Source organism: Streptomyces sp. ISL-36 (assembly GCF_018614205.1).
GTDB lineage: Bacteria > Actinomycetota > Actinomycetes > Streptomycetales > Streptomycetaceae > Streptomyces.
In genome coordinates this window covers 1-100400 of sequence record NZ_JAGGOS010000036.1, presented here as the reverse complement: position 1 = coordinate 100400, position 100400 = coordinate 1, and the positions used below count along the sequence as shown (strand labels likewise).

The window sequence follows — 100400 nt, the reverse complement described above, 5'->3', positions numbered from 1 at the left end:
CCTGGGGCGCCCGGGGTGCTGGGGGCCGAGGGCGCGCTAGGCGTGGTGGTCGCGGGGCGGCTCGGGCGCGTGCGGCCGTTCCGCGTCCGAGCCGCTCAGCTCGGCCGTCAGCTCCTCCACGAGCTTCACCAGATCCGTCGGCCGGTCCGGCCCCCACCAGTCGCCGAGCAACTCGGCGAGCGACTCCTCGCGCGCCTTCGCCAGACGGGCGGCGGTCTCCACGCCCTGCTCGGTGAGGATCAGCTGCAGTCCCTCGCGGCGGGCGAGCCGACGCCCCTCGATCTGCCGGGCCGCCTCCGTGATGGCCCGCAGCGGTACGGGGGTGGTCTCGGCGAGCCGGGCCGGTTCCACGGTCCCGTGGCGGCGGATCCGCAGCAGCAGCCAGCTCGCGGCCGGCAGCAGATCGAGCCCCGCCTTCGCGGTGATCTTCTCGTAGACCGCCTTCCGTCCCTCGCGCGAGCCGAGGACCGAGAGGGCCCGTGCGCATTCGTCGTACGAGGAGCGCTCGACCGGGTTGGAGGCCAGGGTCTGGCTGGTGTCGGGGGCCGTGACCGAGCCGCGCAGCTTGTCCTCCTTGAGGAACCAGGCGACCAGGAAGGCGACGAGTACCACCGGCGCCGCGTAGAGGAAGACGTCGGTGATCGAGGTCGCGTACGCGTGCAGGACCGGGGGGCGCAGATCGGCCGGGAGCTCGGCGACGGTCCGCGGATCAGCGGCGATCTGCTCCGGTCCGGTGCCGGGGGGCAGCGACTGGCCGGCGAGTACGTCCTGCAGCTTGCCGTTCAGCCGGTTGGTGAAGATCGTGCCGAAGACGGCGACGCCGAAGGAGGCGCCGATCGAGCGGAAGAAGGTCGCGCCGGAGGTGGCGACGCCGAGGTCCTGGTAGGAGACGGCGTTCTGGACCACCAGCACGAGAACCTGCATGACCAGGCCGAGGCCGGCGCCGAAGACGAAGAAGTAGACGCTCATCTGCCAGGTGGAGCTGGATTCGCTCAGCTCGTGGAGGAGCAGCAGGCCGAGGCCGGTGATCGCGGTGCCGGCGAGGGGGAAGACCTTCCAGCGCCCGGTGCGGGAGACGATCTGCCCGGAGGCGGTCGATGTGATGAGCATGCCGAGGACCATGGGCAGCATGTGGACGCCCGACATGGTCGGGGTGACGCCCTGGACGACCTGGAGGAAGGTCGGCAGGTAGGTCATGGCGCCGAACATCGCGAAGCCCACCACGAAGCTGATGAGCGAGACGAGGGCGAAGGTCCGGATCCTGAACAGCTTCAGGGGCAGCACGGGTTCGGCGGCGCGCCGCTCCACGTACAGGAACCAGACCAGCAGGACGACTCCGAGGACGGCGAGTCCGATGATCTGCGGCGATCCCCATGCCCAGGTGGTGCCGCCGAGGGAGGCCACCAGGACCAGGCAGGTGGCGACCGAGGCGATGAGGAAGGTGCCGAGGTAGTCGATGGTGTGCCGGGTGGTGCCGACCGGGATGTGGAGCACGGCGGCGATCACGAAGAGGGCGACGACTCCGATGGGCAGGTTGATGTAGAAGACCCAGCGCCAGGAGAGGTGCTCGGTGAACAGTCCGCCGAGCAGCGGGCCGAGGACACTGGTGGCTCCGAAGACAGCGCCGAACAGTCCCTGGTACTTGCCGCGTTCACGGGGCGAGACGAGGTCGCCGACGATCGCCATGGACAGGACCATGAGACCGCCGCCGCCGAGGCCCTGGACGGCGCGGAAGGCGATGAGCTGGGGCATGTTCTGGGCGATGCCGCAGAGCGCGGAGCCGATGAGGAAGATGACGATGGCGGCCTGGAAGAGCTTTTTGCGGCCGTACTGGTCGCCGAGCTTGCCCCACAGCGGCGTCGCGGCTGTCGACGCGAGCATGTAGGCGGTGACCACCCACGAGAGGTGCTCCATGCCGCCGAGCTCGCTGACGATGGTCGGCAGGGCGGTGGAGACGATGGTCTGGTCGAGTGCGGCCAGCAGCATGCCGAGCAGCAGCGCCCCGATCGCCACGACGACGGTGCGGTGACTCTGTCCCTCCCCCGGCGGGGGGCCGCCGCCGACGTCCGGGGCACGTACTTCCTGGGCCATGGGCATCTCCTTGCGTCCGTACAACCCCCATCCTGATCGTTATGTCCGCATATGGCCTGTCGAACCCCTGTGCATAATCACTGACAGTTGACATGGGAGGGGATCCACTGTGGTCGGACACGTCTGTCCTCAATGCGGTGTACACAGACCGGCCTGCACCTGCGGCCAGGATTACGATCCGATGCGGATCCGCCCGTACGTGACGCTGGGCGCGCCGGCGGAGGCGGTCACGCAGGAGATGCCTCCCGTGCCGTCCGGGCCGCCGGCCTCGGCTCCGGTGCCAGTGCCGGTCCCGGTCCCGGTGCCGCCGCAGGAGGCACCGGGCGCGGCCGGGTCCCAGCCGTGGACGCAGGGGGCGACGGCGCAGGGGGCGATACCCCGGCCCCAGCCCGCTCCCCCGCAGGCGCACGGGGCTCACCCTGCGGGCGATCCCTCCGAGACCATGCCTCTGCTCCTGCAGGGGGTCGTCGGGTGGCCCGACGACCACGCACCCGTCGAGCCCGAGCGGCCGGCCACGCGGCGGCGGGGCACGCTGGTGGCGCTCGCGGCGGCCGTCGCGGTCGCGGTCGTCGGCACGGCTGCGCTCGCGGCGGGCCTGCTGGACGGCGGCGACGATATGGAGGACCGGGCGGCCGTGCCCACGGTCACGACGAGCGCGTCCGAGAACGTCGCCGTGTTCGAGGCCCCGACCTCCACACCCTCCGCCTCGTCCGCTACACCGTCGAGCTCCGCGTCGGCCTCCGCATCGTCATCGGCGTCCCGGCCCGCGTCACCCTCGCCCTCGCCCACCGCCGTCCGGACCACGGCGGCCACCTCCGGCGCGCCCGCGGGACCGCCTTCGCCGTCGGCCGACCTGAGCGGCCCCGGGCCGTCGTCCACCCCCTCGCAGGACGACGAGGGACCCGCCGAAGGGCCTACGCTGCGCCGCGGGGACTCCGGGCCCGAGGTCGCGGAGCTCCAGCGCCGGCTCCGGGAGGTGGGGGCCTACGAGGGCCCGGTGAACGGCGAGTACGGCAGGAAGGTCGAGGACGCCGTCGCGCGATACCAGTCGGACATGGACATCGACGAGGATCCGAGGGGTGTCTACGGGTCGCAGACGCGCCGCTCCCTGGAGGCGGAGACGAGCGACTGACGTCCACCACGCGGGACGGGGTGGCGGAGAGGCCCACGGTTTTGTATCGTGAAGGAACAAAGTGGCCCCGCTCGCACTCCCTGACCGGTGAGCGGGTCCACTTCGTTCTCCTCCCACCCCCTCTGGAGACCGTCGATGGCTGCCCTCACCCCGGCAACGCTCACCGCCCGCGCCCTCCTGCTGGACATGGACGGCACCCTCGTCAACTCCGACGCGGTCGTGGAGCGCTGCTGGCGCCGCTGGGCGGTCCGGCACGGGCTCGACCCCGCGGAGGCGCTCAAGGTCGTCCACGGGCGCCAGGGGTACGCGACGATGGCCGTCCTCCTCCCGGACCGGCCCATGGAGGAGAACCACGCGGACAACCGGGTGATGCTGGCCGAGGAGACCGCCGATCTCGACGGCGTCGTGCCCGTGCCGGGCGCCTCCGCCTTCATGGCCGCCATCGCGGACCTCCCGCACGCCCTGGTGACCTCCGCCGACGAGGCCCTCGCCCGGGCCCGGATGGGCGCGGCGGAGCTGCGCATGCCGGAGACCCGGGTCACGGCGGAGTGCGTCGGCGCGAGCAAGCCGGATCCGGAGGGCTTCCTCAAGGGCGCGGCGGAACTGGGCTTCGACCCGGCCGACTGCGTGGTCTTCGAGGACAGCGAGGCGGGCATCCTGGCAGGGCGTGCGGCGGGCATGCGCGTGGTGGGCGTCGGCCCGAGGGCCGCGGCCTTCGCCCCGGACGTCCACGTCATGGACCTCACGGCGCTCCAGGTGAACCCGGGCCCGGACGCGACGATCCGCCTGACGTTCCCGTCGTAACGGCCGCACGCCTCGACACCTCCGAGGTGTCGTCACGGAACCACGACCTCAACCCACCGCGGCGTAACGGCGGCCGGCCCGCCCACGGGTGACTGCAGGGCCCGAGCGCGAAGCCCCCCGCGAGCCGCCGCCCACGGGTGACCGCAGGGCCCGAGCGCGAAGCCCCCCCCGAGCCGCCGCCCGTGGTCGGCCGGCCCCCTGCCCGCCGCCGGCTGGGCCCCCGTCAGCCGCCGTCATTGGCCGACCCCTGGGCCCCCGGTCAGCCGCCCGCCCCCGGCCCCCGCGCCAGCCGCCCCCGCGCCACCAGCTCCAGGACCGCGGCCACCGCCGCCGCCTGCACGACCAGCAGCGCCACCAGCACGAACAGCTGCACCGCGCCCGCCTCCCACGGCGAAGCCCCGCCCAGCAGCATCCCCACGAACGCGCCCGGCAGCGTGACGAGGCCCACCGTCCTCGTCTGGTCGAGTCCCGGCAGCAACGCGTCCGACGCCGCCCTCCGCGCCACCTCCAGCCGCGCCTCCCGCACCGGCAGCCCGAGGGCGAGGCCCGCCTCCACCTCGCCGCGCCGCGTCTCCAGTTCGTCCAGCGCGCGCCGCCCTCCGAGGACCGTGGCCGTCAGCGCACCGCCGATGAGGATGCCCGTCACCGGGATCAGCGCTACCCCCCGCAGCGGTACGAGCCCGGTCAGCACGAGCGCCCCGACGACCGGCGCCACGCCCGCCGCGATCGGCACCCCGGCCCACCACCAGCCGCGCCCCGGCGAGGGGACCACGCGCTTCCCGGCCGTCAGGACCGCCACCCCGTACATCAGGAGCAGGAAGCCCAGCAGCAGCGGCAGCTGCCGCATCACCGCCCCGATGACCAGCGACACGGCCACCAGCTGGACCGCCGCACGTCCGCCCGCGACCAGGGTGTCCCGGGCGCGGCCGAGCCGGGCGAGGGCGACCACCCCGGCGGCCACGACGAGCAGAACGGCGAGAACCACCGCAAAGGTGACGTTCACTTCCAGAAGCACGCACCAACCCTAGGGCGCCGCCCGGAAACTGTCGCTCCGTCACACCGCCCACCCCTTGATGTGACGTGCTCATGTCGCCACTCTGTTACCTGGCGCACCCCCCACCGAAACCCGGCGCCGCCACGATGACCGGGCCGCCCGGCACCCGCTCGCGGACGGCACGGTCAAGGTCCCCCCACATCAAGGGAGTTCGCATGCTCGCCGCCAACGTCTACGCGCGTCGAATAGCCCGTCGCGCGACCGTTCTCGCCGCCTCCGCCGCTCTCACCGTCACCGCCCCGACCGCCCAGGCCGCGATGCCGACGCCGGTCAGCGCCGCCACCGCCCGTACCTATCTCGCCTCGCTCACGGTGAAGGCGGAAGGTTCCTCCAGCGGCTACAGCCGCGACCTCTTCCCGCACTGGATCACCCAGTCCGGCGCCTGCAACACCCGCGAGGTCGTCCTCGAGCGCGACGGCGTGAACGTCGTGCAGGACTCCAGCTGTGCGGCCGTCAGCGGCACCTGGTACTCCGAGTACGACGGCGCCACCTGGACCGCCGCCTCCGACCTCGACATCGACCACGTCGTGGCGCTCGCCGAGGCATGGCGCTCGGGCGCGAGCTCCTGGACCACCGCCAAGCGCCAGCAGTTCGCCAACGACCTCACCCGTCCGCAGCTCATCGCCGTGACGGACAACGTCAACCAGGCCAAGAGCGACCTCGACCCGGCCGAGTGGCTGCCCTCGCGCACGGCGTACCGCTGCACGTACGCCCGGGCGTGGGTGCACGTGAAGTACTACTGGGGCCTCAGCGTCGACTCGGCCGAGAAGAGCGCGCTCCAGTCGGTCCTGAACGGCTGCTGAGCCCTTCGAGCGACGCCGGAACCGCTGTGATCCTCCCCGTCGTTCCGTACCGTACGGCCGTGGGCAAGGCTCCCGCACGGAGCCGTGCACGGGACCCGTACCGTACGGCGCTCGTACCGTACGGGCGGGACGACGGAGGGGGAGAGCGATGGCGGCCGGACTGAGACTCGGACCACTGCTGCGGTACGTCGACGGGGTGACCGGCGACAGCGCGACGGTATGGGTCGAGGCCGACCGCCCGTGCAGCGCGGAGGTCCGGTGCGAGAACGGCGTCGGCGGCCGGACCCGTACCTTCCAGATCGCCGGTCACCACTACGCGCTGATCCCGGTGACCGGCCTGGCCCCCGGCACGCCGACCGCGTACGAGATACGCCTCGACGGCCGCGCGGTCTGGCCGCCGCCCGACTCCCGCTTCCCGCCGAGCACCATCCGCACGCCGGCACCCGGCGAGGGTGTCACCGTCGCCTTCGGCTCCTGCCGCTGGGCGGCGAAGCCGGCGGCCGGCAGGGACCCGGTCGGCCCCGACGCGCTCGACACCCTGGCCACGCACCTCGCCGCCCGCGCGGAGGCCGAACGCCCCGATGTCCTGGTCCTGTTGGGCGACCAGGTGTACGCGGACGAGACCTCGGCCGCCACCCGGCGCTGGCTCGCCGCCCGCCGCGACCCCCGCGATCCCCCGGGCTCGGAGGTCGGGGAGTACGAGGAGTACACCCGGTTGTACGACGAGTCCTGGCGGGACCCGGAGGTCCGCTGGCTGCTCTCCACCGTGCCCAGCTGCATGATCTTCGACGAACCGAAAGCACTGAACTACCAGTTCTAGCACAAAGGCCCTGGTCAGCGCACTGCATTCGCACCAGGAAGCCATCCCAGGCAGGCCCACGACGCCCGTCAGCGGAAGCCCCAGCGCCCCTAATCTGGTGGGGTCAACGAAAACGCCCCAGCGGGAAGGGTGAGAGCTTCCGCGCTAGGGCTTACCGACTGATTGGGAGTCGGCATGGATGAGCCTATCGGCACTGCTGAACACCAGCGCCTTACAGCCCAGACGGAAACCCACTTGATCACCAGGGCGCGGAATGATGCCGCCTATGCGCTGATCATGTCCCAGCGTCCGGAAGTATCCCGGGACGAACTGTGCCGCCTGGTGGCGAAGTTGGCTGGTGCCGTCAAGGACGTAGCCGAAGTGGCAGAGCTTCGCGGGGAACGGCTCAGCAATCCGGCAGCCAGGGCACTGGAAGACGCCTTGCGCTCCCTTCTCGGCCAGCGCTGATCACCAGACAGCAAGAAGCCCCGCCCACGCCCCACGGGGAAGCGCACAGACGGGGCAGGGTCCGACCCGCTGAACTGTCTTGCTCGCCGTCGCTCAGCGGGTCGGGGCTTACTCGGCGCGGGTCACGCGCGCATGGTCGGTGAAGACGCGCCGGAAGAGGTCGTGATCGGGGTTCAGGCCCGTGTGCTCCAACGCCCAGTCCTGTGCCGCCTCTTGGGCCACCTGGGGGCCGGATTCCGCCTCACATCCGGGGGCAGCGCAGAACGCTTCGTACGTGATCCCTCCCGCTGGCTCATGGCGGATGGAGTGCTTTACGAACCGGAGCAGCGTGCGTGTCATACCGGGCACTTCCCAACGTGGCGGTAGACCACGACTGGCGCGCCGGACTGCCTTTCGAGTGACCCCCGGTAGACGCGCTCAAGGGATCCGATCGGTTTCATGCACGCGGGGCACGTTTCGCCCTTCGGCGCGTAGGTCGCGTACTCCCACTGACTTGCGTCCGTGCTCTGATCTTGTGTCTTGCTGGTCATCCTGCGTCGTCCCCTCAGGTCGCCTGGTGGCGATCTTCGGGCCGAATCCAGGGACGTAGGAACCACGTACGTTTCCCACTTTGGGACGTCCCGGAAGGGGTAGAACGTCCCTAGGAAGTACGCAGCGCAAGAAGGGCAGGGGACATGCCGAACGAACGCCTACGGGTCGCCATGGCATCCGGCGGGTGGACACACGCAACTCTCGCTGATGCAACGGGTGTTGATCCGAAGAGCGTAGAACGATGGGTAAACCTCGGACGTACCCCCCGGCGGGTGACAGCGCTTAAGGCAGCCGAAGCCCTGAGAGAAGACGTCCACGCTCTTTGGCCAGCACTCAGGCAGGCACGTGCGGCACGGGCGGTCAGCCCCGAATTGGTCACCCTGTACGACCAGCGCGCAGACCTTCCCGTTTCCACGTTCATTGATTTAATCAGCCAGGCTCGACAGCGCGTTGACGTTCTCGTGTATGCGGCTGTCTTTCTTCATGAGGCATACCCGCGCCTGAATGAGCTACTGCGGGAACGGGCTGCCGAGGGATGCGCAATCAGAATCGCGCTGGGAGACGCGGACAGCGAAAACGTTCAACAGCGAGGAAGGGAAGAGCGGTTCGGCCACGGAATCGAATCGCGCTGCCGACTCGCCCTGATGCACTACCGGCCGTTGCTTGACGTCCCGGAGGTAGAACTGCGGACACACGAAACCACCCTCTATAACAGTCTGTATCGCGCTGACGATCAAATGTTGGTGAACGCGCACGTGTGGGGAGTCAACGCCTACGGTGCGCCAGTCTGGCACCTTCGGCGGAACGGTAACGGGGGCATGTTCGACACCTACGCGGAGAGCTTCAATGCCGTGTGGGAGACCGCTCGACCCGTGGAAGGCTGAGCCCATGGCGCGAACCGAGTATTACGACGATCCGAACGCCCCTAAGCCCAACAGCATGGTTGTAGCGGCCTCAGCCGTCGTGACCGATGACCGGGGTCGAATCCTGCTACAGCGCCGCCGGGATAATGACCTCTGGGCGCTGCCTGGTGGTGGAATGGACATGACTGACTCGCTGCCCGGCACGGCTGTACGGGAAGTCAAGGAAGAAACAGGGCTAGACGTGGAAGTCACTGGCCTAGTCGGCACCTACACAGACCCCCGCCACATTATCGAATACAGCGATGGGGAAGTGCGCCGACAGTTCAATGTCTGTTTCCGAGCACGCATCATCGGCGGCGAACTCAGCATCTCTGACGAATCAACGGAGCTCCGGTTCGTGGACCGCAGCGAGCTGGACGCGCTGCCCATGCATCAAACCCAGCGGCTACGAATCCAGCACTTTCTAGAGGACCGCTCAGCCCCGTATCTGGGCTAGCGGCAAACCTCACTGCGAGTGATAGAAATTCAGGCCAGCTGCACCCTTGGAAATCGGACACATCATGCCACAACGGGCACGGTTGCCGACGTAGGGCTACGCGCCGTGATCGCCATGCAGTGAAGGGCCCTGGCTGCGCTTGGCGCTGTCCGCCCATTGGATCTGATGCCCCGTCAGTTTAGGTATCATGCGGCCATGGCGAAATGTGTTGAGTGTGAAACGAATTTCGAGATTGAAGATGCGCGAAAGGAGTACAACGCCGAGTTCAATGGTGACCCCGATTTCTATGATGACCGCTTCGGGGACGGGGAATTCTGCGGAAACTGCGCAGCAGCGGAGACTAGCGGGCTCATCGCTCAGGGCGAGGTCGACCATATGGACTAGGGCATCGTGAATAGCCGGGCCACACTTCGTGTCCTTCGATAGCCCCAGAAATACCGATAGCCCCATACCCGGCCACCAGTCAGGCAGCGGGTATGGGGCTTTCGGTCATGCGGCCATAGGGTGAAGATCATCCCGCGCAAATTGCTTGAGTTGCGGCGCTAGCTTTTTCCCTCCCTGCCGGTCGTTTCCAGGGCCGGGAGGGGGTCACCCCCCGGGGGGTAGGCGCGGAGATCAGAACGGCGGGACGTCATTCGGCTTCGGCTTGGCCCTCTCGGCTGCCCATCCGCCCGGCTGATGCTTGGCCGTTTCCTTGTTATGGCAGGCAGCGCACAACGGCCTCAGGTGCTTTGGCGCATCAGGCATTGCCTCACCTCTTGCAAGCAATTCCTTACGGCTCAGCGGCCAATGGTCCGCCACATTCGCTTGTCGACTGCACAGCACACACCATGGATTCGCGTACAGATACGCCTTTCGCTTTCGCTGCCATCCGACGTCATAACCGCGCTTGCCCGCTGATCCTCGCTGTGCGTCGCGCTGCCTCTTGTGCTCAGCGCACGGACCACCATCTGTGAGTTCGCTACAACCTGGTTGACTGCATGGCTTCTTGGGCTTTCGGGGCATGGCTCATCCAGGGGTCTTGTGTGCAGGGGACATGGCGGCAGCAAAGGGGGCAGGTGTGCCAAGGTCGGGGCATCGAACCAGGTCACTGGGGGTGGTGCCAAAGGCCGGCGGAAGGCGGCAGGTTGCGTAAGGGAAGGGTCATATGAACAAAGCCCCGGCCCCCGCATAGGTAGGGGCCGGGGCTATATCAGGTGCGCTTACGCCGCAGCGTTGGTGATACGAACGTGAGCCGCAGCAACCGGCATTGCAAAGCCGACACGCATGGTGCCCCGGACGCCGACACGGTCAGACGAGAAATAGGCCGAGTGGTCAACGTCAAGGCGCGTGCCCTCACGGGTCACAACCAGAAGGTCGTCCTTGCTAACTCCGTAGACCACATCAGCCGGTACGTACGGGGAAATGACCACGGGACGGCCGAGGATGGTACGCCGACCTTCAAGGGAGAGATCCGGGTTAAGAAGGCCACGGTTGGAGCCGCTGGCATCCTTTAGCTTCGCAATTTCAAGGGCAGTCGCAGCGCCAGTAACCCAGTGGGTAATCCGGCCCCCGGCAGCCTCAGACTTGGAAACAGCTTCCTCGAACGGGTCAAGGTTGGCGTAAGTCACCGGAGCGGAAACCGTGGAAATGCCCGTCAGATCAGCGAGACCGTCCGGGTTAACGCCACCTAGGGAGTTGAAGAGGGCATTGTCCACAGCGTTGGCGATCTGCCGTGCAATGCTCCTGCCGACCTGGTCAGCCGCAGACGGGCTGGAGTCGTCAGCCAGCTCACGGGAAACAATAGTGAGACCCGCGAACTTCGCCGGAACAATTTCCAGCTCATCAAAGTCGGCGTCAGACGGAGTAATCTCCGCACCCTCAGCAACAGCGCCAACCGTCACGTCAGAAGTGAGAATCGGAACGATGTACTTATTCGCGCCAGTGATGACCTTAGTACCGGTGAGGTAAGCGACAGAAAGAGCCTCAACCGGCTTAGTGACTAGCTCGCCGTACTCAGGAGGTAGGACAGCCGAAGTACCGGAAGCGGTGGTGAACATGGACATGCGTAAGAACCCTTGTGTTTGAGCGTATGCGCTGGCGTTTGCCGCGCGATTAGTTGCCCGCTGTGCCTGACAGCGAATGGAGCGGGCACCAGGCCCAAACGTGAGAAATCCGCCGCCCACCGGGGGCTAGCGGATTCTCAAAAGGCACCTACGAATTTCGGTAGGTGGTGTTCAGTTGTGGGAAGGCTGAGTGTCAGCGCTAGACACTCAGCCCTTCCCTGAGAATCAGTGACGCGTGAGCTTTAGTGCGTCCCGCATCGTTGGCGAAGAATCAGGAACAGAACCCCGACGGCCCCCGCCAACGTCACCCCATGGGGCAGACCCATTCCGCAGCCCGGGACGCTTCGCTAGCAGCGCCTTAACGGCAGCGTCTACAGCGTCCGGCATGACATTCCCTTCCGGGTCGGTCAGGTCCTCAATACTGGCGCCGCCAATGTCGAACAGATCTGAGGCAACACTCAGTTCCTTAGCGGCCAGCGATTCGACCTGAACGCGCAGTAGGGAATTGACGCGCTTTTCAGCGGCCTCTAGCTTGGCCTCAGCAGCGCGCAGCTTTTTGCGGTAATTCATTGCCTCCCGATTACCGCTGTTTGGCTCAGCGCCTGAATCCGAACCGTCCGGGGGCGACTCAGGTAGTGCGGAATTCTGATCTGCCATGGGCTCAGCCACGGTCGTTACCCCCGTTCATGATGGTTAGAAGAATGTGGTTCGGATTGGAGCGCCGTACATACGTGACAGCCTCACTCGCCGTCAGCGTGTCGCCGTAAATCTGCGTCAGCTCGCCAGCGTCCAGCCAAAGAACCTCAGCGAGGATGCCGGACGGGAAGTGCGTATGGTCGTTTTCGCGGTGAAGATGCGCGACCAATTGCGCTGAGGCGAAAAGATGGTCAGAAAGACCTTCAAGAATCTTCATGGTGGATGCCCTAACGTTTGATCCCCGCCGCTCAACCGGTCCGGGGCATCGGACAGTCCGGGAACAGCGGGGAAGTTGAGTGTGGAAACGCCCCGACCACCCTGCTAAGAGGATGACCGGGGCCCCTTTTCCGAAAGGCCGGGGGCCATGCCAAGCCCCCGTTACCGCTGATATTGAGTCAGCGGAGAGTGGGACCACTTACCAATTTTGGTAAGTGGGCAGCATGCGAAACGACGAAAGGCCGTAACAGGGCTCAGCTCAACCGTGCACCCTTGCCGGTTGAACGAGTCGACCTGTTACGGCCTTTCGCTGTGTGCGGCTTAACCCCCGCACGGGCGTACATGGGCAGACCTAGGGAAAGGGTGCGGTCCGCGAGCGAAGACATACAAGTGTCTTCGAATATATCTAGGGAGTCGATCGCCTTTCGGAGCTTTTCGGAGCCGGAATATGGAATATCCCAGCCGGCCGTGACCTAAGTCACAGGAAATAATTGTTCCAGACGGAAAACCCTGAGTGCCCCTCTAAGGGCCTCAGGGGGGGTCTCCGCAGTCGGACACCAGGGCTCCCGTGCGAAGCGCTCAGGCGGGCGCACACGCCTTTCTAGCGGCCCGATAGTGGGCGGTCTTGTGTGCATCGGAACAGAAGCGCTTAGGGCGACCACGGCCGGACCGGTAAACAGACTCCTCGCAGCCCTCCCGCTCACATACAGCGGACATGCGCTCATCCTGTGCGTCTTCCCACTGAGTCATCAGTTCATCCTGTAGGTCCTTGCAGTCTTCCGACGCGCGGCTGTTGTAGTCGCAGACCTTTTGGTTCCTGTACCGCACGGGGAACGGGTCCCCGCACAACTCGCAGTTTCGGTACTGCCGGGGACGCTTGCTCTCTCGCCATGCTGCGACTCGGCAGGCCTCGGAACAGAACTTGCGCTGTCGGCCGGTCAGCTTCCCTGGGCAGTGCTCGCAGGTGGACCACCCGTCGCCAATGAGCATGTGGGCTGTTCTCCTATTAGTGTAGGTGTACGGGTCTCCCAGAAGCCTTAGAGTTCTCTATAGCTTTCCGTGAATACGTACAGATAAAAAATAAAGAAACAGAACAACAGAGAGTAGGGGTTGTGGCTCCCCCCTCTTCGCTGTTCAACGCTGCCGAGTAGCCCGGTGCGCCGCCTTCCGGCAACGGTCACCGCAGAAGCGCCGTCGTCGCCCTACTCCGCTGTACTCAATGGCAGCCGAACAGCCAGGGGCTTCACAGCGGGGGCCAGCGGATAGCCCCTCAGCCATGCGGAGCGCGCTTGCAATGGCCTGGTGTGTCTTCTCTGCGCTGTCTGTCGATGGCTTGAGCATGGCGCCCCATGCGGCGGACTCAGCGTCACGGAGTGCAACTAGAAGCTTTGCATTCATGGTGTAGATCCTTGCGACGTAATGGGATGGAATGGCTATCCGTCGGGTCGTATGGGGACGGAATTCCCCGGCCATGCGACGAAACGAGACGAAATGAGGGCAAGGAAAAGCCGCCCGGTCACGAAACCAGACGGCTTAGTTCCTCACGCGTTCTTCGCTTCCCGCTGCATATAGATGGACAGCAACCCGATTCGCTGTGCCTGTAGCTCCGCGCTGTTGCCCATGTTGGACTTGAAAGCGCGCGCCAGTCGGCCACGGTGGGAATCCTCGGATGCCCAAGACATGATGTGTGTGAAAACGTCATCAGCGCTCACGGCGTCTCTCCTCGCTGTAGGTGTCTTCGAAAAGGAACTAGGGAGTCGGTCGCCTGCCGCTCCGAGAATCCGGCTAGCCGCCTATCGCTTTACCTTTTCTTTACCTTTGGGGGCGGGGCTCCGTGTGTCCGCCTGAGCGCCCCTGCGGGCTCCGCCGGTACCTGGTGCCCGCAGGCCTGAGAAGGGCCCAAGGGGCCACTCAGGGCACGCAAAAGCCCCCGCCCGGTTCGCCGTATCAGCGAGTCAGGCAGGGGCTCAAGGGGCGGCGCTCAGCGCTAGTTGGCCAGTGCGGCCGGGAAGCCCTGCAAAGCGGCCTGTACGGCTTCGAGACGCTCTACGCGCTGCCTGGTGTAGGCGGAGCCGTCCCCGGCCGTCTGAGCGGCATACAGGGCTTCCAGTCGCCTCGCTGTGCGCCGCCACTCAAGCTCACGGAACCAGGCGGCCTCTTCGGCTTCCTGTACTGCCGTCCATTCTTCGCGTGTCATGATGTGCCTTCCCTTTCAGGGGGCGCCGGTCCGGCTGTCACTCGCCAAAGTCCCGCCGGACCGGTGCCAATTTGTTCTTACTGGTCTGCCGCTTCCAACTCGGCGGCCATCGAAGTGAAGTCAGCTGCCGCATCAGCGAAGAACGGGTGCCGGACATCGAATTCCACGCGGCGCTCATCCAACTTGCGCCAGCCCCCGGCAGTTCCGGCCTTAACCGACAGGTGCGCTCCCGCTTCGGCCAGCGTGTTCCGCCTTCCGGTCGTGTCTGCCTTGACCCACATTTCCGCGTAAGTCCGGCCGGTGCGGATCTCTTCGGTACGGGGCTCTACCTTTTCGCGGCTCAGCAGCTCCGTGATTCGCTTATCCAGCGCGTCACGCTGCTTCTCCCAAATGGCGCGGGTCACCGGGTTAGTCTGTGTGCCTTCGGATTTCAGGTGCGCTTCGTACTCCGCTGCCGTCGCATCAATTTCCGGCTGAGGGTCGTACCCGGGAATGGTGCGCGTTTCTGTGATCACAAGACCGCCGAGGATGCGCAGAAATTCGCGAGTCACGTACTCATCAACCCAATCAGCGCGAATGTTCACGGGGTGCGGGCAGACTTCGCCACGAGGGGAAGCACCGCAGCGATACGTGGGGCGCTGCCCCGGCTTTGATTGCTGAGCATTCAGGTACATTCGCCCCCCGCACCCGTCGCAATGGACGATTCCGAAAAGAAGTGCGTTCGTGTCTCGGCGGACAGGGTTGTTCACGCTTCGCTCATTCAGTAGCGCTTGCACCTGGTCAAACTCGGCGCGGGTCAAGATCGGTTCGCGCGTGGACATGACCGGCTGCCCTTCGCTGTCTCGAACAGGCTTACCGTCGCTGAGCTTCCAGCCAATAAGCGCCTCAGAGCGGAGCATGCGGGAAAGGGTGGCCGAACTCCAGCGCGTAGGCTTCTTGACTTCACGCCCCTTGAACGCTGACCAGTGATCCGCCGGGGAAGGGATTTCCTCAGCATTCAGCGCATAGACGATGCTGTTTACGGTTTCTCCGGTCAGAAGCGCCTTAATGACGCGCTCGATGACCTTTACGGCTTCTGTGTCCTGGGTGAGCGTCCAGCCGCCACCGTCGAGCGGGGAAGGCATGTAGCCGTAGGGCGCCCGGCTTCCACGCCAGCGAAGGGGCATGACGCGCATTGCCGCCTGAGCACCGATTACGCGTTCCCGGATGGAATGAGCCTCCATCTGAGCGGCAAACGCGAACAAAGTCAGCATCAACTGTGCCATGGGGTCCAGCGGGTTGCGGAAATCGAGCTTCAACAGCCCGCCCGGACCTTCCGCGAAGACAACCATTTTTCGGTGGTCGCGCGCCCACTTCGCCAATTCGTGCATGTCATCCATCGACCGAATGGCACGGTCAAAGCGCCAGAAAACCAGCGCGTCAAAGTCTTCCGGACGACGAAGCCATGCGCCCAATTCCGGGCGCTCAAAGGGCGTGGTTTTGCTGGCGCTGACTCCCAGGTCGACGGCTTCCCTGTCAGCCAGGTTGATTCCCAGGGCCGACGCTGCTCCCTCGTTGGCTGCCTGCTGGCGCTCAGGGCTGGTGGTCTCGTCGGTCAGTACGGACAGGCGGAGGCACGACACGCCCCTGAGCTGTGTGGTCACGGAAGTGTGTGAGCGAGTCGATCGCCTAGCGGTGCTGACCTGCGCTGATACCGCCATGTGGGGTGTCTCCCAGTCCTGCTAGTTGGGAGCTTTCGGAGACCACGACGTCATCGACGACTGGAACACCAGCGCCGCCTGGCTGGCGGGGATGCGCGCCACGCACTGGTGGAGCGAACGGGTGCTGAGCGGACTGATGTCGTACTGGGTGTACCAGCACCTCGGCAACCTCTCCCCCGCGGAACTGGCGGCCGACCCGTTGTACGCGAAGGTGTGCGCCGCGCCCGACGGAACGGACCTGCTGCGGCGGTTCGCGGCGGAGGCGGACGCCGACCCCGCCTGCGTGCGCTGGAGCTACCGCAGGGACTTCGGCCGGACCAGGCTGCTGATGATCGACACCCGGGCGGCCCGCGTTCTGCGCGAGGACGGGCGGGCGATGCTGGACGGGGCCGAGGCCTCCTGGGTGCGCGCACAGGCGCTGGCCGACGGCCCGGGCGCGTACGACCATCTCCTCGTCGGCAGCTCGCTCCCCTGGCTGCTGCCTCCCTTGATCCATGACGCGGAGAGCTGGAACGCGGCGCTGTGCCGGGGTGAGCGGGGCGGCCCGGAGGGACGCTGGGCCCGGTTCGCGGAGGAGCTGCGGCAGCGTGCGGACCTGGAGCACTGGTCGGCGTTCCCGTCGTCGTTCGAGGCCCTGACCGACCTGCTCGCGGAGGCGGGCTCCGGCCCGCAGGCGCCGGCGACGGTGTGCGTCCTGTCCGGGGACGTGCACCACGCGTACGTGGCGGAACCTCGGTGGCCCGACGGCGGCCCCGAGGCCCGTGTCGTCCAACTGACTTGTTCCCCGCTCCACAACGCGATCCCGGTGTCGGTGCGGCTCGGCTTCCGCTTCGGCTGGAGCCGGGCGGGACGCGCCCTGGGCCGGGCCCTCGCCCGTCACGGCCGGACCGGCGGGCCGCCGGTCACCTGGCGCAGAACGGGCGGCCCGTGGTTCGGGAACCAGCTGATGACGCTGGTGCTCCGCGGGCGCGACGCCCGCCTGAGGCTCGATCAGGCCCGGGCGGGAGGACGGTGGGTGACGGTCGACGAACGGGATCTCGACGTGCGCGACCGTCCGTGACGCTCGCCACAGAGTCCAGTATGACTGAATGTTGAACTTGCAAGTACTACTGAGGGGTGCCTAACCTTACGGCCTCATCGGTTCCGTCCCCCCAGGTTCCGCTTCCTTCCGAGGCGGGCCAGACCGAAGGAGTCCCGCCCCCATGAACAACCTGGCGAACCGCCTCACCCACGCCCAGCCCTACGCGCTCGGCCTGTTCCGCATCGTCATCGGCCTGCTCTTCGCCTGCCACGGCGCGGCCTCGCTCTTCGGCGTCCTCGGCGGAGCGATGGGCGGCGGCACCGTCCCCGCCGGTACCTGGCCGGGCTGGTACGCGGCGGTCATCCAGCTCGTGGCGGGTGTCCTGGTGCTGGCCGGCCTCGGTACCCGTACCGCCGCCTTCATCGCCTCGGGCTCGATGGCGTACGCCTACTTCAAGGTCCACCAGCCCGAGGCGCTCTTCCCGCTGCAGAACAGCGGTGAGGGTGCGGCGCTCTTCTGCTGGGCGTTCCTGCTGCTCGTCTTCTCCGGCCCGGGCGCGCTGGCGCTCGACCGGCTGTTCGGGGCGCGTGGCGCCGAGGCCGGGAAGCGCGAGGAGCAGCGCACGCCGGTCGCGGCGTAACCTCCGCGCGCCGCTCTCCTTCGACGGCGCGGAGTCGCTCCCCTTCGACGGCGGGTGCCGTTCCCGCTTTCGACGGCGGGAGCCGCTCCCCCTTTCGCCGGCGCCGGGCAGGGCCGGGAACCGCAAGGCGGTTTCCGGCCCCTGCTCCGTTTCCCCGCCCCCTTCCCGCGTACGCTCTAGCGCTGTGAACGTGCTCGACAGCATGGGGTCACTGAGGTCACTGACCGCGGGCCCGTGGATCTACGCGGCGGTGGCGACGTCGGTACTTCTCGACGTCTTCCTGCCGGTGCTGCCGAGTGGGGTCCTGGTGATCACGGCCGCGACGGCGGCGGCGACCGCCACGGCGGCCTCCCCGGACGTGCCCTCCGTCCTCCCCCTCCTGCTGTGCGCGGCCACGGCCTCCGTCCTCGGCGACTTCGTCGCCTACCGCCTGGCCTGGCGCGGCGGAGCCCGACTGGACCGGGCGATCGGCCGCTCGCGCCGCCTCACCCTCGCGCAGGAACGTCTCGGCGCGGCGCTCGCGCGCGGCGGCGGTCTGCTCGTGGTGATCGCCCGCTTCGCCCCCGCGGGCCGCTCGGTGGTGTCGCTGGGCGCGGGCGCCGCACGCCGCCGGATCGTGGAGTTCCTGCCGTGGTCGGCGCTCGCCGGGGTGGCCTGGGCGAGCTACAGCGTGGCGCTCGGCTGGTTCGGCGGGCTGTGGCTGGGGGCGACGTGGTTCGGCGCGGGGGTGTCGATCCTCGCGCTCTTCCTGGCGGGCGCGCTGGCGGCCTATGTCATACGGCGTCCGGCTGCGGCTCCCGCACCGGTCTCCTGACGCCCCGTACCTCCAGGCCGTCGAGGAGCTTCGCGGTCGCTTCCGCGATCTCGCCCACGGCGCGGTCGAACACCTCGCGGTTGTGCGCGGCGGGGTGATGGAAGCCGGAGACCTTGCGGACGTACTGCAGGGCGGCGGCGTGGATGTCGTCCTCGGTGGCCTCTTCGGGCAGGACGGGCGGTCGGAGGGTCTTGATGCTGCGGCACATGCCTCCAGTGTGACGCGCCCCACTGACAACGGTCAGCTCCCCAGGCTGCGCCTGCTCCGGGCGTTGATCTCGGCGGCCCGGGCGCGGAGCTCTCTCAGGGGGGTGGCCGCCTCGACGTCCGCGGGCTCGGCCTCCCACTCGCGGCCGCCGTCGACCGCCCGGATGAGACACCGGCCGGCGACGCTGTCCACATAGAAGCCGACCCGCCCGGTGGCGGCATCGCGTACGAGGTCACCGACCTCGGGCAGTGGCTGCACGAATCCCCTCCGTCCCGGAGTCACAGACGCGTCCCAGATCTCTGGAGATACACCCAGACAAGCCGGGAGGTCCCTCCCTGTCAACGTATCTCTAGAGATGTCCCCCGTTGGATGGATCGACCGCCCAGGTCGGCGCACACGCGTGCACCACCTCGAAGAAGTGCGCCGTAGGGTGTCCCGCAGACGAAGGGAGTGGTCCGCCCATGACTGACCAGGGCAGCGGTCGTCGGCCCAAGTACCAGCGCATCGCCGATGAGTTGAGAAGCGCCATCCAGTCAGGCGCCTTCGCGCCCGGCGACCGGCTCCCCGGCGAGAACGATCTCATGACGACCTACGACGTGGCGCGGATGACGGCCCGCCAGGCCCTGTCCGTGCTCCGCAACGAGGGTCTGGCCGAGGCCCGCAGGGGCGCCGGTGTCTTCGTCCGCACCTTCCGCCCGCTGCGCCGGCGCGGAATCCCGCGGCTCGCCCACAGTCACTGGGGCGCGGGGCGGTCCGTGTGGTCGGCGGACGCCGAGGACCGCGCGCTGGTGGTGGACCAGATCGAGGTGGGCGAGGCGGCGGCGAGCGCCCGGGTCGCCGAGGCGCTGGGGCTGCCGCCGGACTCCCCCGTCTGCGTCCGCAGCCGCCGTTTCGTCCTGGACGACAAGCCGGTCCTGCTCTCCGTCTCGTACCTTCCGGCCACCCTCGCCCAGGGCACGCCGATCACGGCGCCGGACACCGGCCCGGGCGGCACCTACGCCCGGCTGGCCGAGCTCGGCCACGAGCCGGTGCACTTCCGCGAGGAGATCCGCTGCCGGATGCCGACGGCGGACGAATCGGCCCGCCTCGCCCTGGAGTTCGGGACACCGGTGATCCTGATCGGGCGTACGGCGTTCACGGTCAAGGGAGTCGCGGTGGAGCTCAACGAGATGACGCTGGACTCGGCGTCGTACGTCCTGGAGTACGACTTCGACGCGTGACGGCGAACACCCTGCCGGGCGCGGCGTACTCCACGTCACCCCCGAACCAGCGGGCCGCCCGGTCCACGGCCGCCTCCGGTTCGATCCCCGGCCCGACATGGGTGACCACGAGGTGTCCGACCCCGGCGTCGGCGGCGGTCCGCCCGGCCTGCTCGGCGGAGTGGTGCCCGGGGCCCTCGCCGTCGGCCTCGCAGAGGAACAGTTCGCACCCCCGGGCAAGTTCGGTGAGCGCGGCGCACGGCTCGGAGTCACCCGAGTAGGCGATCCGCCGCCCCTCGCCGTCCTCGGCCCGCAACGCGAAGGCGGGCATCCCGCCGTGCTCGACCGCCCGGCCGAGCAGCCTCAGACCGCCGACGCGCGCCTCGTGCCCGTCGTGCAACTCCTGGACGGCGAAGGCCTTTTCCACCGGGCTGCGCAGGGGGCCGTTGGTCAGGAACCCGGCCAGCCGGTCGGCGATCCCGGGTGGCCCGTAGAGGGGCAGGGGGGCGTCGAGCCTGATGTCGGCGTAGAGGAGCCCGTAGAACGCGGTGAGCAGGTCGGCGCAGTGGTCGGCGTGCAGGTGCGAGATCCACACGGCGTCGAGCTCCCCGAGCCCGGTGTACCGCTGCAGTTCCCCGAGCGACCCGCTGCCGGCATCGACCCACACACGGGCGCCGCCGCCCTCGATGAGGTACCCGGAACAGGCGTTCCCGGCGCGGGGGTAGGGCGTGGCGGATCCGAGCACGGTGATCCGCAGCGCGTCGCTGTCCATCCGGCGGAGTCTAGTCCGGCTCAAGAGGTGGACGTTCCCACCTCCCTGATCTCGATACTGGGACGATGTCCCGCATGACTGATGGGATACGGAAGGCCTACCTGCAGGCGGCCGAGACGGCCGTGCACCTCCTGGCCACGGAGGAGGTGGCCCGTCGCTGGGAGACGGAGTCCGTGCTCCCCGGGATGTCGGTGGGCGGACTGGCCGGTCACCTGGCACGCAGCGTCCTGCAGGTCGAGTGGTTCCTGGACGGTCAGGTGCTCGGCGCGGAACCGGTGTCGCCGGTGCGGTACTACGCACGCCTTGTCGGCACATCGCTGCCGGACTCGGCGCTCAACGTCGGCGTCCGCGCACGGAGCGAGGAGACAGCCGCGGCCGGCCCGGCCGCCGTGTCGGAGCAGGCCCGGGCCGCGTGGGAACGGCTGACGCGGCGACTGGCCGAGGAGCCGGCCGATCGACGGGTGGCTGTCCTCCACCGCCCGGGCGAGGAAATGCTGCTCGACGGCTACCTCCAGACCCGCTGCGTCGAACTGGCGGTACACCTCGACGACCTGTCCCTGAGCGTGGAGACCCCCTGCCGGACACCCGAGGCCGCCCTCGCCATCGCGGTGGACGTCCTGACGGCAGCCGCCCGCGACCGCCACGGCGACCAGGCCGTACTGCACGCCCTGACCAGACGCGAGCGCGACACGGCCCAGGCCTTGCGCGTGCTGTAGACCGCCCCGGCCCTGACGGCACGGGCCAGCGCCGGATGCCAGCGGAACAACGCAACAACTGCGGCACCGGACAGCGAGGGGCCAGGCGACGGTGTGAAGCGCCGTCTCATCGCCGCCGTAGACGTCGCCGCCCGCCACGGCATGGCACAGCGACTTGCCGCCGGCAGCCGCACGATCTACCGCCGTCGCGCAGCATCACTCACGGCCTGAGTCGCGCCCGGCCGCCGCGGCGACCTCACCGGCTGGCGTGCCGCCCTCGCCCCCGCGCTCACGGCGGCCGCCCCGCTTGCGTGGGGCCGGGAATTCGCGATGTGTAACCGGCCCGCCCGTGGGCACCCGCATTGTGAGCCCCGCCGCGCATCCCCCCGTCGCGGCGGGGCTCCCGCCTGCCGCCTCTCGACTGAAATCCCCCACTAAGATCCGATCCTCACATTTTCCAGGGGGGACGATGGCCAGGCAGGCACAGCAAAGAACGCAGCAGACAACGACCCCGGCAGGATGCGCCTTCACGGCCATCGGACTCCTCGTCGGGGCCATCGCCCTCATCATGTGGGTCGACGGCCTTACGGTCGGCGCCGTACTCATCCTGGGCCTCTATGTTGCCGGCCTGATCGGCTACAGCGGACATCGCACCCGTCAAGAAGCCGAACGTCGGCGCCTGCACGCGATCCAGTCGACAGAGGTCGCCCGCTACCACGTGATGAACCCGCGCGACTTCGAACAGGCCATCGCGTACCTCTGTCAGCGGGACGGCTGCAGAGACGCCCGCGTTGTCGGCGGGGCCGGGGACCTTGGCGCAGACGTCATCGCGACCGCCCCTGATGGGCGACGGGTCGTCATCCAGTGCAAGCGATACGGGCCGACCACGAAGGTGGGCAGTCCCGACCTCCAGCGGTTCGGCGGAACTTGCTACACGGTGCACGGTGCGCACGTGGCCACGGTCGTGACGACCTCCGTGTTCACGCGGCCGGCCGCCGAGTACGCGCGCCAACACCGGATCCGCCTGTTCGACTCGGCAGCACTTGGCGCGTGGGCTTCACGGACGGGCCCGGCGCCGTGGATGTGATCTGACAGTTCACGCGGATGCGAATACGGCCGACCGGCCTCCGCGTTGGCCGTGCACACGGTACCTTCACCCCACCTCCACACCAGGATCACCAGCGAGGGGACACCGTGAACCAACCGCAGCAGCCCGGGCAGCAGCCCTACCCGCCCCAGCAGCCCGGCCAGGCACCCGCCTGGGGCCAGCCCACCCCGCCCGGACAGCCCTACCCCGGCGGCCCGTACGGCCCACCGCCGAAGAAGGGCATGAGCCCCTGGGCCATCATCGGCATCACCATCGGCGGCCTCTTCGCCTTCCTGATCGTCATCGGCGCCCTCGTCGGCGGCGACGACACGGCCGACGACAAGGCCACCGCCGGGAAGACGACCGCGGCCGCCGAGGCGCCCGCAGCGCAGCCGTCGAAGAAGGCCGCCGCACCGCCGGCCGAGAAGCCCGCAGAGAAGGCCCCGGTCACGGTGACGGCGAAGAAGGCGACGTTCACGCCGAGCATCCTGCACGACGGTGGCGATTTCACCAGCGTGACGGTGACGATCACGAACAACAGCACCGAGAAGATCAGCGTCAACCCGCTGTACTTCACGATCACCGACAGCATCGGGGAGAAGCACCAGGCGCAGTTGGGTGAGGACGAGAAGCAGATCGACACCATGGACCTCGCGCCGGGCGAGAAGGCCACCGGTGTCATCACCGGCGAGGGATCTTTCACACCGAAGTACGTGACGTACGTGGACGGCATGTTCGGTGACGGGGTGCGCGGCAACGTGTCCTGAGCAGAAAGGCCCGTCGCGTCCCCTCCGCGACGGGCCTTTTTGCACCGAGTCGTGGAGAGGCTTCCGGCGTACCCGGAACACAGATACAGGCCCTACCCACCGGTGGGGCCTTTTCATGTCCGGAGGTGAAGTGAACCTGAAGAAGAACGACCGCCCAGCCACCGCTGCGAGCAGCGACCAAGTTCGCCTGCTCCACGCCGAAGGCCACGGCCGCAACGAGATCGCCCGCCGCCTGAAGGGCAGCCCCCGCACCATCAGCGTCCTTGCCGCCGAGCTGGAACTTCGACCGCTCCGCCACCGCCGTCGCCACCAGATTTGGATGTCACCTGTCGCCGGTCCGCGAACGGCCGCCGATAGTCCACTGCCTCCCCGACCGGGGGATAGTCCCTGCCGAATATCACGTAGACGGGGTGCTCGGGGTCCCCGACTTCCAGGTTCAGGAAGATGTCCACGTCATGGTTCGCAAACCGGTGCAGGTACTGGACGAAAAGCTCCAGCTCCTCATCAGACAGCCGCTCGTCGAGCCGCTCATCGTCCATATCCCTACGTCACCCTTCGCGCTCGTCAATGGCACTGGCAGATGTCAGTACTCAGGACTGTCCCAGCACTGCTCGTGCCGGCAGTCGTCCCCTCGCCGGTGCAACCGTCGAAGTTCCTGCAGAGCAGCAACAGGGAACGGATGCAGCACCCACTTCTCCCGATATCCCGTTTCGCCGTGAAGCTGCAACACCGTCTCGACGGTTTCCATCATCACGTGGCCCAGCACACTGCGGGGCTGCTTTGAGCTCCAGAAAAGAGTGCCCGTATCGTCGGGCGCGTCCCAGCTCGTCGTCATGTCCAGGAACCGGTAGATGGCGATGGTTACATCCGCTTCCCGGCGCCGGAGTCGCCACCTCAGCTCGGCGGGTTCGAGGTCGAACGAGACGCGTTGGTCAGTCGAGTCCCCGTAAATTCCCGTCACGGCATTCAGCAGGTCGGCGAGGGCGTCCGTGCAGTAGCTGACTACGCCCTTATGCTCCGAAGCACCGTCGGCGATCCGGTACGTGGCCCACCCTGAGCCGCTCAGTTCCCAGCTGAACTGGAGATCATCCGCCATTCGCGCCCCTCCCGAGTGGATCACAGCCTCCCATCATCGATTGACGGGCATCTCATAGACGATCTCGCACAGGGCGGCGGGTACGACGATGTCTGCCGTCTCCACGGGCACCCATCATCGCTGTAGTAGGTCCGCCGGATGTGCGTGACGAGTGCAGCCTTCTGGATCCCAAGGAGCGAGGCCTCCTCAGCGGTCGCCTGCCGCGGCTCCGGCTGCTCGACTGCATGGCTGACCGTGACACCGATCTCGGCCATCCTGTTCACGACACCGGCCCCGGCGTGGGGCCCGGCCGGGAAGGACGACGAGGGTTCCGCCGGTGAGGTCGTACGGCTCCCAGCGGCGCGGCAGGCCGGCCAGCTCACGCAGGGCAGGAGAGTCGTGGCCATCAACTAGCGCATGCGCAGCGAGCATCGGAAGATCCTCGGAGCGGAGCACCTCTGCCACGTACCGCCAAGCACTGTCCTGCAACCGGTCCATGACGGCCATCGTGGACGGCGCGAGGCGTGTTGGCCAGCAGATTGCCGTTTGGTTCGGATGCCTCAGCAGCTCCCCGCACACGGCTCCTGAGGCCGGTCCGATTCTCCAGTTCAAGCGCCTGACACGCCCTCCGGCTGAAGAGTTGTCCCGCACATTTCCCGTGACGTGGCCGTCAAGTAGTCGGTTCGCGGCCAGGATCGCTCGGATCAGCTTCCTCTCGGCTGAATTCGTGCGTGCACCCCCCGGAAGTCACGTCCCGAGTGAAGCAGGCGATGAAGGAACTCGGGGAGCCGTAGAAGGCCAATTTCATGTCCTCGCAGTCCACGCCGTCGAAGGTGACCGTGCCATACGTTCCGGAGGGAGACCAGGTTCCATGTTGCCGGTCGGCGAGCCCGGAGCACCCCCAGCCGACGACGTCCCCCTTGCCCAAGCCCTTGGCTGTGAAGGTGCCGTCGTCCTTGAACTCGACTGTCGCCCCACTCCAGTCCGACCACACGCCCGTCAGCCGATCAACGGTGCTGACCTCGACTGGGTAGTAGCCGGAACAGGAGGCCAACAGGAATGTCACCGCACCTCCCAACGCAGCGCCCATGAATGCACGTCGTATCCGCTGATGCTGGTCGGCAGCCATACGGCCCTGCCTCTCGTGTCTCGCACATGCCCGGGAGCGACGCCTCAAGGAAGCGGCGAACATCATCTTGAACGTGTTCAAGTCCTGAAGTCAATGGGGCTGTGGCGCGCTTCACGATTACGGTCCGTGCGCCTGGCAGCGAAGGTCGGCATGGAGAGACTTTGGGCGGGAGCTGCCATGCTTCCGAGGATCTGCACCTTCGCTGACCTGGGTCGGAGCCTTGCTGTGACTCGTTCCCCCCAGCTTCCCGACGGCACGCGAGGGGCACGCACCCCAGCCACGGCCTGCCCCGCTGTCATCCCATCCGACCGGCAGCCCCGCAGAACTGGCCCCCTCCATCCTGGAGCCTGAGCGGGCCCCCGCCGGAGGCAGTTCTGACAGGAGCTGACCAGCCAGACCGGATTCACCCATCCAACCCCCCGCCTTGGCGCGCGGGCCGGCGGCCGGTCCGGAGCGGGGCGAAGACAGGAGCGGCGGGCCGGGCGACGCCGCGTTGCCGCGGCGGAAGCGCCCTTGATGAAGTAGAGAAACTCTCACCGCGCTGCCAGGCGCTACTCCGGGGTCAAGCGCTCGGCGTCGCCCGAGTAGGTTGCCGCCATGTCACTCACGCCAGACAACGAGGTCCGCAGCCGAGAGGAACTGGTCATGTTCCTTAGGGAGTTGCATCAAGAGTTCCGTCGCCACGGCGAAGAGTGGGAGAACCACACGCTCGAACGATTCCTTGAGGCCCTCGCAGCATGGGTGCATGACGCTCCGGGCGCGTATAGGAACCTTGGCCAAGAGTTCCCGGCGGACGGCAGTTGGGACTTCTTCGCCCAGGCACTCTACGCAGCCACGATCTACGAGTGATCGGCGCCGGGAGCCACGGTCGGCGCATTCGGCGTCAGTCACTCCCGATTCCGCGGAGCACGACTAACCGGCACAGATCCCGTAGGGGTCACACATGGTTCTAAGGCTGGTTCATGCCGTTCTGTTCAGCAGGCGCCGGCCGTCATGGCTCCTCACGTGGGGGCCCGCTCCGTCGAGCGCATCGAGCAGCCGGACCGCGTAGACCTCGGCCAGCGCAATGACATCGACCCCGAACGGCGAACAGTCGCCGTACGGCCCTGGCCGAGACCCGCACGGACGGCATCCTCGTCAAGACACCCAAGAGCGCGGCCAGCGTCCGTACCGTCGCCTTCCCGGCCTCTCTCGACGCGTACGCCGAGCCCGGCCGCACCGGGCTGGTCTTCACGGGGGCGAGGGGCGGGCAGCTTCGCCGGAACAACTTCCGCCGCCTGTGGCTGCGGGCCCTGAACACCACCGGCCGCGGAGACGTTCACTTCCACGATCTGCGCCACACCGGGAACACCCTCGCCGCGACCGGCGGTGCCACGACGCATGAGCTGATGCAGCGGATGGGGCCCTCCTCCGGTGCGGGCTGATCTATCAGCACCTCGTCAACGGTCGTGACCACGCGATCGCCGCTCACGTCGACGAGCAGATCAGGAAGGTCCGGCCGGCGGCGTCCGACGAGGCATCTGGCACGTAACTGGCACGGCGCCCCTCTCCCGCCTCCCCGCCCAAAGAACGAACAAGGCCCAGGCTCCCGGTTCAGTACCGGTGACCTGGGCCTTTGTCGTGCTTCCTGCTGGTGGGCGCGGACGGTTTCGAACCGCCGACATCTGCTTTGTAAGAGCAGCGCTCTACCCCTGAGCTACGCACCCGTGGAATGAGGCAACAGCGTACATGGCCCATGGGTGGGTCCCGCAAACCCGGGGCCGGGGGGGGGTAGCCCCACCACAGGAGGGTGGGTCGCCGGATCGTGGGTGGGGCGGGGGTGTCCGTACCTTGAGGGGACTGTCAGCGGTTCACCTGGGGGTTTGATCGTCATGGCCACTCGTCGTCGCATCCGTGCGCTCCTCGCCACCGGCGGGGCCCTCGTCGTCGCTCTCGGGGTCAGTGGGTGTGGGGAGACCGACGTCGAGGGGGCTCCCGTGGAGAAGAAGGCCTTCGCCTTCTCCGGGGACGTGCTCACGATCGACGCCGACAATTCCGAGCTGGAGATCGTGCCCGCCGACATCAAGGACGTGCGGGTCACCCGGCAGGTCGACGGGTGGGTGTTCATGGGGCAGGGGCCCGACGCCATCTGGGGGCTGGAGGGCGGGCGGCTCACGCTGCGGGTGGAGTGCGACGCCGTGGCCAGCGACTGCGACTCGGTCCACCGGATCCAGGTGCCGCGCGGGGTCGCCGTCACCGTGGAGGGCGACAACGGGAAGGTGACGGCCGACGGCTTCGACACCGCCCTGAAGATCCGGTCCGACAACGGCGCCGTCGTCGTGCGCAACGCCTCCGGCGCCCTCGATCTGACCAGCGGCAACGGCGAGGTCGTCGTGGAGCGCGGCACCACCTCGGGGCAGGTGGTCGCACGCTCCGACAACGGGGCCGTACGGCTCTCCCTGAGCGCCGTGCCCGGGCGGGTCGAGGCCGACAGCGACAACGGGGAGATCGACATCGCCCTGCCCCCGGCCTCGTACGACGTCGACGGGCGCAGCGACAACGGCGAGGTCCGGATCGACGTGCCGACCGAGAAGGGCAGCGCCCATGTCGTGACCGCGCGCAGCGACAACGGGAAAGTCGTGGTCCGAACCGCGAACTGACGGGCCCGTGTTTTCGTCTCCACCTGGTGGGAGAATGAACCGGACCGGGGCAGCGCGGCGATCACAGCACGGGAGAGGGACGTGGCGGCGACTCACGCAAGGGGCACGTCGACGCTGCGGCTCGCGCTCGCGCTGCCGCTCCTCGGGCTCACCCTCCTTCCCGCCGCGTTCGCCGGGGGCGGCACCCGGCGCTGGTTCGGTGGCCGCGGGGAGAGCCAGCGGGCCGAGGCACAGGCCGCCAAGGACGCCGCCGCCGCCGCGTTCTACGAACTCGACACCGCCCAGCGCGATCTGCGGATCTCCATCGAGACGATCACGGCCGTCGACAGCTCGCCCGGCGCCCGCCGCGCCGTCGACGGCTTCGCCGCCCTCGGGCAGCGGATCGACGAGGTCAGTCACGCCTACATCACCGCCGTCGACGCCCACGATCTCGACCGGGACGAGCTGGACGCGGCGACGGCCAACCGCGCCCGGGCCGAGCTGACGCGCGCCAAGGACGAGCTCGTACGGGTCAAGGGGGACCTCGACCGGTTCGAGCAGGGGCTCGGGCCGTTGCTCGACAAGGCGGAGACGCAGCTCGCCCGGCTCGCCCCCGCCGTCGAGCGGGCGCGACAGGCGCTCCGGAACGCGAGCACCGCTCTCGACACGGTGCGGCAGGCCGGCCTCCGCGCCGACGACCTCGCCGCCCGGCTCGCGGCTCTCGGCCCCGAGCTCACACGGCTCAACGAAGGGGCCGGCCGTCACGGCGTCGCCGAGACCCTGCAGCGCGCCGACCGGGTGCTCCGCGACGCCGAGGCCGTCCGCGTCGAGGCCGAGCGGCTGCCCGAGCGCGCCGCCGAGATCGACAAGCGCCTGGTCTCCCTCCGTACCCGCGCCGAGGCGCTCACCACGCGGGCCGGGGCGGTCGAGCCCGTCCTCTCCGAACTCCGGCGCCGCTTCTCCGCCGCCTGCTGGCAGGACCTCCAGCACGTTCCCGAGCAGGCCGCCCACACCGTCCATCAGGCCGAGGAGAGGCTTCAGGAGGCCACCAAGGCACGTGCGGAGCAGCGCTGGCCCGATGCCACCAGCCTCCTCACCACGGCCCGGGCCCTGCTCAACAGCACCGACGAGGCCGTCTCCGCCGCCGGTGACCGGCTCCGCCGTCTCGACGCCGTCGCCAAGGACCCGCAGCAGGAGACCGACCGCGCCCGGTTCGCGATCCGCGACGCACAGCGCCTCGCCATGGCCGGCCGCACCACCCCCGACCCCCGGCATGCCCGGCCCCTCGACGACGCGGTGGCACGGCTCGACCGGGCGATCGCCTCGCTCGACAGCGGCCGCCACCCCGACTACTGGCACTTCCTCACCGAGCTCGGAGCCATCCGCGCCACCACCGCCCGCGTCGTCGAGATGATCCGGGAGGAACGCGGCGGGGGTCACCCCTAGGGAGCGTCCGCCCTGTACCGCCGTCCGCCCGAAGTGCGGGCCAGGCGAGACTGTACGGACGCGCCCTGGATCCGCCCGCTAGCCTGGGGGGCATGCCTCGTTACGAGTACCGCTGCCGGACCTGCGGCGACACCTTCGAACTCAACCGGCCCATGGCCGAGTCGTCCGCCCCCGCCGCCTGCCCGGGCGGGCACGACGACACCGTCAAGCTGCTCTCGGCCGTCGCCGTCGGCGGTACGGCCAAGGGCGGGCCCGCGCCCTCCTCGGGTGGCGGTGGCGGTGGCGGTGGCTGCTGCGGAGGAGGCTGCTGCGGCTGAGGCTCACCGCCTCGGCTGAGCCTGACTGCCGCGGCTGAGACTGACCGCCGCCGCCGCTCACAGCCAGAACTGCACGATCACCGCCCGCCCAGCCGGGCGGGCGTCAGCTGCCCAGGTAGCGCAGGACCGCCAGCACCCGCTTGCTGTAGCCCTCGCTCCTCCCTGTCAGCTCCAGCTTGTCGAAGATCGCGTTGATGTATTTCTCCACCGCGCTCTGCGACACGTGCAGCCGGCCGGCGATCGCCGCGTTGGTGTGCCCCTGCGCCATCGCCGCGAGCACCTCGCCCTCCCGGGGTGTCAGCCGCCCCAGCGGATCGGTGTGGGTGGAGCGGACCAGCAGACGGCGGACGACCTCCGGGTCGAACGCCGTCCGCCCCTCCCCCACCCGCTCCAGCGCGTCCAGGAACTCGTCGACCTGCGCCACCCGGTCCTTCAGCAGGTACCCGACCGCCCCCGCCCCCGAGGACTCGCCGGTCAACAGCTCGGTGGCGTACCGCCGCTCCACGTACTGCGAGAGCACCAGCACGCCTGTACGCGGCCACTCCCGCCGGATCTCCAGAGCCGCGCGCAGGCCCTCGTCCGTGTGCGTCGGCGGCATCCGGACGTCGGCGACGACCACGTCCGGCGGGTCGGCCGCCACCGCCGCGAGCAGTTCGACCGCGTTGCCGACGGCCGCCGTCACCTCGTGGCCCTCCTCGACGAGGAGTCGGACGAGCCCTTCCCTCAGCAGTGTGGAGTCCTCCGCCAGGATCAGGCGCACGGCAGCTCCGCCCGTACGACCGTCGGCCCGCCCACCGGGCTGTCCACCGTGAACCGTCCGTCCAGGGCCGCCACCCGGCTCGCGAGCCCGCCGAGACCACTCCCCGACGCGTCCGCGCCGCCGCCTCCGTCGTCCGTCACCCGCACGCTCAACTCTCTTTCGTCCCACGCCACATGGATGGAGACTCGCGTCGCCTTCGCGTGCTTGACCACATTGGTGACCGCCTCCGAGACGACGAAGTACGCCACCGTCTCCACCGTTCTCGGCAGGGTCCGCTCCACCGAGTACGCGAGCTCCACCGGCAGAGGACCGCGCTCCGCGACCGTCTCCAGCGCGACCCGCAGACCCGCCTCGTCGAGAACGGTCGGGTAGACCCGCCAGGCCACCTCGCGCAGTTCGGCCAGGGCCCGCCGGCTCTCCTCGTGGGCCTGGAGCAGCAGGGCGTCCGCGCCGTCCGGATCGCGGGCGCGGATGCGGCGGGCGCGGCCGAGGAGCATGCCGAGGGCGACCAGCCGTTGCTGGACGCCGTCGTGCAGGTCGCGTTCGATGCGGCGCCGTTCGTCGTGCACGACATCCATGACCTCGGCGCGGCTGCTGGCCAGCTGGGCGATCCGCGCCTCCAGCGCGTCGGCGGGGCTGGGCCCCAGGAGGCGGCGGGCCAACCGTCCTTCGAGGGAGGCGACCCCGAGGGCGCCCTGGACGGCGAGGAAGAGCAGGAAGAACCCGCCGACGCTGCTGAAGGCGACGAGCCAGGGGTGGTCGATGTCGGTGATCAGCCAGCCGTAGAGGACGAAGGTGCCCAGACCGAGGCCGTAGGCGGCGCAGCCGAGGACGACGCCGCCGAGCAGCCCGAGCGGCCAGCGGGCCGCCAGGTGGCGCAGGGCCGCGTCGTCTCCCTGGACGCCGGGGAGCCTGACGCCGAGGAAGCGGTCGAGACGCCACCGCTCCAGCCGGACGAGGCGGTGGGCGCCGGCGGTGAGGGGCCGCAGGACGGCGCCGCGGCCGCGCGGCCAGGCGAGCACGGGCAGCAGCGTGAGTCCGCCGACGATCAGGCAGAGCAGCTCGACGACGGCCGTCCCGGCTCCGAGCGTGAGACCGACCGCCATCCGCGTCACGTGCGCGCCATGGCTCGCGACAATCCTCATGATCGGCCACGCTAGCGGGCGCCGCCGCCGGGGCGCACTGCGGAAAACCGCAGCATCTCCGGTTTCGATGCCCGCGGGCATCGAGCGGATACGGCTGCCGGTCTCATCGCGCTCACGACACCCGGCAGCGCGATCTGGAACACCGCCTCCGTGCCGGCCGGTCACGCTCTGGGCGGCGTGTCGGTCTGCTCGAAGACGGTGCTCGCGCCGGCGGCGGATGCGGTGTGGTGCGGTGCGGTGCGGTGCGGTGGTGTGCTTCGCCGGGATGCGGCTGCTCAGGCCGGGTCGGAGAGCGCGGCGGGTGGGACGGGGGGTGCGGACGACGCAGAAGGAGCGGCCGACTGGGCGGGTACCGGTACGGCGGGTACGGGTGCGGACGATGCGGCGGGTGCGGCTGGTACGCCGTTGAGCCGCGCGGACGGCGGCGTGCGGTGGTCCCGTGCGGCCCCCAGGAAGCGGCGCAGGATCTCCTCGCCCGCCGCGACTCCGCGCTCGGCGAGTACGTCGAGGTGCGGGGCCGCCCACTGCGTGTCGGCCAGTTCGCCGTGGCCAGGCCGCCAGGCGCGGTCGGCGGCGAGGAGCAGGTCGGCGTCGAGGAGGGAGTCCCCGGCGGCCAGGGTGAGGGTGGCGCCGCAGCGGCGGGCGACCTCGCGCATCGCCGCGCTCTTGGTGAGCGGCTTCGGCACGGCGTACACCTTGCGGCCCTGGAGCGAGACCGTCCAGCCGCGGTCGTCCGCCCACTCGCCGAACCGCTTCAGCCACTCCTCCGGCAGCCGCTCGCGCTCGACGACGAGGTACGCGAAGAGATCCTCGGCGACCCGGTGCTTGCGCACCCAGGACAGGTCGGTGGTGGCGGTGAAGTAGGCCCGGATCTCCGCGAGCGGCGCGCACTCGTCGGTGAGGCGGCGCAGCACGCCCTCGTGCCAGTCGCGGTCGGTGACGCCGTCGACGAGGAGGTGCCCGCCGTTGGCGCAGATGGCGTACTTCGGCGCGGCGCCGGGGAGTTGGATGCGCTGGTACTGCTTGCGGGTACGGGTCGTGGTCGGGACGAAGACGGCTTCGGCGGCCAGTTCCTCCAGGAGCGCGGCGGCGTCCTCGGTCATGTAGGAGAGCGGCTTGGACTCGTGCACCTCGATGCTGAGCAGCCGGGGAGCCTGGGCGTCGGGCATGCCGAGCGCGAGGGCGGCGGAGGAGTAGATCAGCGTACGGTCGAGGTCGCTCGCGACCATGACCGTGTTCAGGGTGGCGGCACTCACTGGGACACCACCGCCTTGCCGTCGGCGCCCGTGGCGCCCCGTGTGTACTGAGGGTGGATCAGTCCCACGCAGCTGTACGGGAGTTCGTCGACCTCCTCGACGGGGACCCCGCGCTGTTCGGCGAGGAGGCGTACGTGGGCGAGGTCGGCGCCCGCGCCCCGCTGGGCGAGGATCTTCCAGGGCACGCGCCGCAGCAGGACGCGGGTGGTCTCGCCGACGCCCGGCTTGACCAGGTTGACGTCGTGGATGCCGTACTCCTCGCTGATCCGCTCGACGGCCGCCCAGCCCTCCCAGGTCGGGGTCCGGTCGGCGGCGAGGAGCTCCTTGACCTCGGTGTCGACGGCCGCGCCCACCTCGTCGAAGCGGGCGGCGACGGCGTCGAGGAAGTCGCCCGACACATCGGCGCTCGCCAGCTCGCGGTAGAACTTGCCGCCGTGGAAGTCGTCGGGTCCGACGAGGTCGGCGCGCAGGACCGTACGCGATATCAGCCCGGAGACGGTGGAGTTGAGGCAGGCGGACGGGATGAGGAAGTCCTCGCGGGTGCCGTAGGTCCGCACGCACGAGCCGGGGTCGGCGAGGACGGCGATCTCCGGGTCGAAGCCGGTGATCCCCTCGCGCGCCTCGAACTCCTTCAAGGCGTCGGCGAGTTCGCGGGTGATGGCGCCCTTGCCGGTCCAGCCGTCGACGAAGACGACGTCGGCCGGGTCGTGGTGGGCGGCGAGCCAGCGCAGTGCGTTGGCGTCGATGCCGCGGCCGCGCACGATGGAGACGGCGTAGTGGTGGAGGTCGATTCCGTGGCGGGCCTGGGCCCAGCGGCGCATCAGGACGCCGACGGGCGTGCCGGCGCGGGCGAGGGAGACGAGCACCGGGCGGCGGCCGGCCCGTTCGGCGAGGACGGTCTCGGTGACGGTGCCGACGGCGCGGGCGATGCGGGCGGCGGAGGTCTCCAGGGCGGCGTGGAAGAGCTCCTGGTACCGGTCGCTGGGCTGGTACTCGACCGGCAGGGATTCCGCGTAGTGGGCGCCGCCGCTCTGGATGGCCTCTTCGCGCTCCTCTGTCGGGGCCTCCAGCTCGACGTCCGAGAGGTCCTGGAGCAGCCAGCCGACCTCGTCGGGCGCGTACGAGGAGAAGGCGGGGCCGCGGAGGGGCTCGGGCAGCATGGAGCTCCTTTCGGGAGCTTCGGTGGCGGGAGCGGGGACACAGCTGGGGACGTAGCTCGGGGCGTCGCCCGCTACGTAACCGGGGGCGTCGCTCGGGGCGTCGCCCGCTACGTGGGTGCGGTCGTCGCCCGCGACGTGGGTGCGGTCGTGGCCGACGGCGTCGGTGCGGTCGTCGCCGGCGGCGTAGCTGGGGACGTAGCTCGGGACGACGGCCAGGACCACGTGGGGGATGTGGGCCGCGAGCTGGGCGAGCAGGCCGTCGGGGGCGTGCAGTTCGGGGGTGTCGGCCGCCGAGTCGACGACGGCCACGACCGCGTCGAAGCCGGCTCCGGCGACGTTGTAGGCGTACCGCTCACCGGGCCCGTCCGCGGGCGCGTCGTGGGCCGGGAAGACGAGCCGGGTGCGTATGGCGTAGCCCGGGTCGTCGACGGCGAGGACGGGCGAGCGGGTGGTGGTGGAGTACGAGACGTCCAGGCCGGCCAGCTCCAGCTCGGTGCCGAGCCGCAGGGGCGCGTACATCAGCTCCTCGAAGCCGAGGACGAGGACGCGGGACCCCGCGGGGCGCAGCGCCTCGGCGAGTCGCGCCGCCATGGCCGGCAGGGCCGCCTCCAGGCGGGCCCGGTGCTCGGGGGTGAAGCCGTGGCGACCGCCGTCCGGTACGCCCTCGGGCCAGTCCAGAGGGACGCGTACGGGTGGGCCGGGCGGCACGCGGGGCGCGGGCACGGCGGGGGCCGCCTCGTACCGTGCCACCAGCTCCTGCCCCTTCGCCAGGACGCCGTCGGGCAGGCCGACAGTGCCGGCGGCGAGGGTCAGGAGGTCAACCCGGGCGCCGATCTCGTCCGCGAAGACGGTGAGCCGGTCCCGGTCCTCGGGGGTGCGCATGTCGACCAGGGCCACGATCACGTACCGGCCGCGCGGGTAGCGCTCGTGGAGGTCGCGGATGGTGTTGAGGACGGTGTTGCCGGTGGAGAACTCGTCGTCGACCAGGACCAGCGGCCCCTCGCCCGCCAGCAGCTTCGGGTCCTCCGGCAGCAGCAGGTGCGAGGTGGCGTGCGAGTGGGACTCCTCGAAGCCTCCGGCGGGGGCGACCCCGTCCACCGGCCGACGGGTGGAGTGGAGGTAGGGGGCGAGGCCGAGACCGTCCGCGACGCTGTGGCCGAGCCCGGTCGCCGTCTCCGCGTACCCGAGGACGACCGCCCGGGCCGCGTCCTCGTGGCCGAGCAGCTCCCGTACCCGTACGCCCAGGTCGTACCCGGCGCCGCGGACCACGGACGGGCGCTGCGGCACGTGCTTTCCGAGCACGTTGGAGACCAGCAGGTGCGCCCGTCGCGGATTGCGACGCAGTGCGAGGCCCAACAGGCCCGGTAGCCGCTCGTCGCCGTTCAGTTCGACGCCGAGCCGCTCAGCGACCCACGTTCCCGACCACACCACGTCGTCAATCACCCTTCGTCAGCCGGCCAGTCCGGCGGTGAGCAGATCCACGAAGCCGACGTCCTCCTTGGCGACGCCGAAGACCTCGGCGCGCAACAGGGTCCGCTCGGCCCACGCGCGATGCGGCTTCACTTCGTTCATCTTGTTCGTGTACGCGGAGCGCAGCACGCCGCCGCCGCCCCGTTCCGGCCGCAGGATGTCCTGGGCGTCGCTGAACTCCTCGTGGCTGACCACGGAGAGCGCGTGGACCGGCACCACGTGCGTGGGGTGGATGCAGGTCTTGCCGAGCAGGCCGTTGGCGCGGTCGAGTTCGATCTCGCGCAGCAGCCCGTCGAGGTCGTGCTCGATGAGTGCGGTGCGCAGGTCCTCGGCGCGGCCCTCCAGGAAGGGGCTGCGGCGCAGCTGTGGCTTGAACATGCGCTCGCCGAGCCGGAAGTACTCCCAGACCGGTCCGGTGATGGTGAACCCGGTGCCGTCGGAGCGGCCGAGGACGTTGACCACGTCGGCGATGACGTGGGCGACGAGCTGGACGTCGTAGGCCGTCATGTCGGGCGAGCGGCGCAGTCCGTAGGCGGAGCAGAAGTCGGTGACGCCGAGCCGCAGGGCGAGGACCCGGTCGCGGTACTTGTCCACGGTCACGGCGATGCCGGCGAGGGTCTCGGCGCGGGTCTCCAGGTGGAGCAGCTCGGGGGACTCCAGGACGGGCATGGCGAAAAGTCGCCGTCCGCACGCCTTCTCGGCGGCGGTGAGCGCCTCTAGGAAGGCGTGTCCGCGCCGCTCGGTGAACTTGGGCAGGACGAAGCCGGACAGCAGGCGGACGGAGTCGCCGAGGCGCGCGACCAGATCGGTGATCTGGTGGGGCTCCCTGACCCGGACGAAGAGCAGGGGCACATCCTGGGGCGCCTGCGCCGTCTCGGCGGCCAGGTCGGCGAACTGGCGGACGAGGTTGGTCTCGGCGGCCTCCACGTCGGCGTCGGCGATGGAGTCCTCCAGGCAGAGCACCATGGAGACGACCCCGCGTGCGGCCTGTTTGCGCACGTCGTCGGCGAGCCGCGGCCGGGTGGCCGGGCTGTAGAGGGTGGCCCCCAGGGCCACGGCCAGCGTGTTCGCCGGCGAGTCGGCCGTGAACTCGGCCGGCTCCTGGTGGAACAGCCCGGCCCGCGAAGCGGACGGGATGTGCCCGAAATGACGCATGTAACTCCCCCGACTGCCTCTGCGGGCCCTGACGACATGTGGCCGGTAATAGTACGTAGGTCCGGGTGTCCTTAGTTCCCCTCGCGCATGAAATCCAGGTAACTCGTCCGCATCTGTCTCATGCCTCGCGCATCCCTTCGCGCGTCGCCTCGCGCACCGCCTCGCGACGTGCGGCCCCGGGTACGTCCCGCGGTGCGGCCCCAGGTCCGCCCCGAGGTGCGTCCCGAGCTGCCGCCCCAGGCGCCTCCTGAGGGGCCCTTTGAGGGGCCTTCCGGGGCGCCACGAGGATCGGTACGGCCCCCGCGTTGTCCGGGGGTCGGCCGGGAAGGCAGGATGACGGTCATGACGCACGCGATGCTGAAGGGCTCCAACGTCCCTCTCGACACCGCGGCCGTACGGGCCGTGCTCCGCTGGACCCCGGGCCCCGGGGTCCCCGACGTGGACGCCTCGGCGCTGCTGCTCGGTACCGACGGGCGCGTGCGCTCCGACGAGGACTTCGTCTTCTACAACCAGCCGCGCCACCCTTCCGGGCTGGTGCGCCGGCTGCCGAAGAAGCGGGTGGTGGAGGGGCTGACCGACACGGTCGAGGCCGATCTGGGCGGGCTCGACCCGTCGGTCGACCAGGTGGTGATCGCGGCCTCCTCGGACGGCGACACCTTCCGGTCCGTCTCCGACCTGCGGATCCTGCTGTACGACGCGACGGCGCCGGACCGGGAGCCGCTGGCCCTGTTCGACGTCACGGCGGAGACCGGCGAGGAGACGGCGATCATCTGCGGCGAGCTGTACCGGCGCGGTGACGCCTGGAAGTTCCGCGCCGTGGGACAGGGCTATCCGACGGGGCTCGTCGGCCTCGCCACCGACTTCGGCATCTCGGTGGACGAGGGAACGGACGAGTCCGCGGACGAGACTCCGGAGCAGGGCTCGGACGCGGGCACCGGAGTCCGTACGGACGAGCGCGGCGTCCCGGACGCCGTGGCGGCCCCGGGCGTGGACCTCGACGCGACGGTCGTCCACGCGCCGGTGATCGCGCCCGTACCCGTGGGCGTACCGCCGCAGCCGACCACTCCGCCGGCGCCCGTACCGGCCTACGGGTATCCACAGCCGGCCGTGTCCCCGCAGCCCGCGTACGGCTATCCCCAGCCGGCCGCGGCCGCCGCGCCCGCACCCGACCCGAACTTCCGGATGCCGCCGATGGGCCCGCAGTTCGTCCGCCCCTGACGGTCCCCGTGGCAGCGTCCGTGACGATGCCCGTGACGGCGTCCGTAACGGCGCCTCCGTGGCCACTGCTCAGGCCTTCGTCTTGTAGCCGCGCCCCCACTGCAGGCCCCACCCGTACAGCCGGTCCAGCTCCGCCTGGAAGCCGTACACGAACTTCACCTCGCGGCGGACGACGAGCTCGTCCTTGACGTTCTCGACGGTGATCACCGCGCAGGAGCGGGCCTGCGGGGCGCGCTCGTCCAGTTCGATCTCGATCCTGGGCCCGTTGCTCGGGTAGAGCGTCACCTTGGCGTGGGTGCGGTCGAACGCGGGCGTCTGGTCGTAGATGTAGACGAAGAAGAGCAGGCGCTTGATCGCGTCCCGGTGGTCGAGGTTGACGAAGATCGTCTCACCGGACGATCCGCCGAACCGGTCGTCGCCGCTCAGGTTGACGTACGGCGGGGCGTTGAGGGACCCGAAGAAGCCGCCGAGCGGCTGCACCACGCCCTTGCTGCCGTCCGCCAGCTCGTACATGCAGCCGAGGTCGAGGTCGACGTTGACCACGCCCTGGGTGTGCGCCTGGACGACCTCGGGCTTGAAGAGCTTCGACGGGTGGCGCAGCAGCCGGCCGCTCTGGCGTGAGCGGCCCTCGATGTCCGAGGTCCGCATCCGCCAGGAGAGGTTGACCCGCAGATTGCCGGTGGCCGCGCCCTGTTTGGTGAGCGAGACCGACGGACGCCGTCGGGTCAGCTCGATGGAATTGCTCGAGGCGCTGCCCGAGTCGAACTGCGCCGTCCTGCCAGGAAAGAGGCCGTCCCAGAAGGCCATGCGTCCCCACCCCCACTCGACACCACGACATACGCGGCGGGGCGGCCGGGTGCACCGGCCGCCCCGCAGTGAAGCGTTCCTCATTGCCGGGGGTGTCACACCCCGGACGACACCTCTGTCTTGCCGGAGTCGTCGGCCTTCCCCTCGGCCGCCGCGAGCGCCTTGTTGCGGCGGAGCGAGGACCAGAAGGAGAGCGCGATCAGGACGACACCGATGAGACCGGTGATGATCTCGCTGATCTCGTGCTCGATGGTGACCAGCAGGATGACCGCGAGGGCGCCGATGGCGTAGTGGGCGCCGTGCTCCAGGTAAACGTAGTCGTCGAGGGTGCCCTGGCGGACCAGGTAGACCGTGAGCGAACGGACGTACATCGCGCCGATGCCGAGGCCGAGCGCCATCCAGAAGATCTGGTTGGTAATGGCGAAGGCGCCGATGACACCGTCGAAGGAGAAGGAGGCGTCGAGGACTTCCAGGTACAGGAAGAGGAAGAACGCCGCCTTGCCCGCCAGGCCGATCGCGGAGACCGGCTTGCCCTCGGCCTTGGCCTTCTCCTCCTCCTCGTGCTCGCGCTCCTCCTCTTCCTCCAGCTTGTTCTCGAAGAAGCCGGAGAGGCCGCCGACGATGAGGTACGTGATGAGACCGGCGACGCCGGAGAGCAGCACGGTCGCCGACTTGTCCTGGTAACCGGCGCTGGTGTGCGCGTGGGTGGCGAAGCTCATCGCCGCGACGAGCAGGGCGATCAGCGCGATGCAGACCGACAGCATGTCGACCTTGCCGAGCTTGGCCAGCGGGCGCTCCAGCCAGCCGAGCCACTTGATGTCACGGTCCTCGAAGATGAAGTCGAGGAAGATCATCAGCAGGAACATGCCACCGAACGCGGCGATCGCCGGATGGGCGTCGGTGACCAGCGCCTCGTACTGCTCCGGCTTGTCCATGGCCAACTGGACGGCCTCGATGGGGCCGACCTTGGCGCTGATGGCGACGATCGCGACGGGGAAGACCAGCCGCATGCCGAAGACCGCGATCAGGATGCCGACCGTGAGGAAGATCTTCTGCCAGAAGGCATTCATCTTCTTCAGGATTCCGGCGTTGACGACCGCGTTGTCGAAGGACAGCGAGATCTCGAGGATCGACAGGATCAGTACGACCCCGAACGCCTCCCACCCCCACTGCCAAGCGGCGAAAGCGAGGCCGACCGCCGTAATGGCGAACGACCACCCGAAGGTTTTCAGAACCACTGTCTACCCCATCGTTTTATGTACGCGGCTTTACGAAACGTTGACCCCGAAGTCTAGAGCGATGCCCCGAAGGCCGGACGCGTACCCCTGTCCAACCGCCCTGAACTTCCATTCACCGCCGTACCGGTACAGCTCGCCGAAGATCATCGCCGTCTCGGTGGAGGCGTCCTCGGAAAGGTCGTAGCGGGCCAGCTCCTGACCGTCCGCCTGGTTCACCACGCGGATGAACGCATTGCTGACCTGGCCGAAGGTCTGTCCGCGGTTGTCGGCCTCGTGGATCGAGACCGGGAAGATGATCTTGTCGCAGTGGGCCGGGACCTTGCCGAGGTCCACGATGAGCGACTCGTCGTCGCCGTCACCCTCGCCGGTGAGGTTGTCCCCGGTGTGTTCGACGGAGCCCTCGGGGCTCGTGAGGTTGTTGTAGAAGACGAAGTACTCGTCCCCGAGCACCCGCCCCGACTGGCACAGCAGGGCGCTGGCGTCGAGGTCGAAGGGGGCTCCCGTGGTGGAGCGCGCGTCCCAGCCGAGGCCGACCAGCACCTGGGTGAGGTTGGGTGCGGCCTTGGAGAGGGAGACGTTGCCTCCCTTGGCGAGCGTGACGCCCATGATGTGGTTCCTCCCCGGTGAGTACTGCCGTGTCCTGCTGATGAGGCACGTCCGGCGCCGCACGGAGAGTGCGGCGCCGGACGGATCAGTGTCGCGTGGTTCAGACGTTGACGCCGAAGTCCTGCGCGATGCCGCGCAGGCCCGAGGCGTAGCCCTGGCCGACCGCGCGGAACTTCCACTCGTCGCCGTTGCGGTACAGCTCGCCGAAGACCATGGCGGTCTCGGTCGAGGCGTCCTCGGAGAGGTCGTAACGGGCGATCTCCGCGCCGCCGGCCTGGTTCACGACGCGAATGAACGCGTTGCGGACCTGGCCGAAGGACTGCTGGCGGTTCTCGGCGTCGTAGATCGACACCGGGAAGACGATCTTGGCGACATCGGCGGGCACGGTGGCCAGGCTCACCTGGACCTGCTCGTCGTCACCCTCGCCCTCGCCGGTGAGGTTGTCACCGGTGTGCTCGACCGAGCCGTCGGCGCTCTTCAGGTTGTTGAAGAACACGAAGTCCTGGTCGTTGCGGACCTTGCCCTCCGCGCTCACCAGAATGGCGCTGGCGTCCAGGTCGAAGTCCGTCCCGGTGGTGGTGCGGACGTCCCAGCCCAGACCGACGGTGACGGCGGTCAGGCCAGGGGCCTCCTTGGTCAGCGAGACGTTGCCGCCCTTGCTGAGGCTGACTCCCACGAGTCCCTCCATTGGTTTCCAGGGGCAGCGCCCCCGTCGTGCGTTGGCATCGGATCAACGAGTGGATCCTAGTGACGGGTTCCCGGCCAGGACAGGCGATTCACCCCGATGTTCGCCGGTGTCGGAGTGGCGAGGCTTCGTGGCGAGTGTCGCGGTGGGCGTCGCGGTGGGCGTCGCGGTTCAGAGGGTGTCGAGCGCCTTGAGGTAGTCGTCGAGGTCCCGGGCGTCCGGAAGGGCGTTGACGACACTCCAGCGGACCACGCCCTCCTTGTCGATGATGAAGGTGCCGCGGACGGCGCAGCCCTTGTCCTCGTCGAAGACGCCGTAGGCGCGCGAGGCCTCGCCGTGCTTCCAGAAGTCGGAGAGCAGCGGGTACTCCAGGCCCTCCTGCTCGGCGAAGACGCGCAGGGTGTGGATGGAATCGTTGGAGACGGCGAGGAGCTGGGTGTCGTCGTTGACGAACTTCGGGAGGTTGTCGCGCAGCTCGCACAGCTCACCGGTGCAGACGCCGGTGAAGGCGAAGGGGTAGAAGAGCAGCACCACGTTCTTCTCCCCGTGGTAGTCGGAGAGCTTCACGGTGCGGCCGTGGTTGTCCTTGAGCTCGAAATCCGGGGCCTTGGTGCCGACCTCGATCGCCATGCGTGCGCGTCCCTTCCGTTTGACCTTGTGGACCTGCGCTGGACCGAACAGGTGACAGTCAGCTTAGGGCTCGCCCCTCGGGCTCGGCGCAAGAGCCCCGGCTCCACGCACAGAGCCCCCGCCGACCAGGTCGGCGGGGGCTCCTGCTGCTTGGGGGATCAGCGCTTGGGTGCTACCAGTCGGCTGCCCGACCAGTCCTTCGCCACGCTGATGCTCTTGGTCTGGGAGAAGCCGGCAGTCTGCGCGGCATCGCTGATGTCGCTCGGCTCGACGTAGCCGTCACGGCCCGTCTTGGGCGTCAGCAGCCATACGACTCCGCCGTCCTCCAGCAGGCCAATGGCATCGACCAGGGAGTCCGTCAGGTCTCCGTCCTCGTCGCGGAACCAGAGCACGACGGCGTCGGCGACGTCGTCGTAGTCCTCGTCAGCGAGGTCCGACCCGATGATGGACTCGATGCCTTCGCGGAGATCGAAATCGACGTCGTCGTCGTAACCGATCTCCTGGACCACCTGTCCGGGCTCGAACCCCAGCCTCGCTGCCGGGTTGGTCCGCTCCTCCGCGTGGTCCGCGGTCGCGCTCACGGCTTGCCTCCTGATCATGTATCGGAAAATGCTTCGGCCACGCGCGTACGCGCGGCGCTGGCCGTAGTCCACACGGGCTGGGCGGATCGCGCAAGTACCCGGCCGTCGAGACCGCCGAAACGGTGACGTTTGGGGCCGTCTCGCCGAAACTTCCGGGCCGCCTCCACTCCGTTCCGTGAGGGACGGCACACGCTTCGTACCGCTTTGTGGTCTTCCGCGGTTTCAGTCTGCCGAACGCGCGGACGAAACGCATGCGCGGGTTGCGCGTAAGGTTGCGATTTGACCCAACCAGGCACCCAGTGGGGGTTACCCCTCGGTAGAGATGACGTTTGACACCGACGGGGTACACGATGGACGTCCCGGCCTCCCGTGGGCTCCACCGAAGCTCCACCGAACAGCGAAGGAACAGCGTGGCTTCCGGATCCGATCGCAACCCGATCATCATTGGCGGCCTTCCCAGCCAGGTCCCGGACTTCGATCCGGAGGAGACCCAGGAATGGCTCGACTCCCTCGACGCCGCCGTCGACGAGCGGGGCCGTGAGCGGGCCCGCTACCTGATGCTCCGCCTGATCGAGCGGGCCCGCGAGAAGCGCGTGGCCGTGCCCGAGATGCGCAGCACGGACTACGTCAACACCATCGCGACCAAGGACGAGCCGTTCTTCCCCGGCAACGAGGAGATCGAGCGCAAGGTCCTCAACGCGACCCGCTGGAACGCGGCCGTGATGGTCTCGCGCGCGCAGCGCCCGGGCATCGGGGTCGGCGGCCACATCGCCACCTTCGCCTCCTCCGCCTCGCTGTACGACGTCGGCTTCAACCACTTCTTCCGGGGCAAGGACGAGGGCGACGGCGGCGACCAGATCTTCTTCCAGGGCCACGCCTCGCCCGGCATCTACGCCCGCGCGTATCTGCTCGACCGGCTGAACGAGGCGCAGCTCGACGCCTTCCGCCAGGAGAAGTCGAAGTTCCCCAACGGGCTGTCCTCGTACCCGCACCCGCGGCTGATGCCGGACTTCTGGGAGTTCCCGACCGTCTCGATGGGCCTCGGCCCGCTCGGTGCGATCTACCAGGCCCGGATGAACCGTTACATGGAGGCGCGCGGCATCGCCGACACCTCCAAGTCGCACGTCTGGGCGTTCCTCGGCGACGGCGAGATGGACGAGCCGGAGTCGCTCGGCCAGCTCTCCATCGCCGCCCGTGAGGGTCTGGACAACCTGACCTTCGTCGTCAACTGCAATCTGCAGCGGCTCGACGGCCCGGTGCGCGGCAACGGCAAGATCATCCAGGAGCTGGAGTCGCAGTTCCGCGGGGCCGGCTGGAACGTCATCAAGCTGGTCTGGGACCGCTCCTGGGACCCGCTGCTGGCCCAGGACCGCGACGGCATCCTGGTCAACAAGCTGAACACGACGCCGGACGGACAGTTCCAGACGTACGCGACGGAGACCGGCGCCTACATCCGCGAGCACTTCTTCGGCGACGACCACCGGCTGCGCTCGATGGTCGAGAACATGACCGACGAGCAGATCCTCCATCTGGGCCGCGGCGGCCACGACCACAAGAAGGTCTACGCGGCCTTCGCGGCGGCCAAGGCCCACAAGGGCCAGCCGACGGTGGTGCTCGCGCAGACGGTCAAGGGCTGGACGCTCGGCCCCAACTTCGAGGGCCGCAACGCGACCCACCAGATGAAGAAGCTGACGGTCGACGACCTCAAGCGCTTCCGCGACCGGCTGCACATCCCGATCACGGACAAGCAGCTGGACGAGGGCTACCCGCCGTACTACCACCCGGGTCGCGACTCGGAGGAGATCCAGTACATGCACGACCGCCGCAAGGCGCTCGGCGGGTACGTACCGACCCGTGTCGTGCGGGCGAAGCCGCTGCCTCTCCCCGAGGAGAAGACCTACGCGGCGGCCAGGAAGGGCTCGGGCCAGCAGTCCATCGCGACCACGATGGCCTTCGTCCGCATCCTCAAGGACCTCATGCGGGACAAGGAGATCGGCAAGCGCTTCGTGCTGATCGCCCCCGACGAGTACCGCACGTTCGGCATGGACGCCTTCTTCCCGAGCGCCAAGATCTACAACCCGCTGGGCCAGCAGTACGAGGCCGTGGACCGCGAACTGCTGCTCGCGTACAAGGAGTCCCCGACCGGCCAGATGCTGCACGACGGCATCTCGGAGGCCGGCTGCACCGCCTCGCTGATCGCCGCCGGTTCGGCGTACGCCACGCACGGCGAGCCGCTCATCCCGGTCTACGTCTTCTACTCGATGTTCGGTTTCCAGCGGACCGGCGACCAGTTCTGGCAGATGGCCGACCAGCTCGCGCGCGGCTTCGTGCTCGGCGCGACCGCCGGCCGTACGACGCTGACCGGTGAGGGCCTCCAGCACGCGGACGGCCACTCGCAGCTGCTCGCCTCGACGAACCCCGGCTGTATCGCCTACGACCCGGCGTTCGGCTTCGAGATCGCGCACATCGTCCAGGACGGCCTGAAGAGGATGTACGGCCCCGACGCCGAGGACGTCTTCTACTACCTGACCGTCTACAACGAGCCGATCCAGCACCCGGCGGAGCCCGCCGACGTGGACGTCGAGGGCATCCTCAAGGGCATCCACCGCTTCAAGAGCGGCGAGGCCGGTGCGATCCCCGCGCAGATCATGGCGTCGGGCGTCGCGGTGCCGTGGGCGGTCGAGGCGCAGCGGATCCTCGCCGAGGAGTGGAACGTACGCGCCGACGTCTGGTCGGCGACGTCGTGGAACGAGCTGCGCCGCGAGGCCGTGGAGGTCGACCGGCACAACCTGCTCCACCCGGACGAGGAGCAGCGCGTCCCGTACGTGACGCGGAAGCTCTCCGGCGCCGAAGGCCCGTTCGTGGCGGTCTCCGACTGGATGCGCTCGGTTCCGGACCAGATCTCCCGCTGGGTGCCGGGCGCCTACACCTCGCTGGGCGCGGACGGCTTCGGCTTCGCGGACACGCGCGGTGCGGCCCGCCGCTACTTCCACATCGACGCCCAGTCGATCGTCCTGGCCGTCCTCACCGAGCTGGCTCGTGACGGCAAGGTCGACCGGTCGGTCCTGAAGCAGGCCGTGGACCGCTACCAGCTGCTCGACGTGGCGGCGGCGGACCCGGGCGCCGCGGGCGGCGACGCGTAGCGCCACGACTGCGGCCGGCCGCGGTCGCAGCCGTACGGCATTCCGGCTGGTGAGGGGCGGTGGGACCAGTGGTCCCGCCGCCCCTCGGCGTTGCCTACGATGCCTGCCATGAAGGAACGCACCCCGCAGCTGCGCTGGGAAGCGCACACCCAGACACCGCTGCTGGGCCTCGCCGTGGTGTTCGGCATCGCCTACGCCGTGCCGATCGTCGCGCCCGACGCGGACGCCTGGGTGCACCGGCTGTGCACCCAGGTCGAGTGGCTGGTGTGGGGTGCGTTCGCCCTGGACTACGCGGTACGGCTGGTGCTGGCGCCCGGCAAGTGGCTCTTCGTGCGCAGCCATCCGCTGGACCTGCTGGCCGTTCTGCTGCCGTTGGTCCAGCCGCTGCGGCTGCTCCGGCTGGTGTCCACTCTCCTCCTCGTGGGCCGGCGGGCGCGGATGGCCCCGCAGATAACGCTCACCACGTATGTGGCGGGCGCGGTGGTCGGGCTGCTGATGTTCGGCTCGCTGGCCGTGCTGCACGTGGAGCGGAACGCCCCGAACGGGAACATCAAGACGCTCGGCGACGCCGTGTGGTGGTCGTTCACCACGATGACGACCGTGGGGTACGGCGACCACGCCCCGACCACGGGACTCGGCCGCGTCCTCGCGGTGGGACTGATGCTCTCGGGGATCGCGCTGCTCGGTGTGGTCACCGCCAACATCGCCGCCTGGTTCATCTCCCGCTTCGAACGGGACGACGAGGCGGAGCGCCGGCAGACGGAGCTCCTCGAGGCGCTGATGCGCGAGGTGAAGGAGCTCCGGTCGGAGGTGGCGCGGCTCTCGGCGCCCCCCGCCGTCCCCGAGCAGGAGGAGTCCGTCACCTCTCCCAGATCTTGAAGGCTCTGATCTGGTACGGCGTCTGGGGTGCCCACGTCCCCCGGCCCGGGTAGGTCTCGAACTCCCCGGTCTCCGCGCACTCCGGCGACTGGTACGCGGTGACGGGCCGTCCGGTCCGGTTGGCGAGGGCCTGGGCCGTGGTGCCGGCGGGGAGCGCGACACAGCTCTCGACGTCCGTGTCGGCGAGTTCGTACCGCTGCGCCTTGCCCTTGAAGTCGGCCTTCGGCCAGAGGCAGAGCTGGCCGGGCGCGCAGGCACCGAGGCTGGGCGCCGGGGCGGCGGCGGCCGTCGCCGGCAGGGCGGTGAGCAGGCCGCTGAACAGGCCGGTGAGCAGGGTGGCCGCCAGGGCGGCAGTGGGAACAGTCTTCGTACGCATGTCGATGAACCCCCGTTTTCGTCACTCTCTGTAACCAAAACTCTGACGGAGGCGACGTGCCGTTGGGAAGGGGGTCCAGGCCTGTTCACCCGAATAGGTGACAGCCCCGCCGGACGGGTCCGGCGGGGCTGTCGGTCACGCTCCGTTGACGCGTCAACGGGTGTCGCGTGGGCGCGTCGGTCGTCGCGTCAGATGTGGGCGCCGCCCGCACCGGCCTCCGCGTTCTCGCCGCGCTTGGTGAGCGTGGCGACCAGGGCGGCGACGGCGGCGACGACACCGGCGACGGTGAAGGCGAGGCCCATGCCGTCCAGGAAGGTGTCGTGGATGACACCGCCGATCTTGTCGAACAGGTCGGGGGTCATACCGGGCGCCGCGGCCAGCTCCGGCGGGACCATGCCGAATTCGGCGGCCTGCTCCAGCCGGGGGTCGGCCGGGACGGGGATGCCCGCGTCCTTCCAGTTCTGCTCGAAGGCGCTGGAGACCTTGGACGACATGACCGCGCCGAGCACGGCCGTACCGAGCGCTCCACCGACCTGCATCGCGGCCTGCTGCAGACCGCCGGCCACGCCGGAGAGCTCCAGCGGGGCGTTGCCGACGATGACCTCGGTGGCGCCGACCATGACCGGGGCGAGGCCCAGGCCGAGGAGCGCGAACCAGAGGGACATGGCGAACGTGCCGGTCCCCTCGGTGAGGGTGATCATGCCGAACATCGCGACCGCGGTGCACACCATGCCGCCGACGAGCGGGATACGCGGGCCGAACTTGGTGATGAGCGCACCGGCCAGCGGCGAGGAGACGATCATCATCGCGGTCAGCGGCAGCAGGTGCAGACCGCTGTCGACCGGGCTCAGCCCCTTGACGCCCTGCAGGTAGAAGGTCACGAAGAACAGGCCGCCCATGAAGGCGAAGGCCATCAGGACCATCAGCACCACGCCGGCCGAGAGCGGGACGGAGCGGAACATCGCCAGCGGGATGAGCGGCTCCTTGACCTTGGTCTCCCAGAAGGCGAAGAGGCCGAAGAGGAGGATCGCGCCGCCCAGGAAGCCCCAGGTGTTGCCGCTCGCCCAGCCCCAGGACTCGCCAGCCTTGATGATGCCCCAGATGAGGGACCCCATCGCCGCGGAGAGCAGCAGGATGCCGAGGATGTCGAAGGAGCGCGGGGCGTTCTCGGCGCGGTGGTCCCTGAGGATCACCAGACCGAGGGCGAGCGCGATCACGCCGACGGGCACGTTGACGAAGAAGACGGACTGCCAGCTGACGTGCTCGACGAGCAGACCGCCGACGATCGGACCGCCCGCGGTGGAGGCGCCGATGACCATGCCCCAGATGCCGATGGCCATGTTGAGCTTCTCGGCAGGGAAGGTGGCGCGCAGCAGGCCGAGCGCGGCCGGCATCAGCAGGGCGCCGAAGAGGCCCTGGAGGACGCGGAAGCCGATCACCAGACCGATCGAGTCGGAGAGGCCGATCGCGCCGGAGGCGGCGGCGAAGCCCGCGATGCCGATGAGGAAGGTCTGGCGGTGGCCGAAGCGGTCACCCAGCTTGCCGGCCGTGATGAGGGCGACGGCGAGCGCGAGGAGGTAACCGTTGGTGATCCACTGGACTTGGGCGAGCGAAGCACCGAGGTCCGCCTGGATGGCGGGGTTGGCGATGGCGACGATCGTGCCGTCGAGCGCGACCATCATCACGCCGACGGCCACGGCGATCAGAGTCAGCCAGGGGTGGCCTCGCAGTCCCTTCGCCGGAGTCGACGCGGGACCCTCGGCACCCCCCTGACCCTGCGGGGCCTTTTCCATGGTGGTCTGACTAGTCATACGGAAGAGGCTAGTGTCAGTCGCTGACAATTGACAAAGCAATTCACACGTCGGTAACTGTCACGTAGCTCACAGGTACGCTGAAAGCCACCAAGCGTGAGAAAGAGGCGGAAAGAAGGCCATGAGGTGACGGTTTCCGGTCTGCGGGAACGGAAGAAGCAGCGGACCCGGGACGCGCTGCTGCGGGTGGCCCTCGAGCTGTTCACCACTCAGGGGTACGAGCGGACGACCGTCGACGAGATCGCCGACGCGGTCGAGGTCTCCCAGCGCACCTTCTTCCGCTACTTCTCCTCCAAGGAGGAGGTCGCCTTCGCCGTCCAGCAGATGGTGGAGGAGCGCTTCGTCCAGGCACTGACGGAGCGCCCCGCCGAGGAGGGCCCGCTCGACGCGATGCGCAACGCCGTGCTCGCCTCCTGGGACACCATCGGCGAGGCGATCATGGAGGTCGTGCCCGTCGAGCTGTACCTGCGGACCTTCCAGATGATCGAGTCGACGCCGGCGCTGCTCGCCGTCCATCTGCGCCGCTCGACCGAGATGGAGGAGGCCATCGCCCGGCTGATCGCCGAGCGCGAGGGCCTGGACGTGGACGAGGACCCGCGCCCCCGGATCGCGGTGGCGGCGTTCAGCGGAGTCATGCGGGTGACCGGCCAGCTCTGGGGCCGGGGCACGGACCCGACCCTAGAGGCGATCCGCGCGCTGACCGAGCGGTACCTGGACCACCTGGGCCCGGCCCTCGAACCGGACTGGCGGAACTGACGGCGCCACGGACCCGCCGGAGCCCGCACGAGGGGATCCCGCACGAGCCCGCACGAGGGGATCCCGTACGAGCCCGCACGAGTGGATCCCGTACGAGCCCGCGCGAGGGGATCCCGTACGAGCCCGCGCACGGAGCCCGTTCGGCGGTCGACGTCGGGCGCGAGGCGTACGCCAGGGCATACGGAGCGTCACCGCACCCCGCCTCTCTCCGTGATCCACCTCACTCGGTCGCACGCGGGCCCCTCCGCGTCTCCTAGGGTGGCGCGCAGTGACTTCCTTCGACTCCTCCCCCACCCTCGCCCTCTGGCGCATGCTGCTCGCGCTGGCCGTGGTGTTCGTGCTCCTGGCCACCACCGGCTGGACGACGATCCGGCATCAGCACGGGTCGGCGGAGCCCAGAGAGGCCGCACTCGCCTCCTGGGCCCACGGCAGGATCGGTGACCGGGCGCTGCCCGACCCGGCCGCCCCAGCCCGTACGATCGCCGCGTTCTTCGCCTCCATCGGACCCAAACGGGGCGCCTCCCTCGCCGACACGCACCCCTTCGTCGTCGGCAATCTCAACGGCGCCCCGGTCACCCTCCGCTACCGCGCCAACCGGCTCTCCCTCGCCCGCGCCCTCGACGCCGAGCGGGGCAGGGTCGACGACGTCAGGCTGAGCGCCGGTGGCCGGCACGAGGCCCTGCGCCGGGCACACCGCTTCGCCTCGCTGATGCGGGCCGGCCGGCAGATCCTCGCCTTCGACCCCAGCGGTACGGGGCGGACCGCCGAGGTGCTCGGCGATCTGGAAAGGGCCGGGCGGGTCTCGGTGATCGTGCCCGGTGTCGACACCAATCTGCTCACCTTCCAGAAGACCCACCGCAAGTACTCGGCCCCCGCCGGGATGGCCGAATCGCTCTACGCCGCCGAACGCAGGACCGCGCCCGGCTCGCCCACCGCCGTCATCGCCTGGGCCGACTACACCGCGCCCGTCGGAGTCGGCATCGACGCCGCGACGGGGCACCTCGCCTCCGCCGGCGCGGTACGGCTCGTCGACATGGCCACCGCACTGCCCGGCACCTCGCGCGTCAGCCTCTTCTGCCACAGCTACGGTTCGGTGCTCTGCGGGGTCGCCGCGCCCAGCCTGCCCGCCCGGGTGACGGACGTGGCCGTGGCCGGAAGTCCCGGCATGCGGGTCGACAGCGCGGCCGAGCTGACGACCCAGGCCCGGGTGTGGGCGATGCGGGACGCGGACGACTGGATCCAGGACGTGCCGTACCTGGAGGTCGGCGGGGTCGGACACGGGGCGGACCCGGTGACGCCGGAGTTCGGCGCGCGGCTCCTCTCGGCGGCCGGTGCCACCGGCCACACCGGCTATTTCGAGCCGGGCACCGACAGCCTCGACAACTTCGCCGCGATAGGGGTGGGGGCGTACGCCGACCTCACCTGCGCGAGCGCCGACAGCGCTTGCCGCCGCGAAATTTCCGGCGCGGAAGGCGGCTGACGCGCGTAGAACGCGGCACCCCGGGTCACCGCACAGGGGCGACGCCCGGGCCCGCGCCGCATACGATGAGGCACATGGGTGATGTGCTGGCCGGAATTCATGCCACCTGGGAGTTCGAGAGCGACGCCGTCGTCATCCGCTTCGAACGGGGGATCCGCACACCGAAGCTGTTCCAGACGCTGCGCGAACGGCGCATTCCGCACGAGGCGCTGGCGTCGGTGACGCTCGCCCCGGGCAAGCGGGGCACCGTCGTGCTGCACGCGGTGCCGAGACCGGGCGCCGATCCCCTGATGGAAGCGGCCGCGGGGCAGCTGAAGGACGGGTGCGACCCGTACCGGCTGGTGCTTCCGGCCGAGCGGGAGACGCTGGCGGAGTACTACGGGGACGAACTGCGGCCGCTGCTCACGGCGGGCCCGGACCCGTCGGACACGTTCCTGGTGGCAGCGCCGGAAGGACCGCAGTCCTTCAAGGCGTACGACGGGAAGGCGAGCTTCGACGGGAGGTCGGCGGTCTCGTTCCACTGGTCCTGGTCGGGCGCGTCCTCGGAGAAGTGGCGGGCGGGCGACCAGACCTTCGCGGTACGGGAGCTCAGCGGGGTCGAGTGGCGCTCGCCGGACGTCTTCGACGGGTACCTGCGCCTGGTGCCCCGGTCCGGCGAGCCGCGGCCGGCCCAGGCGGACCGCGACCCGGCGGCCGTCGTCTTCGGCCTCGGCTACGGCCCGGTCCACCAGTCCCTGCCGTTCGCCGCGTCGGTCCTCGCGGCGATCCGCGGCGCGGCCCGGGCCTCGGCGCCCCTGGAGGCGGAACGGCGCGATCCGATGGGCGTCGAGGAGCGGATGAGGCACTTGGGGGAGCTGCACCGGGCGGGGCTCGTGACGGACGACGAGTTCACGGCGAAGAAGGCGGAGTTGCTGGCGGAGCTGTGAGGGCGGGGGCGCTTGGGCCCCATCAGAGCCCTCCCCACCTCCTCGCACCTCGGCCTCCTCGTGCCTCCCCCACCGCCTCGTACCTCCACCACCGCCTCGTACCTCCACCACCGCCTCGTACCCCGAACCCCGAACCCCTCATACCTGGGTATCAGCGGTCTCCGGCTCCCCGGTATGACGCCTTCAGGCAAGGAGGCTGCCTAACCTGAGCGGGCCATGAGTACCGACACCCCCGCCCCCGGAACCCCTACGCCCGAAAACCCCCACACCGAGGCCGTCGCCACCGACGTCCCCGAGCCTGCCGGGTTCTCCGCCCGCGCCGCGCGTGTCCTCGCCCCCGCACGGGACGTGATGCAGGCCTTCGGGGTCGCCCTCGCGACGCCGACCCAGCCGGGTGCCCCCCTGCTCGCCCAGGCGCAGAACCGCTGGCTGCGACTGCTGCCCTACGGCGCCGCCTTCGCCTTCGTCGCCTCGCTGCTGCCCGTCACCATCACGGTCCTCGTGCAGGACTACCAGGTCAACGGCGCCCTCGCCGGTGCCCTCGCCACAGCCCAGACCGCGCCGCTGCTGCTCGCGGTGACCCGCCCCCTCCAGGCCTGGTGGATCATCGGCACGGCCGATGTCCTCGGCGCGCTGGTCATGCTTCCGGCCGACGGCCTCGACGGGCGCTCCTGGCCGTGGACGCCGATGGTCGTGGTGGGCTACCTCGCCCTGATGCTCGCCCTTGGTCTGCGCGAGTCACGCCGGGCTCTGCTCGGGGTGTGGCTGGTCACCGGCGGAGCCGGGTTCGTCTTCGAACTGCTCCCGCAGAAGCACAGCGACGGCATCCACGTCCTCCTCTTCGTCCTGAGCGGTGTCGTCCTGCTCATCACGGCGACGCTCCGCGAGCGCGGTGACGCCGAGCGCCGCACCGCGGAGGAGCGGGCGCGCACCACCCTCCTGGAGGAGCGGGCGCGGATCGCGCGCGAGCTGCACGATGTGGTCGCGCACCACATGTCGGTGATCACCGTGCAGGCGGACTCGGCGCCGTACCGGATCCCGGACCTGCCGGAGGCGGCCCGCGAGGAGTTCACCTCGATCGCCGGGAGCGCGCGGGAGTCCCTCGCCGAGATGCGACGGCTGCTGGTGGTGCTGCGCAGCGAGGGCACGGAGGGCGAACGGGCCCCGCAGCCGGGCCTCGACCGGGTCCAGCAGCTGATCGAGGCGACGGTACGGGCCGGGGTGCCGGCCCGGTTGTCGCTCTCGGCCGAACTGGCGGCCGGGCCCGGCGACGTACCGCAGACGGTGGATCTGTCGGCGTACCGGATCGTGCAGGAGGCGCTGGCGAACGTGGTGCGGCACGCGCCGGGCGCGGAGACCCGGGTCTCGGTGACCTCGGACGGCGAGTGGCTGACGGTCCTCGTCGTCAACGGGCCGGGTGTCGCCCGTACTTCACCGCTGGAGGGGGGTACGGGTACGGGGCACGGGCTGGTCGGAATGCGGGAGCGCGTACGGTTGACCGGCGGCACGCTGGACACGGGTCCGCTGCCGGACGGCGGCTTCCGGGTGGCCGCGCGCCTCCCGCTGACCTCGAAGGACACGTTGTGACCATCCGCGTGATCATCGTCGACGACCAGGCCATGGTGCGGGCGGGTTTCGCCGCGCTGCTGTCGGCGCAGGCCGACATCGACGTGGTGGGCGAGGCTCCGGACGGGAAGCAGGGCGTGGACGTGGCCCGGACGACGCACCCGGACGTGGTGCTGATGGACGTACGGATGCCGGAGATGGACGGTCTCACGGCGGCGCGGGAGATCCTGAATCCGCCGGCGGGGGTCGTCCACCGTCCGAAGGTGCTGATGCTGACCACCTTCGACGTGGACGACTACGTGTACGAGGCGCTGCGCGCGGGCGCGTCGGGGTTCCTGCTGAAGGACGCACCGCCGGCCGATCTGATCGCGGCGGTACGGGTGGTGGCGGGCGGCGAGGCGCTGCTCGCGCCGTCGGTGACGCGCCGTCTGATCGCCGACTTCGCCGCGTCGAGGCCGGCGCCTCGGGCGGACCGGGCGGCGCTGCGGCTCAACGGTCTGACGCCGCGCGAGACGGAGGTGCTGGAGCTGATCGCGCGGGGGTTGTCGAACCAGGAGATCGCGGAGCGACTGGTGCTGGCCGAGCAGACGGTGAAGACGCACATCGGGCGGGTGCTGGCGAAGCTCGATCTGCGGGACCGGGCGCAGGCTGTGATCTTCGCGTACGAGTCGGGGCTGGTGACGCCCGGGGACGCCGGGCGCTGACACGGCGGCTCGGCATCGCGGAACGGACCGCAGGGCGCCCGGACCGCAGGGCGCCCGGACCGCCGGGCTGCCGGGCCGCCGGACCGCGGGACCGCCACCCCCGCCGAGACCTGAGGCGTGCCTCCCGGGGGAAAGCCCCACCCTCCTGCGGGGGTTCACGCCTCCTCCGCCCCCTACTGCGGTAGCAGTGGGGAGTTGGCGCCCCGGTGTGACGTGGCGTCGGGCGTCTTCTTCCTACCTTCCTCTCGCCAGGACGAGAGACATGAAGAGGGAAGAGGGAGGGCCGCCATATGCGCCGCTACACAAGGACGTTGGTCGCCGCCGCGCTCGCCACCACCGTGGTCGCCGGGACGGCGGGCTGGGCGTCCGGGAGTGCGCAGCAGGCCGTGACCGGAGCGCCGGTCGGGGTGGAGCGGTGGCGGGCGGACGGGCTGCCCGACCCGGAGGGGATGACGGCCGCCCAGGTCGCGGCGTTCTTCGACGGCTTGAGCCCCGCCCGGCAGCAAGAGCTGGTCCGCGCGCACCCCTCTGTCGTCGGCAACCTCGACGGCGCCCCGATCCGACTCCGGTTCGAGGCCAACGCCCGTACCGCCGGCCCTCGGTACGCCGGACAGCAGGTCCTCGCCTACGACCCGCGCGGCCGGGGCCAGATCGCCCTCGTCCGCGGGGACATGGCCGAGGCCGAGCACGTCGCCGTCGTCGTACCCGGGTCCGACATCGACGCCGGGAACATCACGCCCCTCACCGACATGGCCGACGCCCTGCGACGTGCCACGGGCGACGACACCGCCGTCATCGCCTGGGCCGGCTACACCACCCCCGTCGGCGTCGGTCTCGATGCCGCCACCGGCGATCTCGCCGAGGTCGGCGCCGAACGGCTGACCCGGCTCGCGGACGGGCTCGACGCCGTCGGCGCCGCCCGGCCGGCCGTCTTCTGCCACAGCTACGGCTCCGTCGTCTGCGGCCTCGCCGCGCCCGCTCTGAAGGCCAAGGACCTCGTCGTCCTCGGCTCCCCCGGCATGCGGGCCGACAGCGTCGCCGAACTGAACACCTCGGCCCGGGTCTGGGCCGCCAAGGACCCCTCCGACTGGATCGACAGGATCCCGAACGTCGAGTTCGCCGGGCTCGGGCACGGCGAGGACCCCACCGACCCCGCCTTCGGGGCTCGCCGTGTGCCCGCCGAGGACGCGCGGGGCCACAACGGCTACTTCGCCTCCGGCACCCAGTCCCTCCGTACCTTCGCCGCCATCGCCCAGGGCGACGTCCGATGAACCGCCTCATGGAGCGGATCGAGGCCCGGACCCCCGCCCACCGCGACCGTGCCGTCGACGGCCTGCGCGCCCTCGCCCTGCTCGCCGTGCCCACCGGGCACTGGCTCCTCGGCGGGTTCACGCTCTCCTCCGACGGAGCCCTCCACAACGCCAGCCCGCTCTCGGCCTTCGCCGGTCTCGCGCCCGTCAGCTGGATCCTGCAGATGCTGGGGATCTTCTTCCTGGTCGGCGGCTACGCCTCGGTCCTGTCGTACCGGAAGCGGAAGGGCTCCACCGGTGAGTGGCTTCGCGGCCGCCTGGCCCGGCTCGGCCGGCCGGTGCTCGGAGTGACCGCCGTGTGGGCCGCGCTGCTCCCCCTGCTCCACTACGGGTTCGAGGTGCCGGGCGACACCCTGCGGACCGCGTCCACCCTCGTCATCCAGCCGCTCTGGTTCGTCGGGGTCTACACGGTCGTGACGGCCCTCACCCCGCTCTGTGTGCGCGCGGCCCGCCGGACGGGCGTGTGGGCGGCGGCCCCGCTGCTCGGTTCGGTCGCCCTCGTCGACTTCCTGCGCTACGGGCCGTACGCCGAGGGCATGCCGTCCTGGCTGGGCGTCCTCACCATCCTCCCCGGCTGGCTCTTCGCCTATCAGCTCGGTGTCTCCTGGGGGGAGGGCCGGGTCGGCCGGCGGCACGCCTGGGGCCTGCTGCTCGGCGGCGCCGCGCTCTTCGCCGCGCTCCTGCTCGCCTTCGGCTACCCCGCGTCGATGGTCGGCGTGCCCGGCGAGGCCCGCACCAACTCCCACCCGCCGTCGTTGCTCGTCCTCGCCCTCGCGGCCACCCAGAGCGGCGCGGCGATCCTCCTCAGGGACCGTATCGGGAAGCTGCTCGAGCGGCCCGCGCTGTGGGCGCCGGTCGTGGTGATCAATCTGTCCGCGATGACGATCCTGTGCTGGCACCAGACGGCGATGCTCGCCGCCGCGATCCCGGCTTCGTACGCCGGGGAGGTCCCGGGTCTGGTCGGCGCACCCGACACGGTCGGCTGGATCCTCGCCCGGTTGGCGTGGATGCCGCTCTTCGCCGGGCTCCTTGTGCTCATCGGTCGGTACGCGCGCGGTTTCGACTCCCCGTGGACGCGCAGCGGCCGGGCCCGCCGGGCGGCGGCCGGGATCCTGGCGGCGGGCTTCGCGGTCTTCGCGCTGGGTCTCGCGTGAGGCGGCCGCCATCCCCGGCCGCCATCCCTCGCGGCCACTCCCGCCCGGCTCCCGCCCGGCCACTGTCCTGCTCCTGCCCTGCTCCTGCTCCTGCTCCTGCTCCTGCGCGGCGGCTACTCGCGCGCGGCCGAGGTGGAGCTCATGTCGGGGTACCGGTCCCCCGCCACCCCTGCGGCGATCGGCTCCAGCTCTGCCAGTTCCGCCTCGGTCAGCGTGATCCGGGTGGCCGCCGCGTTCTCCTCCAGGCGGCTCCGCCTGCGGGTGCCCGGGATCGGGACGACCGTGAGGCCGTGCACGGCGGACCGCTGCTGCACCCAGGCCAGGGCGATCTGCGCCGCCGTCGCCCCGTGCGCCGCCGCGATCTTGTGGACCGGGGCGAGCAGAGCCGCGTTCCGCTCCGCGTTCTCACCGGTGAAGCGCGGCTGGTACTGGCGGAAGTCGCTGCCCGACAGGTCCTTCGAGGCGTCCGCGAACGCGCCGGTCAGAAAGCCCCGGCCCAGCGGCGAGTACGGCACGAACGTCACGCCCAGCTCGGCCGCCGCGCCGACCGCGCTGCGCTCCACGTCACGGGAGAACAGCGACCACTCCGACTGCAGGGCCGCGATCGGGTGCACGGCGTGCGCCTCGCGCAGCTCCGCGCCGGTCACCTCGCTCAGCCCCAGCTGCTTGACCTTGCCCTCGCGGACGAGCTCGGCCATCGCGCCGACCGACTCGGCGAACGGGACGGCCGGGTCGCGCCGGTGCATGTAGTAGAGGTCGATGGTCTCGACGCCGAGCCGGAGCAGGCTGGCCTCGACCGCCTTCCTGATGTACGCGCGGTCGTTGCGGATCCCCCGGTAGTGCGGGTCGTCGACCCGCCGCTCGATGGCGAACTTGGTGGCGAGGGTGATCTCGTCGCGGTGCGCGGCGACGAACGGCGCGAGGAACTCCTCATTGGTGCCCTGCCCGTAGATGTCGGCCGTGTCGATCAGGGTGACGCCGGCCTCCAGGGCCGCGTCGAGCGTGTCGCGGGCGGCCGCCTCGTCCGTGTCGCCGTAGAACTCGCTGATGCCCATGGCGCCGAAGCCCTGGACGCCGATCTCCGGTCCGTCGGTGCCCAGCCGGACCGTGGAAATCCTGCTCATCGGGTCGTACCTCCGCATTGCTCTTCGTAATGACTGATCTTGACGTCGAGTACCGCGAGCGTGTCCTGCAGCTCGGCGATCCGGGACAGAACGTCCCGCCGGGTGGTCTCCAAGAGCTCACGGCGTTCGGCCGAGGTGTGCTCGCCCTCCCGCACCAGCTCCGCGTACCGCACCATCACCGCCACCGGCATCCCGGTCAGCCGGAGCTTGCCGACGAAGGCGAGCCAGTGCAGGTCGCGCTCGGTGAAGCGGCGCTGGCCGGTGTGCGACCGGTCGACGTGCGGCATCAGCCCGATCCGCTCGTACCAGCGCAGGGTGTGCGCCGACAGTCCCGTGCGGGCGGCCACCTCGCTGATCGTGTAGCGGTCCTTCCCTTCGGGGCGGGCGGTGGTTTCGATCACGCTCATGGCCCCCACGCTAGAACCTTGGAGTGCACTCCAAGCAAGTAGGCTCGTCCGCATGCAGAGCCTGGCGATGATCGAGAACTGGCCCGTCCCCACCGCGGCCGCCGCCGTCGTGCGCGCGGACGGCACCCTGGCCGGGTCCCACGGCCCCACCGGGCAGCGGTTTCCGCTCGCCTCGGTCACCAAGCCGCTGGCGGCGTACGCCGTCCTCGTCGCGTACGAGGAGGGGGCGATCGACCTCGCCGAGCCCGCCGGGCCCGAGGGCGCGACCGTCCGGCACCTGCTCGCCCACACCTCGGGTCTTGCGCTCGACGAGCCGAAGGTGATGGCCGCGCCCGGCACGCGCCGGATCTACTCCAACACCGGGTTCGAGGCGCTCGGCGACCATGTCGCCAAGGCGACGGACATCCCGTTCGCCGACTATCTGCACCAGGCGGTCCTGGAGCCGCTGGGGATGACGTCGACGACGCTGGAGGGGTCGCCCGCCAAGGACGCCGTCTCGACGGTCGACGACCTGGCACGGTTCGCGGCGGAGGTGCAGGCGCCCCGGCTGCTCGACGCGCGCACGGTGCTCGACGCGATGACGGTGACGTACCCCGGCCTGACCGGCGTCCTGCCCGGCTACGGACACCAGAAGCCCAACGACTGGGGGCTCGGCTTCGAGATCCGGGACGCCAAGTCGCCGCACTGGACGGGGGCTTCGTCCTCGCCGCGCGCCTTCGGGCACTTCGGGCAGTCCGGCACCTTCCTGTGGATCGACCCGGACGCGCGGGCCGCGTGCGTCGCCCTGACCGACCGTGCCTTCGGTCCGTGGGCGGTGGAGGCCTGGCCGCCGTTCACGGACGCCGTCCTCGCGGAGCTGCGCGCCGGCTAGACCTTTCGGCATGAGCGACTCGAGCCGGGAGCGGTGGAAGGCGAGGAGCGCGGTGGCTCGCCGACGCGACCACGCCCCCGGCCGGTCCGGCTCCTCGGGGCTGTCCGGTCGATCGGGCCGGCGAGATCGGCGAGAGGCCGCCGGCCGTGCCCGGCGCGGTGTCAGGGCCCCCGCATCTCCCAGAGCAGGACCTCGGCGTCGGCCGTCGCCAGGAGCGCGAGGTCCTCGGCGGCGGTGACGCGGGCCGCGTCGCCGGGGCCGAGTTCCTCGCCGTCCAGGCGGACCGTGCCCCGCACCACGTGCGCGTACACGAGGTCCGCGTCCGGGACGGCGGTGCGCTCGCCCGGCTCCAGGCGCCGCACGTGGAGCATCGCGGCCGCCTCCGGCAGGGCGTAGGGGGTGGAGTCGGCGATGCCGCGGACGATCTCGTACGAAGGGTCGCCGCCCGCCTCCAGGGGGGCGAGCCACATCTGGACGAAGACCAGCGGCACATCCCCGTCGTTGCGCTCCTCGTGCCGTACGCCCGCGCCGGAGCTCAGCCGCTGGAGGTCCCCGGGGCGGACGACGGTGGTGTGACCGGCCGTGTCGTGGTGGGTCAGCTCGCCCTCGACGACCCAGGTGACGATCTCCGTGTGGCTGTGCGGATGCTCGGCGAACCCGGAGCCGGGAGCCAGCCGCTCCTCGTTGCAGGCGAGCACGGCGCCGAAGCGGAGGTTGTCGGGGTCGTAGTGGTGCCCGAAGGAGAACGCGTGTCGGGTCTCGATCCCGGCGTCGGGATCGCCCCCCGGGTAGCGGTCCCCGGCACGCTGAATGCTCATCACGGGCTCACGGTAACCGCCGGGCGCGGGCCCCGGACCGGGGAAACGCCCCCGACCCCGCACTCCCCCGTCCCGATAAGGCACCCTTAGTCCGTGCCTGAACCCACGAACGCCGCCCATCCGCACTCCGCGACCCTGAAGCGCCTCGAGCAGTCCTCCGGGCGGCTCGCCGCCAACGCCATTGCCCGCATGGACGAGACGCTGCCGTGGTACCGGGCGATGCCGCCCGAGAACCGGTCGTGGATCGGTCTGGTCGCGCAGGCCGGTATCGCGGCGTTCACCGAGTGGTTCCGGCACCCGGAGACCCCGCAGGCGATCTCCACCGACGTCTTCGGCACGGCCCCTCGCGAGCTGACCCGTGCCATCACACTGCGTCAGACCGTCGAGATGGTCCGCACCACGATCGAGGTGATGGAGACCGCGATCGAGGAGGTCGCGGCCCCCGGGGACGAGTCCATCCTGCGCGAGGCCCTCCTCGTCTACGCCCGGGAGATCGCCTTCGCGACCGCCCAGGTCTACGCCCAGGCCGCCGAGGCCCGCGGCGCATGGGACGCCCGCCTGGAGTCCCTGGTCGTCAACGCGGTCCTCTCCGGCGAGGCGGACGAAGGTGCGGTGTCCCGGGCCGCGGCCCTCGGCTGGAACTCCCCCGAGCACGTCTGCGTCATCCTCGGCACCGCCCCCGACGGCGACAGCGAGCTGACCGTCGAGGCCATCCGGCGGGCCGCCCGGCACGCCAAGCTGCAGGTCCTCACCGGTGTCCTCGGCGACCGGCTCGTCGTCATCGCCGGCGGCAACGACAACCCGCTCCAGGTCGCCAAGGCCCTGATCGGGCCGTACGCCGCGGGGCCGGTCGTCGCGGGACCGGTCGTCCCCGACCTGCTCGCCGCGACCCGCTCCGCGCAGGCCGCCGCCGCCGGCCTCAAGGCGTGTTCGGCCTGGCAGGACGCCCCCCGGCCGGTCCTCGCGGACGATCTGCTGCCGGAGCGCGCCATCGCCTCCGACCCCTCGGCCCGAGAGCAGCTGGTGGAGGAGATCTACAGACCGCTGGAGGAAGCGGGCTCGGCGCTCCTTGAAACTCTGAGTGTCTATCTGGAGCAGGCAAGCAGCCTGGAAGGCGCCGCCCGGATGCTCTTCGTCCACCCCAACACCGTGCGCTACCGGCTCCGACGTGTGACCGACGTCACCGGCTGGTCACCCTCCGATGTCCGTTCCGCCTTCACGCTGCGGATCGCGCTCATCCTCGGACGCTTGGCCGACGGAGATCCGCAGTCCTAGACTTTTGTCGAACACCAACAATTCCCCCGACGGTTCTTCGTCCTTGTCCCCACGGGCGCTCGGAGCCGTCCCCAAGAGAGAGTGTGAGGGTGCTCGTACTCGTCGCTCCCGGCCAAGGCGCTCAGACGCCCGGCTTCCTGACTCCCTGGCTCGAACTCCCCGGCGCGGCCGACCGCATCGCGGCCTGGTCCGAGGCCATCGGGCTCGACCTCGCCCACTACGGCACGAAGGCCGACGCGGACGAGATCCGCGACACCGCTGTGGCGCAGCCGCTCCTCGTGGCCGCCGGACTGCTGTCCGCCGCCGCGCTCGGTGAGGTGGCCCCCGGCGCCGTCGCGGGCCACAGCGTCGGTGAGATCACCGCCGCCGCGTTCGCCGGCGTCCTCGACGACACCGCCGCGCTGCGTCTCGTACGTACGCGTGGTCTGGCGATGGCCGAGGCCGCCGCGGTCACCGAGACCGGCATGTCCGCGCTGCTCGGCGGCGACCCCGAGGTGACCGTCCCGCACCTCGAGAAGCTGGGCCTGACCCCGGCCAACGTGAACGGCGCCGGCCAGATCGTGGCCGCCGGCACGCTGGAGCAGCTGGCCGCCCTGGAGGCGGACAAGCCCGAGGGCGTCCGCCGGGTCGTCCCGCTCAAGGTGGCCGGCGCGTTCCACACGCACCACATGGCGCCCGCGGTGGCGAAGCTGGAGGCGGCGGCGAAGGAGCTGACCGTCGCCGACCCCACCGTGCGTTACGTCTCCAACAAGGACGGGCAGACCGTCGCCACCGGCTCCGAGGTCGTCTCACGCCTCGTGGGCCAGGTCGCCAACCCGGTCCGCTGGGACCTGTGCATGGAGACCTTCCGGGCGCTGGGCGCGACCGTGCTGATCGAGGTGTGCCCGGGCGGCACGCTGACCGGTCTGGCGAAGCGCGCCCTGCCGGGCGTCCGCACCGTCGCTCTCAAGACCCCCGACGACCTCGACGCGGCCCGCACGCTGATCGCCGACGTTTCAGCAGCCTGATAGGAGCCGAGAGAAGCATGTCGAAGATCAAGCCCAGCAAGGGCGCCCCGTACGCGCGGATCCTGGGTGTCGGCGGCTACCGCCCCACCCGTGTCGTGCCGAACGAGGTGATCCTCGAGAAGATCGACTCGTCCGACGAGTGGATCCGCTCGCGCTCCGGTATCGCCACCCGCCACTGGGCCTCTCCCGAGGAGACCGTGTCCGCGATGTCGGTCGAGGCCTCGGGCAAGGCCATCGCCGACGCCGGGATCGACCCGGAGCAGATCGGCGCCGTGATCGTCTCCACGGTCTCGCACTTCAAGCAGACGCCGGCCGTCGCCACCGAGATCGCCGACAAGATCGGCGCCGGCAAGCCGGCCGCGTTCGACATCTCCGCCGGCTGCGCGGGCTTCGGCTACGGCCTGACGCTCGCCAAGGGCATGATCGTCGAGGGTTCGGCGGAGTACGTCCTGGTCATCGGTGTCGAGCGGCTGAGCGACCTGACGGACCTGGAGGACCGCGCGACGGCCTTCCTGTTCGGCGACGGCGCCGGCGCGGTCGTCGTCGGCCCCTCCGACGAGCCGCACATCGGGCCCTCGGTCTGGGGTTCGGAGGGTGACAAGTCCGAGACGATCAAGCAGACCGTGCCGTGGAACGAGTTCCACGTCGGCGACGTCTCGAACCTGCCCCTCAACGAGCAGGGCGACATCAAGTTCCCGGCCATCACGCAGGAGGGCCAGGCGGTCTTCCGCTGGGCCGTCTTCGAGATGGCGAAGGTCGCCCAGCAGGCGCTGGACGCCGCCGGCATCACGGCGGACGACCTGGACGTCTTCATTCCGCACCAGGCGAACATGCGGATCATCGACTCGATGGTGAAGACTCTGAAGCTGCCGGAGCACGTCGTGGTCGCCCGCGACGTCGAGACCACCGGCAACACCTCGGCCGCCTCGATTCCGCTCGCGATGGAGCGGCTTCTGGCGACCGGGAAGGCGAAGAGCGGCGACACCGCGCTCGTCATCGGCTTCGGGGCGGGTCTCGTCTACGCCGCGACGGTCGTTACTCTCCCCTAGGCACACCGGATCTTCCGGAAGCCCCCTACCGAAGCAATCACAGAAGGAGCGCCAACATGGCCTTCACCCAGGAAGAGATCGTCGAAGGTCTCGCCGAGATCGTGAACGAGATCGCCGGCATCCCGGCCGAGGACGTCCAGCTGGACAAGTCCTTCACCGACGACCTGGACGTCGACTCGCTGTCCATGGTCGAGGTCGTTGTGGCCGCCGAAGAGCGCTTCGACGTCAAGATCCCGGACGAGGACGTCAAGAACCTCAAGACGGTCGGCGACGCGACCGACTACATCCTGAAGCACCAGGGCTGATTCGGTCCTTGCCTGTTCGGTCTGCCACCCGGCGGTGGCGCCGTAATTCGACCATCACACACGTGGAGAAAGAATTCCTGTGAGCTCGACCAATCGCACCGTGGTCGTCACCGGTATCGGCGCAACCACACCGCTGGGTGGCGACTCCGCATCGACCTGGGAAGGTCTGATCGCGGGACGCTCCGGCGTCAAGCCCCTCGAGGGCGAACGATTCGCCGACCTGCCCGTCCAGATCGCCGCGCCCGCGGCGGTCGACCCGGGCGAGGTACTGCCCCGGCCGCTCGCCCGCAAGCTGGACCGCTCGGCGCAGTTCGCGCTGATCGCGGCCCGCGAGGCGTGGGCGGACGCGGGCTACGAGGCCCCCGCCGGTGAGGACGCGAAGATCCTGCCCGAGCGGCTCGGCGCCGTCATCGCCTCCGGCATCGGCGGTGTCACGACCCTGCTCGACCAGTACGACGTGCTGAAGGAGAAGGGCGTCCGCCGCGTCTCCCCGCACACCGTTCCGATGCTGATGCCGAACGGCCCCTCCGCCAACGTCGGCCTGGAGGTGAACGCCCAGGCGGGCGTGCACACCCCGGTCTCCGCGTGTGCGTCGGGCGCCGAGGCCATCGGCTACGCCGTCGAGATGATCCGTACCGGCCGGGCCGATGTGGTCGTGGCCGGCGGCACCGAGGCGGCGATCCACCCGCTGCCGATCGCGGCCTTCGCCAACATGATGGCGATGTCCAAGAGCAACGACGAGCCGGCCAAGGCCTCGCGTCCGTACGACACGGCCCGTGACGGCTTCGTGCTCGGCGAGGGCGCCGGCGTCGTGATCCTCGAGTCCGAGGAGCACGCCAAGGCGCGCGGCGCGCGGATCTACTGCGAGGTGCTCGGCCAGGGCCTGTCGGCCGACAGCCACCACATCGCGCAGCCCGAGCCGACCGGCCGCGGCATCGCGACCGCGCTGCAGAACCTCCTCGACTCGACGGACCTCAAGCCGTCCGAGGTCGTCCACCTCAACGCGCACGCCACGTCGACGCCGCAGGGCGACGTCGCCGAGATCAAGGCGCTGCGCAAGGTCCTGGGCGACGACCTGGACCATGTCGCGGTCTCCGCGACGAAGTCGATGACGGGTCACCTGCTCGGCGGCGCGGGCGGCATCGAGACCGTCGCGACGGTCCTGGCGCTGCACCACCGGCTCGCCCCGCCGACGATCAACGTCGACGACCTGGACCCGGAGGTCGACGCGGACATCGTCCGCGACGAGCCCCGCGAGCTGCCGCAGGGCACGATCGCCGCGATCAACAACAGCTTCGGCTTCGGCGGCCACAACGTGGTCCTGGCGTTCCGCACGATCTGACCCGCGGTCATGCATGAGGCCCACCCCCTGCCCCGGGGGTGGGCCTTCGCCGTGTCCGGCGTGGGCTCAGCGCAGACCGAAGACGGCGGGTTCGCCGTGCAGCGAGATGTGGTTGACGACGACATGGCCGTCGGGGAAGGCGATCGGTTCAGGAGTGATGGAGAGCGCCGCTCCCACGTTCTCGGAGTCGATCTGGGCGCTCACGGTTCCGCGCGCGGTGTCGAGGAGCGCGATCTTCGCCCCGTCCCCGGCGTTGAGCAGCACACCGACCCGGCCGTCCGGCTCCCCGGTGAGCGCGCTCGTCTGATGGGTGAAGCCGCGCTCCCACACCTTGCGGCCGTCCTTCAGGGAGTGGGCGACCACGACGTCCGGGACAAGGTCCTTCCGCTCGGCGAGGGTGATCAGCAGATCTCCGAGGACCAGGGCCCTGCCGTCGTCGGAGGTCCCCGCGACGGCCGCCGGGGCGACCAGCTTCCCCGCCGGCCCCGACAGCGGCACCGTCACCGTGGGTGCGCCCCGGTCGTCGAAGCCGAGGAAGGCGCTGGTGCCGCGCTCGTCCTCCTCCGCCACGGCGACGACCACGGGCGTCACCGAGATGACGGCAGCCGTGGCCTCGGACTCGATCGGCAGGTCCCTCTTCCACTGCTCCGTGCCGGTACGGGTGTCCAGCGCGAGCAACCGGGCGCCGCTGCCGCACTGCTCGACGAGGAGCGTGCGGGAGGCGGTGGCCTCCACGGCCCGGATCTCGCAGTTCTTCGCCAGGGGCCGCTGCCAGCGCTGCGCGCCCGTCTCGGCGGAGCGGGCTCGGACGGTGCGGTCCTCGACGGCGACGGCGGTGGCTCCGCCGACGGTGAATCCGTACGCGGCCAGTCCGTCGCCGGCCACGGTCCGCTGCCACAGCGTCTTCCCGTCGGAGGTGCGGACGGCGGCGAGCGTCGCACAGGGCTTGTCGTGCCTGCCGTACGCGACGAGGCCCACGCCTTCTTCGGCGCGCGGGGACATCCCGCAGACGGCCACGCGGGCCGGTGCGGGCAGGCTCCAACGCACGGCGCCGGCGCGGGCACCGTAGGCGAAGAGTCCGGCGAGCCGCCCCTGGACGACCGTGTCCCGCAGCCCCCAGGCGCCGGGTCCCCGGTCGCGGTCGCCGCCCACGGCCGGAACCTTCCAGGCGAGGCTCCCCTTCACCGAGCCCGAGCCCGAGCCAGAGCCAGAGCCCGTGGGCGACGGTGAGGACGCGTCGCTGTGCGGGCGGGATCCGGCGGACGGACGGCGCTCGGTGTCGTCGTCCGGCCAGAAGGCGACGAGCCCGGCGACGAGTGCGAGGCACGAGGCCACCACGAGCACGCGGCGGCCGGCCCCGTCGGCGGCGTCCCCGTTCCCGGTCTCCACCTTGTCGGCCTTCGTCAGGTCCACCGGTGCGTCGCGTACCTGCGCCGGGCGCCGTGCGGCGAACCCGGCGAGAAGCGCGACCACGACACCGACGCCCCACAACACCGCGCCGGTGGTCCCGCCCAGACGGACCGTCAACCCGCCCAGAACGGCTCCGAACAGCAGAACGGCGGCCGTCGAGGCCGCCGTACGTCCACGCATCTCGCCCCCCCACCCGGGACGCGCGCCCTGCGAGCCCCAGGCGGAATCCACCGGCCCGAGGGAGCGGTCAGACGACCTGGTGCAGCCAGCGCACCGGGGCGCCCTCGCCCGCGTACCGGAAGGGCTCCAGTTCGTCGTCCCAGGGCTTCCCGAGCAGCTTGGCGATCTCCCCCTCCAGCTCCGTCTCGCCGCGCACCGAGCGGGCCAGCGCGGCCCGCAGCCGGTCCTCCGGGATCAGGATGTCGCCGTGCATACCGGTGACGGCGTGGAAGATGCCCAGTTCGGGGGTGGCGCTGTAGCGCTCGCCCTCGGCCGTCGGGCAGGGTTCCGCGGTGACCTCGAAGCGGAGCATCTGCCAGCCGCGCAGCGCGGAGGCGAGTTTGGAGGCGGTGCCGGTCTCGCCCTTCCAGGAGAACTCGGCTCTCCACGTGCCGGGGGACGCCGGCTGGCGGATCCAGTCGAGCTGGACTCTCGCACCGAGGACACCCGCGACCGCCCATTCGACGTGCGGGCACAGCGCGCGCGGTGCGGAGTGAACGTACAGAACTCCACGTGTCGTCACCGGGACCTCCAGTGTGGGACGAGGTTCGCCTTTCCCAGCGGCCTCAGTAAACAGCATCGGGAGTAAAACTTCGCAAACCCCCGAAAAAGGGACAGCATGTGACGTGATGTAATTTACCGGAGCCGATTGGCAAAGGTGCCTCTGGTTCGACGGGGGAAAAGCTACCGTGCCGCACCGTCCTTGGGGTGACGTACGGTCGGTCCGGGGGTGGGTGGACACCAAGCTTTCACTCGCCAGGACGCCGAACGGATACCGAAGGAGGGGTCGGGGAATGCGCGGCCGACGTCGTTTCCGTACCGCCGTCGCCTCCGCTGCGGCGGTACTGCTGTGCGCGGGCGCGCTCTCCGGCTGTGACGCGGCAGCGCCGGGGGCAGCCGCACCGTCCGTACGGGCGAAGCCGAGGCCCGTGCCGCTCTGGGACCGCTCGCCGGCCTCCGTGGCCGCCGTCGGCGACTCCATCACCCGGGCCTTCGACGCCTGCGACGTACTGGCGGACTGCCCGGAGGTCTCCTGGGCGACCGGCACGGACGCCACCGTCAACAGTCTCGCCCTGCGGTTGCTCGGCCCGCAGGGCGTGACGCGGCAGAGCTGGAACCTGGCGCGGACCGGCGCGCGGATGGCGGAGCTGCCGGGGCAGATGGAGCGGGCCGCGGCGGTGAAGCCGGAGCTGGTCACGGTGATGATGGGCGCGAACGACGCCTGCCGGGACAGTACGGAGCTGATGACCCCGGTCGAGGAGTTCCGTGCCTCCTTCGCCGCCGCCATGGCCCGGCTGCGGGCGACGGCGCCCAAGGCACAGGTGTACGTGTCCAGCGTGCCCGACCTGAAGCGGCTCTGGTCACAGGGACGGGTGAGTCCGAGGGCCCGGCAGATATGGAAGCTGGGGATCTGCGCCTCGATGCTGGCCGACGCGGAGGATCTGAGCGCGGCGGCGGAGCGGCGCCGGACGCTGGTGCGGGACCGGGTGGTGGCGTACAACACTGCCCTGAAGGACGTCTGCGCGAAGGATCAGCGCTGCCGGTACGACGGCGGGGCGGTGTTCGCCTTCCGGTTCGACGGCGGCCAGCTCAGTCCGTGGGACTGGTTCCACCCGAGCAGGGACGGTCAGGCCCGCCTCGCGGAAATCGCCCATCGCCAGGTGACGGCCGCCGAGCCGCCCGCGTAGGGTTCCGGATCATGAGGATCACGGGTGAGCCCTTCGGTTCCGTCGACGGTACGGACGTACGGCGCTGGACGCTCGAACGGGGCGGCGTGCGGGTGCGGCTGTTGACGTACGGCGGCATCGTGCAGTCGGTCCAGGCTCCGGACCGCGACGGTGTGCCGGGCGAAGTGGTCCTCGGCTTCCCGGACCTGGGGGGTTACCTGAAGCGTCCGGAGCCGTACTTCGGCGCCCTGGTGGGGCGTTACGCGAACCGGATCGCGGGGGGTGTCTTCACGCTCGACGGCCGGACGCACCGGCTGTCCCCCAACGGCGGCCCGAACAGCCTCCACGGTGGGGAGCGCGGCTTCGACAAGCGGGTGTGGGACGCGGAGGAGGTCGAGGGCGGGGTCCGGCTGTCGCGGGTGAGCCCGGACGGCGAGGAGGGGTTCCCCGGCCGGCTGGAGGTCTCGGCCACGTACACCCTCGACGAGCAGGGCGCGCTGCGGTTCGCCTACCGGGCGCGGACGGACGCCCCGACGGTGGTGGCGCTGACCAACCACTCGTACTGGGACCTGGGCGGGGACCACGAACTGCGCGTCTGCGCCGACCACTTCACCCCCAAGGACGGGACGGGGATCCCGACCGGGGAGATCGCCCCGGTGGCGGGGACCCGGCTCGACTTCCGTACGCCGCGGCCGGCCGGGGTCGGGATCGACGACAACTTCGTGCTCGACGCCGGGGCGCCGGTCGCCGCCGAGCTGTACTCGCCGGTGACCGGGCGGGTGGTGACGGTGGAGACGAGCGAGCCGGGGCTGCAGGTGTACGCGGACGCGATGTTCTCCGGGATCGCGCTGGAGACTCAGGCCTTCCCGGACTCGCCGAACCGGCCGGAGTTCCCCTCGTCGGTGCTGCGCCCGGGCGAGGAGTACGCCTCGGAGACCGCTTATCTGTTCTCGACGCGCTGACGCCGGGCCCCGGGGCGGTTGTCAGGTTCCGCCCCGGGGCGGTTCATGCGCGGTCAGACCTCCAGCGCGGCCGTCAGGCGGGTGTCGGCGAGCGAGTGGGCGGCTCGCACCTCGTAGGCGCCGGGGACATGGATCCAGGCGTTCCGCTCCTCGTCCCAGATCTCGAACGCGCGGCGCGGCAGCGGGATCTCGATCTCCACACTCTCGCCGGGGGCGGCCTCGACGGATCCGAAGCCGGCCAGCCAGCGCTCCGGGCGCTCCACGGTGTCGGAGAGCGGCGCGAGGTAGATCTGGACGGTCTCCCGGCCGGGGCGGGTACCGGTGTTGGTGATCCGGACCGTGGCCCGCTCCGAGGTCGCCTCCAGGGAGTCGTACGACCAGGTGGTGTAGCCGAGGCCGTGGCCGAAGGCGTACGCGGGGAGGGTGCCGGCCCTGTCCCAGGCGCGGTAGCCGATGAACACGCCCTCGGCGTAGGGAAGTTCGCCGTCGGTGGGGGTGGTCCCGGTGACCGGTGCGTCGGCGAGGGCGGCGGGCCAGGTGGTGGGGAGACGGCCGCCCGGCTCCTCGGCGCCGGTCAGGACGTCGGCGAGCGCGGCGCCGCCCTCCTGGCCGGGGAACCAGCTGAGCAGGATCGCGGCGACGTCCTCGCGCCAGGGCATCTCGACCGGGGAACCGGCGTTGACGACGACGACGGTGTTCGGGTTGACGGCGGCCACGGCCCGTACGAGCTCGTCCTGGCGGCCGGGGAGCGCGAGGTCCTTGCGGTCGAAGCCCTCGGACTCGACGCGTTCGGTCGTGGCGACGACCACGACGGCGGTGTCGGCGGCGCGGGCCGCCGCGACGGCTTCGGCGATCAGTTCGTCGGGGTCACGGCGCGGACCGAGGTGGACGAAGGAGAACATGACGGCCGGCAGCGGGGCCGCGAACTCCCTGTCCAGCGGGTGGAGCAGGGAGACCTCGACGGTCTCGCCGGCGGTGAGCGCGACCTTGGCGCGCTCGACGGGGGCGCCGAAGAACGCCTCGAAGGGGTCGGTCTCCGGTCCCATCGCCTGCACGCCGTCGTAGACGGTCTCGCCGGCGACGGTGAGCGTGAAGGCGCCGAGGCCGCGGGTGCCGAAGGAGTGCTCGCCGCTCTCGCGCGGGGTGAAGGTGCCGACGACCTCGACGGAGGCGAGGGATTCGTGGGTGACGCCGGCCGGGAGGTCGTCGCCGATCCACTGGACCTGGCCGTTGGGCAGGGTGCCCTCGCCGAGGACGGTTCCCTCGGCGTCGCGGCAGACCGCCCGAAGGGTGAACCCCTGATCGGCGGGGGCGAGTTCGTCGCTCGGGTCGGCGCCGACCGTGAAGGTCAGGGCTCCTTCGGGCAGGGCGGCGGAGAGGCCGTCGAGCGGGGAGACGGTGTGGTCGGGGAAGACCTGGGCGGAGCCGCCGCCGAGGACGCGGGCGTCCCGGGCGGCGGCGCCGGAGAGGGCGACCGAGCGGCCGGCGGCCAGGGGCAGGACGCCGTTCTCGTTCCGTACGAGGACGAAGCCGCGGCGGGCGATCTCGCGGGCCAGCGCGTCCCCGTCGATCGTGGCGGGGGGCTCGGCGACGACCGGCGGGGCGCCGTCGAGGGCGCCGACGCGGGCGGCGAGCCGCAGGACGTTCCGTACGGCCGTGTCGACGGTCGACTCCTCGACCTCTCCGGCGCGGACGGCCTCGGCGAGCGCCTCTCCGTAGACGGTGTGCGGGCCGGGCATGGCGACGTCGAGGCCGCCCTCGACGGCGCCGGTGGTGGAACGGGCGGCCATCCAGTCGGAGACGTTGAAGCCGTCGAAGCCCCACTCGCCGCGCAGCACCTCGTTGACGAGGTACCGGTGCTCGGTCATCGTGACGCCGTTGACCTGGTTGTAGGCGGTCATGATGCCCCAGGCGTGGGCGTTCTCGACGATCGCCTCGAAGGGGGCGAGGTAGAGCTCGCGCAGCGGGCGGGCGGCGACCTTGTTGTCGACGGTGAAGCGGTCGGTCTCGGCGTCGTTGGCGACGAAGTGCTTGACCGTGGTGCCGACGCCGCCGTCCTGGACGCCCTGGACGTAGCCGGTGCCGATGCGGCCGGTGAGGTACGGGTCCTCGCTGTACGCCTCGAAGTGGCGGCCGCCGAGCGGTGAGCGGTGGAGGTTGACGGTGGGGGCGAGGAGGACGTGGACGCCCTTGCGGCGGGCCTCCTGGGCGAGGAGCCGGCCGGCGCGGCGGGCGAGGGCGGGGTCCCAGGTGGCGGCGAGCGCGGTCGGGGACGGCAGGGCGATCGAGGGGTCGTCGGCGGTCCAGCGGACGCCCCGGACGCCGATCGGGCCGTCGGACATGACCAGGGACTTCAGCCCGATCTCGGGCAGGGCCGGGAGCGACCACATGTCCTGGCCGGCGAGGAGCCGGGCCTTGGTGTCCAGGTCGAGCTTGGAGAGCGCCGCTTCGACGGCCTGCTCCCGGACGGCCTCCGCGCCGGTGTCCGTGCCGGTCTCCGCGCTGGTCTCTGCCACGGCCGTACCTCCTCGTTGAAGTGCTGGGGGGCCATGGTGACCCGCTTACCTGTAGATCGGTAGGTTACGTTATCTTTTTGTTACTCTCCCCATGCCGTACGGTCCTGTTCGAGACTTCGGAGAGAGTCAGGGAAGGGGGCCACGGCGATGGTGCGGGCCAGGAGCGAGGAACGGCGTGCGGACATCCTGCGCGCGGCCCTCGAAGTGATCGCCGAGCGCGGCTACAGAGGCGCGTCGCTCGGCGCCGTCGCGGAACGCGTCGGCCTGACGCAGCAGGGCCTGCTGCACTACTTCCCGACGAAGGAGGCGCTGCTCGTCGCGGTCCTGGAGGAGCGCGACCGGTGGGACACCAGCGGGGGCCGGGGCCGGGGGGGCTGGCGGCTGGACCTGATCGACTCCCTCGTCGAGTACAACGCGATGCGGCCGGGGATCGTGCAGACCTTCTCCGCCCTGCTCGGCGAGAGCGTCACCGACGGCCACCCGGCGCGGGAGTTCTTCACCGAGCGCTACACCCAGGTGCGCGAGGAGATGGCGAAGGTGCTGCGCCTGGAGTTCGGCGAGCGCCTGCCGGGCGGGCTGACGCCCGAACGGGCCGCGCCGTTGCTGACGGCGGTGATGGACGGACTGCAGTACCAGTGGCTCCTGGACCCGGAGGCGGTCGACATGCCGGCCGCGTTCCGGGACTTCGTCGGGCTGCTCACGGGTCACACGGTTTCCGGGGGCCGAGCGTGACGGAGGCCGGGCGGGCGCGATGATGAGGACATGATCGTCGCTGCAGCCCAATTCACCCCTGTCCCCGGGGACCTGGCCACCAACGTCCGCACGGTGGCGGAGCTGATCCGGGCGGCCGGTGCCGACGGCGCCCGCGTGGTCGTCTTTCCCGAGCTGGCCCTGAGCGGTTACGAACCCGCCCTCATCGGGAGCGACCCCGCTCTCCACCTGGCCGAGGACGACGACCGTCTCGCCCCGATCCGCGAATCCTGCCGCGCGGTCCGGGCGGCGGCCGTCGTCAACGGCCCCGTGCTCACCCCTCAGGGCAGGCCCGGCATCACCTCGCTGGTCATCGGCCCGGACGGCACGCTCCTGACCCGCTACGACAAGGTGAACCTGCACGGGGTCGAGCACGATGTCTTCGCGCCCGGCACGGACGAGGGCCGCTTCGAACTGGACGGGGTCCGGTTCGCGCTGGCCACCTGTTACGACAACCGCTTCCCCGGCATCGCCGAGCGGGCCGCCGCCGAGGGCTGCGGGGCCTATCTGGCGAGTTCGGTGCTCGACGTCGCCAACGACTCGTTCGAGAAGGTCTATCCGGTGCGCGCCCGGGACAACTCGCTGTACGTGGTGCTCGCCAACGTCCTCGGGGCGAACGAGGCCGGCACCTGCGAGGGGCGCAGCGGCGCCTGGGGCCCGGACGGCGAGCGGATCGCCGACGCGGGGCCGGCGGACCCCGGCTTCGTACTGGCCGACGTCGGCCGGTAGGGAGAGGGTCCCGCCTGCCGCCGCCGGCGGGACCCCGGCCCCGTCACTCGTAGGAGATGTCGGAGGCCGTGTAGCGGCAGGTCACGCCGTCGGGGCCGGAGCCGATCTCGGTCGGCTCCTTGCCCGTGCTGTTGCCGGTGAAGCGGACGCACGGCTTGATCTTCTTCTTGGCGTCGCCGTGGACGCGGATCTGCCGCAGGGCCGCGGTGTCGCCGTAGTTGGCGTTGACGCCGACGATCGCCCCGCCCGGCGCGGTCACGTCCACGTCGTTGAGGATGATCGAGCGCTTGTACTGCTTCTTGCAGTTGCCGCAGGAGCGGACCAGCTTGCCGAAGTCCGAGGCCTGGAACTTGCTCACGACCAGCTTGCCCGCGCCGTTGAACTGGAAGACCTTGTCCGAGGCCTTCCGCGCGCCACCGCCGTACACGGTGTAGACCGCGGAGGAGGACGTGCCCTTGAACGTGGCGGCGTCCTCGCCGACGTCCTCCCACCAGACGTTCTGCAGGGTGCAACTGCCCAGACAGTGGACGCCGTCGGCGGCCGGGGAGCCGATGATCACGTTCTTGAGGACCGCGCCGTCCTTGAGGACGAAGAGGGGCCCCTGGTCCTCGTCCTGGCCGCCGGATCCCAGATCGCCGGTGCCGTAGAACCGCTTGAGGCCGCCGTCGTAGGTGCCGGCGAACTCGATGGTGCTCGGAACCGGCTTGCTGCCCTTCGCCTGCGGCCACGCCGACGCCGCGCCGGCCGGGGAGAGCAGTCCGCTGGTGACGACGGCGGCGCCCGTGACGCCGAGGGCGGCGAGACCACCGATGAGTGCGCGGCGGCGGCCCACGCGCCGCTTGTGCCGTACGCGTTGTTCCGTTCGTGGAGTCATGGCCCGTCTTCCTTCAGTGGGGGAGATGTTGCGTCTCCTGGTCGCCACCGGAGGAAGAAGGGTTGCCGTCGGACGGAAATCCGCTGCGGAATCCTTGCCCGGCGTCATCCTTGCCGGGTGTCATCCTTGCGGGGCGTCATCCTTGCCGGGCGCTCTCCTCACCGGGTGTGCACGCGCCGCGGCTTCGCGGCGTTCCGGCCCTCACCACCGATGTGCCCGCCGTCCATCCCGTCGTCGCCCTCCCCCTCCTCGTCCCGCGCCGCCTCACCCCTCAGGTCACGGACCATCAGCGTGGCGCCCGCTACCGCGCCCGGCATCAGGAACACCGCCACGAGCGGCACCAGGAACGCCAGGGCCAGCGGCACCCCGAAGCCCAGCGTCAGCATTCGCCGGCCGCGCAGCAGCCCCAGCCGCTCCTTCAGTTCGACGCCCCTGCGCTGGAGGGCGACGGCCGTCAGCTCCTCGGCGAGGAAGAACCCGGAGACGCAGAAGCCGAGCACCGGGACGACCGTCTGGCCGACCACGGGGATGAAGCCGCAGGCGAAGAGCAGCACGCCGTACAGCGCGACGCGCAGCACGACCCGGAGGCTGTCGCGCGCCGAGATCCACAGCTCGCGCCAGAGCGGCAGGCCCGACTCGGGGACGTCGCCGCCCTCGGTGCGGTCGACCTGCTCGGAGAGCAACTCGTAGAAGGGCTGGCCGACCAGCAGGGTCACGGCGGTGAAGGTGATGACGGCGAGGAAGAGGCCGAAGACGAAGACGAGGGCGGTGAGGAATCCCCGGAGGAGCCCCTGCCAGGGCGAGGTCCAGTCGTCGGCGAAGGGGGTCGCCCAGCTGGTCAGGTCGTCGGCGCCGTAGCCGAGACCGATCAGCGCCCCCACGTAGAGGACGAGGGTCACGAGCCCGGGCAGCAGCCCGAAGCCGAACCACCGCCCGTGCCGGCCGACCCACTTCTGACCCTGCACCAGGTAACCGAAACCAGCCCCGAAATCACGCATGGGGATCACCCTAACCGGGCGACACGCGAGGCCCTCTTGTCGTACCCGGGTCAAGACGGTAGACCGCTCCGTACTGATCACGGCCGATCACCCACGGAGGTTGCGTACGTATGGCGAAACCCGGTCCCGTCCTCCTCACCGCCGCCTGCACCGCCCTCGGCGCCCTGCTCCTCACCTCCCTGCCCGCGTCCGCCACTCCCCCGCCCGGGCCCCGGGATCCGCGTCCCGTACGGGAGGGCGCCGGACGCGACGACACGGCGGCGCCGCCCCGGGCCCCGTCCGCCGCCGCGCGCGGCGGTCTCGTCACGTCGGAGGCGGGGCCGCGTCGCGACGGCGGGTATCCGCGCCGGACCACCCTGGCCGTGCCGCCCGCCGACCCCACCGACAAGTCGATCAAGCTCGGCCTCGCGCCGTACCACTCGCTCGCCCCGCGGCTCAACGCCCTGCAGAGACTGGGCGACCGGGTGAGTGTCGAGGTGGCCGGGCGGTCGGCCGGCGGACACGAGCTGTATCTGGTCACGGTCACCGCACCGGAGAGCGCGCGGGAGGCAGGCGAACAGGAGCGGATGCGGGAACGGATCGAGAACGCGCCTGCCGCCGCCGCGAAGGACACGCGGATCAAGACCGCGTACAAGACACCCGTCTTCATCAACAACAACATCCACGGCAACGAGTGGGAGGGCACGGACGCCGCCCTGGAGCTCATCGAGGAGCTGGCCACCGCCACCGACCGCAAGACGGCGGGGCTTCTCGCGAAGACGCGGGTGTATCTCAATGTGACGGCCAACCCCGACGGCCGGATCGCCGGCACCCGCGCCAACGGCGACGGCTTCGACCTCAACCGGGACTTCATCACCGCCTCGCAGCCCGAGGCCCGGGCGATCCGGCGGATCGCCATCGACAAGCAGCCGGCCGTGATGCTGGATCTGCACGGGTACGTCAACGGCACGCTGATCGAGCCGACCACCCCGCCGCACGGCGAGAACTACGAGTACGACCTCTTCCTCAAGAACTCCTACGCCAACGCGCTCGGCATGGAGAAGGCGGTCAACGGCCTCGGCTACACGGAGGCGAAGGACGGCGTGCGGCCGGCGGTCATCCCCTTCCGCGACGAGCAGGAGGGCTGGGACGACTGGCCTCCGATCTTCACCCCCCAGTACATGCCGTTCCAGGGCGCGGTGGCCTCGCACACCATCGAGTTCCCGATGACGGTGAACAACCGGGCGTACGACACGCTGCCGGGGGCCGAGCTGCGCCGCCGGTCCGCGATCAACGTCGGCATCGCGGGTGCGGCGATGCGGGCGACGCTCGACCACACCCTCGCCCACCGCGCGTCGGTGATCGCCGACCAGATCGAGACGTTCCGGCGGAGCGCGGCGGGCGAGGCGCAGCGGCCGGTGTCGGAGGAGACGGTGCCCGGGGTGCCGGGGATCGGCCCGGAGGACGTCTACACGACGGCCTTCCCGCGGGGGTACGTGATCCCGGCGGGGCGGTCGCAGAGGTCCTCGGTGGCGGCGGCCCGCCTCGTGGACCATCTGGTCGCCAACGACGTACGGGTCGGGCGGGCGGCGGACGGTTCGTACGTCGTCGATCTGCGCCAGCCCAAGCGGGGGATGGCGAACGTGATCCTGGCCGAGGGCCGGGACATCAGCGCGGACGTGTCGACGATGTACGACATCTCCGGCTGGAGCCTGGGGCTGCTGTGGGGCGCGACGGTGAGGAAGGTCACCGACGGCCCTCTGCCCGTCGCGGTGCGCACGGTCCATGCCGCGGCGGCGACGGGGTCGGTCGCCGCGCGCGGTGACCTGTCGCTGCGGCTCGACGATCCGAAGGAGCTGGCGGCGCTCAACGCGCTCCTCGCGCAGGGCGTGAAGGTGCGCCGTACGGCCGACGGCTCGGCGCTCGTGCCCGGGTCCGCCCGGGGGGCGGCGCGGGCGCTGGCGGACCGGTTCGGGGTGGTGTTCCGGGCGACGAAGGAGCGGGGCACGGCGCCGCTGGAGCGGACACGGGTCGCGGCCTCGGCGTCGGCGGGAGAGGTGTTCGCGCTGCGCGAGATGGGCTTCGAGGTGGTACCGGTGTCGACGGAGATCCTGAACGCGGGTTTCGACTGGTCGTCGGCGGATGTGCTGTTCGTCTCGCTGGGCCTGGACCACGGGCTTCTCACCCCGGCCGCGCGGGAGGCGCTGCGGGCGAGCGGCGTGGGCGTGGTGGGCGTCGGCCCGGCGGGCGCAGCGTTCAACGCGGCGGCGGGGCTGCTGCCGGTCACGGCCGTGGAGGGCAACGGGGACGCCAACGGGGTGGTCGCGGTCCGCAACGCGGGCGGCGCGATCACCGGCGGCGCCCCGGCGCACACCTTCGTCTACTCCCCGCTGTGGTTCACGGAGCTGGGGGCGGGCGTGCGGGTCGAGCAGTCGTACGGGACGGGTGCTCCGCTCGTCTCCGGGCACTGGCGGGCCTCCGGGGCGGACGGCCGGGGCGGTCCGGTGGACGCGGCGGGCCGGGCGTCGGTGATCAGCGGGACGGCGGCCCAGGGCGCTCCGGTGGTCCTCTTCGGCACGGAGCCGCTCTTCCGCGACCACCCGAAGGGGGTGTTCGCGCAGGTCGGAAGGGCTCTGCTGGGCAGGTAGCCGGCCGTCTGCCGGGAAGATGACCCGGTCGAGCGCAAGCGAAAGGCCGCACCCCGGTCGGTCGGGGTGCGGCCTTCGCCTAGTTTACGCGCAACTCAGACGGCCAGCTCGACCGTGATGTTGCCGCGGGTCGCCTTGGAGTACGGGCAGACCTGGTGGGCCTTCTCGAGCAGGCTCTTGGCGGTCTCGGCGTCCACGTTCGGGATGGTCGCCGAGATCTTGACGATGATGCCGAAGCCGTCGTCGTTCTTGCCTATGCCGACCTCGGCGGTGACCGTCGAGCCGGTGATGTCGGCCTTCTCGTTACGGGCCACGACGCCCAGCGCGCCCTGGAAGCAGGCGCTGTAGCCGGCGGCGAAGAGCTGCTCCGGGTTGGTGCCGGCGCCGGAGCCGCCCATGGCCTTGGGCGGGTTGACGACGACGTCGAGCTGACCGTCGTCGGTGGCGACACGGCCGTCCCGCCCGTTCTCGGCGGTGGCGATGGCGGTGTAGAGGACCTCGGAGTGCTGGATGGACATCTGTTGTCTCTTCCTTCTGCTGGTTCGCCGCGACTCGCGCCCACGATCGCGACGGCTGAGGAGAGACTAGCCGGTCACCGAAACGATCATCTTTCCGGTGTTCTCCCCGCGGAGCATGCCGAGGAAGGCCTCCACGCCGTTCTCGATGCCCTCGACGAAGGTCTCGCCGTACTTGAGCTCGCCGGAGCGCAGCCAGCCGCCGACCTCCTGAACGAACTGCGGCTGCAGGTCGTAGTGGTCGCCGACGAGGACGCCCTGGAGGCGCAGCCGCTTGCCGATGATCATGGCCATGTTGCGCGGGCCCGGGACCGGCTCGGTGTCGTTGTACTGCGCGATCATGCCGCAGATGGTGGCGCGGCCGTGCACGTTGAGCGAGGAGATCGCGGCTTCGAGGTGGTCGCCGCCGACGTTGTCGAAGTAGACGTCGATGCCGTCGGGGGCGGCCTCGCGCAGCTGCTCGCGGACAGGGCCGTTCTTGTAGTTGAAGGCGGCGTCGAAGCCGTACTCCTCGACGAGGAGCTTGACCTTCTCGTCGGATCCGGCGGAGCCGATGACCCGGGAGGCGCCCTTGAGCTTCGCCATCTGTCCGACCTGGCTGCCGACGGCACCGGCCGCGCCGGAGACGAAGACGGCGTCACCCTCCTTGAAGGAGGCGACCTCGAAGAGGCCGGCGTAGGCGGTCAGGCCCGTCATGCCGAGCACCCCGAGGTAGGTGGAGAGGGGGGCCAGGTCGGGGTCGACCTTGGTGGCGTGCTGGGCCGGGACGTCGGCGTACTCGCGCCAGCCGAGGCCGTGCAGGACGTGGTCGCCGACGGCGAAGCCCTCGGCGTTGGAGGCGACGACCTCACCGACGGCGCCGCCGTCCATGGGGTGGTCGAGCTTGAACGGGGGGATGTAGGACTTCACGTCGTTCATCCGGCCGCGCATGTACGGGTCGACGGAGAAGTGCAGGTTGCGCACCAGGATGCGGCCCTCGGCGGGCTCGCCGACGGGGGTCTCACGGAGGGCGAAGTCCGCCGGGGTGGGCCAGCCGTGCGGGCGGGCGACGAGGTGCCACTCACGGCTGGACGCGGGAAGTACGGACATGTGCACGGCCTCCTGGAAACGCTTCAGATCGAGAAAACTTCATCCTGATAAAACTTCATCAGGTGAAACAACCATGCGCCTGGATATTTCATGTTGTCAAGTACCTGGGTACGATGACGTCCATGGCCACCCCACGCACAGACCCCCTGACCCGCGAAGTCGTCGAGCTGATCGGCACGGTCGTCGCGCGGTACCACGCGGAGTACGAGCAGGCGGCCGCGCAGCACTCGCTGACCGGCGCCCAGGCCCGGGTCCTCGGGCTGCTCTCCCTGGAGCCGGTCCCGATGCGCAAGATCGCCCAGCGTCTCCACTGCGAGCCGTCGAACGTCACGGGGATCGTCGACCGCCTCGAATCACGCGGTCTCGTGGAACGGCGCCCCGACCCGGCCGACCGGCGCGTCAAGCTGGCCGCGCCCACGCCGGAGGGGGTGGAGACCGCGCGCCGGCTGCGCGACTCGCTGGACTTCGCGCGCGAGCCGCTCGGACAGCTCACGGAGGTGGAGCGCACGCTGCTGCGCGACCTGCTGAAGCGGATGCTGGGCGAGGACCTGCTCTAGCTCCCGAGGCCTGCTTACCCGCACCCGGGGGCATCAGCGCACCCCGTCTACCAGCAGAAGAAGAGGAAGCACTCCGTCTTGGCGGGGCTCGGCGCCGTCGTGGGAGGGGGCGGGGAGGGCGTCGACGAGTCGCCCGGAGCCGGCGGGGACGCGCTGCCGGAGTCGCTCGGGGCGGGCTCGCCCGGGGCCGACGCCGTGGGCGAGCCGGTGGGTGGGTCGCTCGGTGGCCCGGCCGGGCCACCGTCCGAGCCCTGCGCGTCGCCGCTGCCCGATCCCCCGGACCCCTGGCCTCCCGAACCGCCCGAACCGCCCGAACCGCCCGAACCCGCCGTATCGATCGGGACACCCGACGCCGGGCCGCCCGTGACCGTCGGACGGACCGAGGCCGGCCCGTCGACCGGGCTCGGCCCGTCCGCCGACGGCTCGGCGCTCTCCGAGGGCACGGGCGGGAGCGAGGTCTCGACGACCTCCTCCTCCTGTACGGCGGTGGCGGCGCCGCCCTCGTCCGGCGGCTCCAGGGCCAGCTTCGCCAGGCTCAGCGTCCCGGCCGCGAGAACCAGCCCCAGCGTGCCCACCAGGACGTTGCGGCCCCGGCGGCTGCGCCCCCGACGGCCCTTGCGCGACGCGGCCCGACCGGACGCGGCGGGCCCGACGGCGCCCCGGCGCGAGGCACGACGGCCTCCCGGTGCGGGGCTCGGGGGCTCGACCAGGTCCAGTTCGTAGACGTGCTCGTGCCCGGCCGCGTACTCGGTCGTCGTCCGGGGGCTTTCGTACCGCAACTCCTCGACGGGAGTTCCGCACCCCGCGCAGGCGAGGGCGCCGTTGAGGTGTCGCCGGCACTGTTGGCAGAAGTCCATGGCGCCCGCAGGCTACGTGCCACTCGAACAACAGAGGTAGCCGTCGAAGTGAGGATCCTGTGAGGAAACCGCAGCTTCCCGGCGTGCCGTCGCGATTCTCCCGCTTCGGGCAGGATGGGCGCATGACCTCAGCCGAGCCGAGCGCGCCCTTCGGGCCGCGGGAGTTCCAGCTCGTCCTGCTGCGCCGGATGGCCGATCATCAGCCGGGCCTGGTCGAGGACGCGGTACGGGAGCTGGGGGCGACCCGGACCGAGATGCGCGAGGCCAATCGGCGCTGGCAGGCGTGGGCCCATGCCCGCCGGGGCGCGGGGGAACTGAGGCGGTACCGCTCGGTGCTGGGCGAGCCCGTGGCCCGCCGTACCGTGGCGGAGTTCGCCTCCGAGATCCTCCAGTGGGAGCTCCCGCTCTGGCCCGAGCTGCGCTGGGAGGTCATGATCGGCCCTCTCGGCCGCCGTACCCCGCCGCAGGTGTGGGGCCGCGGTCTGGTGCGCGCCCCCGGTCACCCCGTCCCCGAGCTGCGCACGGAGGCCGACCTGCGGCCCTGGCGCTGCACCCTGGCCGAGGTCGGCAACGCCTTCCCGCCGGCCCAGGTCCGCGACGGCGGCGCACCCACCCGGCTGCGGCTGGACTTCACCCTGCCCGACGGGACCCCGCGCGCGGCCGAGTTCACCTGGGGTCTGCTCCAGCGCCTGCTCTGACCTGGCATCAGCCGCGTCGGGCCCCCCGGGCGGCGGATTCCAGCGCGCGCCGCGCCGCGCGGAAACGCACGATGCGAACAGGTACCCCAAGCACTCCGAGTGCCCCGTGTACCCCGCACCACCTCGGTACCCCCGCACCATCTCGCTCCGTGCCAGCACCGCACTCCGGAGGAACTGCCGTGACCGTCAGTCTTGAGCAGCTGCGCCGTTGCCATGTCGCCGTCGACCTGGGGGCCGCGCGGACCCGGGTCTTCGTCAAGGGCGCCGGACTCGTCGTCGACGAACCCAGCGTCGCCGCCGTGAACACCCGTACCGGCGCGCTGATCGCCGTCGGCGCCCTGGCCGAGAAGATGACGGGCCGGACCCCCGACTACATCCGCGTCGTCCGGCCCGTCTCCGGCGGCACCGTCGTCGACATCGAGATGGCGCAGCGGATGCTCCGCCATCTGCTCGGCGAGAAGCTCCGCCGCCAGTTGCGCCGCAAGCCCCGCCTGCGGGCCGCCGCCTGCACCCCGCACGACAGCGACCCGCTCGCCCAGCGCGCCGCCGTCGAGACCCTCGTCGGGCTCGGCGCCCGGCGGGTCGAACTGGTCGACACGCTGATCGCGGCGGCTGTGGGCTGCGGGCTTCCCGTCGAACAGCCGACCGCGACCATGATCATGGTGTGCGGGGCGGCGACCACCCAGGTCGCGGTGCTCTCGCTGGGCTCGATCGTCACCGCCGAGCGCATCCCGGTCGGCGGCAACGCGATCGACCACGCCGTCATCCAGCACCTGCGCCACGAGCACGAGCTGATGCTGCCCAGCCAGTCCGTGCGCCCGCTGCAGCTCGCGCTCCACGGCAACGGCCTCACCCTGCAGGGCCCTTCCTCGACGGAGATCCACGGCCGGGACGTGGCGACGGGCCTGGCCCGCTCGGTGACCGTCGACACCGCCGCCGTACGCGACGCGATCCACACCCCGCTGACGGCCGTGCTCGACGGCATCGGCAAGATCCTGCGCGAGTGCCCGCCGGACCTGGTGGCCGACCTCGCCGAGCGCGGCATCATGATGGTCGGCGGCAGCGCCCTGCTGCCGGGGCTCGACCAGATGCTGCGCGAGGCGACCGGGATGCCGGTGCACATCGCCGAACGGCCGGACGTGTGCGCGATCCTCGGGCTCGGCTCGATGCTGGAGGGCAAGATCCAGCCGATGGTCCTCGACCCGCTGGCCGACCCGGAATGAGCATCGATATATCCCGTTCTGTACGACAATAAGGTCATGTCGCTCTCCGACCGGGGCGAACCCGCTCCCCGCCTGCCGATGCTGCTGGAAGCGGTTCTGAACGTCGGGACCGAGCTCGAACTGCGGGCCACCCTCCAGCACATCGTGGACTCCGCGACCGAACTGACCGGGGCGCGCTACGGGGCGCTCGGAGTCGTCGACCCCGAGCGCCACCGGCTCACCGAGCTGTTCACGGCCGGGATGACCGAAGCCGAGCGGCAGCGGATCCCCCGCCTGCCCGACGGGCGGACCGGGGTCCTCGGCGCCCTGATCCAGGAGCCGCAGCCGCTCCGGCTCGACGACCTGACGGCCGATCCGCGTTCCAGCGGGGTCCCCGAGGGCCATCCGCCGATGCGCTCCTTCCTCGGCGTCCCGATCCGCGTCCACACCGAGGTGTTCGGCAACCTCTACCTGACCGAGAAACACGGCGGACCGTTCACCGAGGACGATCTGGCGCTCCTGCGGATCCTCGCCTCGCAGGCGGGGATCGCGATCGGCAACGCCCGGCTCTACGAGACCGCCCGGCAGCGCGAGCGCTGGATCGAGGGCGCTGCGGCGGTGACGACAGCCCTGCTCACCGGGGAGCCGGCGGAGGATGCGCTGATGGCGGTCGCCGAACGGGCCCGGCTGCTCGCCGACGCCTCGGCCGGGGTCGTGCTGCAGCCCACCCCGGAGGGTGGCATGGAGATCGTGGCGGCCTCGACGGTGGACGACCCGGGCGACCTGGTCGGCACGACGATCGCGCCGGGATCTCCCGTACTCACGCAACTCCTCGGCGGGGAGCCGGTCTTCGTGGAGGACTCGGCGACCGACCCCCGGATGACCACACATGTGCGGTCGCGGTTCGGACCGTCGATGATGCTGCCGCTGCAGAGCGGCGGACGGCTCATCGGCACCCTCGCCCTCCCCCGGCGGCGCGGCGGTCCCCCGTACACGGCGGTGGACCGGCTGCTCGCCGCGCAGTTCGCCTCCCAGGCGGCGCTGGCGCTGGTCCTCGCCGACGCGCGGCACAACCGGGAGCGCCTCGCCGTCTACGAGGACCGCGACCGGATCGCACGCGACCTGCACGATCTCGTCGTCCAGCGGCTGTTCGCCACGGAGATGATGCTGGAGTCGACCCGTCGGCGGGCGGCGGAGCCGTCCGAGGAGAACGCGCTGCTGGGGCGGGCGGTGGACGAGCTGGACTCCACCATCCAGGAGGTGCGGACGACCATCTTCGCCCTCCAGCAGCCGCCCGCCGACGCGCCGACCTCCTTCCGGGGGCGGGTACTGCGGGAGACGGGCGGCGCGGCGGCCGTGCTGGGCTTCCAGCCCTCGGTCCACTTCTCGGGCGCCGTGGACACCCTGATCGAGGAGGACGAGGCCGACCGGCTCCTCGCCACCCTGCGCGGAGCGCTGGCGGCCGCCCACCGGCGGACGGGTGTCACGGCCGTCACGGTCGAGGTGGCGGCCCGCCCCGACGGCCCGCGCCTGGTGGTGAGGGACGACGGTGAGCCACCGACGACGGTGAGCTGGCCGTAGGCCGTGCCCGGACTGGACTGGACTGGACTGGACTGGACTGGACTGGACGACCCGTACGGACCAGTCCCGCGCGCCGGTAGGTGCGCCGCGATCTTGACTGGTGGCGTGGACACCGTGACGAAGCCCTCCCCCGCCGTCGAGAAGCCCTCCACCACGGCCTACCGGAACCTGGCCGTGGCGACCGTCGGGTTCGCGCTCACCTTCTGGGCGTGGGACCTCATCGCACCGCTGGCCGGCTGGTACGGGGACCGGCTGGCGCTCAGCTCCTTCGAACAGTCGCTGCTGGTCGCCGTGCCGGTGCTGGTGGGCTCGCTCGGCCGGATCCCGGTCGGCGCCCTCACCGACCGCTACGGCGCGAAGCTGATGTTCCCGCTCGTCTCCGCGCTCACGATCGTGCCCGTCCTGCTGCTGGTCCCTGCCAAGAACTCGTACCTCGCGATGCTCGCCGTCGGCTTCCTCCTCGGCCTCGGCGGCACGACGTTCGCCATCGGCATCCCGTTGGTCAACTCCTGGTTCCCGCCCGCCAAGCGGGGCCTCGCGCTCGGCGTCTTCGGGATGGGCATGGGCGGTGTGGCCCTGTCCGGGTACTTCACCCCGCGCATCGCCGAGCACGGCGAGAACCTGCCGTTCTTCGTCGTGGCGGTCGCGCTCGCCGCCTACGCCGTCCTCGCCTTCCTCCTCGTCAGCGACCGCCCCGACCGGCCGGTCCCCACGGCCTCGCTCGCCGCCCGGCTCGGCAGGGCGGGCCGGCTGAAGGTGACCTGGGAGCTGTCGGCGCTGTACGCGATCGGGTTCGGCGGGATCGTCGCGTTCGGCGTCTACCTGCCGACGTACCTGAAGACGTGGTACGCGCTCGACCCGACCGACGCCGGGACGAAAGCCGCCGGATTCGCCCTGGTCACGGTCGTCTTCCGGCCGATCGGCGGCTGGCTCTCGGACCGGATCCACCCGGCCGTCGTGACCGCCGCCGCGCTCGGTGTCGTCGCCCTGCTCGCCGTCGTGCAGGCCTTCGACCCGCCGCTGAACCCGGGCGGCACCGTCGCCCTGCTCTGCATGGCCGCCGGGCTCGGCACGGCCAGCGGCTCCGTCTTCGCGCTGGTCTCCCAGGTCACCCCGCAGCCGCAGGTCGGCAGTGTCACCGGCATCGTCGGTGCGATGGGCGGGCTCGGCGGGTTCGTGCCGCCGCTGGTGATGGGGGCGATCTACAGCGCCAAGGACTCGTACTCGATCGGCTTCATGCTCCTGTCCGACCTGGCGCTCGCGGGATGTGTGTACGCGTACGGGCGGATGCGGACGATCCGGCCCCAGGAGGGCTGACCGACCGTGTGAGCTGAAAGGGCGTGAGAAAGGTCGCAGCACCGGACGGGCGGCGCGCGGGGAGAATGCCCCTCGGCAGAAGTCGACGCGAGGAGAACGACCGTTGAGCACGCTCTTCCCGGCCCTGGCGGCCGGATCGGACCGCCCCGCACTGCGCTTCGGCGCCGATGCGCTGACGTACGACGAACTGGCCGCGGCCGCGGGGGCACTGGCCGCCAGGATCAAGGACGCCGGCCGGGTGGCGGTCTGGGCGACGCCCACCGCGCGGACGGCGGTCGCGGTGGTGGCGGCGCTGCTCGCCGGGGTGCCGGCCGTTCCGCTCAACCCTCGTACGGGGGCGCGCGAGCTGGCGCACATCCTCGGGGACAGTACGCCCGGCGTGGTCCTCGCCGGCGCCGACGACGACCTGCCCGCGGGGCTCGCCCCGCTGCCCCGTGTCGTGGTGGACGTGACCGCGCGGGGCGCGGCCGTGGCCGAGACCGCCGGGCCCGAGTCCCCGGCCCTGATCGTCTACACCTCCGGCACGACCGGACCGCCCAAGGGCGTCGTCCTCTCCCGCCGGGCGATCGCCGCCTCCCTCGACGCCCTGGCGGACGCCTGGGCCTGGACGGCGGACGACGTCCTCGTCCACGCCCTGCCGCTCTTCCACGTCCATGGCCTGGTGCTCGGCGTCCTCGGCCCGTTGCGGCGCGGCGGCGCGGTGCGGCACCTCGGTGCGTTCTCGGTGGCGGGCGTCGCCCGCGAGCTCGGTACGGGCGGCGGCACGATGCTGTTCGGCGTGCCGACGATGTACCACCGGATCGCCGACGCGCTCGACGAGGACCCGGCGCTGGTACGGGCGCTGAGCGGGGCGCGGCTCCTGGTCTCCGGCTCGGCGGCGCTGCCCGTCCACGACCACGAGCGGATCACCGCGGCGACGGGCCGGACCGTGATCGAGCGGTACGGCATGACCGAGACGCTCATGAACACGTCCGTCCGCGTCGGTTCCGCGCCCCGGCCCGGGTCCGTCGGGGCCCCTCTGCGGGGTGTCGAGCTGCGCCTGGTGGAGGAGGACGGGACGGAGATCGAGGCGTACGACGGGGAGAGCGTCGGCGAGATCCAGGTCAGGGGCCCGAACCTCTTCTCGGCGTATCTGAACCGGCCGGACGCGACCGCGGCGGCCTTCGACGGGGACTGGTTCCGCACCGGGGACATGGCGGTCCGGGAGGCGGACGGCGGTGTCCGGATCGTGGGCCGCAAGGCGACGGACCTCATCAAGAGCGGCGGCTACAAGATAGGCGCGGGAGAGATCGAGAACGCGCTGCTCGACCACCCGGGGGTACGGGAGGCGGCGGTGACCGGTGAGCCGGACGCCGACCTCGGGGAGCGGATCGTGGCGTGGGTGGTGCCGGTGGACGCGGAGCACCCGCCGGGGGCGGAGGAGCTGGCGGACCATGTCGCGGGCCTGCTGGCCCCGCACAAGCGGCCGCGGGTGGTCCGCCATCTGGAGGCGCTGCCCCGCAACGACATGGGCAAGGTGCTGAAGAAGGCGCTGCCGGGGCCGGACCTCCATGGCTGAGCGGCTCGCGGCGCGTGCGGTGATCGCGCTGGTGACGGACGACTTCACCCCGCTGAGGCCACCCTCCGGTGCGGTCGCGCCGGCCCCGGACGGTCCGATCGGCTGGGCGGGTTACGACGCCTCCCGTGCGCGGGCCGCCGAGGCGACCGGCGTGGAGGAGTCGGTCGTGTACGGCACGGCGACCGTCGGCGGCCGTGCCGTCGTCCTGGTCGCCTTCGAGTTCGGCTTCCTGGGCGGCTCGCTCGGCCGGGCGGCCGGTGACCGGCTCGTCGCCGCGTACGGCACGGCGGCCGAGCGGCGCCTTCCCCTGGTCTCGCTGGTCGCGACCGGCGGCAGCCGGATGCAGGAGGGCATGGTCGCCCTGACGCAGCTCCAGCGCGTGGCGGCCGCCACGGTACGTCTGCGGGAGTCGGGCGTCCCCCATGTCGCGGTCCTGCGCGACCCGTCCACCGGAGGCGGCTGGGCCACGGTCGGCGCCGGCGCGGACGTCGTCCTCGCCCTGCCGGGCGCCCAAGTGGCCTTCGCCGGCTCCCGGGTGCGCCCCCAACACGCCGACCCGGCCGCGTACACGGCCGAGGACCAGTGGCGCCACGGTCACGTGGACGCACTCGTCCCCCCGGAGGAGCTCCGGGACACGCTGGCGCTGTGGCTGCGCCTGCTGACGGCGTCGACGGTCCCGAGCCAGGGCGGAGGCCGGGAGTCGGGCGGGCCCGCCCCCGCTCCCCCGCCGCGCGCGCTCGTCACGGTCGGGCCGTCCGGGACGGGGTGGGCCGCCGTCACTCGGGCACGTGATCCGCGGCGGGCGCGGGCCGGAGCCTATCTGGACGCGTACTTCGAGGAACGGGCGGCCGTCCGCGGGGACCGGGCCGGTGGCGTGGACCCCGGGGTGGAGTGCGGGTTCGGGGTCCACGACGGGCGGGTCGTCGCGTACGCCGCGCAGGACGGTTCCGCGACCCGGCCCGCCGGGTTCCGGACCGCGGCCCGGCTCGTACGGCTCGCGGACCGGCTCGGGATTCCCGTGCTGACCCTGGTCGACACCCCCGGCGCCGCCAACGACGCCGAGGCCGAGCGGTCCGGGGCGGGCCCGGCCATCGCGGACGCGTTCACCGCGATCGCGGGGGCCCGGGTCCCGGTGACGTCGCTCCTGATCGGCGAGGGCGGCTCCGGCGGGGCGCTCGCCCTGGCCGCCCCCGGCAACACCTGGGCCACTCCCGACAGTTACTTCTCCGTCATCGCGCCCGAGCTCGCCGCCGCGATCCTCAAGAGGACCCCCGACCAGGCCCCGGCCACCGCCGACCAGCTGCGGCTGCGCCCCCAGGACCTGGTCGAACTCGGTGTCGTCCGCGGGATCGTGACCCGCGAGGGGTGAAGGGCGGGGGCCCGGCACGGCATCACGCCGTACCGGGCCCACGCCCCGGGCGAGAGGGTCACCTCACTCCCATCGCCCGGATGATCTCCTGCCGCACCGAGCCGCCCCGGTCGTCGCTCGCACCGGCCCGCAGCGACACCGACGTCGCCCCGTCCGGCACGCGCACGTCACCGGCCCAGCCGCCCCGCGCCGAGGCCTTCAGCGCGACCTTCGTCCAGGTCGCGCCCTCGTCGTACGACACCTCCAGGGCTCCGCCGCCGATCCGGCCCGTGCCCGTCGCGCCCTCGACGTACTCGGCGAAGACACGCACCGGCAGCCGGCTCCCGCCCCGGACGTCGCCGTTCAGGTCGGTGTCGACGTCGAAGCCGAGGTTGATCAGCGGCAGATAGGTGATCCGGTCGGCCGGGGTCTCGGCGGAGCGGAACGTCCACTCGGCGTGCCCGCGCGTGGACAGCCGCCAGCGCGCCGGGTCCAGCGTGGTGTCGGTGACGACCTTGTACTGCGCCTCCTGCGCCGGGGCGTCCCAGGCGTACGCGCCGGAGCTCATCTTGCGGTCGACGCGGACGCCGTCGATGTACACCTCGGTGAACTGGGTCATCGAGTCGTCGCCCCACACGTTGCCGAAGCCGGTGTGGTCGGGGCCGGAGTCGCCCCAGCCGGGGGTGTTGAAGCGCAGGGAGTTGCCGCTGCGCTGCTGGCCCCAGCCGAGACCGGTGCCGAGCCAGGGGTGCCAGACCGGCTCGAACCAGTCGAGCGTCCGCACGGACCCGCCCCGGTAGGTGTTGGTGCCCCCGCGCTGCTCCAGGGAGTCACCGAGGTCGACCGACTCGTGCCAGCGCTGCCCGGTGCCGGTGGAGACGTACTCGGTCCGCTCGACGGGGAACACGATCCGCTCCTTGAAGCCTAAGCCTATGGGGAAGGTGTCGGTGATCGAGTAGCGGAACTCGCCGCCCTCCTCCTTCCGGGCGGTCGGCATGTGGAACGAGGAGCGGAGGGTGGCCAGTTCGTCCTCGTCGGGCCGGAAGACCAGGTCGGACGGGATCGACCCGGGGTGCCCCTCGGAGAGGTCGTAGGTGTACGGGGTGGAGGGCGTCCCGGTCAGCTCCACGGTCTGCTTCCGGGCCGCCGCGGCCGCGAGCCTGGCCGCGTCGGCGGTGTCGACGGTCGCGACGTGCAGCGGCCGGTCCTCGTACTGCTCGGTGCCGAACCAGTCCATCAGCCGTCCGGCCTCGCGGTCGGTGACGAACAGGGCCTTGGCGCCCGCGTCCTGGGCGGTCTGCGCGAGCTGCTCGGAGGTCAGCGCTCCGGCACGGACCAGAACGGCCTTGCCCCGCACGTCCTTGCCCGCGTACTCGGCCGCCGTTCCGGTGCCCGCGTCGACGAGCCCGAGCCGTGCCCGGCCCTCGAAGAGGGTCGTGCCGGTCTGGGGGACGGCCTCGGTCAGCCGGGCGCCGCCGGCGCTCGCCTCCAGGAGCGGCTTGCCGAGCCGCCACACGGTCCGGTACTCGAAGGTTCCGGTGGCGGGCCTGCGGGTGGGCGCGGCGAAGATCGAGTCGTACGTCAACGGCACCTGGACGGCGCCGCCGTAGGAGGCGCCGTTCGCCTCCCGGTCGAACTCCATCAGGAGCTGGCGGGTCTGGGTCCGCTTCTCGACCTCGGCGCGGATCTCGCGGAGCCGCCGTCCGTCGAGGGTGATCTCGCGGTCCCGGTCGAGGACGATCTCCGGTTCGGTGAGGAAGCCGAGGCCGAGCGAGTCCTCGCCCTTGCTTCCGCGGACGTCGAGGAAGGTGTCGACGGTGTACGGGCCGGGCTGCAGGCGCAGTCGGAGCGTGCCGGACTCGCCGACGGTCGCCGGGAAGGGGTCGGACCCTTCGGCGAGGCGCTGTACGCCCAGGAACGCGGGGGTCGCGGCGCCGTCGCGGTCCTTGACGTGGACGGTGAGGGTGTAGCGCTCCTCCTCCTTGGCCAGGCCGAGCGCGGTGTGCGCGACGGGCGCGCCGGCGGCCGTGGCGACGATCCGGCCGGAGGACCGGCCGACGGGGGCCTTGGCGCCGTCGCCGGTGACGGTCGTCCGGGCGGTGCCGTGGGCCGGGACGGTGAGGGTGGGGTCGGCGAGGGTGGCGACGCCCGCCGGGGTCCCCTCGACGGCGAGGCTCAACTCGACCGGCCGGTCGGTGTGGTTGGTGTAGGTGACGGTCCGGGTGACCGGCTTGTTCTCCGCGTAGGGCCAGGAGACGAAGCCGAGGTCGGCGGAGCCGGTGGCGGTGATTCCTGCGGCGACGGCCGCCCCGACGTCCACGCGGCCCGCGCCGAGCGCGTACGCGGAGTCGGTGAGCGTCTTCGACGAGGACATCAGGGCGTCCTTGAGCTGGGCACCGGTCCAGTCGGGGTGCTGCTCGGCGAGCAGGGCGGCGACGCCCGCGATGTGCGGGGTGGCCATCGACGTACCGCTCATGGAGGTGTAGAGGCCGCTGCCGGCGCTGAGTCGGGAACGGGCGGCGAGGATGCCGACGCCGGGCGCGGACAGGTCGGGCTTGAGCGCGTTGTCGCCGTGGCGCGGCCCCTGGCTGGTGAAGTACGCCGGCTGGTCGGCGGAGTCGACGGCGCCGACGGTCAGCGCGGAGTCGGCGGCGCCGGGCGAGCCGATGGAGCCGGGGGTGCCGGAGTTGCCGGCGGCGATGACGAAGAGCGCGCCGGTCTCGGCGCTGAGCGCGTTGACGGCCTGGGCCATCGGGTCGGTGCCGTCGCTCGGTTCGCGTGAACCGAGGCTCATCGAGACGATCTTCGCGTCGATGTCCTTGGCGGCCCACTCCATGCCGGCGATGATCTGCGACTCGCTGCCGGAGCCCTCGTCGCTGAGGACCTTGCCGACGGCGAGGGTCGCCCCGGGGGCGACGCCCTTCTCCTTGCCCGCGGAGCCGGCGCCGCTGCCGCCGACGGTCGAGGCGACATGGGTGCCGTGGCCGTCGCGGTCGGCGACCTCCTGGCCCTCGATGAAGCTCTTGGACTCGGCGACCCGGCCGGTGAGGTCGGGGTGTCCCGCGTCCACTCCCGTGTCGAGGACCGCGACCTTGACCCCCTTGCCGGTGAACCCGGCGTCCCAGGCCTTCGCCGAGCCGATCTGGGCGTTGGAGTCGGCCATGGCGGCGGACACCCTGCCGTCGAGCCAGATCTTGCCGAGGCCGGTGGAGCGTGCGGCGGGCCCGGTGAAGGTGCGCCAGAAGGCGGCCGGGTCCTTCGCCTCCACCGCGGCGCCGCCGATGCTGGGCAGGGTGCGGACGGTCTCGGTGCCGCGCGGGGCGGCCGCACGGCTGCCCTTCCCGTACGTGACGATGAGCGGCAGCTCGTCCGTGACGCCCTGCTCGATGAGGCCGCTGACGTCGAAGAGCCGCCGGTCGAGCACGCCGGAGTCGAGGTAGGGGCGCGCCTCGTCGGGGACGACGGTGACCCGGCCGTCGTCGATCCGGCTGCGGACGGCTCCGGTGGCGCCTGCCGCACGCTCGACGGTGACGGTCTTCTCGCCGCCGGCGAGTTCGGTGACGGTGACGCGGTCGCCGGTGATCAGGGTGACCGTGGTGCTGCCGCCCGTGGCGCCGGTGAAGGTGTCGGGCACGGAGGCTGCGGTGCCTCCGACGGCGGCGGTCTGCCCGGCCGAGAGCATCACGAGGGAGAGGCCGGCGGCGAGCAGCCCTGCTCTCCCTCTGGCGGATGATCTGGTCATCGACGCAACTCCTCGCGCACCCGGGGGAAGGGGTGGTTCCGGGTGACGCGACGAGTCTGGGGCCGGGGGGCGGGAGTTGAGTGGCCGCGCGCCTGGCGGCTATGTGCCGTGGCGGCCAACCGCCAGTTCAGGCGGTCGGGTTGAGCGCGTCGTACCGCCGGAAGCCGGGTCCGTACAGGGCGAGCAGACCGACGGCGAGGACGCAGGCGATCCCGCCGCCGGTGACGGCCACGGCCGGGGAGGTCAGATCGGCGACCGACCCGGCGAGGAAGTCGCCGAGCCGCGGCCCGCCCGCGACGACCACGATGAAGACTCCCTGGAGCCGGCCGCGCATCTCGTCCGGGGCCGCGACCTGCATCATCGTGTTGCGGAAGATCATGGAGACGGTGTCGGAGTACCCGGCGAGGGCGAGCAGCAGCAGCCCGAGCCAGAGGTTGCGGGTGAGTCCGAAGACGGCGATCGCGGTGCCCCAGCAGGCGACGGCGAGGAGGATCGCCTGCCCGTGGTGGCGGATGCGCCCCTGCCGGCCGGAGAGCACCCCGCCGAGGAGTGCGCCGGCCGCCGGGGCGGCGGCGAGCAGCCCGGTGGTGGTGGCGTCGCCGTCGTACCAGACCACGGCGACGACCGGGAAGAGTGCGCGCGGGTGGGCGAGGATCATCGCGCAGAAGTCCGAGAAGAACGTCATACGGAGGTTGGGGCGGGTGGCGAGGAAGCGCAGCCCGTCGAGGACGGAGGCGCGCTGGGCCCCGGCGCCGTCGGCGTGTTCGGGGAGCATGGAGGGCAGCCGCGCCATCGCGTAGAGGGCGGCGGAGAAGGCGACGGCGTCGACGAGGTACGCGGTCTGGTAGCCGCCGAAGCCGACGATGAGACCGCCGAGGCTCGGGCCGACGAGCGTGCCGAAGGTCGTCGTCATGGAGTTGAGCGCGTTGGCGGCGCGCAACTGCTCGGGCGGCAGCAGCCTCGGGATCATCGAGGTGCGGGCGGGTGAGTTGAGCGCGGCGCAGACGGACTGCAGGGCCACGATCGCGTACAGGAACCAGACGCGGTGGAAACCGGCGAACGCGGCCGCGGCGAGGGCGGCGGACAGCACGGCGGATCCGGTGGCGCTGGCGAGGCCGAGCTTGCGGCGGTCGACGGTGTCCGCGATGGCGCCGCCGTACAGGCCGAAGACGATGAGCGGAACGAGCGAGAAGAGTCCGACGAGCCCGACGGAGAACGGCGAGCGGGTGATCTCGTACACCTGGAGCGAGACCGCGAGCGCGGTCATGCCCTGGCCCACCCAGGAGATGGTGTTGCCGAACCAGAGGCGGCGGTAGTGCGCGGAGGTCCGGAGCGGGGTGAGGTCGGCGAAGACCCTGCGGCGGTCCGCCTGTTCGGTGGTGCTCACGCGATGTCGTACCGGAGCTCGGGCCTGGCCCAGTGGATCTGCCCGGTGGGCTCGACGGTCCCGGTGCGACGGGCTCCCGTCCGCAGGTAGAAGTCCTCGGCGGGCGGATGCGCGACGACCCGTATGGACGTGAGTCCGGCGGCGCGGGCCTGGCCGATCATGTGCTCCATCAGCAGCCGTCCGATGCCACGCCCCTGGGCCTCGTCGGCGACGAAGGCGAGGTCGAGCTCGGCCTCGTCGAGGAGGAGCGCGTAGAAGCCGAGGACCCGGCCGTGCGCGTCCACGGCGACGTGGACGGCGTGGTGCTCGATGTACGACCCTCCGACGACATAGCCGTCGACCATGCCGGCGTAGTCGCCGCGGTAGGCGCCGGACTTCCGGACGAGCCGGGTGAGGCGCTTGGAGTCGTCGGCGGTGGCGCGCCGGACGGTGACGGTGGACATGGGGCGAGTATAGGGACGGGAGCGGTGTGGGGTCCTTACCATTTTCCCGCCGCCGGTGTGGCCCTGCGCGCCTCGGTCAGCCGCAGGCGCTCAGGTCGCCCGGATCGACACCGTCGAGCCGGGCGGTCAGCTCGTCGAGCTGGGCCCGCAGCGCACGGATCTCCTCCAGGGACATCCCGGTCGCGGAGGCGATCCGCCGCGGCACGCCGAGGGCCTTCTCGCGCAGCGCGGCGCCGGAGTCGGTGACCCGCGCGGTGACGGAGCGCTCGTCCTCGGTGCTGCGCCGCCGCTCTACGTAGCCGGCCGCCTCCAGCCGCTTGAGCAGGGGCGACAGGGTGCCCGAGTCCAGCTTCAGCCGCTCGCCGATCCCCTTCACAGGCAGCTCGCCGTGCTCCCAGAGCGCCAGCATGACCAGGTACTGGGGGTAGGTGAGCCCCAGCTCCTTGAGCGCGGCCCGGTAGACGCCGTTGAACGCGCGGGTGGCGGCGTGGAGCGAGAAGCAGATCTGGCGGTCGAGTCGGAGGAAGTCCTCGTCGGGTGTCGTGTCGAGCGTCTCCATGACTCCAGGGTACGCGAGATGCGCGACGAGCGATTGAGTTGTGCACAACTGAATAGTGCGCTATCAATGAGTGGGCACCGCAGCAGCGCTCCCGAGGACAGGAAGAGAAGGCACCCATGAACGCGATCTACACCGCCGTCGCCACCGCCAACGGCCGCGAGGGCCGCGCCGTCAGCTCCGACGGCCACATCGACCTCCCGCTGGCCCACCCCCAGGCCCTCGGCGGCAACGGCCGGGGCACCAACCCGGAGCAGCTCTTCGCCGCCGGCTACGCGGCCTGCTTCGCGAGCGCGATGGGCGTGGTGGCGCGCCAGGAGAAGATCGACATCACGGACGCCTCGATCACCGCCGAGGTGAGCATCGGCAAGGACGAGACGGACGGCGGCTTCGGCCTGGCGGTCGTCATGCGCGCCGAGTTCCCGGACCACCTCCAGGGCGAGCCGGGCCGCGAGCTCCTGGAGAAGACCCACGCGTTCTGCCCGTACTCCAAGGCCACCCGCGGCAACATCCAGGTCGAGCTGGTCATCGAGTAACCACGGAATTCAGCCGTCCGGGCGACGGCACGAAAATGCCCCCGGCGTGTCGTACGTGCCGTACGTCACGCCGGGGGCATTGTGGTCGCCACAGAGATGGAAACGTTCCTGCTGTACGACCCTGAGTGGGGCGGGTGGGACTCGAACCCACGGCCGACGGATTATGAGTCCGCTGCTCTAACCGGCTGAGCTACCGCCCCTGACGGCGTGGCGCGTACATGTGTGCGCGCCGTCTGCCGCAGCATAGCCGCTCATACGATCTCCTGCTCCGGATGCTCGGCAACGCTCGACCATGAGGACCGCGCAGCGTGGCGCATGGTTCCCGGGCACAAGAAAAAGGACCCCGAAGGGTCCTCTTCCTCATCGCTCCCCCGGCTGGACTCGAACCAGCAACCCTCCGGTTAACAGCCGAATGCTCTGCCAATTGAGCTACAGGGGATCGCGCTCCCCCGACTGGACTCGAACCAGTAACCTGCCGGTTAACAGCCGGCTGCTCTGCCAATTGAGCTACAGGGGATTGCTGCGTTTGCACCGAACGTACCCACCTCGGGTGTTCCGAGCGGGCGCTCGTTCGCTGCGACACATACATTAGCGCAAGCAGGGGGGTGCTCCGCCAATCGGTATGCCGTGGGCGCTCGTGGGCACCAGTGAGGCATCAGGGAAGCTCCAGGGAAGGGTGGTGCCGCCGTGCGGTACAAGCTGACGTTCGTCGTGGGACTGGCCCTCGGTTACGTCATCGGCACACGGGCCGGTCGCGAGCGCTACGAGCAGATGAAGAAGTCGGCGCGGGACCTCTCGCAGAACCCCGCCGTGCGCAACGCCGCCGAGTCAGCGGCGCAGACCGGACGCCAGGCCGCGGGCAAGGCGTTCCACGCGGTGAGCGACAAGGTGGGCGACAGGCTGCCCGCGTCGGTCACCGAACGGATCCACGCCCTGCGCCATCACAACGGCCAGGTGACCGAGGACGACTGGGGTGTGAGCAACACCTGAGAGCGCGCGCGGGGTGGGCGGCTCGAAAACGCGTCCCCTACCCCGCGCTCGCTCCCCCCACTCCCTCGCGTGCGGCAGAATCTCTCCCATGGGGATAGTCGCCGGCTTGGACAGTTCTGCCGATTTCACTCGCATCGTCGTCTGCGACGCGGAGACGGGCGCCGTACTGCGGCAGGGCTACGCCCCACATCCCGGTGAGCCGAAGGCCACCGACGTCGACCCGCAGGCGTGGCTGCTCTCGCTCGGCGAGGCCGCGGGCGGAGGGCTGCTCGAAGGCGTGCAGGCCATCGGTGTCTCCGCCCAGCAGCACGGGCTCGTACCGCTGGACCCGCAGGGCGGTCTCGTACGGCCCGCGATGGTCGGCAACGACAAGCGGGCCCAGGTGGCCGCGGCCGATCTGATCGAGGCGTTCGGCGGACGCCAGGCCTGGGCCGAGGCCGTCGGGTCCGTGCCGCAGGCCGGGCAGCCGATCGCCAAGCTCCGCTGGCTGGCCCGCTCCGAGCCGGAGAACGCCCAGCGCGTCGCGATGCTCCTGCAGCCGCACGACTGGCTGGTCTGGCAGCTCCTCGGCCGTCCCGTGCGGCGCACCACCGACCGCGGTGCCGCCTCGGCGACCGGCTACTGGTCCGCGGGCGCGGGCGCCTACCGCCCCGACCTCGTCGAGCTGGCCCTCGGCCACCAGGCCGTGCTCCCCGAGGTCATCGGCCCCGCCGACACCGCCGGGACCACCCCCGAGGGCCTGCTGATCTCCGCCGGTACGGGCGAGACGATGGCCGCCGCGCTGGGGCTCGGCCTCGGGGCCGGCGACGCGGTCGTCTCCCTCGGCGCCTCCGGCTCCGTGATGGCCGTGCACCACGAGGCACTCGCCGACCCCCAGGGGCTCATCACCTCCTACGCCGACGCGACCGGCATGCACCTGCCCGTCGTGCACACCTCCAACGCGGTACGGGCGCTGCGCGGCAGCGCCGAGATGCTGGGCGTGGAGAACCTGCAGGAGCTGTCGGCGCTCGCCCTGAAGTCGACGCCCGGCGCCTCAGGGCTCGTGCTCCTGCCCTACCTGGAGGGCGAGCGCACCCCGCGGCTGCCGCACACCGCCGGCACCCTCAGCGGTCTGCGCCGCGAATCGATGAAGCCCGAGCACCTCGCGCGGGCCGCGTTCGAGGGCATGCTCTGCTCGCTCACCGACGCCATGGACGTCCTGCGCGGTCAGGGCGTCGAGGTGCGGCGGGTCTTCCTGCTCGGCGCCGCGGCCGAACTGCCCGCCGTCCAGGCCCTCGCGCCGGCGATCTTCGGCGCGCAGGTCGTCGTCCCCCAGCCGGCGGACTACGCGGCCCTCGGCGCGGCCCGCCAGGCAGCCTGGGCGCTCGGCGTCGCGCGCGGCACGCTGTCGCCCGCCGCTCCGCCGGCCTGGCAGGGCGCGGCGGCCCAGCTGTTCGAGGCGGGCGAGGAGCTCGCGGTGGGGCAGGCGGTGCGGCAGCAGTACGTGGCCACGCGGGAGCAGATCCACCCGGGCGCCTTCGCCTCGTGAACACGCGCCAAAACAAGTCGTAACGTCGCGGGGGTGCGGGCGATAGTAGAAGCCGTGCTCATAAGACTCCTCCGAACGCATCTGGGACCCTACAAGAAGCCCATCGCCCTGCTGGTTCTGCTCCAGTTTCTGCAGACCTGCGCCTCCCTCTACCTGCCCACCCTCAACGCGGACATCATCGACAACGGTGTCGTGGACGGGGACACGGGTTACATCCTGCGGTTCGGTGCGCTGATGATCGCGGTCTCCGTGCTGCAGGTCGTCTGCAACGTCGGCGCCGTGTACTACGGCGCGCGGACCGCCTCCGCCCTCGGCCGGGACGTCCGCGCCGCCGTCTTCGCGCGGGTGCAGTCCTTCTCGGCGCGGGAGGTCGGGCAGTTCGGCGCCCCGTCGCTGATCACCCGTACCACCAATGACGTCCAGCAGGTCCAGATGCTGGTTCTGATGGCGTTCACCCTGATGGTCTCCGCGCCCATCATGTGTGTCGGCGGCATCGTCATGGCGCTCGGGCAGGACGTGCCGCTGTCGGCGGTGCTGCTCGCGGTCGTGCCGGTCCTCGGCGTCTCGGTCTCGCTGATCGTGAAGAAGATGCGGCCGCTGTTCCGGACGATGCAGGAGCGGCTCGACACGGTGAACCGGGTGCTGCGCGAGCAGATCACCGGCAACCGGGTGATCCGGGCGTTCGTGAAGGACGGGTACGAGCGGGAGCGGTTCAAGGGCGCGAACACCGAGCTGACCGATGTCTCGATGGCGACCGGCCGGCTGATGGCGCTGATGTTCCCGACCGTGATGACGGTGGTGAACGTCTCCAGCATCGCGGTGGTCTGGTTCGGTGCGCACCGGATCGACAGCGGCGGGATGGAGATCGGCGCGCTCACCGCGTTCCTCGCCTATCTGATGCAGATCGTGATGGCCGTGATGATGGCCACCTTCATGTTCATGATGGTGCCGCGGGCCGAGGTGTGCGCCGAGCGCATCGAGGAGGTCCTGTCCACCGAGAGCAGTGTCGTGCCGCCGGCCGAGCCGGTGCGCGAGCTGCGCCGGCGCGGTCATCTGGAGGTCCGCGGCGCCGACTTCCGCTACCCGGGCGCCGAGGAGTCGGTGCTGCGGGACATCGAGCTGGTGGCACGGCCCGGTGAGACCACCGCGATCATCGGCTCGACGGGCAGCGGCAAGTCCACCCTGCTCGGGCTCGTGCCGCGGCTCTTCGACGTGACCGGCGGCGAGGTGCTCGTCGACGGCGTGGACGTGCGGACGCTCGACCCCGCGCTGATGGCGAGGACCGTCGGACTCGTGCCGCAGAAGCCGTACCTCTTCTCGGGCACGGTGGCCACGAACCTGCGGTACGGAAAGCCCGACGCGACCGACGACGAGCTGTGGCACGCCCTGGAGGTCGCCCAGGCCGCCGACTTCGTGAAGGAGCTGGAGAACGGTCTCGACGCGCCGATCGCCCAGGGCGGCACCAACGTGTCCGGCGGACAGCGCCAGCGGCTCGCCATCGCACGCACCCTGGTACAGCGGCCGGAGATCTATCTCTTCGACGACTCGTTCTCGGCGCTCGACTACCAGACGGACGCCTTGCTGAGAGAGGCGCTCAAGGAGGAGACGGCGGACTCGACCGTGGTGATCGTCGCCCAGCGGGTGTCGACCATCCGGGACGCCGACCGGATCGTGGTCCTGGACGAGGGCCGGGTCGTGGGCACCGGACGCCACCACGAGCTGATGGCGGGCAATGAGACGTACCGGGAGATCGTGCTCTCCCAGCTGACCGAGGCGGAGGCAGCCTGATGGCCGGTCCTGGCGGACGAATGATGGCCGGCGGCGGCCCCGACCAGCGGTCCATGGACTTCAAGGGCTCGGGCAAGCGGCTGCTCAAGCAGCTGGCGCCCGAGCGGGGCGCGCTGTGGCTGATGCTGCTCGCGGGTGTGCTCAGCGTCGCGGGCGCGGTGGTCGGGCCGAAGATCCTCGGCAAGGCGACCGACCTGGTCTTCGCGGGTGTCGTCGGGCGGCAGATGCCCGAGGGCACCACGAAGGCGCAGACGATCGAGAGACTGCGGGCCGCGGGCGACGGCGGGATGGCCGACATGCTGTCCGGGGTCGACTTCACGCCCGGGAAGGGGATCGACTTCGCGGCGGTCGGCGAGGTGCTGCTGTGGGTGCTGATCATCTATGTGGCGGCCGGGCTGCTCATGCTGGTCTCCACCCGGATGTCGATCAAGGTGATCAACCGCACCGTCTACCGGATGCGCGAGGACGTGCAGGCCAAGCTGGCGCGGCTGCCGCTGTCGTACTTCGACAAGGCCAAGCGCGGTGAGGTCCTCAGCCGGGCGACCAACGACATCGACAACATCTCGCAGACGCTGCAGCAGTCGATGGGGCAGCTGATCAACTCCCTGCTCACCATCGTCGGCGTGCTCGCGATGATGTTCTGGATCTCGCCGCTGCTGGCGCTGGTCGCGCTGGTGACCGTGCCGGTGTCGGTGGTCGTGGCGACGAAGGTCGGCAAGCGTTCGCAGCCGCACTTCGTGCAGCAGTGGAGGTCCACGGGCAAGCTCAACGCCCATGTGGAGGAGATGTACACCGGCCACGCGCTGGTGAAGGTCTTCGGGCGGCAGGACGAGTCGGCCGCCGACTTCCGCGAGCAGAACGAGGCGCTGTACGAGGCGGGGTTCAAGGCCCAGTTCAACAGCGGTGTCATGCAGCCGGTGATGTTCTTCATCTCGAACATCAACTACGTGCTCGTCGCCGTGGTCGGCGGGCTGCGGGTGGCCTCGGGCACCCTGTCGATCGGTGACGTGCAGGCGTTCATCCAGTACTCCCGGCAGTTCTCGATGCCGCTGACGCAGGTCGCGTCGATGGCGAACCTGGTCCAGTCGGGCGTCGCCTCGGCGGAGCGGATCTTCGAGCTCCTCGACGCCGAGGAGCAGGAGCCGGACGCCCCGGTGAGCGAGCCGAGCAAGACGGGGGCATCCCCGGCCGTGGGCCTGGAGAAGCCCTCGGAGCCGGTGGGCAAGGTGGCCCTGGAGGGGGTGGCGTTCCGTTATGAGG

General features: G+C 70.8%; 93 protein-coding genes, 4 tRNA genes and 3 pseudogenes. 52 read left to right on the top strand and 48 right to left on the bottom strand.

All coding sequences use genetic code 11. The features are described from left to right. Positions 1-36 precede the first annotated feature (36 nt). Positions 37-2091, bottom strand: coding sequence for an MFS transporter (locus tag J7E93_RS09465; protein WP_215067349.1), 2055 nt, complete (start codon positions 2089-2091; stop codon positions 37-39). 442 nt (positions 2092-2533) lie between these two features. Between J7E93_RS09465 and J7E93_RS09460 the strand changes: the two genes are divergently transcribed. Next, positions 2534-3223, top strand: coding sequence for a peptidoglycan-binding protein (locus J7E93_RS09460; protein WP_251066274.1), 690 nt, complete (start codon positions 2534-2536; stop codon positions 3221-3223). Between the two features lie 135 nt (positions 3224-3358). Then, a complete protein-coding gene (locus J7E93_RS09455; protein WP_215067346.1) occupies positions 3359-4027 on the top strand; it encodes an HAD-IA family hydrolase in 669 nt (222 codons plus the stop codon). 259 nt (positions 4028-4286) lie between these two features. Here the strand turns inward: J7E93_RS09455 and J7E93_RS09450 are convergent, their stop codons facing one another. Next, positions 4287-5042: an ABC transporter permease gene (locus J7E93_RS09450; RefSeq protein WP_215067345.1), complete on the bottom strand. Its 756-nt coding sequence runs from the start codon at positions 5040-5042 to the stop codon at positions 4287-4289. 194 nt (positions 5043-5236) lie between these two features. Here J7E93_RS09450 and J7E93_RS09445 point away from each other — a divergent pair, with 194 nt between their 5' ends. The 5 genes and pseudogenes from J7E93_RS09445 to J7E93_RS09425 all read left to right on the top strand — a co-directional run bounded on the left by J7E93_RS09445 (position 5237) and on the right by J7E93_RS09425 (position 9041). Next, the gene (locus J7E93_RS09445; protein ID WP_215067344.1) at positions 5237-5884 is read left to right on the top strand and encodes an HNH endonuclease family protein; all 648 of its coding nucleotides are present in this window, start codon (positions 5237-5239) and stop codon (positions 5882-5884) included. A 148-nt stretch (positions 5885-6032) separates the two neighbouring features. Next, positions 6033-6677: pseudogene (locus J7E93_RS09440) on the top strand (alkaline phosphatase family protein); the annotation flags it as partial. Positions 6678-6878: 201 nt separating this feature from the next. Continuing rightward, positions 6879-7151 (top strand): hypothetical protein, encoded by a 273-nt coding sequence (locus tag J7E93_RS09435; RefSeq protein WP_215067343.1) that lies wholly within the window; start codon positions 6879-6881, stop codon positions 7149-7151. 674 nt (positions 7152-7825) lie between these two features. Continuing rightward, positions 7826-8566: a helix-turn-helix domain-containing protein gene (locus J7E93_RS09430; protein WP_215067342.1), complete on the top strand. Its 741-nt coding sequence runs from the start codon at positions 7826-7828 to the stop codon at positions 8564-8566. Between the two features lie 4 nt (positions 8567-8570). Then, positions 8571-9041 (top strand): NUDIX hydrolase, encoded by a 471-nt coding sequence (locus J7E93_RS09425; protein WP_215067341.1) that lies wholly within the window; start codon positions 8571-8573, stop codon positions 9039-9041. A 96-nt stretch (positions 9042-9137) separates the two neighbouring features. On the opposite strand, the gene J7E93_RS09420 is transcribed toward J7E93_RS09425, so the two are convergent. The 7 genes from J7E93_RS09420 to J7E93_RS09390 all read right to left on the bottom strand — a co-directional run bounded on the left by J7E93_RS09420 (position 9138) and on the right by J7E93_RS09390 (position 15838). Then, entirely contained in the window at positions 9138-9416 is a 279-nt protein-coding gene (locus J7E93_RS09420; RefSeq protein WP_215067340.1) for a hypothetical protein, read from the bottom strand. A gap of 827 nt (positions 9417-10243) precedes the next feature. After that, positions 10244-11206, bottom strand: coding sequence for a phage major capsid protein (locus J7E93_RS09415; RefSeq protein WP_308368165.1), 963 nt, complete (start codon positions 11204-11206; stop codon positions 10244-10246). 105 nt (positions 11207-11311) lie between these two features. After that, positions 11312-11743 (bottom strand): hypothetical protein, encoded by a 432-nt coding sequence (locus J7E93_RS09410; protein WP_215067337.1) that lies wholly within the window; start codon positions 11741-11743, stop codon positions 11312-11314. Positions 11744-11747: 4 nt separating this feature from the next. Beyond that, on the bottom strand, positions 11748-11999 hold the full coding sequence (locus J7E93_RS09405) for a hypothetical protein (RefSeq protein ID WP_215067335.1): 252 nt from the start codon (positions 11997-11999) through the stop codon (positions 11748-11750). A 1540-nt stretch (positions 12000-13539) separates the two neighbouring features. Further along, positions 13540-13710: a hypothetical protein gene (locus J7E93_RS09400; protein WP_215067334.1), complete on the bottom strand. Its 171-nt coding sequence runs from the start codon at positions 13708-13710 to the stop codon at positions 13540-13542. 275 nt (positions 13711-13985) lie between these two features. Further along, positions 13986-14195, bottom strand: a complete 210-nt coding sequence (locus J7E93_RS09395; RefSeq protein ID WP_215067332.1) for a hypothetical protein — start codon at positions 14193-14195, stop codon at positions 13986-13988. 77 nt (positions 14196-14272) lie between these two features. After that, entirely contained in the window at positions 14273-15838 is a 1566-nt protein-coding gene (locus tag J7E93_RS09390) for a recombinase family protein (RefSeq protein WP_308368162.1), read from the bottom strand. A 91-nt stretch (positions 15839-15929) separates the two neighbouring features. Here J7E93_RS09390 and J7E93_RS09385 point away from each other — a divergent pair. The 3 genes and pseudogenes from J7E93_RS09385 to J7E93_RS09375 all read left to right on the top strand — a co-directional run. Beyond that, positions 15930-16955 (top strand): annotated as a pseudogene (locus J7E93_RS09385) (alkaline phosphatase family protein); the annotation flags it as partial. Positions 16956-17106: 151 nt separating this feature from the next. Then, positions 17107-17556, top strand: coding sequence for a DoxX family protein (locus J7E93_RS09380; RefSeq protein WP_215067363.1), 450 nt, complete (start codon positions 17107-17109; stop codon positions 17554-17556). A 202-nt stretch (positions 17557-17758) separates the two neighbouring features. Further along, positions 17759-18370, top strand: a complete 612-nt coding sequence (locus tag J7E93_RS09375; RefSeq protein WP_251066291.1) for a VTT domain-containing protein — start codon at positions 17759-17761, stop codon at positions 18368-18370. Here J7E93_RS09375 and J7E93_RS09370 read toward each other — a convergent pair. Continuing rightward, the gene (locus J7E93_RS09370) at positions 18330-18578 is read right to left on the bottom strand and encodes a DUF2277 domain-containing protein (RefSeq protein ID WP_215067330.1); all 249 of its coding nucleotides are present in this window, start codon (positions 18576-18578) and stop codon (positions 18330-18332) included. The two genes, J7E93_RS09375 and J7E93_RS09370, sit on opposite strands and share 41 nt — an antisense overlap. Positions 18579-18610: 32 nt before the next feature. Beyond that, a complete protein-coding gene (locus J7E93_RS09365; protein ID WP_215067328.1) occupies positions 18611-18835 on the bottom strand; it encodes a hypothetical protein in 225 nt (74 codons plus the stop codon). A 203-nt stretch (positions 18836-19038) separates the two neighbouring features. Between J7E93_RS09365 and J7E93_RS09360 the strand changes: the two genes are divergently transcribed. Further along, a complete protein-coding gene (locus J7E93_RS09360; protein ID WP_215067326.1) occupies positions 19039-19797 on the top strand; it encodes a GntR family transcriptional regulator in 759 nt (252 codons plus the stop codon). Here J7E93_RS09360 and J7E93_RS09355 read toward each other — a convergent pair. Further along, positions 19739-20548, bottom strand: a complete 810-nt coding sequence (locus J7E93_RS09355) for an MBL fold metallo-hydrolase (RefSeq protein ID WP_215067324.1) — start codon at positions 20546-20548, stop codon at positions 19739-19741. The genes J7E93_RS09360 and J7E93_RS09355 overlap by 59 nt on opposite strands. Before the next feature lie 74 nt (positions 20549-20622). Between J7E93_RS09355 and J7E93_RS09350 the strand changes: the two genes are divergently transcribed. The 3 genes from J7E93_RS09350 to J7E93_RS09340 all read left to right on the top strand — a co-directional run bounded on the left by J7E93_RS09350 (position 20623) and on the right by J7E93_RS09340 (position 23097). Further along, entirely contained in the window at positions 20623-21264 is a 642-nt protein-coding gene (locus J7E93_RS09350; RefSeq protein ID WP_215067322.1) for a maleylpyruvate isomerase N-terminal domain-containing protein, read from the top strand. Between the two features lie 448 nt (positions 21265-21712). Then, positions 21713-22330, top strand: a complete 618-nt coding sequence (locus tag J7E93_RS09345; protein WP_215067319.1) for a restriction endonuclease — start codon at positions 21713-21715, stop codon at positions 22328-22330. Between the two features lie 107 nt (positions 22331-22437). After that, positions 22438-23097 (top strand): DUF4352 domain-containing protein, encoded by a 660-nt coding sequence (locus J7E93_RS09340; RefSeq protein ID WP_308368159.1) that lies wholly within the window; start codon positions 22438-22440, stop codon positions 23095-23097. Positions 23098-23351: 254 nt separating this feature from the next. Here the strand turns inward: J7E93_RS09340 and J7E93_RS09335 are convergent, their stop codons facing one another. The 4 genes and pseudogenes from J7E93_RS09335 to J7E93_RS09320 all read right to left on the bottom strand — a co-directional run bounded on the left by J7E93_RS09335 (position 23352) and on the right by J7E93_RS09320 (position 25301). After that, positions 23352-23636 carry a hypothetical protein gene (locus tag J7E93_RS09335; protein ID WP_215067318.1) on the bottom strand — a complete coding sequence of 95 codons (285 nt, stop codon included), beginning with the start codon at positions 23634-23636 and terminating at the stop codon, positions 23352-23354. A 44-nt stretch (positions 23637-23680) separates the two neighbouring features. Further along, positions 23681-24193 carry a hypothetical protein gene (locus tag J7E93_RS09330; RefSeq protein ID WP_215067317.1) on the bottom strand — a complete coding sequence of 171 codons (513 nt, stop codon included), beginning with the start codon at positions 24191-24193 and terminating at the stop codon, positions 23681-23683. A 33-nt stretch (positions 24194-24226) separates the two neighbouring features. Then, positions 24227-24541, bottom strand: a pseudogene (locus tag J7E93_RS09325) (UTRA domain-containing protein); the annotation flags it as partial. Between the two features lie 301 nt (positions 24542-24842). Continuing rightward, a complete protein-coding gene (locus J7E93_RS09320) occupies positions 24843-25301 on the bottom strand; it encodes a hypothetical protein (protein WP_215067316.1) in 459 nt (152 codons plus the stop codon). A gap of 597 nt (positions 25302-25898) precedes the next feature. Here J7E93_RS09320 and J7E93_RS09315 point away from each other — a divergent pair. After that, entirely contained in the window at positions 25899-26150 is a 252-nt protein-coding gene (locus J7E93_RS09315) for a hypothetical protein (protein WP_215067315.1), read from the top strand. A gap of 257 nt (positions 26151-26407) precedes the next feature. Next, entirely contained in the window at positions 26408-26725 is a 318-nt protein-coding gene (locus tag J7E93_RS38015; protein WP_308368170.1) for a tyrosine-type recombinase/integrase, read from the top strand. Between the two features lie 207 nt (positions 26726-26932). On the opposite strand, the gene J7E93_RS09305 is transcribed toward J7E93_RS38015, so the two are convergent. Beyond that, a tRNA-Val gene (locus tag J7E93_RS09305) sits at positions 26933-27007 on the bottom strand. A gap of 165 nt (positions 27008-27172) precedes the next feature. On the opposite strand from J7E93_RS09305, the gene J7E93_RS09300 reads away from it, so the two are divergent. The 3 genes from J7E93_RS09300 (at position 27173) to J7E93_RS09290 (ending at position 29682) form a co-directional block, all read left to right on the top strand. Continuing rightward, positions 27173-27940 carry a DUF4097 family beta strand repeat-containing protein gene (locus tag J7E93_RS09300; RefSeq protein WP_215067314.1) on the top strand — a complete coding sequence of 256 codons (768 nt, stop codon included), beginning with the start codon at positions 27173-27175 and terminating at the stop codon, positions 27938-27940. An 81-nt stretch (positions 27941-28021) separates the two neighbouring features. Next, positions 28022-29365, top strand: a complete 1344-nt coding sequence (locus J7E93_RS09295) for a hypothetical protein (protein WP_308368155.1) — start codon at positions 28022-28024, stop codon at positions 29363-29365. A 92-nt stretch (positions 29366-29457) separates the two neighbouring features. Next, positions 29458-29682 carry a zinc ribbon domain-containing protein gene (locus J7E93_RS09290; protein WP_215067313.1) on the top strand — a complete coding sequence of 75 codons (225 nt, stop codon included), beginning with the start codon at positions 29458-29460 and terminating at the stop codon, positions 29680-29682. Between the two features lie 103 nt (positions 29683-29785). On the opposite strand, the gene J7E93_RS09285 is transcribed toward J7E93_RS09290, so the two are convergent. The 5 genes from J7E93_RS09285 to J7E93_RS09265 all read right to left on the bottom strand — a co-directional run bounded on the left by J7E93_RS09285 (position 29786) and on the right by J7E93_RS09265 (position 36628). Then, entirely contained in the window at positions 29786-30442 is a 657-nt protein-coding gene (locus J7E93_RS09285) for a response regulator transcription factor (RefSeq protein WP_215067312.1), read from the bottom strand. Beyond that, a complete protein-coding gene (locus J7E93_RS09280; RefSeq protein WP_215067311.1) occupies positions 30433-31587 on the bottom strand; it encodes a sensor histidine kinase in 1155 nt (384 codons plus the stop codon). Before J7E93_RS09280 ends, J7E93_RS09285 begins: the two co-directional genes overlap by 10 nt. 275 nt (positions 31588-31862) lie before the next feature. Further along, a complete protein-coding gene (locus tag J7E93_RS09275; RefSeq protein ID WP_215067355.1) occupies positions 31863-32816 on the bottom strand; it encodes an HAD family hydrolase in 954 nt (317 codons plus the stop codon). Positions 32817-32839: 23 nt separating this feature from the next. Next, entirely contained in the window at positions 32840-35446 is a 2607-nt protein-coding gene (locus J7E93_RS09270) for a phosphoribosyltransferase (protein ID WP_308368152.1), read from the bottom strand. 6 nt (positions 35447-35452) lie between these two features. Next, positions 35453-36628 (bottom strand): HpcH/HpaI aldolase/citrate lyase family protein, encoded by a 1176-nt coding sequence (locus J7E93_RS09265; protein WP_215067310.1) that lies wholly within the window; start codon positions 36626-36628, stop codon positions 35453-35455. A 333-nt stretch (positions 36629-36961) separates the two neighbouring features. On the opposite strand from J7E93_RS09265, the gene J7E93_RS09260 reads away from it, so the two are divergent. Beyond that, the gene (locus J7E93_RS09260; protein ID WP_215067309.1) at positions 36962-37846 is read left to right on the top strand and encodes a TerD family protein; all 885 of its coding nucleotides are present in this window, start codon (positions 36962-36964) and stop codon (positions 37844-37846) included. Between the two features lie 69 nt (positions 37847-37915). Here the strand turns inward: J7E93_RS09260 and J7E93_RS09255 are convergent, their stop codons facing one another. From J7E93_RS09255 to J7E93_RS09230, 6 genes are all read right to left on the bottom strand, one after another. Continuing rightward, positions 37916-38653, bottom strand: a complete 738-nt coding sequence (locus J7E93_RS09255) for a Tellurium resistance (protein ID WP_215067308.1) — start codon at positions 38651-38653, stop codon at positions 37916-37918. Positions 38654-38748: 95 nt separating this feature from the next. After that, positions 38749-39891 (bottom strand): DUF475 domain-containing protein, encoded by a 1143-nt coding sequence (locus J7E93_RS09250; RefSeq protein ID WP_215067307.1) that lies wholly within the window; start codon positions 39889-39891, stop codon positions 38749-38751. Between the two features lie 30 nt (positions 39892-39921). After that, the gene (locus J7E93_RS09245; protein WP_215067306.1) at positions 39922-40497 is read right to left on the bottom strand and encodes a TerD family protein; all 576 of its coding nucleotides are present in this window, start codon (positions 40495-40497) and stop codon (positions 39922-39924) included. 100 nt (positions 40498-40597) lie between these two features. After that, positions 40598-41173, bottom strand: coding sequence for a TerD family protein (locus J7E93_RS09240; protein ID WP_215067305.1), 576 nt, complete (start codon positions 41171-41173; stop codon positions 40598-40600). Positions 41174-41353: 180 nt separating this feature from the next. Next, positions 41354-41812: a peroxiredoxin gene (locus J7E93_RS09235; RefSeq protein WP_215067304.1), complete on the bottom strand. Its 459-nt coding sequence runs from the start codon at positions 41810-41812 to the stop codon at positions 41354-41356. Between the two features lie 158 nt (positions 41813-41970). Continuing rightward, on the bottom strand, positions 41971-42393 hold the full coding sequence (locus tag J7E93_RS09230; RefSeq protein WP_137989507.1) for a DUF3052 domain-containing protein: 423 nt from the start codon (positions 42391-42393) through the stop codon (positions 41971-41973). Between the two features lie 410 nt (positions 42394-42803). Here J7E93_RS09230 and aceE point away from each other — a divergent pair, with 410 nt between their 5' ends. Further along, on the top strand, positions 42804-45536 hold the full coding sequence (aceE, locus tag J7E93_RS09225; protein WP_215067302.1) for a pyruvate dehydrogenase (acetyl-transferring), homodimeric type: 2733 nt from the start codon (positions 42804-42806) through the stop codon (positions 45534-45536). 108 nt (positions 45537-45644) lie between these two features. Continuing rightward, complete coding sequence (locus J7E93_RS09220; RefSeq protein ID WP_215067300.1) at positions 45645-46415, top strand: potassium channel family protein; 771 nt, start codon at positions 45645-45647, stop codon at positions 46413-46415. On the opposite strand, the gene J7E93_RS09215 is transcribed toward J7E93_RS09220, so the two are convergent. Both J7E93_RS09215 and J7E93_RS09210 read right to left on the bottom strand, forming a co-directional pair. Continuing rightward, positions 46396-46791, bottom strand: coding sequence for a peptidase inhibitor family I36 protein (locus J7E93_RS09215; RefSeq protein WP_215067298.1), 396 nt, complete (start codon positions 46789-46791; stop codon positions 46396-46398). The genes J7E93_RS09220 and J7E93_RS09215 overlap by 20 nt on opposite strands. A gap of 188 nt (positions 46792-46979) precedes the next feature. Continuing rightward, a complete protein-coding gene (locus tag J7E93_RS09210) occupies positions 46980-48602 on the bottom strand; it encodes an MFS transporter (protein ID WP_215067296.1) in 1623 nt (540 codons plus the stop codon). A 126-nt stretch (positions 48603-48728) separates the two neighbouring features. Here J7E93_RS09210 and J7E93_RS09205 point away from each other — a divergent pair, with 126 nt between their 5' ends. The 7 genes from J7E93_RS09205 (at position 48729) to J7E93_RS09175 (ending at position 56498) form a co-directional block, all read left to right on the top strand. Continuing rightward, positions 48729-49358 (top strand): TetR/AcrR family transcriptional regulator, encoded by a 630-nt coding sequence (locus tag J7E93_RS09205; protein ID WP_215067294.1) that lies wholly within the window; start codon positions 48729-48731, stop codon positions 49356-49358. A gap of 268 nt (positions 49359-49626) precedes the next feature. Further along, positions 49627-50838, top strand: a complete 1212-nt coding sequence (locus tag J7E93_RS09200) for an alpha/beta hydrolase (RefSeq protein ID WP_215067292.1) — start codon at positions 49627-49629, stop codon at positions 50836-50838. A gap of 65 nt (positions 50839-50903) precedes the next feature. Further along, on the top strand, positions 50904-51764 hold the full coding sequence (locus tag J7E93_RS09195) for a DUF4429 domain-containing protein (RefSeq protein WP_215067290.1): 861 nt from the start codon (positions 50904-50906) through the stop codon (positions 51762-51764). A gap of 216 nt (positions 51765-51980) precedes the next feature. Continuing rightward, positions 51981-53351 carry a sensor histidine kinase gene (locus J7E93_RS09190; RefSeq protein ID WP_374105363.1) on the top strand — a complete coding sequence of 457 codons (1371 nt, stop codon included), beginning with the start codon at positions 51981-51983 and terminating at the stop codon, positions 53349-53351. Next, positions 53348-54034 (top strand): response regulator transcription factor, encoded by a 687-nt coding sequence (locus tag J7E93_RS09185; RefSeq protein WP_215067288.1) that lies wholly within the window; start codon positions 53348-53350, stop codon positions 54032-54034. Before J7E93_RS09190 ends, J7E93_RS09185 begins: the two co-directional genes overlap by 4 nt. Positions 54035-54324: 290 nt before the next feature. After that, positions 54325-55305: an alpha/beta hydrolase gene (locus tag J7E93_RS09180; RefSeq protein WP_215067287.1), complete on the top strand. Its 981-nt coding sequence runs from the start codon at positions 54325-54327 to the stop codon at positions 55303-55305. Next, entirely contained in the window at positions 55302-56498 is a 1197-nt protein-coding gene (locus tag J7E93_RS09175; RefSeq protein ID WP_215067285.1) for an acyltransferase, read from the top strand. Before J7E93_RS09180 ends, J7E93_RS09175 begins: the two co-directional genes overlap by 4 nt. 113 nt (positions 56499-56611) lie before the next feature. On the opposite strand, the gene J7E93_RS09170 is transcribed toward J7E93_RS09175, so the two are convergent. Together J7E93_RS09170 and J7E93_RS09165 are read right to left on the bottom strand one after the other, a co-directional pair. After that, on the bottom strand, positions 56612-57622 hold the full coding sequence (locus J7E93_RS09170) for an aldo/keto reductase (RefSeq protein ID WP_215067283.1): 1011 nt from the start codon (positions 57620-57622) through the stop codon (positions 56612-56614). After that, positions 57619-58029 carry a MerR family transcriptional regulator gene (locus tag J7E93_RS09165; RefSeq protein ID WP_251066270.1) on the bottom strand — a complete coding sequence of 137 codons (411 nt, stop codon included), beginning with the start codon at positions 58027-58029 and terminating at the stop codon, positions 57619-57621. The genes J7E93_RS09170 and J7E93_RS09165 overlap by 4 nt, the downstream gene beginning before the upstream one ends. Positions 58030-58081: 52 nt before the next feature. Here J7E93_RS09165 and J7E93_RS09160 point away from each other — a divergent pair, with 52 nt between their 5' ends. Then, positions 58082-58900, top strand: a complete 819-nt coding sequence (locus J7E93_RS09160; protein WP_215067279.1) for a serine hydrolase — start codon at positions 58082-58084, stop codon at positions 58898-58900. A gap of 161 nt (positions 58901-59061) precedes the next feature. Here J7E93_RS09160 and J7E93_RS09155 read toward each other — a convergent pair whose 3' ends face one another. Continuing rightward, positions 59062-59718 carry a pirin family protein gene (locus tag J7E93_RS09155; RefSeq protein ID WP_215067277.1) on the bottom strand — a complete coding sequence of 219 codons (657 nt, stop codon included), beginning with the start codon at positions 59716-59718 and terminating at the stop codon, positions 59062-59064. Between the two features lie 93 nt (positions 59719-59811). On the opposite strand from J7E93_RS09155, the gene fasR reads away from it, so the two are divergent. From fasR to fabF, 5 genes are all read left to right on the top strand, one after another. Next, positions 59812-60993, top strand: coding sequence for a fatty acid biosynthesis transcriptional regulator FasR (gene fasR, locus J7E93_RS09150; protein ID WP_215067275.1), 1182 nt, complete (start codon positions 59812-59814; stop codon positions 60991-60993). 89 nt (positions 60994-61082) lie between these two features. Beyond that, positions 61083-62000 carry an ACP S-malonyltransferase gene (locus tag J7E93_RS09145; RefSeq protein WP_215067273.1) on the top strand — a complete coding sequence of 306 codons (918 nt, stop codon included), beginning with the start codon at positions 61083-61085 and terminating at the stop codon, positions 61998-62000. A 17-nt stretch (positions 62001-62017) separates the two neighbouring features. Then, positions 62018-63049 (top strand): ketoacyl-ACP synthase III, encoded by a 1032-nt coding sequence (locus J7E93_RS09140; RefSeq protein WP_215067271.1) that lies wholly within the window; start codon positions 62018-62020, stop codon positions 63047-63049. A gap of 56 nt (positions 63050-63105) precedes the next feature. Then, a complete protein-coding gene (locus J7E93_RS09135) occupies positions 63106-63354 on the top strand; it encodes an acyl carrier protein (RefSeq protein WP_215067269.1) in 249 nt (82 codons plus the stop codon). Positions 63355-63433: 79 nt separating this feature from the next. Then, the gene (fabF, locus tag J7E93_RS09130; protein ID WP_215067267.1) at positions 63434-64696 is read left to right on the top strand and encodes a beta-ketoacyl-ACP synthase II; all 1263 of its coding nucleotides are present in this window, start codon (positions 63434-63436) and stop codon (positions 64694-64696) included. A gap of 66 nt (positions 64697-64762) precedes the next feature. Here the strand turns inward: fabF and J7E93_RS09125 are convergent, their stop codons facing one another. Next, positions 64763-66286, bottom strand: coding sequence for a PQQ-binding-like beta-propeller repeat protein (locus tag J7E93_RS09125; RefSeq protein WP_215067265.1), 1524 nt, complete (start codon positions 66284-66286; stop codon positions 64763-64765). A 67-nt stretch (positions 66287-66353) separates the two neighbouring features. Continuing rightward, positions 66354-66848: a DUF3145 domain-containing protein gene (locus J7E93_RS09120; RefSeq protein WP_215067263.1), complete on the bottom strand. Its 495-nt coding sequence runs from the start codon at positions 66846-66848 to the stop codon at positions 66354-66356. Between the two features lie 271 nt (positions 66849-67119). Between J7E93_RS09120 and J7E93_RS09115 the strand changes: the two genes are divergently transcribed. Together J7E93_RS09115 and J7E93_RS09110 are read left to right on the top strand one after the other, a co-directional pair. Then, the gene (locus J7E93_RS09115; RefSeq protein ID WP_215067261.1) at positions 67120-68013 is read left to right on the top strand and encodes an SGNH/GDSL hydrolase family protein; all 894 of its coding nucleotides are present in this window, start codon (positions 67120-67122) and stop codon (positions 68011-68013) included. Between the two features lie 11 nt (positions 68014-68024). After that, the gene (locus J7E93_RS09110) at positions 68025-68954 is read left to right on the top strand and encodes an aldose epimerase family protein (protein WP_215067260.1); all 930 of its coding nucleotides are present in this window, start codon (positions 68025-68027) and stop codon (positions 68952-68954) included. Between the two features lie 53 nt (positions 68955-69007). On the opposite strand, the gene J7E93_RS09105 is transcribed toward J7E93_RS09110, so the two are convergent. Next, positions 69008-71470, bottom strand: a complete 2463-nt coding sequence (locus tag J7E93_RS09105; RefSeq protein WP_215067258.1) for a beta-glucosidase — start codon at positions 71468-71470, stop codon at positions 69008-69010. A gap of 147 nt (positions 71471-71617) precedes the next feature. On the opposite strand from J7E93_RS09105, the gene J7E93_RS09100 reads away from it, so the two are divergent. Further along, positions 71618-72202: a TetR/AcrR family transcriptional regulator gene (locus J7E93_RS09100; RefSeq protein WP_215067256.1), complete on the top strand. Its 585-nt coding sequence runs from the start codon at positions 71618-71620 to the stop codon at positions 72200-72202. 30 nt (positions 72203-72232) lie between these two features. After that, the gene (locus tag J7E93_RS09095) at positions 72233-72949 is read left to right on the top strand and encodes a carbon-nitrogen hydrolase family protein (RefSeq protein WP_215067254.1); all 717 of its coding nucleotides are present in this window, start codon (positions 72233-72235) and stop codon (positions 72947-72949) included. Positions 72950-72992: 43 nt separating this feature from the next. On the opposite strand, the gene J7E93_RS09090 is transcribed toward J7E93_RS09095, so the two are convergent. Further along, positions 72993-73823 (bottom strand): pectate lyase, encoded by an 831-nt coding sequence (locus J7E93_RS09090; protein WP_215067252.1) that lies wholly within the window; start codon positions 73821-73823, stop codon positions 72993-72995. Between the two features lie 158 nt (positions 73824-73981). Further along, a complete protein-coding gene (locus J7E93_RS09085) occupies positions 73982-74821 on the bottom strand; it encodes an EI24 domain-containing protein (protein ID WP_215067250.1) in 840 nt (279 codons plus the stop codon). 110 nt (positions 74822-74931) lie between these two features. On the opposite strand from J7E93_RS09085, the gene J7E93_RS09080 reads away from it, so the two are divergent. After that, positions 74932-77448: a M14 family zinc carboxypeptidase gene (locus J7E93_RS09080; RefSeq protein WP_215067248.1), complete on the top strand. Its 2517-nt coding sequence runs from the start codon at positions 74932-74934 to the stop codon at positions 77446-77448. A 95-nt stretch (positions 77449-77543) separates the two neighbouring features. Here J7E93_RS09080 and J7E93_RS09075 read toward each other — a convergent pair whose 3' ends face one another. Together J7E93_RS09075 and J7E93_RS09070 are read right to left on the bottom strand one after the other, a co-directional pair. Continuing rightward, entirely contained in the window at positions 77544-77966 is a 423-nt protein-coding gene (locus J7E93_RS09075) for an organic hydroperoxide resistance protein (protein WP_215067246.1), read from the bottom strand. Positions 77967-78032: 66 nt separating this feature from the next. After that, complete coding sequence (locus tag J7E93_RS09070) at positions 78033-79052, bottom strand: NADP-dependent oxidoreductase (protein WP_215067244.1); 1020 nt, start codon at positions 79050-79052, stop codon at positions 78033-78035. Positions 79053-79174: 122 nt separating this feature from the next. Between J7E93_RS09070 and J7E93_RS09065 the strand changes: the two genes are divergently transcribed. Next, a complete protein-coding gene (locus J7E93_RS09065) occupies positions 79175-79609 on the top strand; it encodes a MarR family winged helix-turn-helix transcriptional regulator (RefSeq protein ID WP_215067242.1) in 435 nt (144 codons plus the stop codon). A gap of 47 nt (positions 79610-79656) precedes the next feature. Here J7E93_RS09065 and J7E93_RS09060 read toward each other — a convergent pair whose 3' ends face one another. Further along, a complete protein-coding gene (locus tag J7E93_RS09060; protein WP_215067241.1) occupies positions 79657-80466 on the bottom strand; it encodes a hypothetical protein in 810 nt (269 codons plus the stop codon). A gap of 122 nt (positions 80467-80588) precedes the next feature. Here J7E93_RS09060 and J7E93_RS09055 point away from each other — a divergent pair, with 122 nt between their 5' ends. From J7E93_RS09055 to J7E93_RS09030, 6 genes are all read left to right on the top strand, one after another. After that, on the top strand, positions 80589-81164 hold the full coding sequence (locus tag J7E93_RS09055) for a hypothetical protein (protein ID WP_215067239.1): 576 nt from the start codon (positions 80589-80591) through the stop codon (positions 81162-81164). A 179-nt stretch (positions 81165-81343) separates the two neighbouring features. Then, positions 81344-82387 (top strand): rod shape-determining protein, encoded by a 1044-nt coding sequence (locus J7E93_RS09050; protein ID WP_215067237.1) that lies wholly within the window; start codon positions 81344-81346, stop codon positions 82385-82387. A gap of 36 nt (positions 82388-82423) precedes the next feature. Then, positions 82424-83947 (top strand): GAF domain-containing protein, encoded by a 1524-nt coding sequence (locus tag J7E93_RS09045; protein WP_215067235.1) that lies wholly within the window; start codon positions 82424-82426, stop codon positions 83945-83947. A 105-nt stretch (positions 83948-84052) separates the two neighbouring features. Continuing rightward, positions 84053-85264, top strand: a complete 1212-nt coding sequence (locus J7E93_RS09040; protein WP_215067233.1) for an MFS transporter — start codon at positions 84053-84055, stop codon at positions 85262-85264. A gap of 103 nt (positions 85265-85367) precedes the next feature. Further along, positions 85368-86822, top strand: coding sequence for an acyl-CoA synthetase (locus J7E93_RS09035; RefSeq protein WP_215067231.1), 1455 nt, complete (start codon positions 85368-85370; stop codon positions 86820-86822). Continuing rightward, positions 86815-88191 (top strand): carboxyl transferase domain-containing protein, encoded by a 1377-nt coding sequence (locus tag J7E93_RS09030; RefSeq protein ID WP_215067229.1) that lies wholly within the window; start codon positions 86815-86817, stop codon positions 88189-88191. The genes J7E93_RS09035 and J7E93_RS09030 overlap by 8 nt, the downstream gene beginning before the upstream one ends. A 58-nt stretch (positions 88192-88249) precedes the next feature. On the opposite strand, the gene J7E93_RS09025 is transcribed toward J7E93_RS09030, so the two are convergent. The 4 genes from J7E93_RS09025 to J7E93_RS09010 form a co-directional block, all read right to left on the bottom strand. Beyond that, complete coding sequence (locus tag J7E93_RS09025) at positions 88250-91912, bottom strand: S8 family serine peptidase (protein ID WP_215067227.1); 3663 nt, start codon at positions 91910-91912, stop codon at positions 88250-88252. Between the two features lie 127 nt (positions 91913-92039). Next, positions 92040-93299, bottom strand: coding sequence for an MFS transporter (locus tag J7E93_RS09020; protein WP_215067225.1), 1260 nt, complete (start codon positions 93297-93299; stop codon positions 92040-92042). Beyond that, positions 93296-93742, bottom strand: a complete 447-nt coding sequence (locus J7E93_RS09015; protein ID WP_215067222.1) for a GNAT family N-acetyltransferase — start codon at positions 93740-93742, stop codon at positions 93296-93298. The genes J7E93_RS09020 and J7E93_RS09015 overlap by 4 nt, the downstream gene beginning before the upstream one ends. 76 nt (positions 93743-93818) lie before the next feature. Beyond that, complete coding sequence (locus J7E93_RS09010) at positions 93819-94301, bottom strand: MarR family winged helix-turn-helix transcriptional regulator (RefSeq protein ID WP_215067220.1); 483 nt, start codon at positions 94299-94301, stop codon at positions 93819-93821. A gap of 116 nt (positions 94302-94417) precedes the next feature. On the opposite strand from J7E93_RS09010, the gene J7E93_RS09005 reads away from it, so the two are divergent. After that, a complete protein-coding gene (locus J7E93_RS09005; RefSeq protein WP_215067218.1) occupies positions 94418-94834 on the top strand; it encodes an organic hydroperoxide resistance protein in 417 nt (138 codons plus the stop codon). A gap of 126 nt (positions 94835-94960) precedes the next feature. Here J7E93_RS09005 and J7E93_RS09000 read toward each other — a convergent pair. The 3 genes from J7E93_RS09000 to J7E93_RS08990 form a co-directional block, all read right to left on the bottom strand. Beyond that, positions 94961-95034: transfer RNA gene (locus J7E93_RS09000), tRNA-Ile, on the bottom strand. Positions 95035-95200: 166 nt separating this feature from the next. Next, a tRNA-Asn gene (locus J7E93_RS08995) sits at positions 95201-95273 on the bottom strand. Between the two features lie 5 nt (positions 95274-95278). Then, positions 95279-95351 (bottom strand) — tRNA-Asn (locus J7E93_RS08990). 170 nt (positions 95352-95521) lie between these two features. Between J7E93_RS08990 and J7E93_RS08985 the strand changes: the two genes are divergently transcribed. The 4 genes from J7E93_RS08985 to J7E93_RS08970 form a co-directional block, all read left to right on the top strand. Continuing rightward, positions 95522-95824, top strand: a complete 303-nt coding sequence (locus J7E93_RS08985; protein WP_215067216.1) for a YtxH domain-containing protein — start codon at positions 95522-95524, stop codon at positions 95822-95824. Between the two features lie 88 nt (positions 95825-95912). Then, complete coding sequence (locus J7E93_RS08980) at positions 95913-97352, top strand: FGGY family carbohydrate kinase (protein ID WP_215067214.1); 1440 nt, start codon at positions 95913-95915, stop codon at positions 97350-97352. 54 nt (positions 97353-97406) lie between these two features. Beyond that, the gene (locus J7E93_RS08975) at positions 97407-99140 is read left to right on the top strand and encodes an ABC transporter ATP-binding protein (RefSeq protein ID WP_215067212.1); all 1734 of its coding nucleotides are present in this window, start codon (positions 97407-97409) and stop codon (positions 99138-99140) included. Next, positions 99140-100400 (top strand): ABC transporter ATP-binding protein (locus tag J7E93_RS08970; protein WP_251066268.1); only part of this gene is annotated, 1261 nt, incomplete at its 3' end. The genes J7E93_RS08975 and J7E93_RS08970, both read left to right, overlap by 1 nt.

What these genes read in the sequence shown, in the direction of transcription:
- J7E93_RS09090 (WP_215067252.1), bottom strand. Translation starts at nt 73,823, where the DNA reads ATGACTCCACGAACGGAACAACGCGTACGGCACAAGCGGCGCGTGGGC.
- J7E93_RS09220 (WP_215067300.1), top strand. Translation starts at nt 45,645, where the DNA reads ATGAAGGAACGCACCCCGCAGCTGCGCTGGGAAGCGCACACCCAGACA.
- J7E93_RS09455 (WP_215067346.1), top strand. Translation starts at nt 3,359, where the DNA reads ATGGCTGCCCTCACCCCGGCAACGCTCACCGCCCGCGCCCTCCTGCTG.
- J7E93_RS09210 (WP_215067296.1), bottom strand. Translation starts at nt 48,602, where the DNA reads ATGACTAGTCAGACCACCATGGAAAAGGCCCCGCAGGGTCAGGGGGGT.
- J7E93_RS09315 (WP_215067315.1), top strand. Translation starts at nt 25,899, where the DNA reads ATGTCACTCACGCCAGACAACGAGGTCCGCAGCCGAGAGGAACTGGTC.
- J7E93_RS09110 (WP_215067260.1), top strand. Translation starts at nt 68,025, where the DNA reads ATGAGGATCACGGGTGAGCCCTTCGGTTCCGTCGACGGTACGGACGTA.
- J7E93_RS09330 (WP_215067317.1), bottom strand. Translation starts at nt 24,193, where the DNA reads ATGGCGGATGATCTCCAGTTCAGCTGGGAACTGAGCGGCTCAGGGTGG.
- J7E93_RS09460 (WP_251066274.1), top strand. Translation starts at nt 2,534, where the DNA reads ATGCCTCTGCTCCTGCAGGGGGTCGTCGGGTGGCCCGACGACCACGCA.
- J7E93_RS09155 (WP_215067277.1), bottom strand. Translation starts at nt 59,718, where the DNA reads ATGAGCATTCAGCGTGCCGGGGACCGCTACCCGGGGGGCGATCCCGAC.
- J7E93_RS09335 (WP_215067318.1), bottom strand. Translation starts at nt 23,636, where the DNA reads ATGGACGATGAGCGGCTCGACGAGCGGCTGTCTGATGAGGAGCTGGAG.
- J7E93_RS09135 (WP_215067269.1), top strand. Translation starts at nt 63,106, where the DNA reads ATGGCCTTCACCCAGGAAGAGATCGTCGAAGGTCTCGCCGAGATCGTG.
- J7E93_RS09345 (WP_215067319.1), top strand. Translation starts at nt 21,713, where the DNA reads ATGGCCAGGCAGGCACAGCAAAGAACGCAGCAGACAACGACCCCGGCA.
- J7E93_RS09320 (WP_215067316.1), bottom strand. Translation starts at nt 25,301, where the DNA reads ATGGCTGCCGACCAGCATCAGCGGATACGACGTGCATTCATGGGCGCT.
- J7E93_RS09395 (WP_215067332.1), bottom strand. Translation starts at nt 14,195, where the DNA reads ATGACACGCGAAGAATGGACGGCAGTACAGGAAGCCGAAGAGGCCGCC.
- J7E93_RS09195 (WP_215067290.1), top strand. Translation starts at nt 50,904, where the DNA reads ATGAGGCACATGGGTGATGTGCTGGCCGGAATTCATGCCACCTGGGAG.
- J7E93_RS09300 (WP_215067314.1), top strand. Translation starts at nt 27,173, where the DNA reads ATGGCCACTCGTCGTCGCATCCGTGCGCTCCTCGCCACCGGCGGGGCC.
- J7E93_RS09265 (WP_215067310.1), bottom strand. Translation starts at nt 36,628, where the DNA reads ATGCGTCATTTCGGGCACATCCCGTCCGCTTCGCGGGCCGGGCTGTTC.
- J7E93_RS09165 (WP_251066270.1), bottom strand. Translation starts at nt 58,029, where the DNA reads ATGAGCGTGATCGAAACCACCGCCCGCCCCGAAGGGAAGGACCGCTAC.
- J7E93_RS09175 (WP_215067285.1), top strand. Translation starts at nt 55,302, where the DNA reads ATGAACCGCCTCATGGAGCGGATCGAGGCCCGGACCCCCGCCCACCGC.
- J7E93_RS09430 (WP_215067342.1), top strand. Translation starts at nt 7,826, where the DNA reads ATGCCGAACGAACGCCTACGGGTCGCCATGGCATCCGGCGGGTGGACA.
- J7E93_RS09015 (WP_215067222.1), bottom strand. Translation starts at nt 93,742, where the DNA reads ATGTCCACCGTCACCGTCCGGCGCGCCACCGCCGACGACTCCAAGCGC.
- J7E93_RS09160 (WP_215067279.1), top strand. Translation starts at nt 58,082, where the DNA reads ATGCAGAGCCTGGCGATGATCGAGAACTGGCCCGTCCCCACCGCGGCC.
- J7E93_RS09055 (WP_215067239.1), top strand. Translation starts at nt 80,589, where the DNA reads ATGACCTCAGCCGAGCCGAGCGCGCCCTTCGGGCCGCGGGAGTTCCAG.
- J7E93_RS09010 (WP_215067220.1), bottom strand. Translation starts at nt 94,301, where the DNA reads ATGGAGACGCTCGACACGACACCCGACGAGGACTTCCTCCGACTCGAC.
- J7E93_RS09435 (WP_215067343.1), top strand. Translation starts at nt 6,879, where the DNA reads ATGGATGAGCCTATCGGCACTGCTGAACACCAGCGCCTTACAGCCCAG.
- J7E93_RS09375 (WP_251066291.1), top strand. Translation starts at nt 17,759, where the DNA reads ATGGGGTCACTGAGGTCACTGACCGCGGGCCCGTGGATCTACGCGGCG.
- J7E93_RS09095 (WP_215067254.1), top strand. Translation starts at nt 72,233, where the DNA reads ATGATCGTCGCTGCAGCCCAATTCACCCCTGTCCCCGGGGACCTGGCC.
- J7E93_RS09100 (WP_215067256.1), top strand. Translation starts at nt 71,618, where the DNA reads ATGGTGCGGGCCAGGAGCGAGGAACGGCGTGCGGACATCCTGCGCGCG.
- J7E93_RS09180 (WP_215067287.1), top strand. Translation starts at nt 54,325, where the DNA reads ATGCGCCGCTACACAAGGACGTTGGTCGCCGCCGCGCTCGCCACCACC.
- J7E93_RS09215 (WP_215067298.1), bottom strand. Translation starts at nt 46,791, where the DNA reads ATGCGTACGAAGACTGTTCCCACTGCCGCCCTGGCGGCCACCCTGCTC.
- J7E93_RS09260 (WP_215067309.1), top strand. Translation starts at nt 36,962, where the DNA reads ATGACGGTCATGACGCACGCGATGCTGAAGGGCTCCAACGTCCCTCTC.
- J7E93_RS09355 (WP_215067324.1), bottom strand. Translation starts at nt 20,548, where the DNA reads ATGGACAGCGACGCGCTGCGGATCACCGTGCTCGGATCCGCCACGCCC.
- J7E93_RS09025 (WP_215067227.1), bottom strand. Translation starts at nt 91,912, where the DNA reads ATGACCAGATCATCCGCCAGAGGGAGAGCAGGGCTGCTCGCCGCCGGC.
- J7E93_RS09030 (WP_215067229.1), top strand. Translation starts at nt 86,815, where the DNA reads ATGGCTGAGCGGCTCGCGGCGCGTGCGGTGATCGCGCTGGTGACGGAC.
- J7E93_RS09465 (WP_215067349.1), bottom strand. Translation starts at nt 2,091, where the DNA reads ATGGCCCAGGAAGTACGTGCCCCGGACGTCGGCGGCGGCCCCCCGCCG.
- J7E93_RS09065 (WP_215067242.1), top strand. Translation starts at nt 79,175, where the DNA reads ATGGCCACCCCACGCACAGACCCCCTGACCCGCGAAGTCGTCGAGCTG.
- J7E93_RS09115 (WP_215067261.1), top strand. Translation starts at nt 67,120, where the DNA reads ATGCGCGGCCGACGTCGTTTCCGTACCGCCGTCGCCTCCGCTGCGGCG.
- J7E93_RS09275 (WP_215067355.1), bottom strand. Translation starts at nt 32,816, where the DNA reads ATGGTCGCGAGCGACCTCGACCGTACGCTGATCTACTCCTCCGCCGCC.
- J7E93_RS09405 (WP_215067335.1), bottom strand. Translation starts at nt 11,999, where the DNA reads ATGAAGATTCTTGAAGGTCTTTCTGACCATCTTTTCGCCTCAGCGCAA.
- J7E93_RS09080 (WP_215067248.1), top strand. Translation starts at nt 74,932, where the DNA reads ATGGCGAAACCCGGTCCCGTCCTCCTCACCGCCGCCTGCACCGCCCTC.
- J7E93_RS09360 (WP_215067326.1), top strand. Translation starts at nt 19,039, where the DNA reads ATGACTGACCAGGGCAGCGGTCGTCGGCCCAAGTACCAGCGCATCGCC.
- J7E93_RS09370 (WP_215067330.1), bottom strand. Translation starts at nt 18,578, where the DNA reads ATGTGCCGCAGCATCAAGACCCTCCGACCGCCCGTCCTGCCCGAAGAG.
- J7E93_RS09070 (WP_215067244.1), bottom strand. Translation starts at nt 79,052, where the DNA reads ATGTCCGTACTTCCCGCGTCCAGCCGTGAGTGGCACCTCGTCGCCCGC.
- J7E93_RS09425 (WP_215067341.1), top strand. Translation starts at nt 8,571, where the DNA reads ATGGCGCGAACCGAGTATTACGACGATCCGAACGCCCCTAAGCCCAAC.
- J7E93_RS08980 (WP_215067214.1), top strand. Translation starts at nt 95,913, where the DNA reads ATGGGGATAGTCGCCGGCTTGGACAGTTCTGCCGATTTCACTCGCATC.
- J7E93_RS09140 (WP_215067271.1), top strand. Translation starts at nt 62,018, where the DNA reads ATGTCGAAGATCAAGCCCAGCAAGGGCGCCCCGTACGCGCGGATCCTG.
- J7E93_RS09085 (WP_215067250.1), bottom strand. Translation starts at nt 74,821, where the DNA reads ATGCGTGATTTCGGGGCTGGTTTCGGTTACCTGGTGCAGGGTCAGAAG.
- J7E93_RS09445 (WP_215067344.1), top strand. Translation starts at nt 5,237, where the DNA reads ATGCTCGCCGCCAACGTCTACGCGCGTCGAATAGCCCGTCGCGCGACC.
- J7E93_RS09410 (WP_215067337.1), bottom strand. Translation starts at nt 11,743, where the DNA reads ATGGCAGATCAGAATTCCGCACTACCTGAGTCGCCCCCGGACGGTTCG.
- J7E93_RS09075 (WP_215067246.1), bottom strand. Translation starts at nt 77,966, where the DNA reads ATGTCCATCCAGCACTCCGAGGTCCTCTACACCGCCATCGCCACCGCC.
- J7E93_RS09290 (WP_215067313.1), top strand. Translation starts at nt 29,458, where the DNA reads ATGCCTCGTTACGAGTACCGCTGCCGGACCTGCGGCGACACCTTCGAA.
- J7E93_RS09190 (WP_374105363.1), top strand. Translation starts at nt 51,981, where the DNA reads ATGAGTACCGACACCCCCGCCCCCGGAACCCCTACGCCCGAAAACCCC.
- J7E93_RS09125 (WP_215067265.1), bottom strand. Translation starts at nt 66,286, where the DNA reads ATGCGTGGACGTACGGCGGCCTCGACGGCCGCCGTTCTGCTGTTCGGA.
- J7E93_RS09280 (WP_215067311.1), bottom strand. Translation starts at nt 31,587, where the DNA reads ATGAGGATTGTCGCGAGCCATGGCGCGCACGTGACGCGGATGGCGGTC.
- J7E93_RS09170 (WP_215067283.1), bottom strand. Translation starts at nt 57,622, where the DNA reads ATGAGCAGGATTTCCACGGTCCGGCTGGGCACCGACGGACCGGAGATC.
- J7E93_RS09060 (WP_215067241.1), bottom strand. Translation starts at nt 80,466, where the DNA reads ATGGACTTCTGCCAACAGTGCCGGCGACACCTCAACGGCGCCCTCGCC.
- J7E93_RS09420 (WP_215067340.1), bottom strand. Translation starts at nt 9,416, where the DNA reads ATGGTCGACCTCGCCCTGAGCGATGAGCCCGCTAGTCTCCGCTGCTGC.
- J7E93_RS09235 (WP_215067304.1), bottom strand. Translation starts at nt 41,812, where the DNA reads ATGGCGATCGAGGTCGGCACCAAGGCCCCGGATTTCGAGCTCAAGGAC.
- J7E93_RS09245 (WP_215067306.1), bottom strand. Translation starts at nt 40,497, where the DNA reads ATGGGCGTCACGCTCGCCAAGGGAGGCAACGTCTCCCTCTCCAAGGCC.
- J7E93_RS09005 (WP_215067218.1), top strand. Translation starts at nt 94,418, where the DNA reads ATGAACGCGATCTACACCGCCGTCGCCACCGCCAACGGCCGCGAGGGC.
- J7E93_RS09350 (WP_215067322.1), top strand. Translation starts at nt 20,623, where the DNA reads ATGACTGATGGGATACGGAAGGCCTACCTGCAGGCGGCCGAGACGGCC.
- J7E93_RS09255 (WP_215067308.1), bottom strand. Translation starts at nt 38,653, where the DNA reads ATGGCCTTCTGGGACGGCCTCTTTCCTGGCAGGACGGCGCAGTTCGAC.
- J7E93_RS09045 (WP_215067235.1), top strand. Translation starts at nt 82,424, where the DNA reads ATGTCGCTCTCCGACCGGGGCGAACCCGCTCCCCGCCTGCCGATGCTG.